Annotated in this window: 92 protein-coding genes, 1 other RNA gene and 1 pseudogene (1 of these 94 only partly in view); 39 read left to right on the plus strand and 55 right to left on the minus strand. The window is 60.6% G+C overall.

The window, feature by feature from the left end:
* From ELQ88_RS33555 to argE, 7 genes are all read right to left on the minus strand, one after another.
* Positions 1-73: the beginning of a sulfonate ABC transporter substrate-binding protein gene (locus tag ELQ88_RS33555; protein ID WP_128870566.1), read on the minus strand. 893 nt of this gene lie to the left of the window's left edge; the window shows 73 of its 966 coding nt (coding positions 1-73); its start codon is at positions 71-73; the stop codon falls past the left edge of the window.
* Between the two features lie 101 nt (positions 74-174).
* On the minus strand, positions 175-768 hold the full coding sequence (gene ssuE, locus ELQ88_RS33560) for an NADPH-dependent FMN reductase (RefSeq protein WP_128870565.1): 594 nt from the start codon (positions 766-768) through the stop codon (positions 175-177).
* Positions 769-1,038: 270 nt separating this feature from the next.
* On the minus strand, positions 1,039-1,677 hold the full coding sequence (locus tag ELQ88_RS33565) for a peroxiredoxin (RefSeq protein WP_138969438.1): 639 nt from the start codon (positions 1,675-1,677) through the stop codon (positions 1,039-1,041).
* A 293-nt stretch (positions 1,678-1,970) separates the two neighbouring features.
* Positions 1,971-3,311 carry an OprD family porin gene (locus ELQ88_RS33570; protein ID WP_128870563.1) on the minus strand — a complete coding sequence of 447 codons (1,341 nt, stop codon included), beginning with the start codon at positions 3,309-3,311 and terminating at the stop codon, positions 1,971-1,973.
* Between the two features lie 414 nt (positions 3,312-3,725).
* Positions 3,726-5,054 carry an OprD family porin gene (locus tag ELQ88_RS33575; RefSeq protein WP_138969439.1) on the minus strand — a complete coding sequence of 443 codons (1,329 nt, stop codon included), beginning with the start codon at positions 5,052-5,054 and terminating at the stop codon, positions 3,726-3,728.
* A 563-nt stretch (positions 5,055-5,617) separates the two neighbouring features.
* The gene (gene argA, locus ELQ88_RS33580; RefSeq protein ID WP_128870561.1) at positions 5,618-6,916 is read right to left on the minus strand and encodes an amino-acid N-acetyltransferase; all 1,299 of its coding nucleotides are present in this window, start codon (positions 6,914-6,916) and stop codon (positions 5,618-5,620) included.
* A gap of 242 nt (positions 6,917-7,158) precedes the next feature.
* On the minus strand, positions 7,159-8,319 hold the full coding sequence (argE, locus tag ELQ88_RS33585; RefSeq protein ID WP_128870560.1) for an acetylornithine deacetylase: 1,161 nt from the start codon (positions 8,317-8,319) through the stop codon (positions 7,159-7,161).
* A 176-nt stretch (positions 8,320-8,495) separates the two neighbouring features.
* Here argE and ELQ88_RS33590 point away from each other — a divergent pair, with 176 nt between their 5' ends.
* Positions 8,496-9,863 (plus strand): CYTH domain-containing protein, encoded by a 1,368-nt coding sequence (locus ELQ88_RS33590; RefSeq protein WP_128870559.1) that lies wholly within the window; start codon positions 8,496-8,498, stop codon positions 9,861-9,863.
* Between the two features lie 98 nt (positions 9,864-9,961).
* On the opposite strand, the gene ELQ88_RS33595 is transcribed toward ELQ88_RS33590, so the two are convergent.
* On the minus strand, positions 9,962-10,426 hold the full coding sequence (locus tag ELQ88_RS33595; RefSeq protein ID WP_128870558.1) for an Lrp/AsnC family transcriptional regulator: 465 nt from the start codon (positions 10,424-10,426) through the stop codon (positions 9,962-9,964).
* A 126-nt stretch (positions 10,427-10,552) separates the two neighbouring features.
* Between ELQ88_RS33595 and ELQ88_RS33600 the strand changes: the two genes are divergently transcribed.
* From ELQ88_RS33600 to ELQ88_RS33610, 3 genes are all read left to right on the plus strand, one after another.
* Positions 10,553-10,891: a hypothetical protein gene (locus ELQ88_RS33600; protein WP_128870557.1), complete on the plus strand. Its 339-nt coding sequence runs from the start codon at positions 10,553-10,555 to the stop codon at positions 10,889-10,891.
* Positions 10,892-10,981: 90 nt separating this feature from the next.
* Positions 10,982-12,766 (plus strand): GspE/PulE family protein, encoded by a 1,785-nt coding sequence (locus ELQ88_RS33605; protein WP_138969440.1) that lies wholly within the window; start codon positions 10,982-10,984, stop codon positions 12,764-12,766.
* 82 nt (positions 12,767-12,848) lie between these two features.
* Positions 12,849-13,166: a DUF2388 domain-containing protein gene (locus tag ELQ88_RS33610; RefSeq protein ID WP_010466645.1), complete on the plus strand. Its 318-nt coding sequence runs from the start codon at positions 12,849-12,851 to the stop codon at positions 13,164-13,166.
* A gap of 128 nt (positions 13,167-13,294) precedes the next feature.
* Here ELQ88_RS33610 and gcvP read toward each other — a convergent pair whose 3' ends face one another.
* From gcvP to ELQ88_RS33660, 10 genes and pseudogenes are all read right to left on the minus strand, one after another.
* Positions 13,295-16,168, minus strand: a complete 2,874-nt coding sequence (gene gcvP, locus ELQ88_RS33615; RefSeq protein ID WP_138969441.1) for an aminomethyl-transferring glycine dehydrogenase — start codon at positions 16,166-16,168, stop codon at positions 13,295-13,297.
* A gap of 251 nt (positions 16,169-16,419) precedes the next feature.
* A complete protein-coding gene (gene gcvH, locus ELQ88_RS33620; RefSeq protein ID WP_138969442.1) occupies positions 16,420-16,803 on the minus strand; it encodes a glycine cleavage system protein GcvH in 384 nt (127 codons plus the stop codon).
* A gap of 50 nt (positions 16,804-16,853) precedes the next feature.
* The gene (gene gcvT / locus ELQ88_RS33625; protein WP_128872602.1) at positions 16,854-17,936 is read right to left on the minus strand and encodes a glycine cleavage system aminomethyltransferase GcvT; all 1,083 of its coding nucleotides are present in this window, start codon (positions 17,934-17,936) and stop codon (positions 16,854-16,856) included.
* Between the two features lie 156 nt (positions 17,937-18,092).
* Positions 18,093-19,709, minus strand: a complete 1,617-nt coding sequence (locus tag ELQ88_RS33630; protein ID WP_138969443.1) for an iron ABC transporter permease — start codon at positions 19,707-19,709, stop codon at positions 18,093-18,095.
* A 141-nt stretch (positions 19,710-19,850) separates the two neighbouring features.
* On the minus strand, positions 19,851-20,855 hold the full coding sequence (locus ELQ88_RS33635; protein WP_138969444.1) for an extracellular solute-binding protein: 1,005 nt from the start codon (positions 20,853-20,855) through the stop codon (positions 19,851-19,853).
* Positions 20,856-21,011: 156 nt separating this feature from the next.
* The gene (locus ELQ88_RS33640; RefSeq protein ID WP_178084780.1) at positions 21,012-22,229 is read right to left on the minus strand and encodes a 2-octaprenyl-3-methyl-6-methoxy-1,4-benzoquinol hydroxylase; all 1,218 of its coding nucleotides are present in this window, start codon (positions 22,227-22,229) and stop codon (positions 21,012-21,014) included.
* 9 nt (positions 22,230-22,238) lie between these two features.
* Positions 22,239-22,337, minus strand: a pseudogene (locus tag ELQ88_RS34425) (tetrameric acyl-CoA thioesterase); the annotation flags it as partial.
* Position 22,338: 1 nt separating this feature from the next.
* Positions 22,339-23,526 (minus strand): 2-octaprenyl-6-methoxyphenyl hydroxylase, encoded by a 1,188-nt coding sequence (gene ubiH / locus ELQ88_RS33650; protein WP_138969446.1) that lies wholly within the window; start codon positions 23,524-23,526, stop codon positions 22,339-22,341.
* On the minus strand, positions 23,523-24,857 hold the full coding sequence (gene pepP, locus ELQ88_RS33655; protein ID WP_138969447.1) for a Xaa-Pro aminopeptidase: 1,335 nt from the start codon (positions 24,855-24,857) through the stop codon (positions 23,523-23,525). The genes ubiH and pepP overlap by 4 nt, the downstream gene beginning before the upstream one ends.
* Positions 24,858-24,884: 27 nt before the next feature.
* Positions 24,885-25,442: a YecA family protein gene (locus ELQ88_RS33660; protein ID WP_128872597.1), complete on the minus strand. Its 558-nt coding sequence runs from the start codon at positions 25,440-25,442 to the stop codon at positions 24,885-24,887.
* 209 nt (positions 25,443-25,651) lie between these two features.
* On the opposite strand from ELQ88_RS33660, the gene ELQ88_RS33670 reads away from it, so the two are divergent.
* The 4 genes from ELQ88_RS33670 to ELQ88_RS33685 all read left to right on the plus strand — a co-directional run bounded on the left by ELQ88_RS33670 (position 25,652) and on the right by ELQ88_RS33685 (position 27,076).
* Positions 25,652-25,861, plus strand: a complete 210-nt coding sequence (locus ELQ88_RS33670) for a TIGR02449 family protein (RefSeq protein ID WP_138969448.1) — start codon at positions 25,652-25,654, stop codon at positions 25,859-25,861.
* Positions 25,858-26,175, plus strand: a complete 318-nt coding sequence (locus ELQ88_RS33675; RefSeq protein WP_007942435.1) for a cell division protein ZapA — start codon at positions 25,858-25,860, stop codon at positions 26,173-26,175. The genes ELQ88_RS33670 and ELQ88_RS33675 overlap by 4 nt, the downstream gene beginning before the upstream one ends.
* A 30-nt stretch (positions 26,176-26,205) precedes the next feature.
* A non-coding RNA gene (gene ssrS / locus ELQ88_RS33680) (6S RNA) lies at positions 26,206-26,384 on the plus strand.
* An 86-nt stretch (positions 26,385-26,470) separates the two neighbouring features.
* The gene (locus ELQ88_RS33685) at positions 26,471-27,076 is read left to right on the plus strand and encodes a 5-formyltetrahydrofolate cyclo-ligase (RefSeq protein WP_128872594.1); all 606 of its coding nucleotides are present in this window, start codon (positions 26,471-26,473) and stop codon (positions 27,074-27,076) included.
* 35 nt (positions 27,077-27,111) lie between these two features.
* On the opposite strand, the gene ELQ88_RS34410 is transcribed toward ELQ88_RS33685, so the two are convergent.
* Positions 27,112-27,276 carry a hypothetical protein gene (locus ELQ88_RS34410; protein ID WP_168187393.1) on the minus strand — a complete coding sequence of 55 codons (165 nt, stop codon included), beginning with the start codon at positions 27,274-27,276 and terminating at the stop codon, positions 27,112-27,114.
* 194 nt (positions 27,277-27,470) lie between these two features.
* Here ELQ88_RS34410 and ELQ88_RS33690 point away from each other — a divergent pair, with 194 nt between their 5' ends.
* The 4 genes from ELQ88_RS33690 to ELQ88_RS33705 all read left to right on the plus strand — a co-directional run bounded on the left by ELQ88_RS33690 (position 27,471) and on the right by ELQ88_RS33705 (position 32,853).
* A complete protein-coding gene (locus ELQ88_RS33690; RefSeq protein ID WP_128872593.1) occupies positions 27,471-27,920 on the plus strand; it encodes an EVE domain-containing protein in 450 nt (149 codons plus the stop codon).
* A 129-nt stretch (positions 27,921-28,049) separates the two neighbouring features.
* On the plus strand, positions 28,050-29,015 hold the full coding sequence (locus tag ELQ88_RS33695) for an efflux RND transporter periplasmic adaptor subunit (protein ID WP_138969449.1): 966 nt from the start codon (positions 28,050-28,052) through the stop codon (positions 29,013-29,015).
* Complete coding sequence (rbbA, locus tag ELQ88_RS33700) at positions 29,012-31,735, plus strand: ribosome-associated ATPase/putative transporter RbbA (RefSeq protein ID WP_138969450.1); 2,724 nt, start codon at positions 29,012-29,014, stop codon at positions 31,733-31,735. Before ELQ88_RS33695 ends, rbbA begins: the two co-directional genes overlap by 4 nt.
* Positions 31,735-32,853: an ABC transporter permease gene (locus tag ELQ88_RS33705; RefSeq protein ID WP_138969451.1), complete on the plus strand. Its 1,119-nt coding sequence runs from the start codon at positions 31,735-31,737 to the stop codon at positions 32,851-32,853. The genes rbbA and ELQ88_RS33705 overlap by 1 nt, the downstream gene beginning before the upstream one ends.
* 38 nt (positions 32,854-32,891) lie before the next feature.
* Here ELQ88_RS33705 and ELQ88_RS33710 read toward each other — a convergent pair whose 3' ends face one another.
* Entirely contained in the window at positions 32,892-33,299 is a 408-nt protein-coding gene (locus ELQ88_RS33710) for a flagellar basal body-associated protein FliL (RefSeq protein ID WP_128872589.1), read from the minus strand.
* Positions 33,300-33,449: 150 nt separating this feature from the next.
* On the opposite strand from ELQ88_RS33710, the gene ELQ88_RS33715 reads away from it, so the two are divergent.
* Positions 33,450-34,427 carry an NADPH:quinone oxidoreductase family protein gene (locus ELQ88_RS33715; RefSeq protein WP_128872588.1) on the plus strand — a complete coding sequence of 326 codons (978 nt, stop codon included), beginning with the start codon at positions 33,450-33,452 and terminating at the stop codon, positions 34,425-34,427.
* 62 nt (positions 34,428-34,489) lie between these two features.
* Here ELQ88_RS33715 and ELQ88_RS33720 read toward each other — a convergent pair whose 3' ends face one another.
* Entirely contained in the window at positions 34,490-35,104 is a 615-nt protein-coding gene (locus ELQ88_RS33720) for an energy transducer TonB (RefSeq protein WP_138969452.1), read from the minus strand.
* A 323-nt stretch (positions 35,105-35,427) separates the two neighbouring features.
* Here ELQ88_RS33720 and glpT point away from each other — a divergent pair, with 323 nt between their 5' ends.
* Positions 35,428-36,777, plus strand: coding sequence for a glycerol-3-phosphate transporter (gene glpT, locus ELQ88_RS33725; protein ID WP_128872586.1), 1,350 nt, complete (start codon positions 35,428-35,430; stop codon positions 36,775-36,777).
* Here glpT and ELQ88_RS33730 read toward each other — a convergent pair.
* Positions 36,753-37,421 carry a gamma-glutamylcyclotransferase gene (locus tag ELQ88_RS33730; RefSeq protein ID WP_128872585.1) on the minus strand — a complete coding sequence of 223 codons (669 nt, stop codon included), beginning with the start codon at positions 37,419-37,421 and terminating at the stop codon, positions 36,753-36,755. The two genes, glpT and ELQ88_RS33730, sit on opposite strands and share 25 nt — an antisense overlap.
* Positions 37,422-37,760: 339 nt before the next feature.
* Here ELQ88_RS33730 and ELQ88_RS33735 point away from each other — a divergent pair, with 339 nt between their 5' ends.
* On the plus strand, positions 37,761-38,243 hold the full coding sequence (locus tag ELQ88_RS33735; protein WP_138969453.1) for a sn-glycerol-3-phosphate transporter: 483 nt from the start codon (positions 37,761-37,763) through the stop codon (positions 38,241-38,243).
* Positions 38,244-38,257: 14 nt separating this feature from the next.
* Here the strand turns inward: ELQ88_RS33735 and ELQ88_RS33740 are convergent, their stop codons facing one another.
* From ELQ88_RS33740 to ELQ88_RS33760, 5 genes are all read right to left on the minus strand, one after another.
* Positions 38,258-39,226, minus strand: coding sequence for a CDP-6-deoxy-delta-3,4-glucoseen reductase (locus ELQ88_RS33740; protein WP_128872583.1), 969 nt, complete (start codon positions 39,224-39,226; stop codon positions 38,258-38,260).
* Positions 39,226-40,692: a 4-hydroxy-3-polyprenylbenzoate decarboxylase gene (gene ubiD / locus ELQ88_RS33745; RefSeq protein ID WP_138969454.1), complete on the minus strand. Its 1,467-nt coding sequence runs from the start codon at positions 40,690-40,692 to the stop codon at positions 39,226-39,228. Before ubiD ends, ELQ88_RS33740 begins: the two co-directional genes overlap by 1 nt.
* A gap of 139 nt (positions 40,693-40,831) precedes the next feature.
* Complete coding sequence (gene rho / locus ELQ88_RS33750) at positions 40,832-42,091, minus strand: transcription termination factor Rho (RefSeq protein ID WP_007942421.1); 1,260 nt, start codon at positions 42,089-42,091, stop codon at positions 40,832-40,834.
* A 248-nt stretch (positions 42,092-42,339) separates the two neighbouring features.
* Positions 42,340-42,669, minus strand: coding sequence for a thioredoxin TrxA (gene trxA, locus ELQ88_RS33755; protein ID WP_007899382.1), 330 nt, complete (start codon positions 42,667-42,669; stop codon positions 42,340-42,342).
* Positions 42,670-42,792: 123 nt separating this feature from the next.
* Complete coding sequence (locus ELQ88_RS33760) at positions 42,793-43,500, minus strand: FadR/GntR family transcriptional regulator (RefSeq protein WP_128872581.1); 708 nt, start codon at positions 43,498-43,500, stop codon at positions 42,793-42,795.
* Between the two features lie 255 nt (positions 43,501-43,755).
* On the opposite strand from ELQ88_RS33760, the gene ELQ88_RS33765 reads away from it, so the two are divergent.
* The 5 genes from ELQ88_RS33765 (at position 43,756) to ppx (ending at position 48,338) form a co-directional block, all read left to right on the plus strand.
* Positions 43,756-44,541, plus strand: coding sequence for a transporter substrate-binding domain-containing protein (locus tag ELQ88_RS33765; protein ID WP_128872580.1), 786 nt, complete (start codon positions 43,756-43,758; stop codon positions 44,539-44,541).
* Between the two features lie 21 nt (positions 44,542-44,562).
* Positions 44,563-45,231, plus strand: coding sequence for an amino acid ABC transporter permease (locus ELQ88_RS33770; protein WP_138969455.1), 669 nt, complete (start codon positions 44,563-44,565; stop codon positions 45,229-45,231).
* A complete protein-coding gene (locus ELQ88_RS33775) occupies positions 45,228-45,878 on the plus strand; it encodes an amino acid ABC transporter permease (protein WP_128872578.1) in 651 nt (216 codons plus the stop codon). Before ELQ88_RS33770 ends, ELQ88_RS33775 begins: the two co-directional genes overlap by 4 nt.
* Complete coding sequence (locus ELQ88_RS33780) at positions 45,865-46,602, plus strand: amino acid ABC transporter ATP-binding protein (RefSeq protein WP_128872577.1); 738 nt, start codon at positions 45,865-45,867, stop codon at positions 46,600-46,602. The genes ELQ88_RS33775 and ELQ88_RS33780 overlap by 14 nt, the downstream gene beginning before the upstream one ends.
* Before the next feature lie 233 nt (positions 46,603-46,835).
* The gene (gene ppx / locus ELQ88_RS33785) at positions 46,836-48,338 is read left to right on the plus strand and encodes an exopolyphosphatase (RefSeq protein ID WP_128872576.1); all 1,503 of its coding nucleotides are present in this window, start codon (positions 46,836-46,838) and stop codon (positions 48,336-48,338) included.
* A gap of 257 nt (positions 48,339-48,595) precedes the next feature.
* Here the strand turns inward: ppx and ppk1 are convergent, their stop codons facing one another.
* Both ppk1 and hemB read right to left on the minus strand, forming a co-directional pair.
* On the minus strand, positions 48,596-50,818 hold the full coding sequence (ppk1, locus tag ELQ88_RS33790) for a polyphosphate kinase 1 (RefSeq protein ID WP_128872575.1): 2,223 nt from the start codon (positions 50,816-50,818) through the stop codon (positions 48,596-48,598).
* Between the two features lie 18 nt (positions 50,819-50,836).
* Positions 50,837-51,850, minus strand: coding sequence for a porphobilinogen synthase (gene hemB / locus ELQ88_RS33795; RefSeq protein ID WP_128872574.1), 1,014 nt, complete (start codon positions 51,848-51,850; stop codon positions 50,837-50,839).
* Between the two features lie 206 nt (positions 51,851-52,056).
* Here hemB and ELQ88_RS33800 point away from each other — a divergent pair, with 206 nt between their 5' ends.
* Positions 52,057-52,689, plus strand: a complete 633-nt coding sequence (locus tag ELQ88_RS33800; RefSeq protein WP_138969456.1) for a DedA family protein — start codon at positions 52,057-52,059, stop codon at positions 52,687-52,689.
* On the opposite strand, the gene ELQ88_RS33805 is transcribed toward ELQ88_RS33800, so the two are convergent.
* Entirely contained in the window at positions 52,670-53,905 is a 1,236-nt protein-coding gene (locus ELQ88_RS33805) for a sterol desaturase family protein (protein WP_128872572.1), read from the minus strand. The genes ELQ88_RS33800 and ELQ88_RS33805 overlap by 20 nt on opposite strands.
* A 115-nt stretch (positions 53,906-54,020) precedes the next feature.
* On the opposite strand from ELQ88_RS33805, the gene elbB reads away from it, so the two are divergent.
* Positions 54,021-54,689, plus strand: a complete 669-nt coding sequence (elbB, locus tag ELQ88_RS33810) for an isoprenoid biosynthesis glyoxalase ElbB (RefSeq protein ID WP_128872571.1) — start codon at positions 54,021-54,023, stop codon at positions 54,687-54,689.
* Between the two features lie 659 nt (positions 54,690-55,348).
* Here the strand turns inward: elbB and ELQ88_RS33815 are convergent.
* From ELQ88_RS33815 to ELQ88_RS33835, 5 genes are all read right to left on the minus strand, one after another.
* Complete coding sequence (locus tag ELQ88_RS33815; RefSeq protein WP_138969457.1) at positions 55,349-55,804, minus strand: YaiI/YqxD family protein; 456 nt, start codon at positions 55,802-55,804, stop codon at positions 55,349-55,351.
* Positions 55,805-55,912: 108 nt separating this feature from the next.
* Complete coding sequence (locus ELQ88_RS33820) at positions 55,913-57,811, minus strand: cytochrome c/FTR1 family iron permease (RefSeq protein WP_138969458.1); 1,899 nt, start codon at positions 57,809-57,811, stop codon at positions 55,913-55,915.
* A 259-nt stretch (positions 57,812-58,070) separates the two neighbouring features.
* Positions 58,071-58,703 (minus strand): LysE family transporter, encoded by a 633-nt coding sequence (locus ELQ88_RS33825; protein WP_128872568.1) that lies wholly within the window; start codon positions 58,701-58,703, stop codon positions 58,071-58,073.
* 222 nt (positions 58,704-58,925) lie between these two features.
* Positions 58,926-59,507, minus strand: a complete 582-nt coding sequence (locus ELQ88_RS33830; protein WP_128872567.1) for a mechanosensitive ion channel family protein — start codon at positions 59,505-59,507, stop codon at positions 58,926-58,928.
* Positions 59,507-61,417, minus strand: coding sequence for an ATP-binding cassette domain-containing protein (locus ELQ88_RS33835; RefSeq protein WP_128872566.1), 1,911 nt, complete (start codon positions 61,415-61,417; stop codon positions 59,507-59,509). The genes ELQ88_RS33830 and ELQ88_RS33835 overlap by 1 nt, the downstream gene beginning before the upstream one ends.
* A 50-nt stretch (positions 61,418-61,467) precedes the next feature.
* Here ELQ88_RS33835 and ELQ88_RS33840 point away from each other — a divergent pair, with 50 nt between their 5' ends.
* The gene (locus ELQ88_RS33840) at positions 61,468-61,932 is read left to right on the plus strand and encodes a TIGR02444 family protein (RefSeq protein ID WP_138969459.1); all 465 of its coding nucleotides are present in this window, start codon (positions 61,468-61,470) and stop codon (positions 61,930-61,932) included.
* Here ELQ88_RS33840 and ELQ88_RS33845 read toward each other — a convergent pair.
* Positions 61,929-62,954, minus strand: a complete 1,026-nt coding sequence (locus tag ELQ88_RS33845) for an AlgP family protein (RefSeq protein ID WP_138969460.1) — start codon at positions 62,952-62,954, stop codon at positions 61,929-61,931. The two genes, ELQ88_RS33840 and ELQ88_RS33845, sit on opposite strands and share 4 nt — an antisense overlap.
* A 192-nt stretch (positions 62,955-63,146) precedes the next feature.
* Here ELQ88_RS33845 and ELQ88_RS33850 point away from each other — a divergent pair, with 192 nt between their 5' ends.
* A complete protein-coding gene (locus ELQ88_RS33850) occupies positions 63,147-63,812 on the plus strand; it encodes an FKBP-type peptidyl-prolyl cis-trans isomerase (protein WP_138969461.1) in 666 nt (221 codons plus the stop codon).
* Between the two features lie 78 nt (positions 63,813-63,890).
* Here the strand turns inward: ELQ88_RS33850 and rsd are convergent, their stop codons facing one another.
* The 7 genes from rsd to ELQ88_RS33885 form a co-directional block, all read right to left on the minus strand.
* Complete coding sequence (rsd, locus tag ELQ88_RS33855) at positions 63,891-64,349, minus strand: sigma D regulator (protein ID WP_138969462.1); 459 nt, start codon at positions 64,347-64,349, stop codon at positions 63,891-63,893.
* A gap of 178 nt (positions 64,350-64,527) precedes the next feature.
* Positions 64,528-65,079: a disulfide bond formation protein B gene (locus tag ELQ88_RS33860; protein ID WP_138969463.1), complete on the minus strand. Its 552-nt coding sequence runs from the start codon at positions 65,077-65,079 to the stop codon at positions 64,528-64,530.
* A gap of 368 nt (positions 65,080-65,447) precedes the next feature.
* Complete coding sequence (locus ELQ88_RS33865; protein WP_138969464.1) at positions 65,448-66,686, minus strand: heme biosynthesis protein HemY; 1,239 nt, start codon at positions 66,684-66,686, stop codon at positions 65,448-65,450.
* A complete protein-coding gene (locus tag ELQ88_RS33870) occupies positions 66,683-67,825 on the minus strand; it encodes a uroporphyrinogen-III C-methyltransferase (RefSeq protein WP_128872560.1) in 1,143 nt (380 codons plus the stop codon). The genes ELQ88_RS33865 and ELQ88_RS33870 overlap by 4 nt, the downstream gene beginning before the upstream one ends.
* A 16-nt stretch (positions 67,826-67,841) precedes the next feature.
* Positions 67,842-68,609: a uroporphyrinogen-III synthase gene (locus tag ELQ88_RS33875; protein WP_138969465.1), complete on the minus strand. Its 768-nt coding sequence runs from the start codon at positions 68,607-68,609 to the stop codon at positions 67,842-67,844.
* Entirely contained in the window at positions 68,606-69,547 is a 942-nt protein-coding gene (hemC, locus tag ELQ88_RS33880; RefSeq protein WP_138969466.1) for a hydroxymethylbilane synthase, read from the minus strand. The genes ELQ88_RS33875 and hemC overlap by 4 nt, the downstream gene beginning before the upstream one ends.
* A 142-nt stretch (positions 69,548-69,689) precedes the next feature.
* Positions 69,690-70,436 (minus strand): LytTR family DNA-binding domain-containing protein, encoded by a 747-nt coding sequence (locus ELQ88_RS33885; protein ID WP_128872557.1) that lies wholly within the window; start codon positions 70,434-70,436, stop codon positions 69,690-69,692.
* 457 nt (positions 70,437-70,893) lie between these two features.
* Here ELQ88_RS33885 and argH point away from each other — a divergent pair, with 457 nt between their 5' ends.
* On the plus strand, positions 70,894-72,288 hold the full coding sequence (argH, locus tag ELQ88_RS33890; RefSeq protein ID WP_128872556.1) for an argininosuccinate lyase: 1,395 nt from the start codon (positions 70,894-70,896) through the stop codon (positions 72,286-72,288).
* 131 nt (positions 72,289-72,419) lie between these two features.
* On the opposite strand, the gene ELQ88_RS33895 is transcribed toward argH, so the two are convergent.
* Entirely contained in the window at positions 72,420-73,079 is a 660-nt protein-coding gene (locus tag ELQ88_RS33895; RefSeq protein WP_138969467.1) for a glutathione S-transferase, read from the minus strand.
* A 125-nt stretch (positions 73,080-73,204) separates the two neighbouring features.
* Between ELQ88_RS33895 and ELQ88_RS33900 the strand changes: the two genes are divergently transcribed.
* From ELQ88_RS33900 to ELQ88_RS33910, 3 genes are all read left to right on the plus strand, one after another.
* The gene (locus ELQ88_RS33900) at positions 73,205-73,501 is read left to right on the plus strand and encodes a hypothetical protein (protein WP_128872554.1); all 297 of its coding nucleotides are present in this window, start codon (positions 73,205-73,207) and stop codon (positions 73,499-73,501) included.
* A gap of 231 nt (positions 73,502-73,732) precedes the next feature.
* Positions 73,733-73,978: a TIGR02647 family protein gene (locus tag ELQ88_RS33905; protein ID WP_128872553.1), complete on the plus strand. Its 246-nt coding sequence runs from the start codon at positions 73,733-73,735 to the stop codon at positions 73,976-73,978.
* A 219-nt stretch (positions 73,979-74,197) separates the two neighbouring features.
* Complete coding sequence (locus ELQ88_RS33910) at positions 74,198-77,044, plus strand: class I adenylate cyclase (protein ID WP_138969468.1); 2,847 nt, start codon at positions 74,198-74,200, stop codon at positions 77,042-77,044.
* Positions 77,045-77,051: 7 nt separating this feature from the next.
* On the opposite strand, the gene rnk is transcribed toward ELQ88_RS33910, so the two are convergent.
* From rnk to cyaY, 3 genes are all read right to left on the minus strand, one after another.
* Positions 77,052-77,462, minus strand: coding sequence for a nucleoside diphosphate kinase regulator (gene rnk / locus ELQ88_RS33915; RefSeq protein ID WP_128872551.1), 411 nt, complete (start codon positions 77,460-77,462; stop codon positions 77,052-77,054).
* A 195-nt stretch (positions 77,463-77,657) separates the two neighbouring features.
* Positions 77,658-77,876, minus strand: coding sequence for a DUF1289 domain-containing protein (locus ELQ88_RS33925; protein WP_128872549.1), 219 nt, complete (start codon positions 77,874-77,876; stop codon positions 77,658-77,660).
* A gap of 4 nt (positions 77,877-77,880) precedes the next feature.
* Positions 77,881-78,213, minus strand: a complete 333-nt coding sequence (gene cyaY, locus ELQ88_RS33930; protein ID WP_128872548.1) for an iron donor protein CyaY — start codon at positions 78,211-78,213, stop codon at positions 77,881-77,883.
* Between the two features lie 234 nt (positions 78,214-78,447).
* Here cyaY and ELQ88_RS33935 point away from each other — a divergent pair, with 234 nt between their 5' ends.
* The 6 genes from ELQ88_RS33935 to ELQ88_RS33960 are packed head-to-tail and all read left to right on the plus strand — an operon-like array spanning position 78,448 to position 83,070.
* Complete coding sequence (locus ELQ88_RS33935; RefSeq protein WP_064680399.1) at positions 78,448-78,633, plus strand: lipoprotein; 186 nt, start codon at positions 78,448-78,450, stop codon at positions 78,631-78,633.
* Positions 78,634-78,642: 9 nt separating this feature from the next.
* Complete coding sequence (gene lysA, locus ELQ88_RS33940) at positions 78,643-79,890, plus strand: diaminopimelate decarboxylase (protein WP_128872547.1); 1,248 nt, start codon at positions 78,643-78,645, stop codon at positions 79,888-79,890.
* 4 nt (positions 79,891-79,894) lie between these two features.
* Complete coding sequence (dapF, locus tag ELQ88_RS33945) at positions 79,895-80,725, plus strand: diaminopimelate epimerase (protein WP_128872546.1); 831 nt, start codon at positions 79,895-79,897, stop codon at positions 80,723-80,725.
* A gap of 13 nt (positions 80,726-80,738) precedes the next feature.
* Positions 80,739-81,464 (plus strand): DUF484 family protein, encoded by a 726-nt coding sequence (locus ELQ88_RS33950; RefSeq protein ID WP_128872545.1) that lies wholly within the window; start codon positions 80,739-80,741, stop codon positions 81,462-81,464.
* Positions 81,465-81,466: 2 nt separating this feature from the next.
* Positions 81,467-82,366, plus strand: coding sequence for a tyrosine recombinase XerC (xerC, locus tag ELQ88_RS33955; protein WP_138969469.1), 900 nt, complete (start codon positions 81,467-81,469; stop codon positions 82,364-82,366).
* Complete coding sequence (locus tag ELQ88_RS33960) at positions 82,363-83,070, plus strand: HAD-IA family hydrolase (RefSeq protein WP_138969470.1); 708 nt, start codon at positions 82,363-82,365, stop codon at positions 83,068-83,070. Before xerC ends, ELQ88_RS33960 begins: the two co-directional genes overlap by 4 nt.
* 207 nt (positions 83,071-83,277) lie before the next feature.
* On the opposite strand, the gene sutA is transcribed toward ELQ88_RS33960, so the two are convergent.
* From sutA to glnK, 4 genes are all read right to left on the minus strand, one after another.
* Positions 83,278-83,604: a transcriptional regulator SutA gene (gene sutA / locus ELQ88_RS33965; protein WP_064680405.1), complete on the minus strand. Its 327-nt coding sequence runs from the start codon at positions 83,602-83,604 to the stop codon at positions 83,278-83,280.
* A 102-nt stretch (positions 83,605-83,706) separates the two neighbouring features.
* On the minus strand, positions 83,707-84,132 hold the full coding sequence (locus ELQ88_RS33970; protein ID WP_128872542.1) for a secondary thiamine-phosphate synthase enzyme YjbQ: 426 nt from the start codon (positions 84,130-84,132) through the stop codon (positions 83,707-83,709).
* A gap of 213 nt (positions 84,133-84,345) precedes the next feature.
* On the minus strand, positions 84,346-85,683 hold the full coding sequence (locus ELQ88_RS33975) for an ammonium transporter (protein WP_128872541.1): 1,338 nt from the start codon (positions 85,681-85,683) through the stop codon (positions 84,346-84,348).
* Between the two features lie 35 nt (positions 85,684-85,718).
* A complete protein-coding gene (gene glnK, locus ELQ88_RS33980; RefSeq protein ID WP_002555808.1) occupies positions 85,719-86,057 on the minus strand; it encodes a P-II family nitrogen regulator in 339 nt (112 codons plus the stop codon).
* 414 nt (positions 86,058-86,471) lie between these two features.
* On the opposite strand from glnK, the gene ELQ88_RS33985 reads away from it, so the two are divergent.
* Together ELQ88_RS33985 and ELQ88_RS33990 are read left to right on the plus strand one after the other, a co-directional pair.
* Positions 86,472-86,732, plus strand: coding sequence for an accessory factor UbiK family protein (locus ELQ88_RS33985; RefSeq protein ID WP_138969471.1), 261 nt, complete (start codon positions 86,472-86,474; stop codon positions 86,730-86,732).
* A gap of 444 nt (positions 86,733-87,176) precedes the next feature.
* Entirely contained in the window at positions 87,177-87,698 is a 522-nt protein-coding gene (locus ELQ88_RS33990) for a Bro-N domain-containing protein (protein ID WP_138969472.1), read from the plus strand.
* Positions 87,699-87,703: 5 nt separating this feature from the next.
* On the opposite strand, the gene ELQ88_RS33995 is transcribed toward ELQ88_RS33990, so the two are convergent.
* Positions 87,704-87,967, minus strand: coding sequence for a HigA family addiction module antitoxin (locus tag ELQ88_RS33995; RefSeq protein WP_128872538.1), 264 nt, complete (start codon positions 87,965-87,967; stop codon positions 87,704-87,706).
* A gap of 192 nt (positions 87,968-88,159) precedes the next feature.
* Here ELQ88_RS33995 and ELQ88_RS34415 point away from each other — a divergent pair, with 192 nt between their 5' ends.
* Positions 88,160-88,330, plus strand: a complete 171-nt coding sequence (locus tag ELQ88_RS34415; RefSeq protein ID WP_178084731.1) for a hypothetical protein — start codon at positions 88,160-88,162, stop codon at positions 88,328-88,330.
* A gap of 828 nt (positions 88,331-89,158) precedes the next feature.
* Complete coding sequence (locus ELQ88_RS34000; protein WP_138969473.1) at positions 89,159-90,652, plus strand: YifB family Mg chelatase-like AAA ATPase; 1,494 nt, start codon at positions 89,159-89,161, stop codon at positions 90,650-90,652.
* Between the two features lie 5 nt (positions 90,653-90,657).
* On the opposite strand, the gene ELQ88_RS34005 is transcribed toward ELQ88_RS34000, so the two are convergent.
* Entirely contained in the window at positions 90,658-91,872 is a 1,215-nt protein-coding gene (locus ELQ88_RS34005) for an aldose 1-epimerase family protein (protein ID WP_138969474.1), read from the minus strand.
* Between the two features lie 75 nt (positions 91,873-91,947).
* Positions 91,948-92,868 (minus strand): LysR substrate-binding domain-containing protein, encoded by a 921-nt coding sequence (locus ELQ88_RS34010; RefSeq protein WP_128872535.1) that lies wholly within the window; start codon positions 92,866-92,868, stop codon positions 91,948-91,950.
* A gap of 158 nt (positions 92,869-93,026) precedes the next feature.
* Here ELQ88_RS34010 and ELQ88_RS34015 point away from each other — a divergent pair, with 158 nt between their 5' ends.
* Entirely contained in the window at positions 93,027-94,424 is a 1,398-nt protein-coding gene (locus ELQ88_RS34015; protein ID WP_138969475.1) for a NorM family multidrug efflux MATE transporter, read from the plus strand.
* 148 nt (positions 94,425-94,572) lie between these two features.
* Here ELQ88_RS34015 and ELQ88_RS34025 read toward each other — a convergent pair whose 3' ends face one another.
* A complete protein-coding gene (locus ELQ88_RS34025) occupies positions 94,573-96,246 on the minus strand; it encodes a bifunctional diguanylate cyclase/phosphodiesterase (protein ID WP_138969476.1) in 1,674 nt (557 codons plus the stop codon).
* Positions 96,247-96,506 lie beyond the last annotated feature (260 nt).

Here is a 96,506-nt window from a genome sequence, read left to right on the forward strand (position 1 = left end):
GAGTAATGACGCCGAAGGACACAGCCGCAGCAAACAGAGCGACCAGACCACGACGCAAAATGACAGTGCGCATAGCGCTCTCCTTTTTGCAGTAGGGTTTTGGCTGCACCTGCTTGCCCGTTAGCGGGCCAGTAAGGTGAGTACTTCAAATTCAGGTGTGGCTAAAGTGCGGGCTTAAATGCTCCAGCGAGCACTCAACAAACGTTCATTCAACAGGTTCGGGTCGATCGGCTTTGGCCGTCGGGCCATGGCGCTGAAAAACAGCTCCAGCGATTCGCTCAATCGTTGCTCCAGCTCCGGCGCCAATTGCGCCAGGGCGCTGCCTTCGCCATAAGCGATCTGGCTGTCGACGGCGAAAATCCCATGGAGCATTTCCTGGGCCTTCAATGCCGACAACACCGGCTTGAGCGCGTAATCCACCGCCAGCATGTGGGCGATGCTGCCACCGGTGGCCATCGGCAACACCACTTTATGGGCCAGCGCGCGCTCGGGCAGCAGGTCCAGCACGGTTTTCAATGCGCCGGAGAACGATGCCTTGTAGACCGGGGTCGCGATCAGCAGCCCGTCAGCATTTTCAATCTGTTGCAGCAGGTCGATCACCTTCGGGCTGTCGAACCGTGCGTGCAGCAAGTCTTCGGCCGGGAAGTCCCGTACCTGATAACTCACCACTTCCACACCTTGCTCCTGCAACCAACGTTGCGAGCGTTCCAGCAGCACCCCGGAACGGGAGCGTTGGCTGGGACTGCCACCGAGTGAGACAACCAGCATTCAGACGATTCCTTGTACGGTGTTGGCGATTCGCGGTTTGCGGTCTCGCGTTGATGGAGAGACCTTAACAGGTGATTTATATATCTATAAATCATAATTATTCATTTAGTTATTCGTTAAAGTTCTATGCGAACTATTTTTCCCCAGGCAAAAAAACAGGCCATCGAAATGGCCTGAAATCCCCTGCTTTTATGGATGATTTGAATCTTGCACTGGCCGGTCTGCCGCCTTCGCGGGCAAGCCCGCGATAGCGATTGCGGCCATACAGCACTATTTGTTCGGCTGCGGCGTCAGACGCAGGTACGGCTTCACCGCGCGATACCCCTGGGGAAAGCGTTTCCTGATCTCATCTTCATCCTTGAGCGACGGCACGATCACCACTTCATCACCGTCCTGCCAGTTGGCCGGGGTTGCCACCTTGTAGTTATCCGTGAGTTGCAGCGAATCGATCACCCGCAGGATTTCATTGAAGTTTCGACCGGTGCTCGCCGGATAGGTGATGGTCAACCGGACCTTTTTGTTCGGGTCGATCACAAACAACGAACGTACGGTCAAGGTGTCATTGGCGTTGGGGTGGATCAGGTCATAGAGGTCCGACACCTTGCGATCGGCATCGGCCAGGATCGGGAAGTTGACGATCGTGTTCTGGGTTTCGTTGATGTCTTCGATCCATCGGTGGTGCGAATCCACCGGGTCTACCGACAACGCGATGGCCTTGACCCCACGTTGGGCGAACTCGTCTTTCAACTTGGCCGTGAAGCCGAGTTCAGTAGTGCACACGGGTGTGAAGTCCGCCGGGTGGGAAAACAGCACGCCCCAGCTATCACCCAGCCACTCGTGAAAACGGAGGGTGCCGACGCTGGAATCCTGTTCGAAATCGGGGGCGGTATCGCCCAGTCTGAGGCTCATGGTGCTGCTCCTGGTGAGTGCTGGATGAGCCCAACTGTGCCTGTATTTTTTATTCATTAAAAAGAATAAATATCGATTTGTTTAGACCATAAATGAATATTAAATATCTGTTCACTGGACTTGATCCTGCCGCGGGGCGACTCTCCGCGACAAGGTTCGAGAAGGCCTTGAGTCGCTGCAAAAAAGCGCGATTTCGACGAAGGCTCACGGCGTGAGCCTGCTATCGAAAACGTAAAAGCCCCGCCCGGCGTGATGCCGGGCGGGGCTTTTTTACATCGCTGACGCGAGCGCTATTACAACAGCGGGATCGAGTAGCTGAGGATCAGGCGGTTTTCGTCCTGGTCGCGAACGCCCGGGATGTTGGTGCGCCATGTCGCGTTTTTCCACATGAAACCAACGTTTTTCAACGGCCCCTCAGGTACGACGTAACCCACGGTCAGGTCGCGTTCCCACTCGGAACGGTTGGCGTTGTTTTGCACACCACCGGCGTTGACGGTATCGATGTCGTCGCCACGCAAGTAAACCAGGCCAGCGGTCAAGCCAGGCACGCCGACCTTCGCGAAATCGTAGGCATAGCGAGCCTGCCAGGTGCGCTCACCGGCACGGCCAAACTTCTGGATCTGCATGTCAGTGATGGTGTAGTTCGACGAACCGTCGCCCTGGTTCAACCAAGGGAAGTCGCTGCTACCGTTGCTGACCTGGTAACCGGCACCGAAGGTGTGACCGGCAACGGTGTACAGGAACAGACCGCTGTACAGGTTGTTGTCGACCTTGCCCTTGCCGCTCGGCATACCGGTGTAGTTGCCGTTGCTGTAGTAAGCCGGGGTATTGCTGTTGGCACCGTCATCGGAGCTGTTGAAGTAGCGCAAGTCAGACTTCAATACGCCCGGACCGATGGCCCAGTTATGCACCAGCCCCAAGAAGTGCTGCTTGTAGAAGTCTTCGAGGTTGCCGTAGTAATACTGGGCCGTCAGGTCTTTGGTGATTTTGTAGTCACCGCCGCCGTAGATGAATTTGTTGCTGTTGGCGACACGCGGGTTGGCGCCACCGATGCTCAGCTCTTCATTGCTGCTGGAGTTACGGCCCTTGACGTGCTCGATCTGGCCACCGATCAGGGTCAGGTTTTTGATCTCGCCGGAGGTGATCTGGCCACCCTGCCAGGTTTGCGGCAACAGGCGACCGTCGTTGGTCACGATAACGGGCAGTTTTGGCTGCAGGGTGCCCAGCTTCAACTCGGTCTGGGAGATCTTGGCCTTGGCCGTCAGGCCCAGGCTGGAAAAGTTATCGACCGCTTCGCCGTTGGATTCGCTTGGGAAAACGGTGCCACCGTAGGCCGCGCCGTTGGCTGCACCGTTAGTGCCGCCGCCCGAATCCAGACGCACGCCCAACAGGCCGATGGCGTCGACGCCGAGGCCTACGGTGCCTTGGGTATACCCGGAGATGAACCGCAGATCGAAGCCTTGGCCCCATTCTTCGTTTCTGCTTGGATTGGCAGCACCGCTACGGTTATCCGTGTTGATGTAGAAGTTGCGCAGCCCCAATGTTGCCTTGCTGTCTTCGATGAAACCGGCGGCGCCTGCCTGCTGCGCCAAAACCCCTACGGCCACAGCCAGGGCCAAGGTGGACTTGTTCATGTTTCGCTCCTTTCATTTCTAATTTTTTACGGTCCAGGTCCTGGGTCGAGTGCCCGGATCCTGGAGGCGCAATCAGCGCCGTGCTGCGGTTGCCCACCGCGATGCGGCCGGCATGATAATCGCAAAATAATTTATTTCATCATTTTTTTATTCCATTAAGGAATATAGATTTGCAGCCTTTATCCAGGGCCGGGATACGGGGTATCCGCCAGTAAGCCAAATCAAATCGGGTTGTTACTGCTGTCTGGGGCGGGTGTTTACCGGGCCTGACGAGTGCCTGATGGATGCACTTTAAGGGGCGGAAACAAAAACTAAAAAGAATAAAAAATTAGCATCATTGACAATTTTGGAATAACAAAAAAAATCCAAAAAAAAGCCTCGCCCCAGCAGGGCAAGGCTTTTTCGGAGTATCTGTTACAGGAAGCTATAGGTGTAGTTGAAGATCAGACGGGTCTGGTCCTGGTCGGCAATACCGGTATCGCTGCCACGGTAGGTGCCATGACGTAGCGTCGTGCCGAAACCTTTAAGAGGACCCTGCTGGATGACATAGTCCACTCGCAAGTCGCGTTCCCACTCGGACTGATCGCCACCAATGCCGTTGGCGGCTTTGATGTTATCGCCGTGCAGGTAGGCAATCGAGGTTTTCAGGCCTGGAACACCCAGGGAAGCGAAGTCGAGGGTGTACTGGCCGAAGGTGGTGTTTTCACCAGCCCGGACGAAGCCGTTGATCATCGAATCGGTAAACGAATAGAAGCTCGCGCCGCCGGCCCCTTCGTTACGACCGTTGCCATCGACCACGTTGCCCTGGTTCAGGTAAACGAAGCCGCCGTCATCGCTGACACGCTGATGGCCGAGCAGGAACGCGTTGGCACCCAGGGTATAGGTGAACATGGCGCTCCAGGTCTTGTTATCGACCTCGCCCGGTGTCTTGGCGTAACCGCCGTTGTTATTGAACCGGTAGCCCACATCGCCGTTCTTGCCGTCGGAGCTGCTGTCGAAATAGCGCAGGTCAGACTTGAAGGACTGGTTGGCGCTGATCGGGAGGACGTGCACCAGGCCGAAGAAGTTCTGCTTGTAGTAATCTTCCAGGTTCGCATGGTAGTACTGCAGGGTGAGGTCTTTGGTGACCTTCCAGTCCGCACCGGCATAACGGAATTGGTTGCTTTCCTCGGTGCCGCCAGCCACTGCCAGGCCGGTGGTGTTGGACGAAGCACGGCCCGCAGCGTGCTCGAGCTGGCCGACGTTGAGGGTCACGTTGTCGATTTCCTTGGAGGTGATGGTGCCACCTTCAAAGGTCTGGGGCAGCAGACGGCTGTCGTTCGCTACCAGAATCGGCATGTTGGGTTGCAGGGCGCCACCATAGTGGGCCTCGGTCTTCGAGAAGCGCGCCTTGACGTTACCTGCCACGCGGCTGTACGTGTCCGATGCCGAACCGTCGGTGTCGCTTGGGAAGAACGAGTTGTTATCCGGATGATGACCACGGCCACCCTCGAGGTGGATACCGAGGAGCGCCTGGGCGTCAAAACCAAAACCGACAATACCTTGGGTGAAGCCGGACAGATAATCGAACTTCAGGCCTTCAGCGGTTTCGCGCTGATCCGCGCCGCCATCGCGATTATCGTTGTTGTAGTACATGGTGCGGGAACTGATGGAAGCCTTGCTGTCTTCGATGAAACCCGCGGCGCCTGCCTGCTGCGCCAAAACCCCTACGGCCACGGCCAGAGCCAAGGTGGACTTGTTCATTGTGTCGCTCCTCTCGTTTCTAATTCTTGTAGTCCTGGTCCCGGGTCATCTGCCCGGGATCCTAAGATGCGCGATTAGCGCCAGACCGTGACCCACAAGTCAATCGTAACCATGTGTGTCTACGACCATAGTCTAATCCCCGGTTTTTTAGTCATTGAGCGGTCATGAGCTCGTCATAATCCCAAAAAGAACTATCAAAAAAAATTTCTTATGCTTTTTGGAATAAAGTCCACCCGCGAAATAGAGCGATCGCCCTAAACGCAAATTCCTAAAAGGTATTTGTAATAAATTTTTTAGATCGATAGGCCCTGACGCAATTCGGTAACATTCCCCCCGAAAACGGCGATGCCAGGCCAACCAAACGCGCACTATCCGGTCGATTTATTACAGTTTGTGTATCGCTCGCATTTTCTCTGACGGATCATGCGACGAACCCTGTAGGAGCCGGCTTGCTGGCGAACGCGGCATGTCAGGCGACATCAATGTTGAATGTGACGGCCTCTTCGCTGGCAAGCCAGCTCCTACAGGGGTCGTGTCGAAGAATGGACAGACCCCAATAGGTGTCAGAGGGTTTTTTCGAAGATCTTCGAGTTGCGCTGATAGTTGTACAGCGAAGCCCGGGCCGATGGCAGACGTTCGACACTGCTTGGCACAAAACCACGCTCGCGAAACCAGTGGGCGGTCCGGGTCGTCAGGACGAACAAGGTATTGAGCCCCTGCGCCCGTGCGCGGGTCTCGATCCGTTCCAGCAGCTCATCCCCGCGCCCGCCATGGCGGTACTCCGGGTTCACCGCCAGACAGGCCAGCTCCCCGGCATCCGAATCGGCAATCTGATACAGCGCCGCACAGGCGATGATCATCCCTTCGCGCTCGACCACGCTGAACTGCTCGATCTCACGCTCCAGCACTTCGCGGGAACGGCGCACCAGAATCCCCTGCTCTTCCAGCGGGCTGATCAGATCCAGCAACCCACCGACGTCTTCAATGGCCGCTTCGCGCACAATTTCGAATTGCTCCTGGGCCACCAGCGTACCGCCACCATCACGGGTGAACAGTTCGGTCAGCAATGCGCCGTTTTCGACATAACTGACGATATGACTGCGGGCGACACCGCCGCGACAGGCTTCAGCGGCTGCGTCCAGCAGTTCGCCCTGATAGTCGCTGCCCAAACGCTGCAAATGCGCCGGCACCTGCTGCGGACGCAACTCGCGAACCAGACGCCCGTTTTCGTCGATAAGGCCGAGGTCGGCGCCGAACAACAGCAGTTTGTCCGCCTCGAGGTCGATGGCCGCGCGCGTGGCGACATCTTCGCAGGCGAGGTTGAAAATCTCGCCGGTCGGCGAGTAGCCCAACGGCGACAGCAGCACGATGGAGCGCTCATCCAGCAGGCGGTTGATGCCCTTGCGATCGACCCGGCGCACCTCTCCGGTGTGGTGATAGTCGACGCCTTCCAGCACGCCGATCGGCCGCGCCGTCACCAGGTTGCCGCTGGCCACCCGCAGGCGCGAGCCCTGCATCGGCGATGAGGCCATGTCCATCGACAGTCGCGCTTCGATGGCGATGCGCAACTGGCCGACCGCATCGATCACACACTCGAGGGTCGCGGCATCGGTGATGCGCATGCCGTGGTGGTAATGCGGGGTCAGGCCGCGGGCGGCAAGGCGGGTTTCAATTTGTGGACGGGAACCGTGCACCAGCACCAGTCGCACGCCCAGGCTGTGCAACAGCACCAGGTCGTGGACGATATTGCCGAAGTTCGGGTGCTCGACGCCGTCGCCGGGGAGCATGACGACAAAGGTGCAATCGCGGTGGGCGTTGATGTAGGGCGAAGCGTGACGAAGCCAATTGACGTATTCGGGCATGAACCTGGGCCTGTTATAAATAGCAGCCAAAAAATGGGCGAAACAGAAAATGCACAGCGGGCTGATGGTTATCGTCGGAACAGGCTAGGCGACACGCGCGTTCTCCTCATGAATACGGGTTGGAACCCTGGCAATTTAACCGCCCCCTGTAGGAGCGAGCTTGCTCGCGAAGGATGTGAGAGCACCGCATGCATTCAGGCAGCCCCCGTCATCGTTAACGTCCATCGCGAGCAAGCTCGCTCCTACAAAGGGGTTTTGGCCGGTGTCAGGCAGTAATGTTCAATCAGTTGACGTAATAGATGCACCGTAGGCTGCAAACGTGACATTTCGAGGTATTCCCCCGGTTGGTGGGCGCAGGCGATATCGCCAGGGCCGAGCACCAGTGTTTCGCAGCCAAGGCGTTGAAGATAAGGCGCTTCGGTGCCGAATGCCACTGCTTCGGCGCGATGGCCGGTGAGCTTTTCCGCGACCTGGACCAATTCCGCATCCTCGGCCTGCTCGAAGGGCGGCACTTCGGGAAACAGCGGTGCGTAATCGATCTTCACCTGATGCCGCTCGGCAATGGGCCGAAGCTTCTGCAGAATCTCCGCGCGCAGGACCTTGGGGTCCATGCCCGGCAATGGCCGCAGATCGAACTCCAGCGAGCACTGGCCGCAAATGCGGTTGGGGTTGTCGCCGCCATGAATGCAGCCGAAATTCATGGTCGGGTGCGGCACACTGAACTGCGGGTTGCGGTATTCACGCTGCCACAACAGACGCAGCCCGCGCAGTTCGCCGATGGCATCGTGCATGGCTTCGAGGGCGCTGTGGCCCAGGCGCGGGTCCGAGGAGTGACCGCTCTGGCCGAGGATATCGATGCGCTCCATCATGATGCCTTTGTGCATCCGGATCGGTTTCAGCCCGGTCGGCTCGCCGATCACTGCGGCACGGCCCAGCGGTCGCCCGGCTTCGGCCAGGGCTCGCGCCCCGGACATCGAGCTTTCTTCATCACAGGTGGCAAGAATCAGCAGCGGCTGTTTGAACGGTTGCGCGAGCAGCGGAATGACCGCTTCGATGACCAGGGCGAAAAAGCCCTTCATGTCGCAACTGCCCAGCCCGACCCAGCGGCCGTCGACTTCGGTCAGCTTCAGCGGATCGGTCTGCCACAGCGCGGCGTCGTACGGCACGGTGTCGCTGTGGCCGGCGAGCACGAGGCCACCGGGGCCGGAACCGAAAGTGGCCAGCAGATTGAATTTGCCGGGGCTGACCTGCTGGATATCACAGGCAAAACCCAGATCGCCCAGCCACGTCGCCAGCAAATCGATGACCGCTCGGTTGCTTTGATCGAGGCTGGCCTGGGTACAGCTGACGGACGGTGCAGCGATCAGCGCAGCGAACTGATCTTTCATGGACGGCAAAGGCATCGCTGACTCCAACTCCCGGATTGAAGTCCATCATAGAACCATCTGGCGACAGGAATAAACCGTCGCGGCCGTCACCCAGCGTCAACAGACCCTATCTTCAATCAGTCCTGTACACTGCACGACCTTGGCAGCCACACATTCCCCCGGCTGCGCTCCCGATCCTGGATTTTCCGGCCATGCAGAAAGAAACCGAAATCAAACTCCGCGTCAGCCGCGAAACCCTCGCCGCGTTGCGCGAGCACCCGCTCCTGAAAAAACGCAACAAAAGTGGCTGGGAACGCCGTGAACTGATGAACCAGTACTTCGACACGCCTGAGCGCGACCTGGCCCGCGCCAAGGTTGCCCTGCGCCTGCGCCGCGATGGCGAAGAAGTGATCCAGACCCTCAAGACCCGTGGCCAGAGCATTGCCGGCCTGTCCGAGCGTAATGAATACGACTGGAACCTGCCCAAAGCCAAGCTCGACGTGAAGAAACTCGACGGCGAATGCTGGCCTGAAGCGCTGGCCGAGCTGGACAAGAAAACCCTGAAGCCGATCTTCACCACCGACTTCGTTCGCGAACGCGCTGAAATCGCCTGGGGCCGCGGCAAGACCAAAGTGGTCATCGAAGCCGCGCTGGATTTGGGCCACGTCATCGTCGGCAAGCAGAAAGAAGAAATCTGCGAGCTGGAGCTGGAGCTGCGCGAAGGCGATCCGTCCGCGTTGCTGGAACTGGCCGCCGAACTGGCCGCGACCCTGCCGCTGATGCCATGTGACATCAGCAAGGCCGAGCGCGGTTATCGCCTGTACGACGCCCACAGCTATTCGCTGAGCCTGCCGGCACCGCAGATCAGCGCCGAAACCCCGCTGGACGACGCGTTTGCCGCGCTCAGCTGGCACTTGCTCGGCAGCAGCCAGCGCCTGGCCGAGCAGTATCGCTTCAATGGTCACTGGCGCCTGTTGCAGGACTGGGTCGAGAACCTCGCGGAACTGCGCGCGCTGCTGAGCAGCCTGGGTCAGGCCGCTCCGCGTCAGTCGACGCACGATCTGCGGATCGCGCTGGACGCCTTGCTCGAAGACTGGCGTCCGCTGGTACAAGCCGGTCTGGACGACGAAGACGTGCGCAAGGCAGCCCCGGAGCAATTTCTCGAAGAACTGGAAGACCCGCGTTGGGGCCTGTTCTCCCTGAACACCTCGCGCTGGTTGCTGGCCCGCACCTGGACGACCGATCGCAACGTGCGTGGCAATCGCCAGGGCGCTGCGCAGCTGGGTAGCTGGTTGCCGCGCCTGCTGGGCGAAGAAGCCACCTCGTTGCAATTGCAGCGTTATCAGCAGCAGCCAGAAGATCTGGCCGAACAACTGCCGCGTATCGAGCGCATCCAGGCCTGGCTGCACCATGCCCGTCATGTGCTGGACATCCCGGAAATGGATCGCCTGTATGGCGAGCTGAAACAGCTTGCACTGCTGGCTAACGAGCCGATCACCGATGAATCGCTGGATGCGCGTAAGCAGCAGGCGATTGCGGTGTATCAGAATCGTGCCTGGAAAATGCTGCTGCGCATGTAAGACCGCCTTCGCTGGCAAGCCAGGCCCTACAAGGGATCGCCGAAATCCTGTAGGAACTGGCTTGCCAGCGAAGAGGCCCGCCAATTCACCACAAAACCCTAGACCGGCAAACTCGTGGTGGACTTGATCTCCGACAGCGCCACAATCGAATTGACCTCCTGAATCCCCGGCACCATCGACAACTTCTCGAAGAAGAAGCGCTCATACGCCTCGATATCCGCCGTGACGATCCGCAGCATGAAATCCACCGACCCCATCAGCACATAACACTCCAGCACTTCGGGAAACCCACGAATCGCCTCGGTGAACCCGGTGAAGTTCGAACGCCCGTGGGCGTTGAGTTTGATTTCGGCAAAGATCTGCGTATTGAGACCGATCTTCTTGCGATCGAGCAAGGTGACCTGAGCGCGGATGATCCCCTCCTCCTTCATGCGCTGAATCCGCCGCCAGCACGGCGACTGCGAAAGGCCCACCTGTTCGGCGATCTGCGCGCTGGACAGTGAAGCGTCCTCTTGCAGCAACGCGAGAATCTTGCGGTCGTAGCTGTCCAACTGGCTGTGCATAGATAAACCCAGGATTGATATCTCTACGAATTGAATGATTCGATAAATTGCTTATAAGCCCAATCATAGATAAGAAATGCCGGGCAGCGAATGTAAAAATTTCTCCAGTGATTTTGGAGTCCGACCATGCCGCATCTGGAAGCTGTATCCACCCCGCCCAACCGTGCCGATGTCTGGAACATCAGCAACGCTCACTGCCGCGTGCACTATCAAATGCTGGCCGAAGCCGAGCCGGATCTGCTGTGCCGGGCGCTCAACCTGTTCGCCTTGCAATGCCTGACGCCGCAACAGGTCAACGTGCAGCGCCGGGACGACCTGCTGTCGATCGACATCGTCATGGACGGCCTGAGTTGGCACCGGGCCCAGGTGATCGCGGAAAAACTGCGTAACCTGATCAGCATCTGCTCGGTGGATCTGCAAGCGGCTGATTCTGCGTGGGGCCAAGCAGCGCAGGCGGCGGGCTGAAAAAACCTGACACGGCTTCGTCGGGTAGTGGCCCAACGGTCTGCGGGTCCGCGACTATCCTTTGCGAACTGTTGTTCACGAGGAGCCCGCATGTCCGTTCAACTTGTCATTCAGGACCGCTGGCTGGATCTCAATGAGTTACTGCGCGAGTTGGTTGCCCAAGGCTTTATCAGCCAGGATTCGGCCGAGCACGCGCTCAATGCCCGACGCCGTCACGCCACCCATGGCCAGATGCACCCGTTGGAATTCATCGCCAGCCAGCACCTGGAAGACCTCAGCCGTCCCGGCAAACACCTGGATCTGGAAAGCCTGACCCTGTGGCTGTCGCAGCAGGCAGGCCAGCCTTACTTGCGCATCGATCCGCTGAAAATCAACGTCGCGGCCATTACTCCGCTGATGTCCTATGCCTTCGCCCAGCGCCACAAGATTCTCGCCGTCTCCATCGACCGAGACGCGGTGACCGTGGCCAGCGCCCAGCCCTACGTCAACGGCTGGGAAGCGGACCTGACCCACGTGTTGAAACTGCCTATCAAGCGCGTGGTGGCCAATCCGGTGGACATCCAGCGCTTCAGCGTGGAGTTCTTCCGCCTGGCCAAATCGGTCAGCGGCGCGACCAATGCCGACCAGCAAACGAGCACCCTGGGCAACTTCGAACAGTTGCTCAACCTCGGCGCCAGCGACCAGGAGCCGGACGCCAACGATGCGCACATCGTCAACATCGTCGACTGGCTGTTCCAGTACGCGTTCCAGCAGCGGGCCAGCGATATCCACATCGAACCCCGGCGCGAGCAAGGCACCGTGCGGTTTCGCATCGACGGCGTGCTGCACAACGTCTATCAGTTCCCGCCGCAGGTGACCATGGCCATCGTCAGCCGCCTGAAGAGCCTGGGGCGAATGAATGTCGCGGAAAAACGCAAACCCCAGGACGGCCGGGTAAAAACCAAGACCCCGGACGGCGGCGAAGTCGAGCTGCGGCTATCGACGTTGCCGACCGCGTTTGGCGAAAAAATGGTCATGCGGATATTTGACCCGGAAGTGTTGCTCAAGGATTTCGATCAGCTCGGGTTTTCAAGCGAAGACCTGCGCCGCTGGCAGGACATGACGAGCCAGCCCAACGGCATCATTCTGGTGACCGGGCCGACCGGTTCGGGCAAAACCACCACGCTCTACACCACGCTCAAGAAACTGGCGACGCCGGAGGTCAACCTCTGCACCATCGAAGACCCGATCGAGATGGTCGAGCCGGCGTTCAACCAGATGCAGGTCCAGCACAACATCGACCTGACGTTCGCCGCCGGGGTGCGTGCGCTGATGCGCCAGGACCCGGACATCATCATGATCGGCGAGATCCGCGATCTGGAAACCGCGGAAATGGCGATCCAGGCAGCCCTGACCGGTCACCTGGTGCTCTCGACCTTGCACACCAACGACGCACCCAGCGCCATCAGCCGTCTGCTGGAACTCGGCGTGCCCCATTACCTGATCAAGGCCACCGTGCTCGGCGTCATGGCCCAGCGGCTGGTCCGCACCTTGTGCCCGCACTGCAAGGCGCCGCTGACATTAGGTGAAGAAGACTGGCAAACCCTGACCAGACCCTGGCAAGCGCCATTACCCGGCAACGCCCAACGCGCCATCGGCTGCCTGGAGTGCCGCGACACCGGTTACCGCGGGCGAGCCGGGGTCTACGAAATCATGCAGCTGACGGACGGGGTCAAGGCGCTGATCAACCCCGACACCGATCTGATGGCGGTACGGCGCCAGGCATTCAAGGAAGGCATGCGCAGTTTGCGGCTGTCGGGGGCACAGAAAGTCGCGGCAGGTTTGACCACGATCGAGGAAGTGCTGCGGGTAACGCCGCAGAGTGAACAGAAATAACCGGGAGGAAAAAGGGCGTCATGGAACTCGACAGGGTATTTGGCAATCAAATCCGCCAGTTAACCCAGTGGAGTCACCCAATATGCGTCTCAAACTTGCTGTCGCTACCATCGCCTTGCTGTCCCTTCCTGTAGGTTCGGCGATGGCCGACAGCTTTTGGCGTAACGTCATCTCCTCCGGTGCGACCACCGGCTCGACTTACCTGACCTTCAAGGATCACAAGTTGATCGTTGCCGCCCAGGACGATGCCGGCAGCTTCGTTGCCAGTGACGGCGGCATCCGCGGCCCGTACCTGGAAGCGGCGATGCAGAAGGTCCGCGCCGACAACCCGGGCCTGCAGGCCACGGACATGGAATTGGCCAATGCGATTCTGGCGAAGAATGCGGTCGCGTCGGAATAAGCTGTACTGCTGAACAAAAAATGCCCCCTGTAGGAGCTGGCTTGCCAGCGAAGGTGGGTCAGCCACATTGATGTCGACTGACACTCCTTCGCTGGCAAGCCAGCTCCTACAGGGGTTTTTTGTGTGTTTCAGCGGTATTCGTCTACCGGCACACACGCGCAAAACAGATTCCGATCGCCGTAAACATTGTCCACCCGATTTACCACCGGCCAATACTTGTGCGCCTTGGTGTGCGCATCCGGCGTCACCGCCTGCTCGATGCTGTAGGGCCGCTCCCACACCCCGGTGATGTCGGCCAAGGTGTGCGGCGAACGTTTCAGCGGATTGTCTTCGGCCGACCAGTTGCCGTTCTGCACCTCGGTGATTTCCGCGCGGATGCTCAGCATCGCCCCGATAAAACGGTCCAGCTCGGCCTTCGATTCACTCTCGGTCGGTTCGACCATCAGCGTCCCCGGCACCGGAAACGACATGGTTGGCGCGTGGAAGCCGTAATCCATCAAGCGCTTGGCCACGTCCTCTTCACTGATTCCGGTCAACGCTTTGAGCGGTCGCAGGTCGAGGATGCATTCGTGGGCCACCCGTTCGTTACGTCCGGTATAGAGCACCGGAAAAGCGCCGGACAAATGCTGTGCGAGGTAATTCGCGGCGAGGATCGCCACCTCGCTGGCGTCCGCCAGTTGCGGGCCCATCATGGCGATGTACATCCAGCTGATCGGCAGAATGCTCGCGCTGCCCCAGGGCGCCGCGCTGACGGCGCCGTTCTCCGGCAGCGGCCCTTCGATCGGTACCACCGGGTGATTGGCGACGAACGGCGCCAGATGAGCGCGCACGCCGATCGGCCCCATGCCCGGGCCGCCGCCACCGTGAGGAATGCAGAAGGTCTTGTGCAGGTTCATGTGGGACACATCGGCGCCAATGTCCGCCGGCCGGGCGAGCCCGACCTGTGCATTGAGGTTGGCGCCATCCATGTACACCTGGCCGCCGTGGCTGTGGATCACTTCACAGATTTCACTGATGCCCTCCTCGTACACGCCGTGGGTCGAAGGGTAAGTCGCCATCAGGCAAGCGAGTTTGTCCGAGGCGGCAGCGGCCTTTTGTTTCAGGTCATCCAGATCAACGTTACCCGCCTCGTCGCACTCGACGATCACCACCCGCATCCCGGCCATTTGCGCCGACGCCGGGTTGGTACCGTGGGCCGAGGACGGGATCAGGCAGATATCCCGCGCGCCTTGATCGCGGCTCGCGTGATACTTGCGGATCGCCAGCAACCCGGCGTACTCGCCCTGGGCGCCGGAGTTGGGTTGCATGCAGATCGCATCGAAACCGGTGATCGCACAGAGCCAGCGTTCCAGCTCCTCGATCATCAGCGAATAACCCACCGCCTGTTCTTTCGGCACAAAGGGGTGCAGGTTGGCGAATTGTGGCCAGGTGATGGGGATCATCTCGCTGGTGGCATTGAGTTTCATGGTGCAGGAGCCGAGCGGGATCATCGATTGATTGAGCGCCAGGTCCTTGTTTTCCAATTGTTTGAGGTAACGCAGCATTTCCGTTTCGCTGTGGTGTGCGCTGAACACCGGGTGGCGTAAATAAGGCGAAGTCCGCAACAGCCCGTCGGGAATGCCGCAAGCCAGGGTTTCGGCGTCCAGATCGTCGACGTCGAGCCCATGATCGGCACCGAGAAATACATCGAACAGTTTCGCCACGGTGCGCTCGTCAGAGGTTTCGTCGAGACTCAGCCCCAACTGCCCACGCCCGAGAATGCGCAAGTTGATCTGCACTGCCCGGGCACTTTCGATAATTGCAGTCTGAGTGCCACCGACCTCCAGGGTCAGTGTGTCGAAAAAATGCTGGTTGAGGCGGGTGATGCCATGTCGCGCCAGGCCCTCGGCGAGGATGCAGGTCAGCCGATGAACCCGCTGTGCAATCCGCTTCAGCCCTTCCGGGCCGTGGTAGACCGCGTAGAAACTGGCGATGTTGGCCAGCAGTACCTGGGCGGTGCAGATGTTCGAGTTGGCCTTCTCCCGGCGGATGTGTTGCTCGCGGGTTTGCAGGGCCATGCGCAAAGCGACGTTGCCGCGAGCATCTTTGGACACGCCGATGATCCGCCCGGGAATCGCCCGCTTGTACTCATCGCGACTGGCAAAAAACGCCGCGTGGGGCCCGCCGTAACCCATGGGCACGCCGAAACGCTGGGATGAGCCGAACACCACGTCGGCGCCCAATTCCCCTGGCGGTGTCAGCAACAGCAGGCTCAGCAGATCGGTGGCGACGCAGGCCAGGGCCTGCTGGGCATGCAGGTGATCGATCAAGGGGCGCAGATCGCGGATCTCGCCATGGGTATCGGGGTATTGCAGCAGCGCGCCGAACACCTGGTGCTGTTTCAAGTTATCCACAGCGTCGATGACCAGCTCGAAACCGAAGCCTTCGGCACGGGTCTGCACCACGGAAATCGTCTGCGGATGACAGTTTTCGTCAACGAAGAACAGATTGCTCCTGGACTTGGCGACACGCTTGGCCAGTGCCATGGCTTCCGCCGCTGCAGTGGCTTCGTCCAGCAGCGAGGCGTTGGCCAGTTCCAGCCCCGTAAGGTCGATGGTCAATTGCTGGAAGTTGAGCAGCGCTTCGAGCCGCCCTTGGGCGATCTCCGGTTGATAGGGTGTGTAGGCGGTGTACCAGCCGGGATTTTCCAGCACGTTGCGCACAATGACAGGCGGGGTGAGAGTGGCGTGGTAGCCCATGCCGATCAGGCTGGTCCAGACCTGATTCTGCTCGGCGTAACCGCGAAGCTTGGCCAGCGCGGCTTCTTCGTCGAGGGCGGGGGGCAGGTCCAGCGCGCGGTTCAGGCGGATTCCCGGTGGCACCGTCTGCTCGATCAACTCGACCCGGCTGCCGAGGCCGAGGCTGTCGAGCATGGCCTGCTGCTCGGCGGCATCGGGCCCGAGGTGGCGGCGAAGAAAGGCATTGGGGTCGCGTAACTGGCTCAAGGACGGCAACTGGGACATGACGGGCTCTCTCTTGACTGGCGCTCAACGTCGATGCAACACGGTCAAACCAGCATAGCAGCCGATACCGACAGTGAACCCTGTCCTGTAGGAGCGAGCTTGCTCGCGATGGTCGTTAACGATAGTGCTTGAAGCCTGACACCCCGCGGTGTTCTCAGGTCCATCGCGAGCAAGCTCGCTCCTACAAGGGGAAATCCGGCAGATAATAAAAAGCCCCGACGAGTCGGGGCTTTGGGGATGACGCTTAAGGCTTATTCGCCAATGGCAGCCTTGTAGCCAGCCGCATCGAGCAGCTTGTCCAGGTCAGCGGCGTTGCTTGGCTTGAGCTTGAAGATCCACGCGCCGTACGGATCGGAGTTGAGCAACTCCGGGTTAGCGCTCAGCTCTTCGTTGATCGCGATCACTTCACCGGCCACCGGAGAATAGATATCGGAAGCGGCTTTGACCGACTCCACCACGCCGGATTGATCACCGGCAGCGAAGACTGTGCCGACTTCGGTCAGCTCAACGAACACCACATCGCCCAAGGCTTCCTGAGCGTGATCGCTGATGCCCACGGTGAGGGTGCCATCGGCTTCCAGGCGGGCCCATTCGTGACTTTCGGCAAAACGCAGGTCGGCAGGGATATCGCTCATATTCTGTGTCCTCAAGAAAAATGTCAGCGGTCGTTGCCCGCCAGAAAAGGTTAGATCAAGGTTTTGCCATGGCGTACGAAGGTCGGTTTGACCACTCGAACCGGGTACCACTTGCCACGGATTTCCACTTCAGCGCGGTCGGCAGTTGCCATTGGCACGCGCGCCAGTGCTATCGACTTGCTTAGCGTAGGAGAGAAACTACCACTGGTGATCTCCCCTTCGCCAACATTGGCGATGCGAACCACCTGATGAGCGCGCAAAACCCCACGCTCCTCAAGGACCAGACCGACCAGTTTATGTTGTACCCCACCGGCCCGCTCGGCTTCCAGGGCAGTGCGACCGATGAACTGACGTGTGGCCGGCTCCCAGGCAATGCTCCAGGCCATGTTGGAGGCCAGCGGTGAAACGTCTTGATGAATGTCCTGACCGTAAAGGTTCATGCCCGCTTCGACACGCAAGGTGTCCCGTGCGCCGAGGCCGATCGGGGAAATGCCCGCCCCCACCAGATCGTTGAAGAATCCCGGGGCCTGGTCGGCCGGCAGAATGATTTCCAGACCGTCTTCACCGGTGTAACCGGTGCGCGCGATAAACCAGTCGCCGTCGGGCTGGCCTTCGAAAGGCTTGAGCAGCTGGATCAGATTGCCGCGGGACTGAGTCACCAGTTCCGCGATTTTCTGCCGGGCCTGGGGACCTTGAATGGCCAGCATCGCCAACTCCGAGCGCTCATTGAGTTGCACGTCGTAGTCGCCGAGGTGGGCCTGCATCCAGGCCAGGTCCTGATTACGGGTGGAGGCGTTGACCACCAGCCGATAATCGTCGTCGAGGCGATAGACGATCATGTCGTCGACGATGCCCCCGCGCTCATTGAGCATGGTGCTGTACAAGGCACGGCCAGGGCTGTGCAGACGCTCGACGTCATTGGCCAGCAAATGCTGGAGCCAGGCCTTCGCCTGGGGGCCGCCGACATCGATCACGGTCATGTGGGATACATCGAAAACCCCGCAATCGCGGCGCACCTGATGGTGCTCCTCGACCTGCGAGCCGTAATGCAAAGGCATATCCCAACCGCCAAAATCGACCATCTTCGCGCCGAGGGCGAGATGAAGGTCATACAGAGGCGTACGCTGTCCCATGGGTTTCTCCTTCCGGGCGTGGCGAAGGTGCGGGCCGGCGCTGCACGGGGTGAACGCCTTGAAATAAAAGGCTTTCAGCCGATTTCAGCTACCAGGTCTGTAGGACGGACCGCACCGAATGCCGCGCATTGTAGCTTCAAGGTGTAGGACTGGCACCTAGCTGTTTTGATGCGCCGAACGTCTGATCAATCCGATGACCGGTAACAAGCCGACCAGGACCAGTGTCAGTGCCGGCAACGACGCCCTCGCCCACTCCCCTTCGCTGGTCATTTCGAAGATGCGCACCGCCAGCGTGTCCCAGCCAAACGGGCGCATCAGCAGGGTCGCAGGCATTTCCTTGAGCACGTCGACGAACACCAGCAACGCGGCGCTCAAGGTGCCAGGCAGCAATAACGGTAGATACACTTTGAAAAACAGTCTTGGCCCGCTCACGCCAAGGCTGCGCGCCGCTTCGGGCAAAGATGGCCGTATTCGCGCCAGGCTGCTTTCCAGCGGCCCGTAGGCGACGGCGATGAACCGCACCAGATAGGCCAGCAATAAGGCCGACAGACTGCCAAGCAGCAAGGGTTTACCGGCGCCACCGAGCCAGTTCGAAAACGGGATCACCAGCTCGCGATCCAGGTAACTGAACGCCAGCATGATCGACACGGCCAGCACCGAACCGGGCAAGGCGTAGCCGAGGTTGGCCAGGCTGACACCGGAACGTATCGCCCGGGTCGGCGCCAGCCTGCGGGCAAACGCCAGCACCAGGGCAACACCGACGGTGATCAGCGCCGCCATGCCACCCAGGTACAAGGTATGGACGATCAGCCCGGCGTAACGCTCATCCAGATCGAAGCGCCCGCGCTGCCAGAACCACACCACCAGTTGCAGCATCGGAATCACGAAGGCACAGGCGAAGACCAGGCCGCACCAACTCATGGCGGCCAGCGCTTTGAAGCCATGCAGGTGATACAACGCCTTGATCCGAGGTCGCTCGTTACTCGCCCGATTCGCCCCGCGGGCGCGACGCTCGCCGTACAACACGACCATCACCACCAGCAACAGCAGGCTGGCCAGTTGCGCGGCAGTCGAGAGGCTGAAGAAGCCGTACCAGGTTTTGTAGATGGCGGTGGTGAACGTGTCGAAGTTGAACACCGACACGGCGCCGAAATCGGCCAGGGTTTCCATCAGCGCCAATGCCACGCCCGCACCGATGGCTGGGCGCGCCATCGGCAAGGCCACCCGCCAGAACGCCTGCCACGGCGATTGCCCCAGGACCCGTGCCGCTTCCATCAAGCCTTTGCCCTGGGCCAGGAACGCGGTCCGCGCCAACAGGTACACATAGGGATAGAAAACCAGCACCAGCACCACAATCACTCCGCCGGTGGAGCGCACTCGCGGCCATCTGATGCCACTGCCGAACCATTCGCGCAGCAGGGTTTGCACCGGGCCTGCAAAATCCAGCAAACCCACAAAAACGAATGCCAACACATAAGCGGGAATCGCGAACGGCAGCATCAAGGCCCAGTCCAGCCATCGCCGCCCGGGGAATTCGCAGAGGCTGGTGAGCCAGGCCAGGCTCACACCCAGGACCGTTACGCCGACACCGACGCCGAGGACCAATGTCAGGGTGTTGCCGAGCAGGCGCGACATCTGGGTATCCCAGAGGTGGGACCAGATCTGTTGGTCGATGGTTTGCCATGACAACAGCAAGACGCTGAGGGGCAGCAGGACCAGCGCAGCGATGGCGAAGACCAGGGGATACCAGCGGCGTTGGGCGGGGTGGGCCAAGGAAGGTCTCTCGCAAGGAAATCGTGAAGTGTAGGGAAAACGCAAAAAGATCGCAGCCTCCGGCGGCTCCTACATTGGGAGGGTGTTCACCCTGTAGGAGCTGCCGAAGGCTGCGATCTTTTGATCTTTAACGTTAAAAACTCAGTTCCAGCCTGCCCGATCCATCATCCGAATCGCTTCAGCCTGACGCTTGCCGGCAATTTCCACCGGCAAGGTATCGGCGACGAACTTGCCCCAGCTCGCCACTTCAGCGGAGGGTTGCACGGCAGGATTGGCCGGGAATTCCTGGTTCACGTCGGCGAAGATCTTCTGCGCTTCAGGCGTGGTCATCCACTCGACCAGGGCCTTGGCCGCTTCCGGGTGCGGAGCATGTTTGGTCAGGCCGATGCCCGACAGGTTGACGTGCACGCCACGGTCGCCCTGGTTTGGCCAGAACAGCTTCACCGCCAGGTCAGGCTTCTGCTTGTGCAGGCGGCCGTAGTAGTAGGTGTTGACGATGCCGACGTCACACTGGCCCGCGTTGATCGCTTCCAGCACCGCAATGTCATCGGAGAACACGTCGGTGGACAGGTTGTTGACCCAGCCCTTGAGGATCTTCTCGGTTTTTTCGGCACCGTGGACTTCGATCATGGTGGCGGTCAGGGACTGGTTGTAGACCTTCTTCGCCGTGCGCAGGCACAGGCGACCTTCCCAATTCTTGTCGGCCAGGCCTTCGTAGGTGGTCAGCTCGCCGGGCTTCACGCGATCGGTGGAGTAGGCGATGGTCCGCGCCCGCAGGCTCAGGCCGGTCCAGGCATGGGCGGAGGAGCGATACTGCAGCGGGATGTTGGCGTCGATGGTTTTCGAGGTGAAGGGTTGCAGGATGCCCATCTGCTCGGCCTGCCACAGGTTGCCGGCATCGACGGTCAGCAGCAGGTCGGCGGTGGCGTTCTCGCCCTCGGCCTTGATCCGCTGCATCAGCGGCGCTTCCTTGTCGGTGATGAACTTCACCTGCACGCCGGTTTTTGCGGTGTACGCATCGAATACCGGCTTGATCAGCTCATCGATTCGCGAGGAGTAGACCACCACCTCGTCGGCGGCCTGGGCAAGGGTGCTGCCGATCAGGGCCAGGGCCAGTGCGGTCAGTAGACGCTTGGGTGCCAACATGGGCGCGATCTCTCGATTGAAAAAATGAGTCTAAATGATAAGGACACACATTTGCCTTCTCAATCGAACAGTTGGTAGAGGAGTTACCAGATGTTGCACAGTTTGAAATGTGTGGTGGATGTGCCCGCGAAGGGGCCATCAGCATCGATTAAGATGTCAGGCCTTGGCCAGCGCCGGCAGATCCCCAATCAACCCCAATGCCTCACGCACAAACAACGCCTTGGCCTCCGGCATCTGATCAACCATTTTCAACCCGGCATTACGCAACCAGCGCACCGGCAGCGGGTCAGCCTGGAATAACCGTTCAAAGCCTTCCATCGCCGCCATCAACGCCAGGTTATGCGGCATGCGCCGACGCTCGTAACGACTGAGCACTTTCACATCCGCCAATCGCTCGCCACGGCCAGCCGCCTGCAACAGCACCTCGGCCAGCACGGCGGCATCGAGGAAACCGAGGTTCACCCCCTGCCCGGCCAAAGGATGAATGGTGTGAGCCGCATCGCCGATCAACGCCAGGCCTTCAGCCACGTAGCGCTTGGCATGGCGCTGACGCAGCGGCACGCACAGGCGCGGATCGGCGCTGAGCACGGTACCCAGCCGACCTTCGAAGGCGCGCTCCAGTTCCTTGCAGAAACCGGCGTCGTCCAGCGCCATCAGGCGTTCTGCTTCGCTCGGCGTGGTCGACCAGACGATCGAACACCAGTCCTGCCGGCCGTCACGCTCCAGCGGCAGAAAGGCCAATGGACCGTCATCGGTGAAACGCTGCCAGGCGGTCATTCGATGAGGTTCGGTGCTGCGCACGCTGGTCACGATCGCGTGGTGCAGGTAATCCCACTCACGGGTCGCCAAGCCGGCCAGGCGCCGCACTGCCGAGTTGGCACCATCGGCGGCAATGACCAACGGCGCGCGCAAGGTGCGGCCATCGGCCAGGGTCAGCAGCCAGTCGTCGCCGGAGCGGCGCATCTGCTCCAGACGCGCATTGGCCAGCATCCCCAGATCGCAGTCGTGCAAACGGTCGAGCAAGGCATCCTGCACCACGCGGTTCTCGACGATATGCCCGAGTACCTCGGCATGCACGCTGGTCGCCGAGAAATGGATCTGTCCGGTACCGCTGCCGTCCCAGACATGCATATCGGTGTAGGGACTGCTGCGCCGATCGACGATGCCATCCCAGACGCCCAGGCGATCGAGAATCCGCTGGCTGGCGATCGACAGCGCACTCACCCGCGGCTCGAACGGAGCCTGTGCGTCAAAGGGTTTGACGGTCATCGGGCTGCCATCCAGCAGCAAGACTTCCAGCCCGCTGTCCTGCAACGCCAGCGCCAGGGCGCTGCCGACCATTCCGGCCCCGACAATCAGCAGATCTGCGCGCATTTCCATGCTTTAAGCCTGTCTCGCTTGCGGCTTGAGCCGCACGTAAAGGGTTTTCTCGGCCCGCGCCACCAGAGTGCCGCAGCCGTCGTGAATATCGAGTTGCAACTGCTTAAACATCGGGGCGCGTACCCAGCCCCATGGCCTGCCGCGCGAACCAGCGCTTGGCCGGTGGCAGCAGATCGAGACCGAGCAGGCCGATATTGCGGCCCAGGGAAACCAGCGGCTGGGTGCTGCCGAACAGGCGGGTGACCTGATCGGAGAAGCCCACGGTCAGGCTCTGATCCAGACGCTGGCGTTCGCGGTAGGCTTGCAGGGTGGCGAAGTCGCCGGGCGGGTTTTCGCTGCCCAGCAGCGCATCGGCCAATGCCTGGGCATCGCGCAGGGACAAATTGAAACCTTGCCCTGCGATCGGGTGCAGGCTGTGAGCGGCATTGCCCAGAATCGCCAGATGCGGACGCACCTGCTCTTCGGCCTCGATCAAAGACAGCGGATACAGATGCCGTACCCCGACCTGCTTCAAGGTCCCGAGACGATAACCGAACACACCCTGCAACTCGCTGAGGAAACTTCGCTCATCAAGCGCCGCCAGCCGTTGCGCGTCCATGCCCAGACGGGTCCAGATCAACGCGCAGCGGTTGTCCGGCAATGGCAACAACGCCATCGGCCCCTCATCGGTGAAGCGCTCGAAGGCCGTGCCGTTGTGCGCTTCACTCGGCGTGACGTTGGCGATCAGCGCGCTCTGGTGATAGGGACGGGTCTTGATGCCGATGCCCAATTGCTCGCGCAGACCGGAACGGCCGCCATCAGCGAGCACCGCAAGGTCGCATTCCAGGGTGGTTTCATCGTTGAGGACCAGGCGGTAGCCATCGGTCAACGGCTCCATGCGCGTGACCTCCGCCGGACACCGCCAGCTGATCACGTCCTTGTCCAGGCCTTGCCAGAGGCATTGGCCGAGCCAGGCGTTTTCCACCACATAGCCCAGCGCCGGTACGCCCTCTTCCATCGCCGACAGGCGCGCGGTGGAGAAACGTCCACGGTCGGAGACGTGGATCTGCTTGATCGGCTCGGCCCGACGGGAAATTTCCTGCCACGCGCCCAGCCGTTGATAAATCTGCCGAGCGCCGTACGACAGCGCCGAAGAACGCGCATCGTAGCTCGGCTGGTAGGTGTCGCCCGGAGCAAAGGGTTCGATCAGCACGATCTTCCAGCCACGGGCCTTGGCCCCGGCCTGCAAGGCCAACGCCAGGCTGGCGCCGACCAGGCCGCCACCGATGATTGCCAGATTGACTCGACTCATGCCGCTTGTGTCCGCGCGGCGGCCATCAAGGCCTCGATCTCGGCGACCGTTTTCGGCACGCCATGGGTCAGGATTTCACAGCCGGTTTTGGTGACCACTACATCGTCCTCGATGCGCACGCCAATGCCGCGCCATTTTTTCGCTACGTTCTGGTTGTCCGGGGCAATGTAGATGCCCGGTTCCACGGTCAGCGCCATGCCGACTTCCAGCACGCGCCATTCGCCGCCGACCTTGTACTCGCCGACGTCGTGCACATCCATGCCCAACCAGTGACCGGCGCGGTGCATGTAAAACGCCTTATGGGCTTCGCCGGCGATCAATTCATCGACGTCACCTTGCAACAGGCCCAGCTTCACCAACCCGGCGGTAATTACCCGCACCGTGGCTTCGTGAGCCTGGTTCCAGTGTTTGTCCGGGGCGATCTCGGCAAAGGCGGCTTCCTGAGCCGCCAGCACCAACTCGTAGATCGCCTTCTGCTCGGGTGAATACTTGCCGTTGACCGGCCAGGTGCGGGTGATGTCGCTGGCGTAGCAATCGATCTCGCAGCCGGCATCGATCAGCACCAGGTCACCGTCCTTGAGCACCGCATCATTCTGCTGGTAATGCAGGATGCAACTGTTGCGCCCCGAGGCGACGATCGAACCGTAGGCCGGCATTTTCGCCCCGCCCTTGCGGAACTCGTAATCAAGCTCGGCTTCGAGGCTGAACTCATGCAGCCCGGCCCGGCTGGCCTGCATCGCGCGGATGTGGGCCTGGCCGGAAATTCGAGCGGCCTCGCGCATCACCTTCACTTCTGCCGCCGATTTATACAGGCGCATGTCGTGCAGCAGATGATCCAGGGCAACGAATTCGTTCGGCGGCTGGGCGCCGAGGTGCGCTTTAGAGCGGATCACGTTGATCCAGTCCATCAGGTGCCGATCGAATTCCGGGTTGCTGCCCATGGCCGAATACACCCGGTCGCGCCCTTCGATCAGGCCCGGCAGAATGTCGTCGATGTCGGTGATGGGAAAGGCGTCGTCGGCGCCGAAGTCGCGGATCGCGCCTTCCTGGCCGGCACGCAGGCCGTCCCACAACTCTCGTTCGGCATTGCGTTCACGGCAGAACAACACGTATTCGCCATGTTCGCGACCGGGCATCAGCACAATGACGGCCTGCGGCTCGGGGAAACCGCTGAGGTACTGGAAATCGCTGTCCTGACGGTAGACGTGCTCGACGTCGCGGTTGCGGATGGCTACCGCGGCGGCGGGCAGGATGGCGATGCTGTTGGGTACCATCTGCGCCATCAGGGCCTTGCGGCGACGGCTGTATTCCGATTTCGGGATATGAATCATGGGCAGATGGCTATTCCTGGCTCGCGATTAGTGCAACGACGGTTTGGCGGCAGCCGGTGCGTCCGGCTTTTTGGTCTCGGTGAACAGCAGCAGCGGCGCGACGCGCAGGTATTCCATGACTTCCATGTAATCGCTCTCGCCGTCGTCGGACTCTTCCAGGGCGTCTTGCACCTGGGCGATGGCCGCCAGATCCTGCAGCACTTCGGTGGCTTCAGGGCTCAGGGCGTTGTCGCGATAGGTCAGACCGAAGCCGGTCAGGAAGCCCTGGCACCATTGGCCCAGTGCGGCCGCACGCTCGGTGAGCGGGGCGTCGTCGGACGGCAGCAGCAGGACAACGGTCATGTCGTCGCTGGTCAGCTCGCCCTTGACCATCTCTTGCAGGCCGATCAAGGCATTGCGAACGTTGTCTTGCGGTTCGCCTTCGAGCAACTCGGCGGCATCGGCCAACCAGCTGTCGGCTTCGAACCCGGCACCGCCGCAACTGCGGCCGAGCAGCAGGCCATGCAATTCGGCAGGCGAGGCAGGATGGCCGCTGGTTGACAGCAGTGTGGCGAAGGCTTGGTACGGAGAATTCTGAATGGGCATGGGCAGCTAGGCGCCAGACGGCGCTATGTCTAGAATGAAGGCCTTGTATCCTACATCGACTACCCCTGTAGGAGCGAGCTTGCTCGCGAAGGTCGCCAACGATAACGCTGGGTACCTGACACCCCGCGGCGTTTTCGGACTCATCGTCGGATCGCCGCCCGGAGCAAGCTCGCTTCTGCAAGCCCCACACCCATCAGACAGTGAAGACAATGGAAGACAACGACCTGCAAGCGCTGATGGCCAGGCTCGAGCTGCTAATTAGCCGAGTCGAGCAACTAAAGAGGCAAAACGGACTCCTATTAGCTCAGGAAAAGACCTGGCGCGAGGAACGCGCGCACCTCATTGAAAAAAATGAAATCGCCCGGCGTAAGGTCGAATCGATGATTTCGCGCCTCAAGGCCCTGGAGCAAGACTCATGAGTTCAAGCAATAGCGTTACCGTGCAAATCCTCGATAAAGAATATTCGATCATTTGCCCCCAGGAAGAGCGCAGCAACCTGGTGAGCGCCGCCCGCTACCTGGACGGCAAGATGCGCGAAATCCGCAGCAGCGGCAAAGTCATCGGCGCCGATCGCATCGCCGTGATGGCCGCGCTGAACATCACCCACGATCTCCTGCACAAGGAAGAACGACCGGATGTGCAGGCCAGCGGCTCGACCCGGGAGCAGGTTCGCGACCTGCTGGATCGTGTCGATCTGGTGCTCGCCACCGATCCGGATGTCACCAAGGGCTGATTCGTCTCACCGCTTGAGGTATACTCGCATCACTCCCTGGGGTGCTTGCCAGTTGACCACGTCCCTGAGCCGATTCGCACTACCCTGGAGGTTGCACGTTGGGCTGGTGTGCATGTCCGCTAGACGGAAAGCCTTAAAGCCTACTGCATCTTCCACCTTGAACTTTCGGGTTCAAGGGCTAAGTCAGCAGCGGTTCATCCGGGGAGCCTGATTCCAGCCCGATGCCGGTTCAAATACCGGCATCGGCTTTTTTACGGGTACGCTTTACGTACTCGCCCTGCCGAAGCCGGAATACATGACCGAACCTGCGCTGCTGCCCCGCCCGCAACTTCGACGCATGCTGCGCAAGGCCCGCCGCGCATTGACCCCCGGTCAACAGCGCCAGGCTGCTCGCGGGCTGTACAAGCAACTGGCCCAACAGCCTTTGTTCCGGCGCGCCAGACACATCTCGCTGTACCTGCCTACCGACGGTGAAATCGATCCGCGGGTGCTGCTGCGTGCCGCGCAACGCCGAGGCAAGGCCACTTATCTGCCAGTGCTCAGTGCCTGGCCGCGCACCAAAATGGTGTTCCAGCGAGTTCGCCCTGGCGAAAAGCTCAAACCCAATCGTTTCCGCATTCTCGAACCCCGGCATAACCTCGCCCGACAACGCAAAGTCTGGGCGCTGGACCTGGTGCTGCTGCCATTGGTCGGGTTTGACGATGTCGGCGGACGCCTGGGCATGGGCGGCGGCTTCTACGATCGCAGCCTGGCGTACCTGGCGCGACGCAAAAACTGGCGCAAGCCGACGTTATTGGGCCTGGCCCATGAATGTCAGAAGGTAGAACGGTTGGCTCAGGCCAGCTGGGATGTGCCGTTACAGGGAACGGTTACGGACAAGGCCTGGTATTACGCAGGCTAGACGCCACTGCGATCAGCGGCGTCGGCAGGACAGCTTCAGCGCTTGAAGGCTGACGACTGTTGTTGCAGTTGCTGTTGCTGCGCGATCTCGATCGGTGCATCAGGAGCATTGTTCCACAGGCTTTGGGCATAGCCGGTGGTCACCACGCCGAGGCCGAACAAAATCACCAAAATCCATAGTAAATCCGGTTTGCGTTTCATCGATTGCCTCCCAAAGGCACATCAACACGATGACAGCAGCGGTATCCGTTGTAGGCCGTGCAGCAGCGTCTAGCTAAGAAGGGCGGCATTCTGCGACAACGTGAACCGACACGCAAACGCTGGCGTCAACCGACCGTCGGTTTGTCATAAAATTGCCGGACAACTTGCCCACTTACCTCGCAAGGAGCAAAACCATGGCCTATTGGCTGATGAAATCCGAGCCCGACGAACTCTCGATCAAGGATCTGGAGAAGCTCGGCAAAGCGCGCTGGGACGGGGTTCGCAACTACCAGGCACGTAATTTCCTGCGGGCCATGGCGGTGGGCGACGAGTTTTTCTTTTACCACTCCAGCTGCCCCGAACCGGGCATTGCCGGAATCGGCAAGATTGTCGAAGCCGCGTACCCGGACCCGACGGCGCTGGAGCCGGAGAGTCATTACTTCGATCCGAAGGCCACGGCAGAGAAAAACGCCTGGAGCGCGATTGATGTTGCGCATGTGGAGACGTTTTCCAAGGTGTTGAAGCTGGATTATCTGAAGCAGCAGACGGCGCTGGCCGAGATGCCACTGGTGCAGAAAGGCTCGCGACTGTCAGTGATGCCCGTCACCGCTGAGCAATGGACGGCGGTGCTTGGTCTGCGCTAAATAAGGCAGGACCGCCCGTCACTCTGGCTTACTTCACCGATCGGTCAGGTTTGACCCTCAGTTGACGGACATCAAGTCGCTCAGGCGCGTGCCTGTCAGACTACGGCGCTACAGATGCAGGATGCCTACATGTCGACGCACAGCCGTTCTTCGCTTTTCTTCGCTTTTTTACTGGGGGCTTTGCTCCTGGCCGCCGGGGGATTCGGTTACTGGAAGTCGACGCTTAACCGACTGCCCGAAGGGTTGTATGTCGGCAATGGTCGGCTTGAAGCCACTGAAGTGCAGATCGCCAGCAAGACACCCGGCCGGCTGGCTGAAGTACTGGTGGACGAAGGCGACAAAGTAACCAAAGGTCAACTGCTGGCCCGCATGGACACCCGCACCCTTGAAGCCCAGCGCAGGCAGGCTGAAGCCGAAGTAATACGCGCCCGGGAAAACCTCTCCGCCGCCCAGGCCAATGTGCAACTGCGCCAGAGTGAGCAACTGCTTGCCCATCAAGAGCTCAAACGCTCCCAGGAACTGTTCAAGCGCGGTTTCGCCAGTGGCCAGATCATCGACCAGCAGCAGTCGCGCTTCGACACTGGCAACGCGGCCGTCGCCGCGGCCCGCGCTCAAGTGTCCGCGGTCGGTGCAGGCATTGGCGCAGCGCAGGCAGAAGTCGCTCAGTTAACCAGCGAAATTGACGACAGCAGCCTTCGGGCCCCCATCGACGGAGTGATTCAGCTTCGCATGGCCGAACCCGGTGAAGTGCTCGGCGCCGGTGGGCGGGTACTGCTGCTGATTGACCCGAACGACCAATACATGAACCTCTATCTTGCAGCATCCGTGGCCGGACGCCTGGCGGTCGGCGATGAAGCGCGGATCTTGCTGGACGCCCTCCCCGGTCAGCCGTTGCCGGCAAAAATCAGCTTCGTGGCGGCCAAATCGCAGTTCACGCCCAAAGAAGTCGAGACCCGTGACGAGCGTCAGAAACTGGTGTTTCGGGTCAAGCTGCACCTGACCCAACCCAGCGCCGTGCCCCAGGCCAAACCGGGGATGCCCGGTAATGGTTATGTGCGCACCGCTCCTATTGACTGGCCGGCCAATCTTCAATGACCGGCCTGGCACTGCATGCCACCCGCCTTCAGCACCGTTATGGTCAACAGCAGGCGCTGACCGACATCACATTCAGCCTGCCCGCCGGTACCCGGTGCGGGTTGATTGGTCCGGATGGCGCCGGTAAATCCAGCCTGCTGGGATTGATCGCCGGCGTGAAGACATTACAAGACGGCCAACTGGAAGTGCTCGGTGGCTCGATCCAGGACCGGCGCCACCGCAACAGCCTCTACTCGCGTATCGCGTTCATGCCTCAAGGCCTGGGCGGCAACCTGTACCCTGATCTCTCGATCCGCGAGAACATTCACTTCTTCGCCACACTGTTCGGGCTGTCGGGGGCGGAGTGCGATCAGCGCATGCAGAGTCTGTTGCTTGCCACTGATCTACTGCGGTTTGCCGAGCGCCCAGCCGGCAAGCTATCGGGCGGGATGAAACAGAAGCTCGGCCTCTGTTGTGCGCTGATCCATGAACCGGACCTATTGATCCTCGATGAACCGACCACTGGCGTCGATCCATTGTCCCGGCGGCGCTTCTGGGAGTTGATTGATGACGTTCGGCGCCAACGCCCGCAACTGACGCTACTGGTCGCCACCGCGTACATGGAAGAGGCCGAGCAGTTCGAACACTGCCTGATGCTCGATGACGGCAAGCTGATCGCCGCCGGTTTGACCCGCGAACTGGAGACGGTTACTCCTGGTGGCAAACTTGATGAAGCCTTCACCCACTTTCAGGGCGACACCGGTCATGACAACCAGCCGCTACTGATCCCTCCTCGAACCAATGCCACAACCGACATCGCCATCGAAGCCCATGACCTGACCCTGCGCTTCGGCGATTTCACGGCTGTGGACAAGGTCAGCTTCGCCATCGGCCGCGGCGAAATCTTCGGGTTTCTGGGCTCCAACGGCTGCGGCAAAACCACCACCATGAAAGTGCTCACCGGGCTTATTCCGGCCAGCGAAGGCCGTGCCACGTTGCTGGGCAATCCGGTGAACGCCAAGGATCTGGCCACCCGCAAACGCGTTGGTTTCATGTCCCAGAGTTTCTCTTTGTATGGCGAACTCAGCGTCCGGCAGAACCTGGACTTGCACGCGCGACTGTTCGATTTGCCCAAGGCCGACAGCGCTCAGCGCATCGACGAGCTGATCCAGCGTTTCAACCTGGGCAGCGTTGCCCATCAGCCCTCCGGTGCGTTGCCGCTTGGCCTGCGCCAACGCTTGTCCCTGGCGGTGGCGGTGCTGCATCGCCCGGAAGTGCTGATCCTTGACGAACCGACTTCCGGTGTCGACCCGGCGGCCCGAGACGATTTCTGGCGGCTGCTGATCGAACTGTCCCGCGAACAGGGCGTGACGATTTTCCTGTCCACCCATTTCATGAACGAAGCCCAGCGCTGCGACCGCATCTCATTGATGCACGCCGGCAAGGTATTGGCCTGCGACACCCCGGCAGCCCTGCAACAGCAGTTCAAGGGCCAGACACTGGAGGCGGCGTTCGTCACCTGTCTGGAACAGGCCCAGGGCCCGATCGCAACGGCGCCGTCGCCAGCGTCCGTCGACGCGACGCTCGTACCGATCACACCGATGAAAGATCACGGCTTCAGTTTTGGACGACTGCGGGCACTGGCGAGTCGTGAAAGCAAGGAGCTGCTGCGCGATAAAGTGCGCATGGCCTTCGCCCTGCTCGGGGCGATTCTCATGATGGTGATCTTCGGCTACGGCATTTCCCTGGATGTGGAAAAACTCGCCTTCGCGGTTTACGACCAGGACCAGACCCCGCAAAGCCGGGCTTATCTGGAAGCCTTCCGCGGCTCCCGTTACTTCGATGAGCAACCCTCCATAAGTGATGCGGCGCAGTTGCATCGACGATTACAACGCTCGGAAATCAAACTGGCGCTGGAGATCCCGCCTGGATTCGGCCGAGACCTGTTCGCCGGCCGCCAACCCACGGTGGCGGCCTGGCTCGATGGCGGCATGCCGTTTCGCGCCGAAACCAGCCGCAACTATGTGGAAGCGGTCCACCTGGCCAACCTGGAGCAATTGGCCGAGCAGTCCAGCCCGGCGCTGAACCGGCAAGCATCGGCCAAACTGGAAACCCGCTTCCGCTACAACCAGGACGTCATCAGCGTCAACGCCATCGGTCCCGGGGTGATGGCGCTGATCCTGGCGTTCATCCCGGCCATGCTGACTGCCCTGGGCATCGTGCGGGAGAAGGAGTTAGGCTCGATCACCAACTTCTACGCTACACCGCTGACCCGCCTGGAGTTCCTGTTAGGTAAACAGGTGCCGTATCTGGCCGTCAGCCTGATCAACCTCGCCGTCCTGACGGCCATGAATCGCTGGCTGTTCGGCGTGCCCTTCAAGGGCAGCGCACTGACCCTGGCTTTCGGCGGGCTGCTCTACGTGCTGGCGACCACCAGCATGGGTCTGTTGATTTCAGCATTCACCCGAACCCAGATTGCCGCCATCCTCGGTACCATGATCATCACCAGTCTGCCGACCATTCAGTTTTCCGGCTTGATTGTGCCGCGCTCGTCCCTTGATGGCGCGGCCGCAGTCATGGGGATGCTGTTTCCGGCGGGCTACTTCCTCGACATCGCCGTCGGCACCTTTACCAAGGCGCTGGATATCCGGCAGTTGTGGCCGCAATGCCTGGCACTGTTCGGATTCTTTCTCGCGTTCACCGGGCTTAGCCTGGCCATGCTGAAAAAGCAGGAGGTCTGATGCACAAGCTTGCGCACATCCTGCGCCTTGGCCTCAAGGAACTCACGAGCCTGCGACACGACAGCGTGTTGCTACTGTTCCTGTTCTACGCCTTTACCGTGGCGATCTACATGCCGGCCGCGGGCTCCGTGATCGGCGTGCACAACGCCAGTGTGGCCATGGTCGATGAAGATCACAGCCGCCTGTCACGACAACTGGCCCAAGCCCTGCAACCACCGGAATTCCAGCCGCCGGTGTCGCTGCCCTATGAACAAATGGACGAAATGCTGGACAGCGGGCGATACACCTTCGTGATCAATGTTCCGGCAAATTTTCAGGCGGATCTGTTGGCCGGCCGCCAACCGGCGGTGCAGGTCAACGTCGACGCCACGGCCATGAGCCAGGCCTTCATGGGCGCGGGTTACATCGGACGGATTTTCCAGCGCGAGCTGCTGACCTACAGCGGCCAGGGCGATGCGGCGAGCAAGCCCCCCGCGCTGCTGACGACGCGAGCGCTGTTCAATATCAACCTGGAGGGTGGCTGGTTCCTGGCGGTGATTCAGATCGTCAACAACATCACCATCCTCGCCATCATCCTGACCGGCACAGCGCTGCTGCGTGAGCGCGAACACGGCACCCTCGACCATTTGCTGGTGCTGCCGCTGACGGCGCTGGAGATCATGCTGGCAAAAATCTGGAGCAATATGCTGGTGGTGGTGCTCTGCACCTGGGTGTCGCTGGAAGTGATAGTCAAAGGCGCGCTCGGCGTGCCGCTGGCCGGCTCCATGACCTTATTTTTGCTGGTGACAGCGGTTTATCTGTTCGCCAGCACGGCGCTGGGAATATTCCTCGCCACCCTCGCCCGCTCGACACCGCAGTTCGGCCTGTTGGCGATTCCGGTGATTATCCCGATGTTGCTGCTATCAGGCGGCAGTACGCCACTCGACAGCATGCCGCAATGGCTGCAATGGGTGATGCAGTGCTCGCCATCGACTCACTTCGTCAGCCTCAGCGCCGCGATACTGTTTCGCGACGCCGGCATCAGTGTGGTGTGGCCGGATTTGCTGGCACTGAGCACCATCGGTCTGCTGTTTTTTACCATTGCGCTGATGCGGTTTCGCAAGAGCCTGGCGTCCTGACAGACCGCGTCGCCCCCTTCGCCGGAACAGCGAAAAACTTACTGAATGATGAGGTTGTTGAACAACAAATCCTCGACCACCGGCTTGCCGGTCTCATCGCTCATCACTTGTCGGGTCTGCTTCAGGGCCTCCTGACGCAGCTTCTCCTTGGCCTCGACATTGTTCATCGCCTCGGTGCTCTGCTGCGCAAACAACCCCACCAACTGATTACGAATCAGCGGTTCATTGGCCTTCACCAGCTTGGTCGCCTCGTCCCCGGTCACCCGCAACGCCACATCAGCCTTGTAGACCTTGAGCTTCGGCGTACCGTCCAGCCCATAGTTACCCACGAACGGCGGGCTCAAGGTGATGTAATTGACCTTCGGCGCTTCACCTTCCTTGGCTTCTTCGGCCACCGCTGCCACAGGTAGAGACAGGGCCAGCAACAACATGATCCACGCTTTCACACTTCGCTCCTTATCCGGTTTGCGGCCTAGCATATCGACCCGCCGCGCCAGCACAAGCTTATAGCGGCCTATAAGGGCGGGGCATGCTCGTTGACCCTTCAATTCACACACCTACACTTATCGGCCATCACTCCCAAAGGAATAGCCCTGATGAAAGCCGTGCTGTGCAAAGCCTTCGGCCCTGCCGAATCGCTGGTGCTGGAAGACGTCGCCAGCCCTGTCGCGAAGAAGAATGAAATCCTGCTGGAAGTGCACGCCGCGGGGGTGAATTTCCCCGACACGCTGATCATCGAGGGCAAATACCAGTTCAAGCCGCCCTTCCCCTTTTCCCCCGGTGGCGAAGCGGCGGGCGTGATCCGTGCGGTGGGCGAAAAAGTCAGCCACCTGAAGGTCGGCGACCGGGTCATGGCCCTGACCGGCTGGGGCAGCTTTGCCGAAGAAGTGGCGGTGCCGGGCTATAACGCAATGCCGATCCCGCCGTCCATGGACTTCAACACCGCCGCCGCCTTCAGCATGACTTATGGCACCTCGATGCACGCGCTCAAGCAACGGGGCCATCTGCAGCCGGGTGAAACCCTGCTGGTGCTCGGCGCTTCCGGCGGTGTCGGCCTGGCAGCGGTGGAAATCGGCAAAGCCATGGGCGCCCGGGTGATCGCTGCCGCCAGCAGCGCGGAAAAACTCGCCGTGGCCAAGGCGGCCGGCGCCGACGAGTTGATCAACTACAGCGAAACCAGCCTCAAGGACGAAATCAAGCGCCTGACCGACGGCCAGGGTGCCGACGTGATCTACGATCCGGTCGGCGGCGACCTGTTCGACCAGGCCATCCGCGCCATCGCCTGGAACGGGCGCCTGCTGGTGGTCGGTTTCGCCAGCGGCCGCATTCCGGAACTGCCGGTTAACCTGGCGCTGCTCAAAGGTGCAGCCGTGGTCGGCGTGTTCTGGGGCTCGTTTGCCCAGCGCCAGCCTCAGGACAACGCGGCAAACTTCCAGCAATTGTTTGGCTGGTTTGCCGAGGGCAAGCTGAAGCCGCTGGTGTCGCAGGTGTATCCATTGGGCAATGCGGCGCAGGCGATCAATGATCTGGGTCAGCGCAAGGCGGTTGGCAAGGTGGTGGTACAGGTTCGCTGAACCCCGTGGAGCGGTCTGGACCTCGAATGAATTATCCAGACCGCCTCATGACGAGCCGGACGCTACAACAGTTGCCGAATCTCCTCCGGCAGCAAACTCATGTATTTGAGCACCGGGCCGCTGCGGCAGCTCCTGACAATGGTCGGCACACGCGTGTTCAGGTTGGCAATCCATTCCAGGCGCTGCTCCTTCGGTAATTGGGTGACGTGAAACACGTTCGACAGATACGCCCGGGTGTAATGAAACGGCGCGGCATCCACCCACGCAGACTCCGGGACATTGAGCAGTTGCTCGTTGACGTCGCGACATTTCAATTTCTTGAGCCACTGGTTGGCGTGGATCGGCGAATCGAGATCCAGGCGGAATACCAGTGGAGCGATAATTTCCTGCTTCGCAGGCTTGTCTTTATCAACCGTCCAAGGCCTGAACCGCCACTGCTCTATCGCAACCCTGCTCGCTTCGGCCAGGTCAGGATGATCGCTTTCCAGGATTCTCACCTTGCTCACCGAACCATCGGCATTGGCGATGAACTCGACTCGGACATTGCCGGTTATGCCAGCCCTCAGAAGCGCTGGAGGATAAATCGGCTTGGGGTTGTTTTCCGGTATCAGAAAGAACTCCCCTGCCCTGATATCTGCCGATAAACCCAGCAACAGCACAAACGCAAACCACCGCATAACCCCTCCCCTCCATGATCGAAACACTAAAACTCCCTTGCAAAGCTTACGCAGCAGCGACCTGAAACAGAACGTCGCAACCTCTCCTTTGAACGAAGGACGCTTCCCAAAAACCAGTACTCATCCGGACAGATGAGGCGCAAAGGATGGAAGTGGTAATCCTTCCTACAACGTCCTTCACTTACGTCTGAGCGACATGTTCGTAAGAGAACATACGTCCGCCATAATTTCCGCTGTTTGACCACTGAGAAGCGGTGCTATTTTCGGTAACGAAACTGTAACATTCGCATCCGCAGTCAAAACAAGAAATCTGGAGCTTTTGAATGTTTGCTTTCTTTCGTCCTGCCGCACATCAGGCTCCATTGCCTGAAGAAAAAATAGACAACACCTACCGTCGCCTTCGCTGGCAGATCTTCGCCGGGATTTTTATCGGCTACGCCGGTTATTACCTGCTGCGCAAAAACTTCTCCCTGGCCATGCCCTACCTGATTGAGGAGGGCTATACCCGTGGTGAGCTGGGCCTGGCGTTGTCGGCGATTGCCATCGCCTACGGCCTGTCCAAATTCTTGATGGGCATCGTGTCCGACCGCTCCAATCCGCGTTTCTTCCTGCCCTTCGGCCTGCTGGTATCGGCCGGGGTGATGTTCATTTTCGGCTTTGCGCCCTGGGCGACGTCCAGCGTGACCATCATGTTCATCCTGCTCTTCATCAACGGCTGGGCCCAAGGCATGGGCTGGCCGCCGAGCGGGCGGACGATGGTGCACTGGTGGTCGCAGAAGGAACGCGGTGGCGTAGTGTCGTTATGGAACGTGGCGCATAACGTTGGCGGCGGCCTGATCGGTCCGTTGTTCCTGCTCGGCATGGGCCTGTTCAATGACTGGCGCGCGGCGTTTTACGTGCCGGCGGCGGTCGCCATGGCGGTGGCGGTGTTTGCCTTCGTGACCATGCGTGACACCCCGCAATCGGTGGGCCTGCCGCCGATCGAGAAGTACAAGAACGACTACCCGGAAGGCTACGACGCCAGCCACGAAGAAGAATTCAGCGCCAAGGAAATCTTCGTCAAATACGTGCTGCGCAACAAAATGCTCTGGTACATCGCCTTGGCTAACGTCTTCGTCTACCTGTTGCGCTACGGCGTACTGGACTGGGCACCGACCTACCTCAAGGAAGCGAAAGGCTTCACCGTGGATAAAACCTCGTGGGCGTATTTTTTCTACGAGTGGGCGGGTATTCCAGGCACGCTGTTGTGCGGCTGGATGTCGGACAAGATCTTCCGCGGCAACCGTGGCCTGACCGGTATGGTGTTCATGGCGCTGGTCACCGTGGCGACCCTGGTGTACTGGCTCAACCCGGCGGGCAACCCGACCGTCGACATGATCGCCCTGGTTTCAATCGGCTTTCTGATCTACGGCCCGGTGATGTTGATCGGCCTGCAAGCGCTGGAACTCGCACCGAAGAAAGCCGCCGGTACTGCGGCGGGCTTTACCGGGCTGTTTGGTTACCTAGGGGGTTCGGTCGCGGCCAGTGCAGCCATGGGCTACACCGTGGACCACTTCGGCTGGGACGGCGGTTTCGTCTTGCTGATCGGCGCGTGCCTGCTGGCGATGGCCTTCCTCGCCCCGACCCTGTGGCACAAACAAGTCGCCAGTCAGAGCCGCGAAGCACTCGCCTGATCGGCCGCTGATTTGCAGCGCTTGAGCCGCGCCTCCAGATTCCGGTCTGGCATGGCGTGGCTACGCAGGGCGCTGGCGGTCTGCTCGACATAATCGCGGGTAGTGCCGTAGCGCCCGCAAGCGTTTTCGAACACATGGCTCAGCACATGATCCGGCAAATTGCCGGCATAGCTGGGCAGGTGCCGCTCCAGTACGAATCCCAGCGCCTGAACCTGGCTGCCATCTTCAAGACGGCAGTTGAGCCAGTGCGGGCGATAGGACGGGAACGGCATCTCGCGCTGCCAAAGGGAATACAGCGAAGCCTCGAGTTGATCTTCGGGCAGACGATAGGCGAAGCCGCTGCAAGAACCGCCGCGATCCAGGCCGAACACCAGGCCCGGCACTTCCGGCGTGCCGCGATGTTCGTGGGACCACAGATATAAACCGCGATGATAGCCATGCACCCGGCCGCGCACTCGCTCCACCGCCGGGCACTCAGGTCGCCAGATCAGCGAACCATAAGCGAACAGCCAGACCGGCCCGCCTTTATGGCGCGCCATGGTCGACTGCATCGAGGTGAGCAATTGTTCGTGCGTAAGCTGCGGTCCCAGATCGAGCCGCGGCGGATAAGGCGAATTCAGCAATGCAGTTTCAATAGCGCTCATGGGATCAGGTGTTCGGCCTCACGGAGTTACAAAATGTAAAAACTTCGACCTATTAGAAGTTATAGCAGTAAATCTAAAGCAAAAAGCACTAAGGGTTGTATATCTTTGAATATCGCTTCAATCGATTAATCAACCTTCATCCATATAGCCTAATCCCATTTAAGAAATATTTTAAATACCAGAATGAAATAAGGATAAGCTTTCGGCAGGCATCTGTACTTCAAAACTACAAGAAATTTCCTACCGAGTTGCCAGATTAATCATCTGGTTAGCGATGGGACCGCCCACGTATAACAGCTTCCACTGAGGCGCTCGCTTAGCCGCCTCCCGGGAGTCAGAATGAAGTATTCATGGATGTACGGCCTGTTCTTGCTGATCCAGACCAGTCACGCATTGGCCCTGGATACCGCCACACAAACCGCAGACAAGGGCTTCTGGTATGCGCAGACCAGTATGTATACACGGCACTATTCGCCGTCCCCTGAGCACAATAACCAACAGAATCTGCTGGGTCTGGAACGCAACCTGGCCTCTGGGGCGATATTTGGCGCGACAACGTTTCGCAATTCGTACCGCCAGCGCTCGTATTATGCGTATGCGGGCAAGCGTTATCAGCGTTCCGACTATCCGGTTTACCTGAAACTCTCCGGCGGGTTACTCCAAGGCTACAAAGGCGAACATCGGAAAAAAGTACCACTCAATCACCTGGGGATAGCGCCGGTGATCATTCCATCCGTAGGGGTGCATTACGGGCCGATCGGTGCCGAGGTCGTACTGCTGGGCACCAATGCCGCGATGATAACCACCGGGCTGCGCTTTTAGGCAGCCCGGGGCATTCAGGAACGTGGCGCGTAAGCGAACACATCGGCGCGCATCTGGTGGGCATCCATTCCTGCTTCGACCAGGGCGTCCAGCGTGCCGTAGACCATCGCCGGAGAGCCGCTGGCGTACACATGCAGGGATTTGAGATCTGCAAAATCTTCGCACACGGCTTCATGCAACATGCCGCAGCGCCCCTGCCAGCCGCATTGATCGCTGACGACTTGATGCAGGAACAGATTGGGCAGTTGCAGCCATTCGTCCCAATGTTCGATGGCATAAAAATCTTCAGGACGACGCACGCCCCAATACAGATGCACCGGGTGCTTGAAACCCGCGGCCCGGCAATGTTCGATCAGGCTATGAATCTGCCCCATGCCGGTACCCGCGGCGATCAGCACCAGCGGCCCCTCCGGCAATTCCGCCAGATGGGTATCGCCGAACGGCATCTCGATCCGCACCATCGAATTGCGCTGCAGTTGGTCGATCAGGCTCAGCGCACTGCTTTCGCGGGCCAATACGTGAATTTCCAGATCGCGCCCGCCATGGGGGGCCGAGGCCAGGGAGAACGCCGATTTCTCGCCATTCTCGCGCTCGATCATCAGGTACTGGCCGGCGTGATAGCGCGGCGGTTTGCCGGCCGGTGCCCGCAGACGCACGCGAAAGGTATCGCCGCCGACGTCCCTGCATTCAATGACCTGACACGACAAGCTGCGCACCGGCAATTCTCCCAGCGCGAGCACGCCATCCCACAGCACGATGCAGTCTTCCAGCGGCTCTGCTATGCAAGTGTAGAACTCGCCATGATCGCGCACACTGCCGGTCTGTTCGACCCGCCCTTCGACCAGCAGTGCGGCACACACGTGGCAATTGCCGTTGCGACAGCTTTGCGGGCATTCATAGCCCAGGCGCCGCGCGCCATCGAGAATCCGCTCGCCGGGCAGAATCTCAAGCACTGCTCCGGAAGGCTGCAAGGTTACACGCATCAATCTATTCCTAACTGATTCCAGATGGCATCGATCCGCTGGGTCACGGCCTCGTCCTTGACGATCACCCGGCCCCACTCGCGGGTGGTTTCGCCCGGCCATTTATGCGTGGCATCCAGGCCCATTTTCGAGCCCAGGCCGGACACCGGCGAGGCGAAGTCGAGGTAGTCGATCGGTGTGTTGTCGATCATCACCGTGTCGCGCTTGGGGTCCATGCGCGTGGTGATGGCCCAGATCACGTCGTTCCAGTCCCGAGCATTGATGTCGTCATCCGTGACGATAACGAACTTGGTGTACATGAACTGTCGCAAAAACGACCAGACTCCGAGCATTACCCGCTTGGCATGGCCGGGATACGACTTCTTCATCGTCACGATGGCCATGCGGTACGAGCAGCCTTCGGGCGGCAGATAGAAGTCGGTGATCTCCGGGAACTGCTTCTGCAGGATCGGCACGAACACTTCATTCAACGCCACGCCGAGGATCGCCGGCTCATCCGGCGGACGGCCGGTGTAGGTGCTGTGGTAAATCGGCTTGATCCGGTGCGTGATGCGCTCGACGGTGAACACCGGGAAGCTGTCGACTTCGTTGTAGTAACCGGTGTGGTCGCCGTAGGGACCTTCGTCGGCCATTTCGCCTGGATGGATCACACCTTCGAGGATGATCTCGGCAGTGGCCGGCACTTGCAGGTCATTGCCACGGCACTTCACCAGCTCGGTGCGATTGCCGCGCAGCAGCCCGGCAAAGGCGTATTCGGAGAGGCTGTCCGGCACCGGCGTCACGGCACCGAGAATGGTCGCCGGGTCGGCACCCAGGGCCACGGATACCGGAAACGGCTGGCCCGGATGCTTCTCGCACCACTCGCGGTAATCCAGCGCACCGCCACGGTGACTGAGCCAGCGCATGATGACCTTGTTGCGGCCGATCACTTGCTGCCGGTAAATGCCCAGGTTCTGCCGATCCTTGTTCGGACCTTTGGTGACGGTCAGGCCCCAGGTGATCAGCGGGCCGACATCGCCAGGCCAGCAGGTCTGCACCGGCAGCATCGCCAGGTCGACGTCGTCGCCTTCGATGACCACTTCCTGGCAGATAGCGTCCTTGACGACTTTCGGCGCCATGGCGATGACCTTGCGGAAGATCGGCAGCTTGGACCACGCATCCTTCAGGCCTTTTGGTGGCTCGGGTTCCTTGAGGAACGCCAGCAACTTGCCGATCTCGCGCAACTCGCTGACCGCCTCCGCGCCCATGCCCAGCGCCACGCGCTCGGGGGTGCCGAACAGGTTGCCGAGCACCGGGATGTCATAGCCCGTGGGCTTTTCGAAAAGCAGGGCCGGACCTTTGGCACGCAAGGTGCGGTCGCAGACCTCGGTCATTTCGAGCACTGGGGACACCGGAACCTGGATGCGCTTGAGTTCGCCGCGCGTTTCCAGACCGCTGATAAAGTCGCGCAAGTCGCGATACTGCATGCGTGAGCCTCGTGTTGGCCGTGCCGTTCGGGGGTGGCAGTTTAGCGCCGAACCCCTCTATTCAGAACCACGAACTGGCGATTGATCAAAAATCAGATAGCAAAAAGCCGGGTTTCCCCGGCTTCTTGGCCCGTTCGACTTACTTGCGTTTCATCGACAGGAAGAACTCATCGTTGGTCTTGGTCGTTTTCAACTTGTCGACCAGGAACTCGATGGCGGCGATTTCGTCCATCGGGTGCAACAGCTTGCGCAGGATCCACATGCGTTGCAACTCGTCGTCGGCCGTCAGCAACTCTTCGCGGCGGGTGCCGGAACGGTTGATGTTGATCGCAGGGAACACACGTTTTTCAGCGATACGACGATCCAGCGGCAGTTCCATGTTACCCGTGCCTTTGAATTCTTCGTAGATCACTTCGTCCATCTTCGAGCCGGTTTCAACCAGCGCGGTGGCGATGATGGTCAGCGAACCGCCTTCTTCGATGTTCCGCGCGGCACCGAAGAAACGTTTCGGTTTCTCCAGGGCGTGGGCATCGACACCACCGGTGAGCACTTTGCCGGAGCTCGGGATCACGGTGTTGTAGGCGCGAGCCAGACGGGTGATGGAGTCGAGCAGGATCACCACGTCTTTCTTGTGTTCGACCAGGCGCTTGGCCTTCTCGATCACCATTTCGGCAACCTGCACGTGGCGGGTTGGCGGCTCGTCGAACGTCGAGGCAACCACTTCGCCGCGCACGGTGCGCTGCATTTCGGTCACTTCTTCCGGACGTTCGTCGATCAGCAATACGATCAGATGAACTTCAGGATTGTTACGTGCGATGTTCGCCGCGATGTTCTGCAGCATGATGGTCTTACCGGCTTTCGGCGGTGCAACGATCAGACCGCGCTGGCCTTTGCCGATCGGGGCGCACAGGTCGATGACACGACCGGTCAGGTCTTCGGTGGAACCGTTGCCGGCTTCCATCTTCATGCGCACGGTCGGGAACAGCGGGGTCAGGTTCTCGAAGAGAATCTTGTTTTTCGCGTTCTCGGGACGATCGTAGTTGATCGTATCGACCTTGAGCAGTGCGAAATAACGCTCGCCTTCCTTTGGAGGGCGGATCTTGCCAACGATGGTGTCACCGGTGCGCAAGTTGAAGCGACGGATCTGGCTCGGCGAGACGTAGATATCGTCTGGGCCGGCGAGATAGGAAGCGTCAGCGGAGCGCAGGAAGCCGAAGCCGTCCTGGAGAATCTCCAGCACGCCATCACCGGAGATTTCCTCGCCGCTTTTCGCGTGCTTTTTGAGCAGGGAGAAAATCACGTCCTGCTTGCGCGAACGGGCCATATTTTCTATGCCCATCTGTTCGGCCAATTCGAGCAGTTCGGTAATCGGCTTTTGCTTGAGTTCAGTCAGATTCATATAGGAATGACGTAATCATTTATGGAGGGGGGAAATTAAGCTTTTGGCTTAATGAGGCCGCGCCGCAGAGAAGGCGACAGGATCGCGTACTAATTCGAAAAGGAGTGCGTCGGCGACGGCTAGCAGGGGGCAATGGAGAAACCAGTGCGGGGCCGAATGTACCACCTGAGTTTCGGAGCGTCTAGCCCTCTATAACGAAAAAGCCCCGCGAAGTGCGGGGCCTTTTTTCGGACACTTTACGACGACGCTTAGATGTTGGCGTCGAGGAAAGCCGCCAGTTGCGACTTCGACAGTGCGCCGACCTTGGTCGCTTCGACGTTGCCGTTCTTGAACAGCATCAGTGTCGGGATCCCGCGCACGCCATGCTTGGCCGGGGTTTCCTGGTTTTCGTCGATGTTCAGTTTGGCAACGGTCAGCTTGCCAGCGTAGGTGCCAGCGATCTCGTCCAGTACCGGGGCGATCATTTTGCAAGGGCCGCACCACTCAGCCCAGTAGTCAACAAGCACAGGGCCAGCAGCCTTCAGTACTTCTTCTTCGAAGTTAGCGTCGGTGACGTGCTTGATAAGATCGCTGCTCATGGATGTCTCCGGGTTGTAAGCAATAAAAAAACGTGGCCCATCATAGCTGCCCTTCCCCTGTTCAGGAAGCCGCAGTTGATTGAGTCTCGCTATGGTGGTCCATGAGTTTGGGTATAGCTCAAGTCACGAGGTGGCGGGAGCGACGAAGGCAATTCCAGTGCGCAGGGCCGCGTTTCGCACATGCTCTTGCATGGCCTTCTGCGCGGCGCCGGACGCCCGCCGGGCCAGTGCGCGGAGAATTTTACGGTGCTCCTGCCAGGTTTCCATGGCCCGTTCGGCCCGGATGAACGGTAGCTTTTGGCTTTCCAGGAAGATCTCGGCGCTGGCGGTCAGGATGCTCAGCATCGCGTGATTGCCGCTGGCCAGCAGGATGCGCCGGTGAAATTCGAAATCCAGCCGCGCCGCTGCCTCGAAATCGCCGGCCTTCAGGTCGATGCGCATGGCGGCGACATTATCGTCCAGGGCATCGAGCTCGTGAGTGCTCAGGGTCACCGCCGCCAAGCCGGCCGCAAAGCCTTCCAGGGCATAGCGCAACTGGAATATATCCAGCGGCGAGGCTTGCGCCGCAAATGGCCAACTCAGCGCCGCGTCGCCTCGCGGCAAATCCACCGGCGACTGCACGAACACACCTTTGCCCGGCTGGATGCTGATCACTCCCAGGGCACTCAAGGACGACAATGCCTCGCGCAGCGACGCCCGACTGACCCCCAATTGCAGCGCCAGGTCCCGTTGCGAGGGCAACGCGTCCCCCGGTCCGAAACCTTGTTCGGCGATCAGTTTGCGGATGGCTTGCAGCGCCACTTCAGGTACGGCTTGGGAGATCGAGTTCATGGTTTTCAGACGAACCAGGCGAATGAGCGGTTAGTTGTAAAGCTATTCGCGACGCCCGGCAAGTCGTGCCCCATGGGGGTTCGCCGCCTTTCACCGATGCGCCAGGAGGGTGCGGAAGACGCCACAACTGTTCAGACCAGTAAGACCGAGCAAGCCCAGTAAAACCGCGGCCTGGCACCCCTTAAGTGCACTCTTGGCACGCCCCGTGCTCTGTCGAATCGCAGAAATCACTTCCCGCCGATTCGGAGATTTGCCATGACCCAGCGTTACAGCGCCCTCCTCGCCGCTCTGTTTGCCAGCCTGATGCTGAGCCAGGCGCCCGCCCACGCCGACGGTCTGGAGGATGTGGTCAAGCGCGGTGTCCTCAAGGTGGCCGTGCCCCAGGACTTCCCGCCGTTCGGCTCGGTCGGCCCGGACATGAAGCCACGCGGCCTCGATGTCGACACCGCCAGGCTGCTGGCCGACCAACTCAAGGTCACACTCGAGCTGACCCCGGTCAACAGCACCAACCGCATTCCGTTCCTGACCACCGGCAAGGTCGACCTGGTGATTTCCAGCCTGGGCAAAAACCCCGAGCGCGAGAAGGTCATCGACTTCTCCAACGCCTACGCCCCCTTCTACCTCGCCGTCTTCGGCCCGCCGGATGCCGATATCAAGGGCCTGGACGACCTCAAGGGCAAGACCATCAGCGTCACCCGTGGCGCCATCGAAGACATCGAGCTGAGCAAAGTCGCGCCCGAAGGCGTGACCATCAAGCGATTCGAAGACAACAACTCGACCATCGCGGCCTACCTCGCCGGGCAAGTCGACCTGATCGCCAGCGGCAACGTGGTGATGGTGGCGATCAGTGAACGCAACCCGAAACGCGTGCCGGCGCTGAAAGTGAAACTCAAGGATTCGCCGGTCTACGTCGGCGTCAACAAGAACGAGCCGGCGCTGCTGGGCAAGGTCAACCAGATCCTCGCCACCGCCAGGACCGACGGTTCGCTGGAGAAAAACGCCCAAACCTGGCTCAAAGAGCCGCTGCCGGCCGATCTCTGATCGCCGCAGGAGAGACTTGATATGTCCTATCAGTTCGACTTCATTCCTGTGGTGCAAAACACCGACCTGCTGCTGCGCGGTGCGCTGTTCACCCTTGAACTGACAGCTATCGGCGCGGTGCTCGGGGTCGGCCTGGGTATTGTCGGCGCCCTGGTGCGGGCGTGGAATATTCGCCCGTTCTCCACGATTTTCGGCGTTTATGTCGAGTTGATCCGCAACACGCCGTTTCTGGTGCAGTTGTTTTTCATCTTCTTCGGCCTGCCGTCCCTGGGTGTGCAGATTTCCGAATGGCAGGCCGCTGTGCTGGCGATGGTGATCAACCTCGGGGCCTATTCGACCGAGATCATCCGCGCCGGCATCCAGGCGATTCCTCGCGGTCAGCTGGAAGCCGCCGCTGCCTTGGCGATGAGCCGCTTCGAAGCCTTCCGGCACGTGGTCCTGCTGCCCGCGCTGGGCAAGGTGTGGCCGGCCCTGAGCAGCCAGATCATCATCGTCATGCTGGGTTCGGCGGTCTGCTCGCAGATCGCCACCGAAGAACTGAGCTTCGCCGCCAACTTCATTCAGTCGCGCAACTTCCGCGCCTTTGAAACCTATGCCCTGACCACGCTGCTCTACCTGTGCATGGCTTTATTGATCCGCCAGTTGCTGAACTGGATTGGCCGCCGGTTTATCTCAAGGAGCAGCCAATGAGCGACTTCACCTTCTGGGACATCCTGCGCAACCTGCTCACCGGCCTGCAATGGACGCTGGCGTTGTCGCTGGTGGCGTTCATCGGCGGCGGGCTGATCGGCTTGCTGATCATGGTCATGCGCATTTCAAAAAAGTCCCTGCCGAGCAGTTTCGCCCGCACTTACATCGAACTGTTCCAGGGCACGCCGCTGTTGATGCAGCTGTTCCTGGTGTTCTTCGGTGTCGCGCTGGCCGGGGTGGAGATTTCACCATGGATGGCAGCGGCGATCGCCCTGACGCTGTTCACCAGCGCCTACTTGGCCGAGATCTGGCGCGGTTGTGTCGAGTCGATTCCCCACGGCCAGTGGGAAGCTTCTTCAAGCCTGGCACTCAATCCGCTGGAGCAACTGCGCTACGTGATCCTGCCGCAAGCCCTGCGCATCGCCGTGGCGCCGACCGTCGGCTTCTCGGTGCAAGTGGTCAAAGGCACCGCCGTCACCTCGATCATCGGTTTCACCGAACTGACCAAGACCGGCGGCATGCTCGCCAACGCGACCTTCGAGCCGTTCATGGTCTACGGCCTGGTGGCCCTCGGCTATTTCCTGCTCTGTTACCCCTTGTCCCTCAGTGCGCGCTACCTGGAAAGGAGACTGCATGCCTCTGCTTAGAATTTCCGCCCTGCATAAATATTACGGCGACCACCATGTGCTCAAAGGCATCGACCTGAGCGTCGAGGAAGGCCAGGTGGTGGCGATCATCGGCCGCAGCGGCTCGGGTAAATCCACCTTGCTGCGCACCTTGAATGGCCTGGAGTCGATCAACGACGGCGTGATCGAAGTCGACGGTGAATACCTCGACGCCGCCCGCGCCGACCTGCGCAGCCTGCGGCAGAAAGTCGGGATGGTGTTCCAGCAGTTCAACTTGTTCCCGCACCTGACCGTGGGCGAAAACGTCATGCTTGCACCGCAGGTGGTGCAGAAGGTGCCAAAAGCCAGGGCCGCTGAACTGGCCAGGGAGATGCTGGAACGGGTTGGCCTGGGGGAAAAATTCGATGCGTTTCCGGACCGGCTGTCCGGTGGGCAGCAACAACGGGTGGCGATTGCCCGGGCTTTGGCGATGTCACCGAAGGTGTTGCTTTGTGATGAGATTACTTCGGCGCTGGACCCGGAACTGGTCAATGAAGTGCTGAGCGTGGTGCGGCAGCTGGCGGCGCAAGGCATGACCTTGATCATGGTTACCCATGAAATGCGTTTTGCCCGGGAGGTTGGGGATAAGTTGGTGTTCATGCATAAGGGCAAGGTGCATGAGGTGGGGGATCCGAAGGCGTTGTTTGCCAATCCGCAGACGGCGGAGCTGGCGAATTTCATTGGGACCGTTGAAATGACGGGCTGAAAGTTCTTCAGCGCCTGCGAGGCCGCCTTCGCGAGCAAGCCCGCTCCCAGATTTAACCGAGTATTTGAGTAGGAATACGGTCGAATGTGGGAGCGGGCTTGCTCGCGAAGGGGCCATCAGCCGCGCCGCAAGTACCCCGCGCCAAAAGATCGCAGCCTTCGGCGGCTCTACGCGTTGGCGGCAGCGTTTGATCGTGTCACGATGTCAGGGTTATCGACCGAGACCCCCTGACCATGCCGCAATCTCAAGCCAAGAATCTGTCCCTGATCGCCGCAATCGACCTGGGCTCCAACAGCTTTCACATGGTCGTGGCCAAGGCCCAGAACAGCGAAATCCGTATTCTCGAACGCCTCGGGGAGAAGGTTCAGCTGGCCGCTGGCATCGATGAAGAGCGCCAGCTCAGCGAAGAATCCATGCAACGCGGGCTCGATTGCCTGAAGCGCTTTGCCCAACTGATCAATGGCATGCCGCCAGGCGCCGTGCGAATCGTCGGGACCAACGCCTTGCGTGAAGCCCGCAACCGCGTCGAATTCATCCGCCGCGCTGAAGAAATCCTTGGCCACCCGGTGGAAGTCATCTCCGGCCGTGAAGAAGCGCGCCTGATCTACCTCGGCGTGTCCCACACCCTCGCCGACACGCCGGGCAAGCGCCTGGTGGCCGACATTGGCGGTGGCAGTACCGAATTCATCATTGGCCAGCGCTTCGAGCCGTTACTGCGCGAAAGCCTGCAGATGGGCTGCGTCAGCTTTACCCAGCGCTATTTCAAGGACGGCAAGATCACCCCGGCCCGCTATGCCCAGGCGTACACGGCAGCGCGGCTGGAGATCATGAGCATCGAACACGCCCTGCACCGCCTGACCTGGGATGAAGCCATCGGCTCCTCGGGCACCATCCGGGCCATCGGCCTGGCACTGAAGGCCGGCGGGCATGGCACGGGCGAAGTGAACGCCGAAGGCCTGGCCTGGCTCAAGCGCAAACTGTTCAAGCTCGGCGACGTCGAAAAGATCGACTTCGAAGGCATCAAGCCGGACCGCCGGGCGATCTTCCCGGCCGGCCTGGCGATTCTCGAAGCCATCTTCGATGCCCTGGAACTGCAACGCATGGACCACTGCGATGGCGCCCTGCGCGAAGGCGTGCTGTATGACCTGATGGGTCGTCATCACCACGAAGACGTCCGCGAGCGCACCCTCAGCTCGCTGATGGAGCGTTATCACGTCGATCTGGAACAAGCGGCGCGGGTCGAACGCAAGGCGTTGCACGCGTTCGATCAGGTGGCCGAGGATTGGGACCTGGATGACGGCATCTGGCGCGAACTGCTGGGCTGGGCCGCCAAGGTTCATGAAGTGGGCCTGGACATCGCTCACTATCACTACCACAAGCATGGCGCCTACCTGATCGAGCATTCGGACCTGGCGGGCTTCTCCCGCGAAGACCAGTTGATGCTCGCATTGCTGGTGCGCGGTCACCGACGCAATATTCCCCGGGACAAGTTTGCCGAGTTCGGCGATGAAGGCATCAAGCTGATTCGCCTGTGCGTGCTGCTGCGCTTTGCGATCCTGTTCCATCACATCCGCGGCACCCAGCAAATGCCTCAGGTCGTACTGCAGGCCAATGGCGACAGCCTGGATGTGCTGTTCCCGGAAAACTGGCTGGACGAAAACCAGTTGACCCAGGCCGACTTCGGCCTCGAAGCGGAATGGCTGACCCGGGTCGGCTTTGTGCTTAACGTGCGCTAAACCACCGCAAGACGTCCGCCAAACACGTCCCCTGTAGGAGCCGGCTTGCCGGCGAAGGCGTCCTTGAAATCGACGCAAGACTTGAAGGCCATACCCTGCGTGCGGCGATTCGACAACCCAGGCTCCAACAGGCGATAGGCCTTCAGGATTGTGGAGAATGGAAGGACGCCTTCGCTGGCAAGCCAGCTCCTACAGGGGGGCGGTGGAAATGAAAATGGCGATCCGCAGGGATCGCCATTTTTTACATCACGCCAGGATTAACGCACAGCCAGGATCGGGCTGCCCAAACGCTCCAGCAGCGTCGCCTGGGCACTGCGCGGGTTCTGGTTGCCGGTCGGTGTGTTGCGGATATAGCGACCGTCCGCCTGCAGGCTCCAGCTATGGGTGTTGTCGGTCAGATACAGCTCCAACTCCTTCTTGACCCGCATGATCAGCTTCTTGCCCTCCACCGGGAAGCAAGTCTCGACGCGCTTGTCGAGGTTGCGCTCCATCCAGTCGGCACTGGACAGGAACATCTGTTCCTCCCCGCCGTTCAGGAAGTAGAAGACCCGGGTGTGTTCCAGGAAGCGCCCGATGATCGAGCGCACGTGGATGTTGTGCGAAACCCCGGCGATGCCCGGCCGCAGGCAGCACATGCCGCGCACCACCAGATCGATACGCACCCCGGACTGACTGGCCTTGTACAGCGCGCGGATGATCTTCGGATCGGTCAGCGAGTTGAACTTGGCGATGATGTGCGCCGGTTTGCCGTCGAGGGCGAACTGAGTTTCGCGGGCAATCATGTCGAGCATGCCCTTCTTCAGCGTGAACGGCGCGTGCAGCAGCTTCTTCATGCGCAGGGTCTTACCCATGCCGATCAGCTGGCTGAACAGTTTGCCAACGTCTTCGCACAAGGCATCGTCGGAGGTCAGCAGGCTGTAGTCGGTGTACAGACGGGCGTTGGCCGCGTGGTAGTTGCCGGTACCCAAGTGAGCGTAACGGACAATTTCGCCGGCTTCACGCCGCAGAATCAGCATCATCTTGGCGTGGGTCTTGAAACCGACCACGCCATAGATCACCACGGCACCGGCCGCTTGCAGGCGGCTGGCGAGCTGCAGGTTGGACTCTTCATCGAACCGCGCGCGCAATTCGATCACCGCAGTGACTTCTTTGCCGTTACGCGCGGCATCGACCAGTGCATCGACGATTTCCGAGTTGGCGCCGGAGCGATACAGGGTCTGGCGCACCGCCAGGACGTGCGGGTCCTTGGCCGCCTGGCGCAGCAGGTCGACCACCGGGGTGAACGACTCGAACGGGTGCAGCAGCAGGATGTCCTGCTTGCTGATCACGCTGAAGATGTTCTCGCTGTTCTGCAGCAGCTTCGGGATCTGCGGCGTGAACGGCAGGTATTGCAGCTCGCGCTGGCTGTCCAGGCCGGTAATGCTGAACAGGCGGGTCAGGTTGACCGGACCGTTGACCTGATACAGCTCGGTCTCGTGCAGGTTGAACTGCTTGAGCAGGTAGTCGGACAGATGTTTAGGGCAGGTGTCGGCAACTTCCAGACGCACCGCGTCACCGTAGCGACGGGAGAACAACTCGCCGCGCAGGGCGCGAGCCAGGTCTTCCACATCTTCGGTGTCGACGGAAAGGTCGGCGTTGCGGGTCAGGCGGAACTGGTAGCAGCCCTTGACCTTCATGCCCTGGAACAGGTCATCGGCGTGGGCATGGATCATCGACGACAGGAATACATAGTTGTCGCCAGGGCCGCCGACTTCTTCCGGCACCTTGATGACCCGCGGCAGCAGGCGCGGTGCCGGGATGATCGCCAGACCGGAATCGCGACCGAAGGCGTCGATGCCTTCGAGCTCGACGATGAAGTTCAGGCTCTTGTTCACCAGCAACGGGAACGGGTGGGTCGGGTCGAGGCCGATCGGGGTGATGATCGGGGCGATCTCGTCGCGGAAAAAACGGCGAACCCAGGTCTTGATCTTGGTGGTCCAGTGACGCCGGCGGATGAAGCGGACCTGATGCTTTTCCAGTTCCGGCAACAGAATGTCGTTGAGGATCGCGTACTGGCGGTCGACGTGACCGTGTACCAACTCGCTGATGCGGGCCAGGGCCTGATGCGGTTGCAGGCCATCCGCGCCGGCCTGCTCACGGGCGAAGGTGATCTGCTTCTTCAGCCCGGCCACACGGATCTCGAAGAACTCGTCCAGGTTGCTGGAGAAGATCAGCAGAAATTTCAACCGCTCCAGCAACGGGTAGGACACATCCAGCGCCTGTTCCAGCACGCGGATGTTGAACTGCAGTTGCGATAGCTCGCGATGAATGTACAGGCTGCTGTCATCCAGGCCGGGAATGGCAATCGCCGGCGTCGCCGCAGCAGGCTCGGCCACCACCGCGGCGGGAGCTGGCTCCAGTTCCGGCGGGGTTTCATCGATTTGCTCCACCACAGGTTGAGCCTCTTTTACGGCGACTTCAGTGAGTCCTTCGGTAGTCATGGAATGTTCCTGGGAGGGCTATTGTTGCTCTCGTAACAATTGAGCGGCACGGACGGCAAAGTAACTCAGGATGCCATCAGCGCCTGCACGTTTAAAAGCGGTCAGGGATTCGAGGATAACCCCTTCGCTCAACCAGCCATTCTGGATCGCTGCCATGTGCATGGCGTATTCGCCGCTGACTTGATAAACAAAAGTCGGCACTTTGAATTCTTCTTTGACCCGATAGAGGATGTCCAGATACGGCATGCCTGGCTTGACCATGACCATGTCCGCGCCTTCTGACAAGTCCGCCGCGACCTCATGCAGGGCTTCGTTGCTGTTGGCCGGGTCCATCTGATAGGAGGCCTTGTTGGCCTTGCCCAGGTTCAGCGCCGAACCCACGGCATCGCGGAACGGGCCGTAATAGGCGCTGGCGTACTTCGCCGAGTAGGCCATGATCCGCACATTGACGTGATCGGCCAGTTCGAGGGCTTCGCGGATCGCCTGGATGCGACCGTCCATCATGTCCGACGGGGCGACCACCTGAGCGCCGGCTGCGGCGTGGGACAAGGCCTGCCTGACCAGTGCGTCAACCGTGATGTCGTTCTGCACGTAGCCTTGTTCGTCGAGAATACCGTCCTGACCGTGGGTGGTGAACGGGTCCAGGGCAACGTCGGTGATTACCCCCAGCTCAGGGAACTGCGCACGCAACGCGCGGGTGGCGCGCTGGGCAATGCCTTCGGGGTTCCAGGCTTCGGCGGCGTCCAGGGATTTGAGTTCAGGTGGCGTCACCGGGAACAGGGCCACTGCAGGGATGCCCAACTCGACCCACTTGGCCGCTTCTTCCAGCAACAGGTCGATGGTCAGGCGCTCGACGCCCGGCATCGAGGCCACCGCTTCGCGACGGTTCTCACCGTCCAGCACGAACACCGGCAAGATCAGGTCGTCGACGGTCAGAACGTTTTCACGGACCAGTCGACGCGAAAAATCATCACGACGGTTGCGTCGCAAACGGGTTGCAGGGAACAAACGGTTGGCGGGGGTAAAGCTCACGGCAGACTCCTGAGCCCGCGCGGGAGGCGAGCGTGACAGTTATAAGCGACCATTATGACCGTCGTATTACAGTTATGTGCAGCCTGTGACAGGTAGTCGCATTCCATTCTCCTTGTAGGAAATGTTCACGTCGAGACACATTTGGACACTTTCATGAATGTGCACGAAGGGTTAGGCTGCGCGTTCATTTCGCCAGCATCCAGACAATGCTCCAACAATTTCTTCAGGAATTCGGCTACTTCGCCCTTTTTCTCGGCACGTTTTTCGAAGGCGAAACCATTCTGGTGCTCGCAGGCTTCCTCGCGTTCCGCGGATACATGGACCTTAAAGTGGTGATGATCGTGGCGTTCCTCGGCAGCTATGCCGGCGATCAGCTGTGGTATTTCCTGGGGCGCAAGCACGGCCGCAAGTTGCTCGCGCGCAAACCGCGCTGGCAGTTGATGGGCGACCGCGCGCTGGAACATATCCGCAGGCACCCGGACATCTGGGTCCTGAGTTTCCGCTTTGTTTATGGGCTGCGCACGGTGATGCCGGTGGCGATCGGCTTGTCGGGCTATCCGCCGGGACGTTATCTGCTGCTGAACGGGATCGGTGCCGCGATCTGGGCGGCCGCGCTGGCTGCCGCGGCCTATCACTTCGGCGCAGTACTCGAAGGCATGCTCGGCAGCGTCAAGAAGTACGAGCTGTGGGTGCTCGGCGCCCTGCTGGTCATAGGCTTTGGCCTGTGGCTGCGGCGGCGCTTCAAGAACGCCCGTCTGGCGCGAAAGATTTACGCCGACGAGCAAGCCTTGAAAGCCGAACAGGCCAAAATCGACGGTCCTAAGACGCCAGTCGAGTGAAGCGGTTTCGGCAACAGTAGAGACCGATGAGGCTGAGCAGGCTGTAACTGAGCAGCCCGACCCAGCCCACCGCACTGGCCGGCCACAGCCCGACCGCTGGCGCCAGCCATGCCAGCGGCAGGTTCGATGCCAGTCGCAGCAGCTCCAGCTTCAACGCCCACGGGCGATTCTCCAGGGCCACCCCCAACACGAACAACCCCAGCGCCACGGCACTCCAGCCGAGCACCAGGGCGGCGGTCGGCAGATGCTGCGCAAGGTTCATCAAGTAGCTGCCCAGCGCGATGTAGACGCAAAACTGCACCGCCACGTACAGCTGCTGACGCCCGTCCAGCGGCACCTCGAACTTGCGGAACTGACTCAGGTCCGGTTTGTTCATCGGGTATTTCGCCGCCACATCCGCCGGCCGCCAACCGGTGCGCATGAACCAGATCCGCAACTTGTCCCACCCACTCCCGGCTCGCCGTGCGTCATCCCATAATTGCACGTAGAACTGCACGTTAGCCCACAACGGATTCCAGCTCGCCAGCGGCGTGGTCACGCCGAAAATCACCGGTTCGTCGTCGTCCTCTTCCTGGAACGAGCCAAATAGACGGTCCCAAATAATGAACACCCCGCCGTAGTTGCGATCCATGTAGAGAGCATTCTGTGCATGGTGAGCCCGATGATTGGACGGTGTGACGAAGAACCACTCGAACCAGCCGAGCTTGGGAATGTGCCGGGTATGCACCCAGAACTGATACAGCAGGTTCAACGCGGCGACGCTGACGAACACCAGCAGCGGCACACCCAGCACGGCCATGGGCAGGTAAAAGATCCAGCTCAGGAGAAAGCCGGTGCTGGTCTGGCGCAGTGCGGTGGAGAGGTTGTAGTCCTCGCTCTGGTGATGCACCGAATGCGCCGCCCAGAGAATATTGCGCTCGTGGCCCAGACGGTGCAGCCAGTAGTAGCAGAAGTCGTAGAGGACGAAAGCAAACACCCAGACCCAGACGCGGTCGGCCGCGAGCTCGAACAGCGCCAGATGCTGGAGGGCAAATGCGTAGGTGACCAGGCCGACACCCTTGGTCAGCAAGCCCGTGGTGGTCGACAGCACGCCGGTGCTGATGCTGTTGATCGCGTCGGCCACCCGGTAATTGCTCACCCCGCGCCAACGGTCGGCCAGCAGCTCGAGGGCGATCAGCACAAAGAAAAACGGCACCGCATACAGAATGAAGTCCATGACGCGCCCTGATCGGAGTCTTGAGGACAGATCCTATGTGTAGTCGCGAATTATCCCTATGGCAACGAGTGACAAATTAGTGGACATTTAACGCCATGAATCTGGAGAAAAGCCCATGAGCAAAAAAATTGCAGTGATCCTTTCCGGCTGTGGCGTATACGACGGCGCCGAGATCCACGAGAGCGTGATTACCCTGCTGCGCCTGGACCAGCGTGGCGCCCAGGTGCAGTGTTTCGCCCCGAATATTGCGCAGTTGCATGTGATCAACCACCTGACCGGCGAAGAAATGCCCGAATCGCGCAATGTGCTGGTGGAGTCGGCACGAATCGCCCGGGGCCACATCAAGGATATTCGCGAAGCGGACGTTGAAGAATTCGATGCGCTGATCGTTCCCGGCGGGTTCGGAGCGGCCAAGAACCTCTCCAACTTCGCCATCGAAGGCGCGGGCTGCACCGTGCAGCCGGAAGTCCTGGCGCTGGCCGAAGCCTTTGCCGAAGCGGGCAAACCGGTCGGGCTGATCTGCATCTCGCCGGCGCTGGCAGCGAAAATCTATGGGCCGGGCGTGACCTGCACCATCGGTAATGACGCCGACACGGCCGCCGCGATGAACAAGATGGGGGCGACACACGCGGAATGCGCGGTGACTGAAATCGTTGAAGACAAGGCCCGCAAGCTGGTCAGTACGCCGGCGTACATGCTGGCGCAAAGCATCAGCGAAGCAGCCTCCGGCATCAACAAACTGGTCGATCGCGTGCTCGAACTGACACACGAAAACGACGCCTGACACGGTTCTTGTCGGGGTCGGATTGCTGGCGAAGGCGGTGTGCCAGGCAACATTGATGCTGGATGTGACGGCCTCTTCGCTGGCAAGCCAGCTCCTACAGGGAGGTGTGTCGATTGCACGATTGTAGGAGCCGGCTTGCTGGCGAAGGCGGTGTGTCAGGCAACATTGATGCTGGATGTGATGGCCTCTTCGCTGGCAAGCCAGCTCCTACAGGGAGGTGTGTCGATTGCACGATTGTAGGAGCCGGCTTGCTGGCGAAGGCGGTGTGTCAGGCAACATTGATGCTGGATGTGATGGCCTCTTCGCTGGCAAGCCAGCTCCTACAGGGAGGTGTGTCGATTGCACGATTGTAGGAGCCGGCTTGCTGGCGAAGGCGGTGTGTCAGGCAACATTGATGCTGGATGTGATGGCCTCTTCGCTGGCAAGCCAGCTCCTACAGGGAGGTGTGTCGATTGCACGATTGTAGGAGCCGGCTTGCTGGCGAAGGCGGTGTGTCAGGCAACATTGATGCTGGATGTGATGGCCTCTTCGCTGGCAAGCCAGCTCCTACAGGGAGGTGTGTCGATTGCACGATTGTAGGAGCCGGCTTGCTGGCGAAGGCGGTGTGTCAGGCAACATTGATGCTGGATGTGATGGCCTCTTCGCTGGCAAGCCAGCTCCTACAGGGGGCGCGATAACCGGGTGAGGATCCGGTCCAGCGCATTGGCAAACGCCTGTTTCTCGCGTTCGCCGAACGGCGCCGGGCCGCCGCTCATCTGCCCCTGCTCGCGCAAATCGGTGAACAGGTTGCGCACCGCGAGTCGATCGCCCATGTTCTGTGCATCGAACTCCTTGCCGCGCGGGTCCAGCGCTGCAACCCCCTTCTTCACCAGCCGGTCCGCCAGCGGCACATCGCTGCAAATCACCAGCTCACCGGGAACCGCGTGCTCCACCAGATAGTCGTCGGCCGCATCCGGACCGCTGGGCACCACGATCAGCTTCACCAGGGCCAGGCCCGGCTTGATCTGCGGCTGCCCGGCCACCAGCACCACTTCGAACTGGCGCTTGAGGGCGAACTTCACCACCAGATCCTTGGCGGCCCGGGGGCAGGCGTCGGCATCGATCCAGACACGCATTGTGTTTTCCTCTTTTAAAAAGCATCGCGGGCAAGCCACGCTCCCACAAGGCGAACGCTAAACCTGTGGGAGCGGGCTTGCCCGCGATTAAGAGCGCAGCGAATGCCCTTAAGAAACCCGCACCCGCCGCTTCTCGGCCACCCGGCTACGACTGTACAACACGATAATCGCCAGGATCGCCACCACCTGCGCACTTAACGAATACGCATCCGCGTGGATCCCCAGCCAGTCGAAGTCAAAGAACGGCACCGGTCGCGTGCCGAAGATCCCGGCTTCCTGCAACGCCTTCACGCCGTGCCCGGCAAACACCACCGACAGCGCGCACAGCAGCCCGGCGTTGATGCTGAAGAACAACGACAGCGGCAGTTTTGCCGAGCCGCGCAGGATCACCCAGGCCAGGCCGACCAGCAACACCAGCGCCGTCGCACCACCGGCCAGCACCGCATCATGACCTGCCGGGCCGGCCTGCAGCCACAGGGTTTCATAGAACAGGATCACTTCGAACAGTTCGCGATACACCGAGAAGAACGCCAGGGTCGCAAACCCGAAACGCCCGCCGCCGCCCACCAGGCTGCTCTTGATGTAATCCTGCCAGGCGGCTGCATGGCGACGGTCGTGCATCCACACGCCGAGCCAGAGCACCATGACGCTGGCAAACAGCGCCGTCGCACCTTCGAGCAACTCGCGTTGCGAGCCGCTGACGTCGATCACGTATGCCGCCAGTGCCCAGGTCCCGAGGCCGGCCAACAACGCCAGGCCCCAGCCGACATTGACGCTGCGCACCGCCGATTGCTGGCCGGTGTTGCGCAGGAACGCGAGGATCGCTGCCAGCACCAGGATCGCTTCCAGTCCTTCGCGCAGCAGGATCAGCAAGCCGGAGATGTAACTCAGGGACCAGCTCAAACCATCGCTGCCCAACAGGCCGGCGGCTTCCTGCAACTTGGCCTTGGCCGTGTCCAGGCGCAGCTGGGCCTGGGCCACAGGCAGCCCATCCTGCAACGATTGGCGGTAAGCCATCAGGGATTTTTCAGTGTCTTTGCGCACGTTGGCGTCGACGTTGTCCAAGGAGCTTTCGACCAGCTCGAAGCCTTCCAGGTACGCCGCCACTGACAGGTCGTAGGCCTGATCATGATCGCCGGCCCGATAAGCCGCGATGCTCTTGTCCAGGGTCTCGGCGGTGTAGTCGAGCAATTGCCCCGGGCCGCGCTTGACCTGTGGCGGTTGCGCGCGCTGGGCACGGAAGGTCGCCGCGGCTTGCGGGCCGTCCACGGCCTGTACTTCTGCCGGCGTCTGACGTGCCAGATCCGCGATGTTGTAGGCCTGTGCATTGTTGGCGGCGGCCGGATCGGCACTGAAACCGGCGATGTAAGTCGCCAGGTCCCAACGCTGGCGATCGTCCAGCTGATCGGCAAAGGCCGGCATGTCGGTGCCTTCCACACCCAGGCCCAAGGTGTTGTAGATCGCGTAGAGGCTCAGGTGGTCCAGGCGCGCCGCATCACGCAGATTGGCCGGCGGCGGTGTCAGGCCGACACCCGCGGGGCCGTCGCCGGCACCGGTGTCGCCGTGGCAGACCGAACAGTGCTGGGCGTACAGCGGCGCTCCGCGAGTCGGGTCCGGGGTGATGATCGGGGCCTGACTGACTTCATAGGCCACTGCCAGCTTCGCGCCGAGTTGCCGTGCCTGGCGGGCGACATCCGCGCCATCCTGACGCGCCACGATGGCGCTACGCAGCGCACCGACGCCCTGCTCCAGCCCGGCCTTCTCCGGCTTGGCCGGCATCGCGACGATCAAGCCTTGCAGCACCTTGATGAATTCCAGCTGCTCGCGGTATTCCGACTCGTCGACGACCTTGCCCGCTTGCACGGTTTGCGGATAGTCGGCGCCAATGTAATCGAGCAAATGCAGGGCTTGCGGCGCACCTTCCACGGTGTCGGCCAGCAGATTGAAACTGCACAAGGCAAACAACGGCAACACCAGCCAGGCCAGAACACGGGACGGGGAAGTCATGAATGAATCTCAGTTGGAAATAAGAAGTAACACATTGTTCACTTCGAATGCCATTCACTCAAGCTTTGTTCGCTGATATCGCGACGCTTGCAAAAAATAAACGAATAACAAAAACGACCCTGTGGGAGCGAGCTTGCTCGCGATGGTCTTGAGGGCAACGCGTCCATTCAGAAAAAACGCGTTACCGTTGACGTCCATCGCGAGCGAGCTCGCTCCTACAGGGTATTAAATCGAGGTCGGGTTTTTGTGGCCGACAGATTCAGACGGCGACTTTACGCAGCGTCGCCATGAACGCCGCCGCGCCAATGAACAGGCCGGCAAACGTGCGGTTCATGCGTCTTTGCTGTTTGGGCGTGCGCAGCATCCGCAACACCTTGGACGCCAGCCCGGTGTAACCGGCCATCACGATCAGGTCCACAAAGACCATGGTCACACCGATGATCAGGTATTGCGCCAGCAGCGGCGCATGAGGGTCGATGAACTGCGGCAACACCGCCAGCATGAATACCAGCGCCTTGGGGTTGCTGATGTTCACCAGAAAACCACGGAATACCAGGGCCATCGGCTTGCCGATCTGCCGCACGGCCGCGTCGTCGCTCATGTCGCTGGGCAGCGCTCGCCATTGCTTGACCGCGAGGAAAACCAGATAGGCCACGCCGAACCATTTGATCGCGTAGAAGGCCGTGGCCGACGCGGTGAGAATGGCGCCCACACCGGCGCCGACAATCGCGATCTGCACCGCCAGGCCCAATTGCAGGCCCAGGGCGTTCCAGTATCCGCGCCAGAAACCGTATTGCAGACCGCTGGACATCGACGCAATGGCGCCGGCACCGGGAGACAGGCTGATCACCCAGCAGGCGGCAAAAAACGCCAGCCATGTTTGAAGCTCCATTGCACACCTCGACTCGGACTCGTGACAGATGTCTAAGCTAATGCGGCTTTGGGCTGGTGACTATCGATTTTTTTCAGGATGTTGCGACTGCCGACCAGCGTTTGCAGCTGTAGGGCTCCTTCGCGAGCAAGCTCGCACAGGTGACCGCGTGCTCATTAACGACTCGGTCAAACTGTGGGAGCGGGCTTGCCCGCGAAGGCGGTGCGTCAGGCGACAGAAGACTTACTTTTCAAACCCACCGGACGAGAATACATCCGTGCCCCGCCAACGCCGAACCGAACGCTGGAAGAACAGGCTGTTGGGCACTTGCACCATGGCGCTGCCGGTGCCGAGCTCTTCGGCTTCGATCAAGGTGGTGTAGAGCAGATTGATCGCCACCACCCGCCCCTTGACCCCGGGCTTGTCGGTGGTGTCCACCAGCTCGACCACGTCACCGATGCGGAACGGTCCGACGGTATAGATCAGAATGGCGCAGAGCAGGTTGGAGAGCACGCTCCACATGGCGAAGAACGCCACCGCCGCCACCGCGACAAAGCCGGACAACGCCGTCCAGAGCACCGTGGCCGATACGCCGAGGCGTTCCAGGACGAAGATCAGCGCACTGCCCATGATCAGCCAGCGCAAACCACCGCGCAGCGGCATCAGCAACTGCGGCGGCAATGGATAGCGCTCGCTCAGGCGGGTCAGGCACTTGGCGACGAAGCGTTGGGCGATATAACCCGCCAACAAGATCAGGAGGATTTGCCCGAAGAGCCAGAGCGGCTCGATCCACATCGCCGCCAGCGGCAGCTTGAAGGCCTCCATCAAGACAACGCCTCCAGCTCCGCCTGCATGCTTTCGAGCAACTCCAGGGCTTCCATCCAGGCTTCTTCCAGCTCGGCTTCACGCACCTTCAGCCTGGCCTGTTCGGCCAGCAGATCACGCAATTCGTTCTTGCGTGCCGGTTCGTAAATGTCGCTGTCGCCAAGGCTGGCATCGATTTTCGCCAGTTTCTCGTGCAGCTTGCCCAGCTCGGCTTCGAGCTTGTCAGCCTCGCGCTTGTGCGGGGCCAGTTGCTGACGCAGCGCCGCTGCGGCCTGGCGCTGGGCTTTCTTGTCGGTCTTGTCGGGATTGACCGGGGTATTACTGACCGGGGCATTGCGCTGACGGTACTCCACCAGCCAGCGGGTATAGTCTTCGAGGTCGCCGTCGAACTCCTCGACCTTGCCGTCCGCCACCAGATAGAAATTGTCGGTGGTGCTTTTAAGCAGATGACGATCGTGGGAGACCACCAGTACCGCACCGGTGAATTCCTGCAGGGCCATGGTCAGCGCCAGGCGCATCTCCAGGTCCAGGTGGTTGGTCGGTTCGTCGAGCAGCAACAGGTTCGGCCGGCCCCAGGCGATCAACGCCAAGGCCAGGCGGGCCTTCTCGCCACCGGAGAAATTCAGCACCGGCTCGTCGATCCGCGCGCCACGGAAGTCGAAACCGCCGAGGAAGTCACGCAGGGTCTGTTCGCGCTCGGTGGGCGCCAGGCGCTGCATGTGCAGCAACGGGCTGGCCTTGGAGTCGAGCGAGTCCAGCTGATGCTGGGCGAAGTAACCGACCACGGTGTTCTCGCCACGGGTCAGTCGACCGGACAAAGGCTCGAGATCACCGGAGAGGTTTTTGATCAGGGTCGATTTACCGGCACCGTTGGGGCCGAGCAGGCCGATCCGTGCGCCGGGGGTCAGTTGCAGCCGGACCTTCTCCAGCACGGTTTTGTCGCCATAGCCCAAACGGGCATCGGCCAGGTCGATCAACGGACTGGAGATCTTCGTCGACTCGCGAAAGACAAAGTCGAACGGCGAATCGACGTGGGCGGCGGACAACTCTTCCATCCGCTCCAGCGCCTTGATCCGGCTCTGGGCCTGACGGGCCTTGGTGGCCTGGGCCTTGAAGCGGGCGATGTAGCTTTCCATGTGCGCACGTTGCGCCTGCTGCTTCTCGTACGCTTGCTGTTGCTGGGCCAGACGCTCGGCGCGGGCGCGTTCGAACGCGGTATAACCACCGCGGTACAGGGTGATCTTGCGTTGATCGACGTGCGCCACGTGATCGACCACGGCATCGAGGAAGTCGCGGTCGTGGGAAATCAGCATCAAGGTGCCAGGATAGCTTTTGAGCCATTCTTCGAGCCAGATGATGGCGTCAAGATCCAAGTGGTTGGTCGGCTCGTCGAGCAGCAACAGGTCCGAGGGGCACATCAAAGCCTGCGCCAGGTTCAGACGCATCCTCCAGCCACCGGAGAAATCTCCTACCTGCCGATCCATCTGGTCGTTGGTGAAGCCCAAACCGGCCAGCAGCTTGCGCGCCCGGGCATCGGCGGTGTAACCGTCGGCACTGTCGAGCTCGGCATGCAGGCGGGCCTGAGCGGCACCGTCATGGGCCGCTTCGGCGGCGGCGAGGTCGCGTTGCACCTCGCGCAGGCGCAGGTCACCATCGAGCACGTAGTCGACCGCGATCCGATCGAGGGTGTCGATCTCCTGGCGCATGTGGGCGATGCGCCAGTCCGCCGGCAGGAAGCAATCACCCGAGTCCGGGTGCAGGTCACCCAGGAGCAAGGCGAACAGGCTCGATTTGCCGGCGCCGTTGGCACCGATGAGGCCGGCTTTGTGGCCGGCGTGCAGGGTCAGCTCGGCGTCTTCTAGCAGACGTTGCGGGCCACGCTGTAAAGTCAGGTTCTGAAGTCGAATCATAATGGCGGCGGAGTCTACCAGCTTCGCTCGCAACTGGCGCGAGTAGCACGATGTCCTCTGACCTGTGGAGTTTTTCCCTTGGCGCTTACGCCCGTCCCGGCGTCGAAGCCGCGTGCCTGCAATTGCAGGCGACGGGCGTCAATGTGTGCCTGCTGCTGTGTGGACTGTGGTTGGGACAGCGGGGAGTCGCCTGTAACGAACAACGATTGCAGTGGCTTCGCAACGTGGCCGAGCCGTGGGATTCAGATGTTGTACAACCGCTACGGGCATTGCGCACGCAGTGGAAATCCGCTGCGGCCAAGGACATGGAAGTGAATGCGTTGCGCGAACAGGTGAAGGCCCTGGAGCTCGAAGCCGAGCGACTGCTGTTATGGCGACTGGAGCGAGTGGCGCACAGTTGGCCGCAGTGTGGGGCGACCGATCCATCGGCCTGGCTGGAGGGTGTGACGGCAGGTGCCGCCCACCTGGACCGCGACGCGCTGCATCAGCTGCGCGTCGCGGCAACCGGCACTTAGGAAGCGCTGGTTGGGGTGGTGCTGGTGCTCGACGAAGCGGCTGGCGTTGGCGCAGGCGTGGTAGTCGAGGTGGTTGCTGCAGGCGAAGCCGAAGCAGACGGCCCTGGAGTCACTGGCTTGGCAGCGGGCGCAGGGGTCGGCTTGGTAGCGGCGACCGGTTTTTTCACGGCCGGCTTGGCTGCAGGTTTTGCTGCTGGCTTGGCAGCGGCCGGTTTTGCCGCGGCAGTTTTCGCGGCAGTCGCTGGCTTGGCTGCAGCTGTTTTGGCAGCTGGTTTTGCAGCCGGCTTGGCAGCGGTTTTAGCCGCGACAGGTTTTGCGGCGGACTTGGCAGCTGGTTTCGCAGCGGCCGTTTTTGCCGCAGGTTTTGCAGCAGCGGTTTTGGCTACGGCCGGTTTCGCAGCAGCGGTTTTTGCAGCAGGTTTAGCGGCCGTTGTTTTCGCGGCAGCGGGCTTGGCGGCAGGTTTGGCAGCGGCCGTTCTGGCAGCTGGTTTTGCTGCGGCTTTCACCGGTGCCTTGGCGGCGGTTTTTTTAACAGGAGCAGCAGCAGCAGGCTTGGCCGGTGCTTTTGCAGCAGCCGGTTTGGCCGCGGCTTTCTTGGCAGGTGCCGCGGCAGGCTTGGCCGAACGCAGGGACAACGCCTTGCCGACAGCCTCTTGTACACGACCGACGCCCTGGGCCAGTTTCAGGCTTTCTTGAGCATCGCGCTTGAGTTGCAGGATGTAGCTGCGGGTGTCGGATTGACGATCCTTGAGGGCGTCGAGCAGGTCCTCGAGTTCCTTCACCGCGCCCTTGGCTTTGGTCTGTGCCTTGGCCTTGCCGGCCGACGCAGCGTCCTGCAATTTGGTACGGGACTTGTGCAGTTTTTCCTGTGCTTTGCCGCGTTGTTTTTCCAGTTTGGCGAGCAGTTTTTCAGCATCGGCCAAGGCTTGGGAACAAGCGGTTTCCAGATGCTCGAGCAGGCTGCCCGAGAGTTGTTGGAGTAAGTGCAACGGGGTATTTACAGGCTTCTTGGTGGCCGACATGGTTTACCTCCTGGCTGACGTGGGTGCGGCTCATACTAGACCTCTGCTGCTACCGCCGCTAGGGCATGTTGACAGTATCCAAAGCGCTGTGTTGCAACGGATGGCAAATGTTCTGCGCTTGCGCAAAACCAGTTCGCCGTTAAGTGCATTCACACTGGCATAATCCACCGCATCTCAGGTCGGAGAGTGCCCATGTCGCGTTACCTTTTCTTATCGCTCTGCGTGTTTTTTTCCACGGCTCAGGCCGCGGAAAAATCCACGGAAAACGACGCCCGCGATCTCGCCTACAGCTTGGGCGCAAGCCTTGGCGAACGCTTGCGCCAGGAGGTCCCCGACCTGCAACTTCAAGCGCTGGTCGAAGGTTTGCAGCAAGCCTATCAAGGCAAACCCCTGGCACTCAAAGACGAGCAGATCGAACAGATTCTTGCCGAGCACGAAGCCCAGGTTGCCGAACGACCGGCCATTGCGCAAAGCGAAGTCGCCCTTGAAAAAGAGCAGCGTTTTCTCGCCGAGGAAAAAGCCAGACCCGGGGTTCGCGAATTGGCAGACGGCATCATGCTGACGGAACTGGCTCCGGGCACCGGCGCAAAAGCCGGCCCGAACGGCAAGGTCCAGGTGTTGTATATCGGGCGTCTTCCCGACGGCTCAGTGTTCGATCAGAACAGTCAGCCGCAATGGTTCAGTCTCGACAGCGTGATCAGCGGATGGCGCACGGCATTGCAACACATGCCGGTCGGCGCCAAGTGGCGACTGGTGATTCCATCGGCCCAAGCGTATGGCGCCGACGGTGCTGGCGACCTGATCGCGCCGTTCACGCCGCTGGTGTTCGAAGTCGAATTGCGCGGCGCCAAGGGCTGAGTCGCCCAAACGAAAAACGGCGCGCATAGCGCACCGTTTTTCCACATCTTGCAGGCAGGCAGGTTGTACGGGAAGGGTTCAGGCCTGAACCGGATCCTCTTCCTTGTGAGCCGTGTGCAGCACTTCGATCAGGCAATCTTCCAGTTCGAAGCGTTCGTGCAACAGGCCACCCAGCTCCTTGAATTTCTCTGCGACGCATTGGCCCGCATCACACAGGTCGTTGAACGCGAGCAGTTTCTCGGTGATGACGTCGATGCGCGGATAGATCGTCTCGGCCAGTTCCAGGCCGCGCTTGTCGTTGAAAGCCTTGGCTTCGCCCGTCAGCTGTTCGTATATCTCGAAATGCCCGGCAGACACATAGTCGACCAGCACTCCGCAGAACTCCTGCAGCGGTTTGCGGTTTTCGCCCAGAGCCTCAGGCTTGGCGCCGAGATCATCATAGGCCCGAACCAGTTCGTGACGCTCCTGCAACCAGCGGTCGATCAGCAGATGAACTCCACCCCAACGTTCCTGAGCATTCTGACAACTTTCGAGCATGGCGGTCTCTCTTCCCTTATGGGTCATGCTGCCCTACACCCGTCGCATACTTGAAGGTCAAGTATCGGCCAGGCAGAGCGTCATTCGAGCAACATAATTCCAATGACACGTGCGGGCCAGATTATGCCCGCGCGACAATGGCTTCAAGGTACGCAGGAGATAAAGTTCATACAAGTGTTTAATCACCCACCAATGCCCGGTGCGACGACTCGCCGCTGAGCGGTCGCTGACACGCGACCCAGACCAGCCGCAACAGCTGGCAAACACCCAGGATCATCGTCGCGACGAAGAACAGCAGGCTCCACTCCGGAATGCTCAGGTCGAACAATGTCCAGGAAACATGCGCGCATTCGGCCGTGCCTTCGAACATCTGCCGCACCACGAACAACCAGGGTGTGGTGGCGAACAGGTCTGCCAGATTGGGCACGCAGTTCGACAGCTGATGCACCGGATCGCTTTGCAACAGTACCTGCCGCAACGCGGTGACCGTACCTGCCAGGCTGCAGAAAAACCCGAGCAGCCAATACATGAACGTACCGAAGCGTCCGGGGCCATGCACCGACGCCATCAGGCAGCCCCCCGTGAACAGCGCCAGGCAAATCCGTTGCAACAAACACAACCCGCAAGGCTGGAGGCTGACTGCATATTCCAGGTAATAGGACACACCCAGGGCCAGGGCACCTGCAATGAAAGCCATGAAAAACAAGGAGCGTGAGTAGGCCAAAGACATGGCTTTTCCGTAACTAGTGGAGACAGGCGGTTACGGTAGAGTAAAGCGCGTTAGCCTTTCAAGGCAGGCCGGCAGGGACAGTTCAGCAGATGAGCAGGGAAATCCCGACAGAAGCGAGAGGATCAGGTGTAGCTCTTTGTAGGATTATTCCGTCGACAGACGACCAAGGTAAAAATCCGTCAATGAAAAGCGAACTCTGCGATACGAATTTGCCTGTGGCGAGTTCACCCGCCACAGTTTTTCTGTCAGCCATCGCTGCACGATGGTAGGAGCCGGCTTGCTGGCGAAGACGGCGTGTCAGGCGACATCAATGTTGGAGGTGATGGCCTTTTCGCTGGCAAACCAGCGCCTACAGGTCCCGGAACATATCAAGCGTGGACCGGTACCGGCAACGGCGCCGCCAGCAAGCGCTCGTCCAACAGGCCCAGGCCCTCCTGGAACAGCTGATTGCTGCGCTGGGTGTCGCCCAGTTGCGCCAGTAACCGTGCCAGTTCTGCGCAGGCTTCCGGGTTGCGCTGCACGCGCAGGCTGCTTTCCAGATAGTCCCGGGCCTTGCCCCACAAGCTGCTTTGCAGACACAGGCGCCCCAGGGTCAGCAGCAGGCTCGGGTCGGCCGCATGATCCTTGAGCCAGCTTTCCGCCGTGTGCAGTTGACGTGCCGGATCACTGCCGCGCACCAACCCGTACAGGCGCGCCAGATGACTGTCGTAGTTGCGCTTGAGCGCTGTGCGCAGGACCTCTTCGGCTTCGACCTGGGCCCCCAGTTGCCGCAGTTGCTCGGCATAGGCGAGCACCAGTTGCGGCTCCTGACGCTGCGCCGACGTGAGCTGCTGCCAGGCGCGGTTGAGCGATTGCAAGCCTACCGTGCCGTCCTCTTCCCGCTGCGCGGCCAGCGACAGGTTCTGCCCCCAGGCCCGGCGTTCCAGCTCGGCCAGTTCGGCCGGTGGCAGGACTTTGTCCTTGCGCAGTTCCGGCAGCAGGCGAATCACCGCCGACCAGTCGCCGCGCTGTTGATGCAGGCGCTGCAACTGGCGCAAGGTCTGGACGTTATGCGGATGACGCTCGTGCATGGCTTCCAGGGTCACCAGGGCGCCGTCGGTGTCGCCGCGATCGGTCTGCAATTGAGCATGGCTCAAGGCGATGGCCAGCTCGGCCTGAGGCTGTCGTTCGAGGGCGCGCTCCAGCAGCTTGTCGCACTCCTCATAGTGACCTTGCTCGTTCGCAGCGCGGGCTGCGCCGAGGTAGTACAGCAGCGGCTGACGTTCGGCTTCGGCGGCCCGATGCAGATGACGCTGCGCACTGGCCCAGCGCCCCTCGGCCAGGTCCAGCTGACCGTGCTCGATCGCCACTTGCACCCGACGACTGCGATTGCGCCGCGACCAGGGATTGACCACGCCGCTGGAGGTCATCACCAGTTCGACCAACGCCTTGATTCCCCAGAAGACCAGCCAGAGCACGGCGACCAGGGCCAGGGTCGCCCACAGGCTCGATTCATAGCGAAAGCTTTTGTAGGCGATCAGCACGTAGCCGGAATGCTCGGCAATCGCCAGCCCCAGGGCGGCGGCAGCGGCGATGACCAGGAATACGATCACATAGACGCGTTTCATGGCGTAGCCTCCGGCTCAGTGCTCGCGGCGGGCTTGGCCATCGGCTTGACCGAATCCTCGGCGTTGACGTTACGCCGCTCCAGATAACCCTGGACCGCGCTCAGCGTACCGGTCAGATCCGGGGTGACCACGCTCACCGGCTGCACGCTCAACTCAGCCACCTGTTCAAGCATCACTTTGCTCTGAGGGTTGTCCGGGTTGAAGTTGCCCTTGAGCACATCCCGCGCCTCGACCATCGCCTGGGTGTAGACGGCGGCCTGGCCATTGAGTGCGGCCCACTGCGCCTGCTCCAGGGCCAGGCTCAGGGCCAGGCGCACCTGACTCAGGCTTTGCCCTGCCAGCAACGGACGAACATTTTTGTCGGCATTGAAATCGATGCGGATGTAGCGCGAGATCTGATCCCACCATTGCGCCCAGCGACTGGCGCCGTCGCCATCGGCGGTCAGCCCCAGCAAGGATTCGCCACGATCCTTGTACTCGGGCGCCAGTTCCGTGAGGTTGATCACCTGATCGCGCAGCGCCCCCAGGCGCAGGAACAGCCCGGTGCGGTCCGGTTGCTCAGTGCTGCGCAACGCCACCAGCGTTTTGGCAACCTGTTCGCGTGCGGCAAAGGAACCCGGATCGTTCTGTTCGCGCAGAATTTCATCGGCACCCTGCACCAGGGCCTGGGCGCTGCTGATGTCCTGCAACGCGGAAAGACGCAGGCTGGCCAGACGCAACAAATGCTCGGCTTCGGCCAGGCGCCAATCCTTGCGGCTGGCGCCGAGGACAGTTTCCAGTCGCTGGTTCAGGCGTTGCTGATCGCCCTGGAGTTGGACCACCAGACGACTGCGTGCTTCAAGCTCGTCGGCGGCGGGCATTTGTTCGAGGCGCGCAGTCAGGCGTTGCTCATTGAGCTTCAGGCTCTGCGCCTGATCGTTCAACGCTTGCACCTGATTCAGTTGCTGCTGGTTATTGGCTTGCAGGTGACGCACCTGCCAGACGCCCCAGCCCCCCACGGCAACACCGGCGGCGCCCAGCAGCAGCGCGACAATGGCCAGCCCGTTCCCTCGGCGCTGTTCTTGGGCAGGTGGAGGCGTTTCAACCGGTGCATCGAACACGGGCTGGACATCATCTTTAGGCAAGGCTGTTTCGCTCACGTATCCATCCTTTGCATTAGAAAACGGGTTCGGGATGCTCCCGTAACGCCGTCAGCAAAGCCGCGGCACTGGCGCCACGACAATCCACAACTTTTTCGGCCCCGGCGGCACGTGCCAGCTCGGCCACCCTGGGGCTTGGAACAAACAACGGCAACCGCGCCAACGGCGGCCAGGCATCGCCGGCCAACTGCCGCAGGTGCTCAAAACCCTGTCCACTGCTGACCACCAGCCCGTTCAAGCGTTCCGCCCGAATCCGCTCCGGCAGTGCCGCCGGCGGATAGTGCGGCAGTTTTCGCCGGTACAACTCCAGGTACTCGACACTAGCACCTAGCTCGCGCAAACGCTCAGCCAGCAGTTCGCGCCCACCCTCCCCGCGCATGATCAGCACCCGCGGATCGGTCCGTGCGATAGCCTCGCGCAGCCGGGGAAGTTCAAGCAAGGCTTCGCTGTCATCGCCCTCGACCGGGAAGCTGACGTCCACCCCGTGCGCCTCGAAGATCTGCGCGGTCGCCGCGCCCACGCTGAACCACTGCAGGCCAGGGGGATGCGCCCCATACTGGCCGAGCAGGTCCACAGCGATCCTGGCGGCCGGCTTGCTGACCACGATCACCGCGCAATAGCGCTCCAGGTCCTGGATCACTTCACGCATTGTGTCAGAGACAGGAATCGCCTCGATCTCCAAAAGCGGCAAGCTGCTGCTGAAAATCCCCACTTGCGCCAAAGCATCGCTTAGCGCCGCTGATTCGTCCGAGGGACGCGTCAGTAACAGGCGCCAGCCAGTCACTCGTGACCTGCCTCGCCGTAGACCGCTTTCAGGATGTCGTTGGCGCCCTGGCTCAGCAAGTCTTCGGCCACTTGCACGCCCAAGGCTTCGGCATCACTGCGTGGCGCACGGGCTTGGGCACTGAGCAGCAGAGCACCGCTCGGATCGCCCACCAGGCCACGCAACCAGAGCTGCTCGCCTTCAAGGATGGCGTAGCAGGCGATCGGCACCTGGCAGCCGCCATTGAGGTGTTTGTTGAGGGCACGTTCGGCGGTGACGCGGGTGGCCGTGTCCGGATGGTGAAGCGGCGTCAGCAGGGCGTGGATGTCGCTGTCGACGCTGCGGCATTCGATCCCCACTGCACCCTGGCCACCGGCCGGCAGGCTGTCGTCGACGCTGATGGCCGAGGTGATGCGCTCTTCAAAGCCGAGACGAATCAGGCCGGCGGCAGCCAGGATGATGGCGTCGTATTCGCCGGCATCGAGCTTGGCCAGCCGGGTGTTGACGTTGCCGCGCAGGAAGCGGATTTCCAGGTCCGGGCGCCGGGTCAGCAACTGGGCCTGGCGGCGCAGGCTGGAGGTGCCGACGATGCTGCCTGGGGGCAGTTCATCCAGGCTCGCGTAAGTATTGGAGACGAATGCATCGCGCGGATCTTCGCGTTCGCAGATGCAGAACAGACCGAGGCCTTCGGGGAAGTCCATCGGGACGTCCTTCATGGAGTGCACTGCGATGTCGGCTTCGTTTTCCAGCAGCGCGGTTTCCAGCTCCTTGACGAACAGGCCCTTGCCGCCGATTTTCGACAACGGCGAGTCGAGCAGTTTATCGCCACGACTGACCATGGGCACCAAGGTCACGAGCAGGCCGGGATGAGCCGCTTCCAGGCGGGCTTTGACGTATTCGGCCTGCCACAGGGCAAGGGCGCTTTTGCGGGTGGCGATGCGGATTTCGCGAGAGGACATGGATCAATCAATCCGTACTGAATAGATACGGCGGATAATAACAGCTCAGCCAAATCCACTTTGACTTGTATCAGGTGATGCTTGCCCTCCCTGGCCCCGGATGTCCGGCAATCGGGTGTGAAGTTCGCCTGGAACCGGCGAATTAAAGCTGTTGCATCATTTTGCGAACGCCCGCCACATGGCGGCGGCTGACGATCAGCGCGTCACCGTTCAAGCCTTTGAGGAACAGCTGAAAATGTCCCAGGGGCGTGCGTTGCAGGCGCTCGATTCGCTCGCGGGCGACCAGCGCATTGCGGTGAATGCGCACGAAACGGTCGCCGAATTCATCTTCGAGGGCCTTGAGTGGCTCATCCAGCAGCACCTCGCCGCCTTCATGGCGCAAGGTCACGTATTTATGATCGGCAATAAAGTAGACCACCTGACCCAACGGGATCAGCTCGATACCTTTGCGGGTACGTGCGCTGATATGGCTGCGAGGGCCGCTGCCACTCTCGGCGGCCGGGCGGGTCAGGGCGGCGAGCTGGACGCGATTGGGGCGCTCGGCTTTTTTTAACGCTTCATGTAACTGTTCTGTACGCACAGGTTTCACCAGATAGCCTACGGCGCTTGCCTGTAAGGCTTCCACGGCAAATTCATCGGGCCCTGTGCAAAACACCACGGCTGGCGGGGTTTCGCGTTCGCACAATCGTGCAGCCACTTGCAGGCCATCGAGGCCCGGCATGCGGATATCGAGCAACACGATATCCGGTTTATGGCTGTCGATCAGTGCCAACGCCTCTTCGCCGTTCGTGGCACTGGGCTCCAGGACACTGTATCCCTCGAGTTCGCCGACCATTCGGCTCAGGCGCTCGCGGGCCAGGGGTTCGTCATCAACGATCAGGACATTCATATTGCGCTGGATTCCTGCGTGAGTCTCGCACAAGGATAGCGTAGACAGGTGAAGTGACGTCCGTCACCGCGATCCACGCTAAGACTAGCGCGAGGGCCAAAAAGTGCCGCCGGTCCGACGGCTAAATTTTTATCTGGCGTGCGTTTGGCGGCCCGGGCCCGCACTGGCGAGGCATCGCCACAGGGTTTTCTGATACACAATATGAACACCCCTCTTTTTATAGGCAGCTGCAGCGCCCGGAAGTGCGCTGATCCTACTGTCCAACTGTAGACGGTTGGCGAGACGATATTGCTCAATTGAAAAATATCGTTGCGCAATTTGCCTGTGGCTTGCCTCAAGTATGGGCTGACGCTCCAAGAAAAACCTGTCGACCAGTGTCAGCGACAGGATTGGCAACCCTGTTATTATCCGCGACAGCTTTCAACGCCATCTTTCTTCAGCCGATACGAGCGAATTCATGAGCACTGACAAGACCAATCAGTCCTGGGGCGGCCGCTTCAGTGAACCCGTCGACGCCTTCGTCGCCCGCTTCACCGCCTCCGTCACCTTCGACCAGCGCCTGTATCGCCACGACATCATGGGCTCGATCGCCCATGCCACCATGCTGGCGAAGGTCGGCGTGCTGACCGATGCCGAGCGCGACAGCATCACCGATGGCCTGAAGACCATCCAGGGTGAAATCGAGGCCGGCCAGTTCGACTGGCGCATCGACCTCGAAGACGTGCACATGAACATCGAGGCGCGCCTGACCGACCGCATCGGCGTGACCGGTAAAAAGCTGCACACCGGCCGCAGCCGCAACGACCAGGTCGCCACCGACATCCGCCTGTGGCTGCGTGACGAGATCGACCTGATCCTCGCCGAAATCACCCGCCTGCAACAAGGTTTGCTGGAACAGGCCGAGCGTGAAGCCGGCAGCATCATGCCCGGTTTCACTCACCTGCAAACCGCGCAGCCGGTGACCTTCGGGCACCACATGCTGGCCTGGTTCGAAATGCTCAGCCGTGACTACGAGCGCCTGGTCGACTGCCGCAAGCGCACCAACCGCATGCCATTGGGCAGCGCTGCGCTGGCCGGCACGACCTACCCGATCGATCGCGAATATACCGCGCAACTGCTGGGCTTCGACGCCGTGGGCGGCAACTCGCTGGACAACGTGTCCGATCGTGACTTCGCTATCGAGTTCTGCTCGGCGGCGAGCATCGCGATGATGCACCTGTCGCGCTTCTCCGAAGAGCTGGTGCTGTGGACCAGCGCCCAGTTCCAGTTCATCGATCTGCCGGATCGTTTCTGCACCGGCAGCTCGATCATGCCGCAAAAGAAAAACCCGGACGTACCCGAGCTGGTGCGCGGCAAGACCGGCCGCGTGTTCGGCGCGCTGATGGGCCTGCTGACCCTGATGAAAGGCCAGCCTCTGGCCTACAACAAGGACAACCAGGAAGACAAGGAACCGCTGTTCGACGCCGCCGACACGCTGCGCGATTCGCTGCGGGCCTTTGCCGACATGATCCCGGCGATCAAACCCAAGCACGCGATGATGCGTGAAGCGGCCCTGCGCGGGTTCTCCACCGCCACCGACCTGGCCGACTACCTGGTGCGTCGTGGCCTGCCGTTCCGTGACTGCCACGAAATTGTTGGCCATGCGGTGAAGTACGGCGTTGAAAGCGGCAAGGACCTGGCGGAAATGAGCCTGGAAGAGCTGCGCAAGTTCAGTGACCAGATCGATCAGGACGTGTTCGCCGTGCTGACCCTGGAAGGCTCGGTGAACGCCCGTGACCATATCGGCGGGACTGCGCCGGCGCAGGTCAAGAAGGCTGTGGTACGCGGCCAGCAATTGCTCGCTAGCCGCTAAACCGCTAAAAGCTTCGCGAGCAAGCCCGCTCCCACATTGGATCTTTATCGTGCACAAATTCTTTGTTCACCGAAGATCTCCTGTGGGAGCGGGCTTGCTCGCGAAAGCATTTTTGAAACCGCTACAAAACCCTACTTCCTGGCCGCAACCATCGCCATAAACGCCGGCATCGCCGCATCCTTGTCCGCCGCGATCCGCTGCACGTTCGGATTCTGCTCCAGCCGCTCCAGCAATGCCCTGGCCGCCGGCATCTCAGCCAGCAGATCGATATCGAATAGCTTCTTCCCCACCGCACAGGCCAGCGGCACGCTGTACAGGAAATACAAATCCGCAATGCTCAGGCTGTCACCTGCCACGTAAGGGGCGAACTTGCCGTGCCTGCCCAGGGACGCAAACCCCAGCAGCAGTTCAGCTTTGGTCTTGTCCTTGATCGCGTCCGGCATCGACATGCCAAAAAACGCTTCGGGATAACAGGCGCGACCCGGCAACTCGATGTACAGCTCGATTTCCTTGGCCAGCGCCAGTACCTGCGCCCGTTCAAAAGGATCGCCTGGCAGCAATGGAGTGCCTTTGTGGCGTTGCTCGATGTACTCGAGAATCACACTGGTTTCGTTGACGAAACCCTGTTCCACGCCCAGCACCGGCACCTTCCCGCGCGGGCTGATGGCTAACGCTTCAGCGCTCGGTCTCGGGAAAAACAGTACTTCTTCAAACGGCAGTCCCTTCTCCAGCAGCGCCAGCTTGACCATGTTGTAGTAGTTGCTGACACAAAATCCATAAAGCTTGAGCATCACATAGCCTCCAGGCCGTGCAAGGGGTTGGCAGCGCCAGTTATAGAACGCCTGGGCGCTTCTCGCCAGCAGCATCACAGCGCTGAATGCAGGTAAACTGGCGGTCTTTCCTTGAGGAGCCTGCCATGAGCGAGCAAAACCCCGACAATAACCAAGACGATATCGACGACGAAGAGTTCGCCGAAAACACCCTGATCGAAGCTATCGAAAACCAGATCGAAAGCGACAATCCGCCAGCGGCCAAGGCGACCTTCAACAAGCTGACCCTGGTGGGTTACGAGCGTGATGAAATCCTCAACCTGATGGCCCATGTCCTGGCGGTGGAAATCGACGCGATCCTCGAAGAAGACCGCGCGTTCAACACCGAATGGTACGAAACGGCGCTGCGTGCTCTTCCAGAGTTGCCGCCGGAAAAGAAGTAACCCACCCCCCGGCCGTAGGAGCGAGGCTCGCCCGCGAAGAACGATAACGCGGTTCCTCAGGCATACCGCGGTGAAGCCTTCGCGGGCAAGCCTCGCGCCTACGGAAACCACCCTGCAATCGAGGAATGCAAGCCGAGGCGAAAAAACCCTGTCGCGAGCACTGGACATGCCGCACAAGTGGGCTCACCTTAGGGGCGCTGTCGTCCAATTCCTAGAAAGTCTGGAGTCCTTATGTCGCTTACCCCTGAGTTGGTTGCCGAACTGGAAATCCTCGCACTCTTCAACCTGGACAGTTCCCAGGAAGGCCTGAAAATTCATCAGACCGCTGCCCCGAAAGCCATTGCCGCCGCCAAACGCCTGCACGAAAAAGAGCTGATCGACCAGCCCGATGGCGGGTACCTGACCAGTCTGGGCCGTGACGCCGCGCAAAATATACAAACCGTCCTGACCATTCTGAGCGTCCAGGAAACAGCCTGAGTTTCATCGCGTCGCCCACGGAAACCCCTGCCACGGGATTTCCGCGGGCACACCTTCTTACCGGCATGGCTAATTGCCGGCTATCTGTCGTGCCCAGCGATGGAAATCTGACGCCAGAAAACCAGAAAACCAGCTTAAAAGTCCCGGGGCCGAGGCGCTAAACTGCCCCTCATCCTGAGGCCTTCCACGTCCGGCCCCATCGAGCCGGTTTGAGCTGACATGACCCGCACCCATGAAATCCGCCCCGACCTGGAAGAAGGCATCGACCGCAAGGTGCTGAGCCAACTGCGTGCACGGTTCCTGACGCTCAACGAGGGCCGCCTGGCGCGGGCCATGGGTGGACTTTCGACCCGCCAGCAAGGCGTGCTGACCCTGCTGCCGCTGTTTTTTCACGTCAATCACCCGCTGCTGCCAGGTTACGTTTCGGGCAGCACGCCGGCCGGCTTGTCGAACTACGAACCGGACGCCAACGTCCTCGCCGAAGCCCAGCGCCTGACCCGTTCGTTCTCCTATAAACCGCGTCACGGCAGCAATCCGCCCCGACCGATTCACGGCCTGTTCCTGATGGGCAGCCTCGGCACCCTGGCCCAGTCCGATCAGAGCGACATGGACGTATGGGTCTGTCACGCGCCGGATGTGAGCGAAAGCGAACTGACCGAGCTGCGTAAAAAGTGCCAGCTGCTCGAAACCTGGGCCCACAGCCAGGGCGCCGAGGCGCATTTTTTCCTGATCGACCCGGCCCGCTTCGTGCTCGGCGAGCGCGACAGTCCATTGAGTTCGGAAGACTGTGGCAGCACCCAGCACTATCTGCTGCTGGACGAGTTCTACCGCACCGCGATCTGGCTGGCCGGACGCACGCCCATCTGGTGGCTGGTACCGGTTTACGAAGAGGACGCCTACGAACGCTACACCCACGCATTGCTTTCCAAACGCTTCATCCGGGCCGACGAAACCCTGGACCTTGGGCATCTGGCGTACATTCCGCCCGGCGAATTCATCGGCGCCGGGCTGTGGCAGTTATTCAAGGGCATCGAATCGCCGTACAAGTCGGTGCTCAAGCTACTGCTGACCGAGGTCTATGCCAGCGAACACCCCAAAGTCCACTGCCTCAGCCTGCGCTTCAAACACGCCGTATTCGCCAACCAGCTCGACCTCGATGAGCTGGACCCCTACGTTATGGTTTACCGACGCCTCGAGGAATACCTCCGCGCCCGCGACGAGCCGGAACGGCTGGAGCTGGTGCGGCGCGCGCTGTATTTGAAGGTGAATCGCAAGCTCACCGGCAACAGCAGTCGCAGCGAAAGCTGGCAACGTTCGCTGCTGGAACGCCTGGCCCGCGAATGGCACTGGGATCAGCGTCAGTTGGCCTTGCTCGATAGCCGCAGCCAGTGGAAGGTTCGTCAGGTCGACGCGGAGCGCCGGGCCTTGGTCAATGAGCTCAAATACAGCTACCGCTTCCTGACCCGGTTCGCCCGCAATGACCACACCGTCAGCCTGATCAACAAACGCGAGCTCAACGTGCTGGGTCGACGGTTGTATGCGGCCTTCGAGCGCAAGGCGAACAAGGTCGAGTTCATCAACCCGGGCATCGCCCCGGACCTGGCCGAAGACACCCTGACCCTGGTGCAGGCGCCGAACAGGAAAGCGTCCGGGCAACTTCAATGGGGTTTGTATAACGGCAGCCTGAGCGCCCATGAGTGGGCGCATTTCGCGCCGATCAAGCGCAGCCGCCAACTGCTGGAACTGCTGACCTGGTGCCACCGCAATGGCGTCATCGACGGCAGCACCCGCCTGGCCTTGCATCCCGGCAGCAGCGACCTGAGCGAATTCGAACTGTTCAACCTGCTCGGCAGCCTGCAACAGAGCATCGCCCTGCCCCTGGCGACCGTCACCGAAGAAGCGCTATTGCGTGCGAGTGTGCCCAGCGAAGTGCTGATCCTGGTAAACGTCGGCATCGATCCGCTCAAGCACCACCGCGACCTGAATATCCTGATGACCACCGAACGCACCGATTCCCTGAATTATGCCGGTGTTCGGGAAAACCTGGTGTTGTCCCTGGACCAGGTCACGCTCAACAGCTGGAACGAGGTACTGGTCAGCCGCTTTGATGGCCCCCATGCCTTGCTCGCCTGCGTACGCGATTACCTGAACAACCTGCCGAAGGGGCTGCCTCAGCCCAGGCTGCGGGTTCATTGCTTCTGCCACAACCGTGCGCAATTCATCGCCCGGCGGGTCGAAGAGATTCTCGACACCGCGCAGAGCCTGCTGCTGAGCGAACTCAACCATCGCTACCTGATTCAGGTCCAGCAGCATTTCCACGTGCTGGAACTGGTGCCCGGCCGTGTCAACCACGTCGTCCTCGCCTCGCTGCCGGCGCTGGTCGACTACCTGGGCACGGACCTCGCCCGCTACAGCCCGTTGCACCTGGACCCGATGGCGCTTGAAGACCAGGATCTGGCGCTGGTATTACCGATGGGGCAGCCCGAATGCGTTCAGGTGTTCTATCGGATCAGCGAGCCCCACGCCACGCTGTATGTACTGGATGAGTTCAATGCCCTGTGGCACCAGCGTTTGCCCTACCACGATGAGCCAAGCCTGCTGGTGCCGTTGCAGAGATTCCTGCAATCGATCCACTACCGACGCGACGCCTTGCTGCCGGTGGACGCTGCCCAGCCCCTGAGCCTGGACACCTTGTATTTCCAGCTGCTGCCATCGGGCCCCGTGCGGGCCCGTCGGGTCGAAGCCCGCCCGGCGCCGCAAACCCCGGTCAACGAACCGTTCTACGACGTGCAGGCGATCGTCGGCGAAGCCGCACCGGGACAGGTGCAGGTCACGTTGTATTGCAATCAGCGGGAGTTTTCAGCGCTGGAACATGGCGACCAGCTGTTCAGCGTGGTCGCCAGGGAAATCGTCGGGCAGCGCCGCGAGACCGAGCGCTACCGTTGCTACATCACCGACCTGGACTTGTCCGGCCTGCTCGGTGATGGTCAGCGTTCAAGCCATTTGTACTTGCGCTACAAGGCCGATCTGGAGCGCGCATTGAATGAAGCGCTCGAGCAGATCTGAGGGCAGGTCATTCCGGGAAGGCGCCGCCATTGGCAGGCTGTGATTCGACTTCCAGCAGGGTCAGCTTGAGGGTCTTGCCGCCCGGAGCCGGCCAATCGATATGCTGGCCAACCTTGAGGCCGAGCAATGCGCTGCCTACCGGCGCCAGGATGGAAATCTTGCCTTCGTCGGCATTGGCATCCTTGGGGTAGACCAGCGTCAGGTGGTAATCCTTGCCGCTGCTCTCTTCACGGCAATGCACACGGGAATTCATGGTCACGAGATCGGCGGGCACTTCATCGTGACCGACCAGGGTATCGGCGCGATCCAGTTCGGTTTGCAGCGCGATAACGCCCGGCAGCGTGTCATCCAGGCTGTCGATCAGGCGCTCCAGACGTTGTACGTCCAGACGGGTAAGGGTGATGGAAGGTGCGGTCATGATCAGGGCAGACTCCTTTCTTCTGCACGAAAAAAGCAAAACCCCGCCAGAGAAAGGCGGGGTTTTCACGAGCCTCGATGGGTTGAGGCGTACCCGGACACTATCACAGCTCAATAAATATACAAGTGAGGGGCGACCACGGGCCCGACAGCGGGGAATTGCAGGCGGGCGAAGTAGAAACCCTGTGGTTATGCGTCAGGCGTGGGATTTGCGCTGGATGGCCTGGACGCAAATCACCCGGCGCCGTTCATCATCGGCCGAGCGCCATTCGCGGATGTCTTCGACATGACGAAAACACCCCAGGCAGACCTTCTGCTCATCCAGCCGACACACACCGCTGCACGGCGAAGGCACCGCCGGGCTGACATTGCTGTAGAGCGGTTTGGGCGCTCGAACGGGCACAGGCTGGGTCACGACCTCACAGACCTTCGAAATCGAGTTCGACGCCAGCCTGCTGCTTGACGATGCGCTCGAGCATTTCGCCCAGTTGCTCTTCGCTCTTGTCGCACATCCAGCGCTCGCTCTCTTCGTCATAGTCGAAGTGGAAGCCACCGGACACTGCCGCCAGCCACAGCTGACGCAACGGCTCCTGGCGGCTGAAGATCAGCGCCGTGCCGTTTTCGAACTTGACGGTCAGCACACCGGCCGAACTTTCCAGATCGAGATCCAGGTCACTCTCGTCAAAAATATCCTCCAGCGATTGCTGGGTGGCATCGACGAGATCGTGGAAACGGGCTTCGGTCAAACTCATTGCGGCAACCTCGAAAAGTATCTACTCACGCTCAAGCGCCGCAAGATACGGGCGAGCTACGGTGAATGCAAAGGATACCGATCAAGCGCCGATATAGGTACATCAAACACGATCCCGCTCCTGCAGGGGCTGGCATCAGCCCAAGCCCCGCCGGACGGGAACTCCGTTACATAGGCAAGCTGTCGGGTGGCCGGTATACTCCGGCGCAATTAACGCATTTTCAAGGATTTCGCCATGAAGCGCCTGATCTCTTCCCTTGCTGCGCTTGCTTCGCTCGTCGCTTTTGCCAGCGTGTTATCGGCCTGTGGTCAAAAAGGCCCGCTGTACCTGCCTGATGAGAACCAGGACCCTGTCGAACAGGCCAAGTCGTCCCAACAGCAGCCTGCGTCTAAAGCACACAAGCACGACGTCTACCAATAAGGGAACATCATGAACGCTTTTAACTACCGTGACGGTGAGCTGTTCGCGGAAGGTGTTGCCCTGTCCGCCATCGCCGAACGCTTTGGCACGCCGACTTACGTCTACTCCCGTGCCCACATCGAAGCCCAGTACCTGGCTTACGCCGACGCACTGGCCGGCACGCCGCACCTGGTCTGCTTTGCAGTCAAGGCCAACTCCAACCTGGGTGTACTGAATGTCCTGGCGCGCCTGGGCGCCGGTTTCGACATCGTCTCCCGTGGCGAGCTGGAACGCGTATTGGCCGCTGGCGGCAGCGCCGACAAGATCGTGTTCTCCGGTGTCGGCAAGACCCGTGACGACATGCGTCGCGCCCTGGAGGTCGGCGTGCATTGCTTCAACGTCGAATCCACCGACGAGCTCGAGCGCCTGCAGGTGGTCGCCGCCGAACTGGGCGTGCGTGCACCGATCTCGCTGCGCGTGAACCCGGACGTCGATGCCGGCACGCATCCGTACATCTCCACCGGTCTCAAGGAAAACAAGTTCGGCATCGCCATCGCCGACGCCGAAGATGTGTACATCCGCGCCGCGCAGTTGCCCAACCTCGAAGTGGTCGGCGTCGATTGCCACATCGGCTCGCAACTGACCACCCTGCCGCCCTTTATCGATGCCCTCGACCGCCTGCTGGCCCTGGTCGACCGCCTCGGCGAGTGCGGGATCTACCTGCGCCACATCGATCTCGGTGGTGGCCTGGGCGTGCGTTATCGCGATGAAGAGCCGCCACTGGCTGCCGACTACATCAAAGCCGTGCGCGAGCGTCTCGACGGTCGTGACCTGGCGCTGGTGTTCGAGCCGGGTCGTTTCATCGTCGCCAACGCCGGCGTACTGCTGACCCAGGTCGAGTACCTCAAGCACACCGAACACAAAGACTTCGCCATCGTCGACGCGGCCATGAACGACCTGATCCGCCCGGCGCTGTACCAGGCCTGGATGGACGTTACCGCCGTGCGCCCGCGCACCACCGCAGCCCGTGCCTACGACATCGTCGGGCCGATCTGCGAGACCGGCGACTTCCTGGCCAAGGATCGTGAGCTGGCACTGGAAGAAGGCGACCTGCTGGCCGTGCATTCGGCCGGTGCCTACGGGTTTGTCATGAGTTCCAACTACAACACCCGCGGCCGCGCCGCCGAAGTGTTGGTGGACGGTGATCAGGCATTTGAAGTGCGTCGCCGTGAGACGGTAGCCGAGTTGTTCGCTGGCGAAAGCCTGCTGCCGGAGTAAAACCATGCTGCTGCGTTTTACCAAGATGCACGGCCTGGGCAATGACTTCATGGTCCTCGACCTGGTCAGCCAGCACGCGCATATTTTGCCCAAGCACGCAAAGCAATGGGGTGATCGACACACTGGAGTCGGCTTCGACCAGCTGCTGATCGTCGAAGCGCCGAGCAACCCGGACGTGGATTTCCGTTACCGGATCTTCAACGCCGACGGCTCCGAAGTGGAACAGTGCGGCAACGGTGCGCGCTGTTTCGCCCGCTTTGTGCTCGACAAGCGCCTGACCGCGAAACGGCAGATCCGCGTCGAAACCAAAAGTGGCATCATCGAGCTGGATATCCGCAGCGACGGACAGATCGGGGTCAACATGGGCGCGCCGCGCCTGGTGCCGGCCGAGATTCCGTTCGACGCAACGGAACAGGCCCTGAGTTATCGGGTTGATGTCGAGGGTGCTGTGATCGAACTGGCCGCCGTGTCCATGGGCAATCCCCATGCCGTGCTGCGGGTCAGCGACATCAACAACGCCCCGGTGCATGAACTGGGGCCGAAAATCGAACACCATCCGCGCTTTCCATCGCGGGTCAATGTCGGTTTCCTCCAGGTCATCGACCGCAATCGTGCGCAGCTGCGCGTCTGGGAACGCGGGGCCGGGGAAACCCAGGCTTGCGGAACCGGCGCCTGTGCTGCCGCAGTGGCCGCGATCAGCCAGGGGTGGATGGATTCGCCCCTATTGATCGACCTGCCCGGCGGGCGCCTGTCCATTGAATGGGCAGGCCCTGGCGAACCGGTGATGATGACCGGCCCGGCAGTGCGCGTTTATGAAGGACAAGTGCGTCTTTGAGAGAGTCAAATCCATGAAAGATAAGCCTCAGGTTCCCGCCCTACAGCCCGACGAATCCCCTTCCGAAAGCCTTGAGGCGGCGGCGATTGCCGCGTACCTGGAGGCTCATCCGGATTTTTTCGTCGAACACGAAGAACTGCTCCCGGCCTTGCGCATTCCCCACCGACGCGGCGACACCATATCGCTGGTGGAACGCCAGATGACCCTCCTGCGCGACCGCAACATCGACTTGCGTCATCGCCTGTCGCACTTGATGGACGTCGCCCGCGACAATGACCGTCTCTTCGACAAGACCCGCCGCCTGATTCTCGCGCTGATGGACGCCACCAGCCTGGAAGACGTGGTGATCAGCGTCGAAGACAGCCTGCGCCAGGACTTCCAGGTGCCCTTTGTCAGCTTGATCCTGCTGGGCGACAACCCGATGCCGGTCGGCCGCTGGGTGACCCATGCCGACGCGCAAACGGCCATTGGCGGCCTGCTCTCGGAAGACAAGAGCGTCAGCGGCAGCCTGCGCGAGCACGAACTGGACTTCCTGTTCGGCGAAGAACAGCGCAAGCAGATCGGCTCCACCGCCGTCGTCGCCATCAGCCATCAAGGCATCCACGGCGTCCTGGCCATCGCCAGTCGCGACCCGCAGCACTACAAGAGTTCGGTGGGCACGCTGTTCCTGAGCTACATCGCCGAAGTCATGGGCCGTGTGCTGCCACGGGTCAACAGCTCTGCGCGCTCGGTACGCTGATCGTGGAACGGCAACTGGACGCTTACTGCGAACACCTGCGCAGTGAGCGACAGGTGTCGCCTCATACGCTGTACGCCTACCGCCGCGACCTCGACAAAGTGCTGGGCTGGTGCGTCAAACAGAACATCGACAGCTGGGCCGCGCTGGATATCCAGCGCCTGCGCAGCCTGATCGCGCGCCTGCATGCCCAGGGCCAGTCGTCGCGCAGCCTGGCGCGGCTGCTCTCGGCAGTGCGCGGGCTGTATCATTATCTGAACCGCGAAGGCCTCTGCGACCACGATCCGGCCAACGGCCTGGCACCGCCCAAGGGCGAACGCCGCCTGCCGAAAACCCTCGATACCGACCGCGCGCTGCAATTGCTTGAAGGCGCGGTGGAAGATGACTTCCTGGCGCGTCGCGACCAGGCGATTCTGGAGTTGTTCTATTCCTCGGGATTGCGCCTTTCGGAGCTGACCGGGCTCAATCTCGATCAGCTGGATCTGGCCGACGGGATGGTCCAGGTATTCGGCAAGGGCAGCAAGACGCGGCTATTGCCCGTCGGCAAGAAAGCGCGCGAAGCGCTGGAGCAGTGGCTGGCGTTGCGGGCCATGGCCAATCCGGCGGATGACGCCGTGTTCATCAGCCAGCAAGGTCGCCGCCTCGGCCCCCGGGCGATTCAGGTACGGGTCAAGGCCGCTGGAGAACGCGAGCTGGGACAGAACCTGCACCCGCACATGTTGCGGCATTCCTTTGCCAGCCATTTGCTGGAATCCTCACAGGACCTGCGAGCGGTCCAAGAACTGCTCGGCCACTCGGACATCAAGACCACCCAGATCTACACCCACCTGGACTTCCAGCACCTGGCGACGGTCTACGACAGCGCCCATCCACGGGCCAAACGCATTAAAGGCGATGATTCATGACCCTCCAATTGATCACCTTCGACCTCGACGACACCCTGTGGGACACCGCGCCGGTGATCGTCAGCGCCGAAGCCGTATTGCGTGAATGGCTGACCGAGCACGCCCCCACCCTGGGCGCGCTGCCGGTGGAGCATTTGTGGGCGATTCGTGAGCGGATTCTGAGCAGCGAACCGAGCCTCAAGCACCGCATCAGCGCCCTGCGTCGGCGGGTGCTGTTCCACGCGCTGGAAGAAGCCGGCTACGACCATGGCCAGGCTTCGGACCTGGCTGACAAGGGTTTTGAAGTGTTTTTGCATGCGCGGCACCAGATCGAAGTGTTCCCTGAAGTCGAACCGACCCTGGAGATTCTGGCCAGGCACTACGCCTTGGGCGTGGTCACCAATGGCAACGCCGATGTGCGTCGATTAGGGCTGGCGGACTACTTCAAATTTGCGCTGTGCGCCGAAGACATCGGCATCGCCAAGCCCGATGCGCGACTGTTCCATGAGGCTTTGCAGCGTGGTGCGGCAACGGCGCAGACGGCCGTGCATGTCGGCGATCATCCGGGCGATGACATTGCCGGAGCGCAGCAGGCGGGGTTGCGGGCGATCTGGTTCAACCCGACGGGCAAAGCCTGGGAAGCGGATCGATTGCCGGACGCGGAAATTCGCAGCCTGAGCGACTTGCCGGCGCTGCTGGCGCGGTGGAATGCCGGCGCGGCCTGAACCTAAACCCAACAAACACCGCCAACCCCTGTAGGAGCTGGCTTGCCAGCGAAGGCGGTGTGTCAGTCAATACATGCATCGACTGACACACCGCCTTCGCCGGCAAGCCGGCTCCTACAAGGGATTGCGCCAGGCTCTGGCATGTTGTTGCGCCCATGAAAAAGCCCGCAGCGACGGCGGGCTTTTTCAGCAAGCACGGGCAGAGGCTCAGATAGGCCGGCTACCGTACTTGTTGTCAGGCTTCTTGGGAGGATCGGCGACCACATTGGCCTCCACTTCCTGCACCTTGCCGCCGCGCGCAAGAAACTCTTCCATGGCCTTGGCCAGGGCGTCGCGTTCCTTGTTCTTGGCTTCGACACTCGGCAGCTCATCGACCGACACCGCAGCCTTGGCCTTGCCTTTGGCCGTCGGAACGGGCGTATCACCGCCATCGTCGTCTTCAGCGACGTCTTCTGCCGCCGTTTCAAGGCCTTCTTCGGTTTCGTCGTCGTCGCCTACTTCGAGGTCGTCGTTTTCCAGATCATCGTCGCTCATGTTCTACCTCATGACTTGCGAAAAGCAGATTAGTTATAGCCCAGCTTTGCCGTCTGTCGACAGCTGCCGGAAAAAATTCAACCGCCGTTGATGCCCAACGGCTTATTCCCCTTCACCGTGCAAGGTGGCGAGGACTTTACGGGCACCGCCATGATCACGGTGCTCGCCCAGATAAACGCCTTGCCAGGTCCCCAGCGCCAATCGGCCTGCCTGAATCGGCAAACTGAGCTGACAGCCAAGCACGCTGGCCTTGAAGTGCGCCGGGAGGTCGTCCAGGCCTTCGTCGTTATGCTCATAGCCGTCCGTTCCTTGTGGGATCAGACGATTGAAAAAACGTTCGAAGTCGCGACGTACCGCCGGATCGGCGTTCTCGTTGATGGTCAACGACGCCGAGGTATGCTGTAGCCACAAATGCAACAGACCGACCCGACATGCCTTGATTTCAGGCAGGCCGGCGAGTAACTCGTCCGTTACCAGATGAAAGCCCCGGGGCCTCGCCCGCAAGGTAATCAGAGTCTGTTGCCACATACAGTTCTCCGCACGTTCGGGGCGCATTCTAGCGCGCTCTGGGAAAAAACAAAGGCCCTAATATTCCTTCAATCATGTAAGCCATTGGCCGTACAAAAACACGCTGCGTAAACGCCGCGAAACCTGTCCGAAAAAACCTTTCAGCTGTTCCTTCACTGACAAACTCCAGACAAAAAAATGCCCGGCAAGCCGGGCAAATTTTTATGCGCGTTCTTACAAGTTGTAGCCGCGCTCGTTGTGAAGTGCCAGGTCGATGCCGACAGCCTCTTCTTCTTCGGTAACGCGCAGACCCATGACGGCGTCCAGCACCTTGAGAATGATGTAGGTGACGATCGCGGTGTAGATCACGGTGAAACCCACCCCCTTGAGCTGGATCCAGACCTGTGCACCGATATCGGTCACGGTGCCGAAACCACCCAGGGCCGGAGCGGCGAATACACCGGTCAGGATCGCGCCGAGGATACCGCCGATACCGTGCACGCCGAACGCGTCCAGGGAATCGTCATAACCGAGTTTGCGTTTCAGGGTGGTGGCGCAGAAGAAGCACACCACGCCCGCTGCCAGACCGATCACCAGCGCGCCCATCGGGCCCACGGTACCTGCGGCCGGCGTGATGGCGACCAGACCCGCTACCACGCCCGAGGCGATACCCAGTGCGCTTGGTTTACCGTGGGTGACCCACTCGGCGAACATCCAGCCCAGTGCGGCAGCCGCGGTGGCGATCTGAGTGACCAGCATCGCCATACCGGCAGTGCCGTTGGCCGCTGCAGCGGAACCGGCGTTGAAACCGAACCAGCCGACCCACAGCATGGCAGCGCCCATCAGCGTGTAACCGAGGTTATGCGGCGCCATCGGGGTGGTCGGGAAGCCTTTGCGCTTGCCCAGTACCAGGCAGCAGACCAGACCCGCAATACCGGCGTTGATATGCACCACGGTGCCGCCCGCGAAGTCGAGCACGCCCCAGTCCCACATCAGGCCGCCGTTGCCGGACCAGACCATGTGCGCGATCGGTGCATACACCAGGGTGAACCAGATGCCCATGAAGATCAGCATGGCGGAGAACTTCATCCGCTCGGCAAAGGCACCGACGATCAACGCCGGGGTGATGATGGCGAAGGTCATCTGGAAGGTGATGAACACCGCCTCAGGGAACAGCGCCGCGGGACCGGTCACACTCGATGGCGTGACACCGGCGAGAAACGCCTTGCCCATGCCGCCGAAGAACGAGTTGAAGTTGACGACGCCCTGCTCCATGCCGGTGGTGTCGAACGCGATGCTGTAGCCATAAATGACCCACAGGATGCTGATCAGACCGGTAATGGCGAAGCACTGCATCATCACGGAAAGAATGTTTTTCGACCGAACCATGCCGCCGTAGAACAGCGCGAGGCCGGGAATAGTCATGAACAGCACGAGGGCTGTCGAGGTCAGCATCCAGGCAGTGTCACCCGAATTGAGGACTGGGGCCGCCACTTCGTCTGCCGCCATGACCAGGCTGGGCATTACGAGGGACAACAGGGCTCCTAGCCCTGCGAATTTACGCAGAGTCATATTGTTTTCTCCTGGGGCGTTGGGGTGGTGGCGGCTTAGATTGCGTCGGTATCGGTTTCGCCGGTACGGATGCGAATCGCCTGTTCCAGATTGACCACGAAGATCTTGCCGTCACCGATCTTGCCGGTGTTGGCAGCCTTGGTTATCGCCTCGATAACCCGATCCAGATCCTTGTCGTCAATGGCGACATCGATTTTCACCTTGGGCAGAAAATCGACCACGTATTCCGCGCCGCGATACAGCTCGGTGTGACCCTTCTGCCGGCCGAAGCCTTTGACTTCAGTGACGGTAATGCCCTGCACGCCGATCTCGGACAGCGACTCGCGTACGTCGTCCAGCTTGAACGGCTTGATGATGGCAGTGACTAGCTTCATGAAAACTCTCTCCCGAATTGGTGGACTTGCCCCAGGAAAACAAACCCGACTCAAGTCTAAGCGCAGTGCCTGGCTTTGTAACGCATCGTCGGCCTTACCTGCCCGTCCGACGCCAGCTAACCGCTCCTCACGAAACTCCCCGTTTCGCTTGGCGCACTGCATTCGTCACAGCGACTGCATCAGTGCATGGGTCACTAGGCACTAAGCAGAAAGCTTGCCATCTCCACAAATACCCATGAATTCAATGGCTTGATCGCAACCATCCGACCCTGCGCCAGAAGGGTCCGCCGAATACGCACAACAACAGTGCGATACCGTCCGTCCGCATGCGCGAAAAGCGTGCATCCCTGCAGTCGGGATTGACTATAGACACTGCGTGATACACTGCTCGCCATTGTTTCCAGGACCTTTCCCATGCTCGCGCCCAAAGACTTCCTCGACGCCCTGAGCGGCACCGCCTCCCGCCTCTTCAGCGGCGACAACCCACTGCCGAAAAGCGAAATCGAAAGCCAGTTCAAGGCTTTGTTGCAGAGCGGCTTCACCAAGCTGGACCTGGTGAGCCGGGAAGAATTCGACAGCCAGATGGTCGTACTGGCACGAACCCGGGCACGGCTGGAGAGTCTTGAAGCGAAAGTGGCCGAGCTGGAAGCCAAGCTCAACCCGCCCGCCGAATAACCCCTGATTTGAAATGCAGCCCCCTGTAGGAGCTGGCTTGCCAGCGAAGGCGGCCTATCTGCCAACAAAGATGTAGAAGCAGTCGAAGGCTCAGGCCGCGCGTCCTCGGACGATCTCCTGATCCTACGCCCCGCAACCATCTCAGCAACGTCCTACAAAGATCACCACCGCCGTCCGATTGCGCCGCAAAGCCCCGGTTCCTAAGCTCACCCAATGCTGAATATTCAGCACTGGGTTTGGCGACCTGGAAAGCCCCGACGCACCGCGACCACGTTCGAACCAGGGAATTATTCCCATCTCGAATTATGGCGGCTTTGCGTGGGAGACCTTCGGGTCTGCCGGTTTTCGGGCTTCACCGGTTCGCCAATCCGCGCACAGCTGCCACCCTTTTCGTTTGGCGACGATCAGAGGCAGTTTTCTTCATTCGAACCCGAGAACTGCACGATGGACGAAAACTATCTAGTCCCCCACGTCTTCACCCGCCACAACCTCCACCTCCACGCCCTCCTCCTGCAAAACCAACCCTGGTTCAGCGCCCGCGACCTCGGCCGACTGCTGCGCCTCTTCCTCGACGAACGCACCCTCCGAAAACTCGATCCCGACCAACGCCAAAGCGCAAAAATACTCACCTACGGCAGCATCAAAAATACGCTGCTGATCAGCGAATCAGGTGTCTACGCGCTACTGGTCTATCACTACTGCCCTGAATACCGAGCCTTACGCGAATGGCTGACCCACGATGTGGTGCCAGCCCTCAGAGACGCCCAGCACCCGACCTCAACCGAACGCCCGATTTTGAGCCGGCTGAAATGGCCGCAGATGTCGTTGAGTTTGCTGCACTGGAATAACCAGCCGTGGATTCGGCTGCAGGATGTGCCGCACCTGCTGTCGAATGAAGAATCGGCACAACATGCGGTCAATGTGCCGTGGTGGAAAAAAGCGTCGCGAGTACTCCAGTCGTTATAGACAACCTAACCACGCTCGATATCGTCACTGCGCACTTCGTAGGTCGATTGCAGATTCAGCCAAAAATCGGGCGTGGTATTGAAGTGAGTGGCCAGCTTCCTGGCAAGATCCGGACTGACTCCCGTGCTCTGCGCTACAAGTTTTGTCAGTTCAATCTCGAAATCAGGAAGCTGGCAAGCAAGATCAGCCACCGTGGCGCCCAGTGGCTCAAGAAACTCCTGCTCAAGGATTTCTCCGGGATGAATCGAGCGCATTCCATTAGTGTTCATGTTCCCTTCTCCGGGTGGCTTGATCTGCTGTGATCATAAGCAGCACCCTCGAGCACACAAGAGCGCCCCCGCTATTCAGGCATTGGCCTTCATACATTTCGGAACAGTCCTACAAAAACTGCCTCTCACACCTGATTCGTAATCCCGTCTCTCTCCGTTACCTTCTGTGGTCAGATCTAGCAGGAGGTGTGTATGAGCAAAAAAAAGCGAAAGGCAAAACTGCTACATGTTGCAGCGTTTCACGCCGAAGCGCTTCGGCTGCTCGGAAATATATCGGCCAGCCAACGCCGCCTTTTTGAAGTCGCCGCCGCGCACGGCAAAGAACTTGAGCCAGTTGGTTTACTGGCCGGCAAACGAAGGTAGTCGGACAGGTGCCACGCGCAATACCGAATCAGAAAAAAAAGGCGTCCAACGGACGCCTTTCAGGTAATTTTGAGGAGTAGTCGCAGCGATTCTTTAGCTCCCAGCCTTGCGACCTTGGGTTCAGAATCCGACAGGCGAGCCCGTCGTCACTACTTCAGAGAAACCAGCTTTCTCTGCTGCCAAAAATGCGGGGGGGGCCTTAGCTGGTGCCCAGTCCCGACGAATGCGCAGTTGCAGTCCTCAAAAACGATGATTCGTTAATGCCAACCTCTAGTCAATATTTCAAGTGTAAATCTTCCGTGAAACGCCCCATTTCGGAGCTTGCCAATCAATCACCTAGTGCCGCTGACTGGACAGCAATACGGAGGACAAATGAATCATGAGCTCGCAATCGGGGTGCAATGAATGTAGGCACCCTGAAAGCAAAAAGACGCCATAGGCGCCTTTTTGCAATGTATTCAGGGCTGGTAGTCGCAGCGCTTGCTTAGCACGTCCGAGAAACCTCTCTCGAAAGGGGTCGAAAGCCAACCATTGTTGCCGGTTGCCGCTACCACAGGATCCACGAATCCTGCACATCCACAGCATTGAGGCAATATCGTAGTGAACCTCAATACCCCTGCTCTATAAGAGCCCTGGACCAAAATCTAGCAATTGCAGAGGGCCTACTCAACGAATAGCTGACTAATTCATTGACTAAATACTGCCAATCGGCGGACTGCAAAGAAGTCATTGATACGTCTTGTAAATCTCTGCTTGAGCACTGTATTCCAGCTCGACTACCCTTCAAAAACCGCAGGAAGCGGTTCTCCATCAGCTCAAGGAACGACCATGTCCCTCTCCATCGTCCACAGCCGCGCCCAGATTGGCGTGGATGCACCCGCCGTCACCGTGGAAGTCCATCTGGCCAACGGTTTACCTTCGCTGACGATGGTCGGCTTGCCCGAAACAGCCGTAAGGGAAAGCAAGGACAGGGTTCGCAGCGCGATCATCAATTCGGGGCTGCAATTTCCGGCGCGGCGTATCACGTTGAATCTGGCTCCCGCCGATTTGCCAAAGGACGGCGGGCGGTTCGATCTGGCGATTGCCCTGGGGATCCTGTCGGCCAGTGTCCAGGTGCCGACCTTGACGCTGGACGATGTGGAATGCCTAGGGGAGTTGGCGCTGTCCGGTGCAGTGCGAGCCGTGCGTGGTGTGTTGCCGGCGGCACTGGCCGCGCGCAAGGCGGGACGGACATTGCTGGTGCCGCGGGCCAATGCCGAAGAGGCGTGCCTGGCGTCGGGGTTGAAGGTGATTGCGGTGGATCATCTGCTGGAAGCCGTTGCGCATTTCAATGGTCATACGCCCATCGAGCCTTACGTCTCGGATGGCTTGATGCATGCCAGCAAACCCTATCCCGACTTGAATGAAGTACAGGGCCAACTCGCGGCCAAGCGAGCGTTGCTGATTGCGGCGGCGGGCGCGCATAACCTGCTGTTCAGCGGGCCACCGGGAACGGGGAAGACCCTACTGGCGAGTCGTCTGCCGGGGTTGTTACCGCCATTGGCAGAAAGCGAGGCGCTGGAAGTTGCGGCGATTCAATCGGTCACCAGTTGTGTGCCGTTGAGCCATTGGCCGCAGCGACCGTTTCGCCAACCCCATCACTCCGCTTCCGGGCCGGCACTGGTGGGTGGCGGCTCGAAACCTCAACCCGGTGAGATCACCCTTGCCCACCATGGCGTGCTGTTCCTCGATGAACTCCCGGAATTTGACCGCAAAGTATTGGAGGTATTGAGGGAGCCACTGGAATCCGGCCACATCGTGATCTCCCGCGCCAGGGACCGCGTACGCTTTCCGGCGCGTTTTCAGTTGGTCGCAGCGATGAATCCTTGCCCCTGTGGATATCTTGGCGAACCGAGTGGTCGCTGTTCCTGCACACCGGACATGGTCCAGCGTTATCGCAACAAGCTGTCGGGTCCGTTACTGGATCGTATCGACCTGCACCTGACCGTCGCACGGGAGGCCACGGCGCTGACCCCCTCGTCGAAGCCCGGCGATGACACGGCGACTGCCGCCGCGAGGGTTGCCGATGCCAGGGAGCGGCAACATAAACGCCAAGGCTGCGCCAATGCCTTCCTCGACCTGCAAGGCCTGCGCCGGCACTGCAAGTTATCCACAGCCGATGAAAACTGGCTGGAATCCGCCTGCGAGCGCTTGACCCTGTCGTTGCGGGCGGCCCATCGACTGCTCAAGGTAGCGCGCACCCTGGCGGACCTTGAGCAAGTTGATGGCATCACCCGTGAACATCTGGCTGAGGCGCTGCAGTACCGGCCAACCACTCACTGATGGCCTTACTCCTTGGTGAGATCCACCAACGGCGTCTGCCGCACCTCGGTTTCCCGCCCATCCTGAATCTCGCTCACCCGCTTCAGCGCCTGATCCACAGCGCCCTTGTCCGCCAACAAGCTATAGCTGATCCGGAACTCCTTCTGCTCCTTCGGCCCAATCGTCGGCACCAGACCCAGTGGCCGTTGATACCGGCGGTTGTAGGAAAAGCTCGTTCCTGGCTCAAGACCCGTGACATAGCCCTGCCCTTGGGTATCGGTGTTTTTCCACAGGGAGAACACAGGCAACGTTTGGGTATTGAAGCCGACCGAGACACCCAGGCTGCCCGCCTTGTTGTGCAGCACGGTCAGCGTATCGCCCTTGGCGTCGGCATAGGGCACCACGTTGTAAACCGTTTCGTCGTAGACCTTGGTCGGTGCGCGGTAGGTTTGCCAGTCCGGCAGATCGCCTTTGGCCTTGTCGTTGAATGGCGATACCTGTTTCACCGGCGCGACAAAGCGGGCGCCCTGCTCGAGGAACGGGGTGCTGAAGTTGCTGTGGTAGAGCGCTTGGTATTCTTTCGAATAGTCGCCGTTATTGCGCAGGGTATCGTTAAGGCTAAAGCTCGCACTGCCAGGTTCGGTAACCAATTCGGTCGCGACGGAGAAGTCGACTTTCTTGAACGCCTGCTCTTTCAGCTCGCCGCGCAGGCTGATGGCGTGCGGCGGTTTTTCGTCGATGTGCAGGGTGACTTTATTGGCCGGGATGTTGGCGGCGCGACCGTGCAGGGTCAACAGTTCGCCGTTGTCCATGCCGGGGTGGCCGACCCATTCGTAGCCGCAGCGGGTGACCAGTTCGTTGAAGCCTTCCAGCCAGCCCAGGCCGCCGCGACCGTTGAGTTCGATGAAGGATGGATTGACCACCTCCTTGACCGGCGAATCCCAGCCCATGCGCACATCGCCTACGGAGGCCTGCAGGACGTTCATCCCACGGGTCGGCACCACCGAGAGTTTCATGGTGCCGTTATCGATGTCGACGATGCTGACGCCTTCTTGCCGACCGCCGTGCAAGGTGCGCAGGGTAACGGAGAAGGGTTTATCGGTTTTCACGCCGAGTTGCTGACTGGTGATCTGCCAGTTCTGGGCGGCCTTGTCGGTATCGAGCAGGACGTAGTCCCAGGCCATGGCGTGGGAGGCGGCGGACAGTGCGCTGAGGGCAACGAAAAGTTTTAGCGGGGTCATGGCAGGAGCCTTTCTTGGAGTTGTGCCATTTTTATAGACTTGCTGAAACGATTCATCAAGTCTTATAGATAAGGTTCAGCCCAGACGCTCGACGTCCGGCAGCTCCATCGCCCGCACTTCGCCCTGCAGGAAATCGCTGAGCCGGCGCATACGCTCACCACCCGGTCGGGTTTTCGGCCAGACCAGGTAATATTTCTCACCACTGGCGACGGCCGTGGGCCACGGTAAACTCAGACGTCCCTGTGCAACATCCTCCGCCACCATCAACAAATCCCCCATGGACACGCCGTACCCTCGGGCGGCAGCGATCATGCCCAGCTCCAGCGTGTCGAACACCTGCCCGCCCTTGAGCGACACCTGGTCGGCCAGGCCCATGCGCTCCAGCCAATTGCGCCAGTCACGACGATCCGGGGTCGGGTGCAGCAGTTCGGCATTGGCCAGGCGCGCGAGGTCCCACGGTTGATCGTTCAGAAGATTCGGCGCGCCGACGGGAATCAGCTCTTCCGGAAACAGGAAACTGGCCTCCCAGTCTGGAGGAAAATTGCCGTTGCTGAGGATGACGGCGCAGTCGAACGGCTCATGATTGAAGTCCACCGAGTCGACGTCCATCCAGGCGCTGGTCAGTTGCACCTCGTTGCCCGGTTGCAGATGGCGGAAACGGCTGAGCCGCGCCAGCAGCCAACGCATCGTCAGGGTGGACGGCGCTTTCATGCGCAGGATGTCATCTTCGGCGCGCAACGTATTACAGGCTCGTTCCAGGGCCGTGAAGCCTTCGCGGATGCCGGGCAGGATCAGCCGCGCTGACTCGGTCAGTTGCAAATTGCGCCCGCTGCGGTGGAACAGCCGACAGGCGAAATGCTCTTCGAGCGTACGGATGTGCCGACTGACTGCACTCTGAGTGATCGACAATTCTTCGGCGGCGCGGGTGAATGAACTGTGCCGCGCCGCTGCTTCGAATGCGCGAAGGGCATATAAGGGAGGAAGACGACGGGACATCAGGAAGACTCCTACAGCGTAATGAGATGAAGTTAACAGAAACTTCCTGGCATGAGTTTTAATCATGCCACCCATCCTTTTTATCCCTTTGTGAAATGCTCGCAAAGCGCCGAGAATCGACGCTCTCCTGCTAACTTTATCGATCGAGCGTGATGACCATGCAGCATCCAGCGCGCATTGAACTCTGGGCCATCCTGCGGCTGGCGGGGCCGTTGATTGCCTCGCAGTTGGCGCACATGTTGATGGTCCTCACCGACACTTTGATGATGGCGCGCCTGAGTCCCGAGGCACTCGCCGGCGGCGGCCTTGGCGCGGCCAGTTATTCGTTCGTGTCGATCTTCTGCATCGGCGTCATTGCGGCGGTCGGCACCCTGGTAGCGATCCGTCAGGGTGCCGGCGACATCGTCGGTGCGGCGCGCCTGACCCAGGCCGGCTTGTGGCTGGCGTGGTTGATGGCGCTGGTGGCGGGTTTGGCGCTGTGGAACCTCAAACCGCTGCTGTTGCTGTTCGGCCAGACCGAAACCAACGTCGAGGCGGCCGGGCAGTTCCTGTTGATCCTGCCGTTCGCCCTGCCCGGCTATTTGAGCTTCATGGCCCTGCGCGGTTTCACCAGCGCCATCGGCCGCGCGACGCCGGTGATGGTCATCAGCCTCGGCGGCACGGTGGCCAACTTCCTGCTCAATTATGCGTTGATCACCGGTATGTTCGGCTTGCCGAAAATGGGCCTGGTGGGCATCGGCCTGGTGACGGCGATCGTTGCCAACCTCATGGCGCTGGCGCTCGCGCTGCACATCCGTCGGCATCCGGCCTACGACGCTTATCCACTGCGCCAGGGCCTGTCGCGGCCCAACCGTCAGTATCTGAAGGAACTGTGGCGCCTCGGCCTGCCCATTGGCGGCACTTACGCGGTGGAAGTCGGGCTGTTTGCCTTCGCCGCGTTGTGCATGGGCACCATGGGCAGTACGCAGTTGGCGGCGCATCAGATCGCCCTGCAGATCGTCTCGGTGGCGTTCATGATTCCGGCGGGGCTCTCCTACGCGATCACCATGCGCATCGGCCAGCACTACGGTGCGGGGCAACTGTTGGGCGCACGGCTGGCCGGACGAGTCGGGATTGCTTTCGGGGCGGCCGCGATGCTGGGCTTTGCGATGGTCTTCTGGCTGCTGCCGAATCAGTTGATCGGCCTGTTCCTGGACCACAACGACCCGGCGTTCCGCGAGGTCATCAATCTGGCTGTGAGCCTGTTGGCGGTGGCGGCATGGTTCGAGCTGTTCGACGGCGTGCAAACCATTGCCATGGGCTGCATTCGCGGGCTCAAGGATGCCAAGACCACGTTCCTGGTCGGGTTGGGCTGCTATTGGCTGATCGGTGCGCCGGCCGCCTGGTGGATGGCGTTCCATTTGGATGGGGGACCGACCGGTGTCTGGTGGGGCCTGGCACTGGGGCTGGCGTGCGCGGCGGTGAGCCTGACGCTGGCGTTTGAGTGGAAGATGAAGCGGATGATTCGGCGGGAGCCTTCGTCAGGGGCCAACTTCCAAATCGCCCAGGCCGACTGAGATCCCCTGTAGGAGCTGGCTTGCCAGCGAAGGCGGTGGGTCAGACGACCCATATGTTGAATGACACACCGCTTTCGCTGGCAAGCCAGCTCCTACAGGAGTTGTGGCGGCCGTCGGACCGCCATGCCCCTCTGGGTTGCGGTGGCCGTCAGATCCCCACATCCATCATCGGCTGCTGACCGCTGCCAAAACTCAGATACTCAATCAACTCCGCCAACGGCAACGGTTTGCTGATCAGATACCCCTGCACCTGATTACACCCAAACCCGCGCAACAGACTCAACTGCTCCGGCGTTTCCACCCCTTCGGCGACCACTTCAAGATTGAGGTTGTGAGCCAGGTTGATCATCGCATGCACCAGTTTGCGATTTTCTTCGCGCTGTTCCATGCCGCCGACAAAGCTCTTGTCGATCTTCAGCAAGGCAATCGGCAGGCTGTTGAGGTGCACGAACGAAGAGAATCCGGTGCCGAAGTCGTCCAGGGAGAAGCGTACGCCCAGGCGCCCCAGGGCATCCATGGTCTGTTTCACCAGATCGCTGCGGCGCATGACCGCGGTTTCGGTCAGTTCGAACTCCAGCCACTGCGCCTCGACGCCGCGCTCGGCAATCAGCCGGCTCAGGGTCGACAGCAATTGGCTGTCCTGAAACTGGCGGAACGACAGGTTGATCGCCATGTGCAACGCCGGCAAACCCCGTTCGCGCAGCGCCTGCATGTCCCGCAAGGCGCGGGAAATCACCCAGTAACCGAGGGGCACGATCAAACCGCTTTGCTCGGCCAGCGGCACGAATTCGCTCGGTGGCAGCAAGCCGCGTTCCGCATGCCGCCAGCGCACCAGGGCTTCGAGGCCGACGATCTGCCCGTCCGCGAGGTTCAGTCGTGGTTGGTAGTGCAACTCCAGCTCATCGCGACGCAAGGCCCGGCGCAGCTCACTTTCGAGGTCAGCCATGCTGCGGGCATTGCGATTGATGCGCTCATTGAAGATGTGAAAGGTGCAGCCCTGTGTGCTCTTGGCCTGCTGCATGGCAATGTGCGCGTGCCACATCAGCGGGTCGGCACCGGCCTGGGCCCGGGCATGGGCAATACCGAGGCTGGAACCGATCAGCAGGCTTTCGCCGTCGATCCAATAGGGCTCGGCCAGCGCTTCGGTGATGCGTTCGGCCATCCACTCGGCGCGTTCGGGCGCGCGACGGGTGTCGATCAACAAGGCAAACTCATCGCTGCCCAACCGCGCCAGCTGATCGCCGGCTTCGAGTTGGCTTTTGAGCCGAGCGACCACTTGCAGGATCAATCGGTCACCGGCCTGATGACCGAGGGAGTCGTTGGCATGACGGAAGTTGTCGAGGTCGAGGTGGCCGAGCGCCAGGCCGCGGCCTTCGTTTTCCGCCAGGCGCGCTGCCAGCAAGGTCTGGAACCCCTGGCGATTGGCGATGCCGGTCAGCGGGTCTTGCTCGGCCAGGCGCTGCAGGGTGTTTTCCAGCAGGCCGCGCTCACGCACATGGCGCAGGCAACGGCGCAGCATGCCCGCATCCAGCAGATCGCGCACCAGCCAGTCGCTCACACCATCGGGCGGCGACAGCGGCTCATGTTCGAGCAGCAATACCGTCGGCAGATTGCAACGACCCGGCAGCGGCGCAAGCGCCGGGATCGTCAATAACACCGCGCTGCGGTTGTCATCGAACAGACGGCTGACCGACTCCCAGCTCGGCGCGCTGATCAGCACGGCCGAGCTCCCCATCGGAGCCAGACACTCGCGCAACAACGCCGCCCACTCCGGCTCTTCGGCCAGCAGCAGCAAACGCAAGGGTTCGACGGGCGTAGACAAGCTGGCTCCCCAGACTCTGCAATGATGTAGGCGGCGGGCATTATGCAGCGCCGGTCATCAATGACCAAATGACATCGGTTGTTACGCAACCATGAACTCGAATGTCGAACCCTGGTCGCAAATTCACCGCGCATCCTGCGCGAAAGTAACAAAACCGGCAATCGGCGAAAGCGCACTGCGTCACAAGTCGGAGAGAGCAGCACAATTCGCTGAGCCTGTTAAAATGCCGGCCCATTTCGCAAACGACTCCCTTATTTCGT

Source organism: Pseudomonas sp. MPC6, assembly GCF_006094435.1.
Classification (GTDB): Bacteria; Pseudomonadota; Gammaproteobacteria; order Pseudomonadales; family Pseudomonadaceae; genus Aquipseudomonas.

Coding starts and splice junctions, on each gene's coding strand:
- ssuE (WP_128870565.1), bottom strand. CDS start 768: ATGCTGGTTGTCTCACTCGGTGGCAGTCCCAGCCAACGCTCCCGTTCC.
- ELQ88_RS33565 (WP_138969438.1), bottom strand. CDS start 1,677: ATGAGCCTCAGACTGGGCGATACCGCCCCCGATTTCGAACAGGATTCC.
- ELQ88_RS33570 (WP_128870563.1), bottom strand. CDS start 3,311: ATGAACAAGTCCACCTTGGCCCTGGCTGTGGCCGTAGGGGTTTTGGCG.
- ELQ88_RS33575 (WP_138969439.1), bottom strand. CDS start 5,054: ATGAACAAGTCCACCTTGGCTCTGGCCGTGGCCGTAGGGGTTTTGGCG.
- argA (WP_128870561.1), bottom strand. CDS start 6,916: ATGCCCGAATACGTCAATTGGCTTCGTCACGCTTCGCCCTACATCAAC.
- argE (WP_128870560.1), bottom strand. CDS start 8,319: ATGCCTTTGCCGTCCATGAAAGATCAGTTCGCTGCGCTGATCGCTGCA.
- ELQ88_RS33590 (WP_128870559.1), top strand. CDS start 8,496: ATGCAGAAAGAAACCGAAATCAAACTCCGCGTCAGCCGCGAAACCCTC.
- ELQ88_RS33595 (WP_128870558.1), bottom strand. CDS start 10,426: ATGCACAGCCAGTTGGACAGCTACGACCGCAAGATTCTCGCGTTGCTG.
- ELQ88_RS33600 (WP_128870557.1), top strand. CDS start 10,553: ATGCCGCATCTGGAAGCTGTATCCACCCCGCCCAACCGTGCCGATGTC.
- ELQ88_RS33605 (WP_138969440.1), top strand. CDS start 10,982: ATGTCCGTTCAACTTGTCATTCAGGACCGCTGGCTGGATCTCAATGAG.
- ELQ88_RS33610 (WP_010466645.1), top strand. CDS start 12,849: ATGCGTCTCAAACTTGCTGTCGCTACCATCGCCTTGCTGTCCCTTCCT.
- gcvP (WP_138969441.1), bottom strand. CDS start 16,168: ATGTCCCAGTTGCCGTCCTTGAGCCAGTTACGCGACCCCAATGCCTTT.
- gcvH (WP_138969442.1), bottom strand. CDS start 16,803: ATGAGCGATATCCCTGCCGACCTGCGTTTTGCCGAAAGTCACGAATGG.
- gcvT (WP_128872602.1), bottom strand. CDS start 17,936: ATGGGACAGCGTACGCCTCTGTATGACCTTCATCTCGCCCTCGGCGCG.
- ELQ88_RS33635 (WP_138969444.1), bottom strand. CDS start 20,855: ATGTTGGCACCCAAGCGTCTACTGACCGCACTGGCCCTGGCCCTGATC.
- ELQ88_RS33640 (WP_178084780.1), bottom strand. CDS start 22,229: ATGCGCGCAGATCTGCTGATTGTCGGGGCCGGAATGGTCGGCAGCGCC.
- ubiH (WP_138969446.1), bottom strand. CDS start 23,526: ATGAGTCGAGTCAATCTGGCAATCATCGGTGGCGGCCTGGTCGGCGCC.
- pepP (WP_138969447.1), bottom strand. CDS start 24,857: ATGATTCATATCCCGAAATCGGAATACAGCCGTCGCCGCAAGGCCCTG.
- ELQ88_RS33660 (WP_128872597.1), bottom strand. CDS start 25,442: ATGCCCATTCAGAATTCTCCGTACCAAGCCTTCGCCACACTGCTGTCA.
- ELQ88_RS33670 (WP_138969448.1), top strand. CDS start 25,652: ATGGAAGACAACGACCTGCAAGCGCTGATGGCCAGGCTCGAGCTGCTA.
- ELQ88_RS33675 (WP_007942435.1), top strand. CDS start 25,858: ATGAGTTCAAGCAATAGCGTTACCGTGCAAATCCTCGATAAAGAATAT.
- ELQ88_RS33685 (WP_128872594.1), top strand. CDS start 26,471: ATGACCGAACCTGCGCTGCTGCCCCGCCCGCAACTTCGACGCATGCTG.
- ELQ88_RS34410 (WP_168187393.1), bottom strand. CDS start 27,276: ATGAAACGCAAACCGGATTTACTATGGATTTTGGTGATTTTGTTCGGC.
- ELQ88_RS33690 (WP_128872593.1), top strand. CDS start 27,471: ATGGCCTATTGGCTGATGAAATCCGAGCCCGACGAACTCTCGATCAAG.
- ELQ88_RS33695 (WP_138969449.1), top strand. CDS start 28,050: ATGTCGACGCACAGCCGTTCTTCGCTTTTCTTCGCTTTTTTACTGGGG.
- rbbA (WP_138969450.1), top strand. CDS start 29,012: ATGACCGGCCTGGCACTGCATGCCACCCGCCTTCAGCACCGTTATGGT.
- ELQ88_RS33705 (WP_138969451.1), top strand. CDS start 31,735: ATGCACAAGCTTGCGCACATCCTGCGCCTTGGCCTCAAGGAACTCACG.
- ELQ88_RS33715 (WP_128872588.1), top strand. CDS start 33,450: ATGAAAGCCGTGCTGTGCAAAGCCTTCGGCCCTGCCGAATCGCTGGTG.
- ELQ88_RS33720 (WP_138969452.1), bottom strand. CDS start 35,104: ATGCGGTGGTTTGCGTTTGTGCTGTTGCTGGGTTTATCGGCAGATATC.
- glpT (WP_128872586.1), top strand. CDS start 35,428: ATGTTTGCTTTCTTTCGTCCTGCCGCACATCAGGCTCCATTGCCTGAA.
- ELQ88_RS33730 (WP_128872585.1), bottom strand. CDS start 37,421: ATGAGCGCTATTGAAACTGCATTGCTGAATTCGCCTTATCCGCCGCGG.
- ELQ88_RS33735 (WP_138969453.1), top strand. CDS start 37,761: ATGAAGTATTCATGGATGTACGGCCTGTTCTTGCTGATCCAGACCAGT.
- ELQ88_RS33740 (WP_128872583.1), bottom strand. CDS start 39,226: ATGCGTGTAACCTTGCAGCCTTCCGGAGCAGTGCTTGAGATTCTGCCC.
- ubiD (WP_138969454.1), bottom strand. CDS start 40,692: ATGCAGTATCGCGACTTGCGCGACTTTATCAGCGGTCTGGAAACGCGC.
- rho (WP_007942421.1), bottom strand. CDS start 42,091: ATGAATCTGACTGAACTCAAGCAAAAGCCGATTACCGAACTGCTCGAA.
- trxA (WP_007899382.1), bottom strand. CDS start 42,669: ATGAGCAGCGATCTTATCAAGCACGTCACCGACGCTAACTTCGAAGAA.
- ELQ88_RS33760 (WP_128872581.1), bottom strand. CDS start 43,500: ATGAACTCGATCTCCCAAGCCGTACCTGAAGTGGCGCTGCAAGCCATC.
- ELQ88_RS33765 (WP_128872580.1), top strand. CDS start 43,756: ATGACCCAGCGTTACAGCGCCCTCCTCGCCGCTCTGTTTGCCAGCCTG.
- ELQ88_RS33770 (WP_138969455.1), top strand. CDS start 44,563: ATGTCCTATCAGTTCGACTTCATTCCTGTGGTGCAAAACACCGACCTG.
- ELQ88_RS33775 (WP_128872578.1), top strand. CDS start 45,228: ATGAGCGACTTCACCTTCTGGGACATCCTGCGCAACCTGCTCACCGGC.
- ELQ88_RS33780 (WP_128872577.1), top strand. CDS start 45,865: ATGCCTCTGCTTAGAATTTCCGCCCTGCATAAATATTACGGCGACCAC.
- ppx (WP_128872576.1), top strand. CDS start 46,836: ATGCCGCAATCTCAAGCCAAGAATCTGTCCCTGATCGCCGCAATCGAC.
- ppk1 (WP_128872575.1), bottom strand. CDS start 50,818: ATGACTACCGAAGGACTCACTGAAGTCGCCGTAAAAGAGGCTCAACCT.
- ELQ88_RS33800 (WP_138969456.1), top strand. CDS start 52,057: ATGCTCCAACAATTTCTTCAGGAATTCGGCTACTTCGCCCTTTTTCTC.
- ELQ88_RS33805 (WP_128872572.1), bottom strand. CDS start 53,905: ATGGACTTCATTCTGTATGCGGTGCCGTTTTTCTTTGTGCTGATCGCC.
- elbB (WP_128872571.1), top strand. CDS start 54,021: ATGAGCAAAAAAATTGCAGTGATCCTTTCCGGCTGTGGCGTATACGAC.
- ELQ88_RS33815 (WP_138969457.1), bottom strand. CDS start 55,804: ATGCGTGTCTGGATCGATGCCGACGCCTGCCCCCGGGCCGCCAAGGAT.
- ELQ88_RS33820 (WP_138969458.1), bottom strand. CDS start 57,811: ATGACTTCCCCGTCCCGTGTTCTGGCCTGGCTGGTGTTGCCGTTGTTT.
- ELQ88_RS33825 (WP_128872568.1), bottom strand. CDS start 58,703: ATGGAGCTTCAAACATGGCTGGCGTTTTTTGCCGCCTGCTGGGTGATC.
- ELQ88_RS33830 (WP_128872567.1), bottom strand. CDS start 59,507: ATGGAGGCCTTCAAGCTGCCGCTGGCGGCGATGTGGATCGAGCCGCTC.
- ELQ88_RS33835 (WP_128872566.1), bottom strand. CDS start 61,417: ATGATTCGACTTCAGAACCTGACTTTACAGCGTGGCCCGCAACGTCTG.
- ELQ88_RS33840 (WP_138969459.1), top strand. CDS start 61,468: ATGTCCTCTGACCTGTGGAGTTTTTCCCTTGGCGCTTACGCCCGTCCC.
- ELQ88_RS33845 (WP_138969460.1), bottom strand. CDS start 62,954: ATGTCGGCCACCAAGAAGCCTGTAAATACCCCGTTGCACTTACTCCAA.
- ELQ88_RS33850 (WP_138969461.1), top strand. CDS start 63,147: ATGTCGCGTTACCTTTTCTTATCGCTCTGCGTGTTTTTTTCCACGGCT.
- rsd (WP_138969462.1), bottom strand. CDS start 64,349: ATGCTCGAAAGTTGTCAGAATGCTCAGGAACGTTGGGGTGGAGTTCAT.
- ELQ88_RS33860 (WP_138969463.1), bottom strand. CDS start 65,079: ATGTCTTTGGCCTACTCACGCTCCTTGTTTTTCATGGCTTTCATTGCA.
- ELQ88_RS33865 (WP_138969464.1), bottom strand. CDS start 66,686: ATGAAACGCGTCTATGTGATCGTATTCCTGGTCATCGCCGCTGCCGCC.
- hemC (WP_138969466.1), bottom strand. CDS start 69,547: ATGTCCTCTCGCGAAATCCGCATCGCCACCCGCAAAAGCGCCCTTGCC.
- ELQ88_RS33885 (WP_128872557.1), bottom strand. CDS start 70,436: ATGAATGTCCTGATCGTTGATGACGAACCCCTGGCCCGCGAGCGCCTG.
- argH (WP_128872556.1), top strand. CDS start 70,894: ATGAGCACTGACAAGACCAATCAGTCCTGGGGCGGCCGCTTCAGTGAA.
- ELQ88_RS33895 (WP_138969467.1), bottom strand. CDS start 73,079: ATGCTCAAGCTTTATGGATTTTGTGTCAGCAACTACTACAACATGGTC.
- ELQ88_RS33900 (WP_128872554.1), top strand. CDS start 73,205: ATGAGCGAGCAAAACCCCGACAATAACCAAGACGATATCGACGACGAA.
- ELQ88_RS33905 (WP_128872553.1), top strand. CDS start 73,733: ATGTCGCTTACCCCTGAGTTGGTTGCCGAACTGGAAATCCTCGCACTC.
- ELQ88_RS33910 (WP_138969468.1), top strand. CDS start 74,198: ATGACCCGCACCCATGAAATCCGCCCCGACCTGGAAGAAGGCATCGAC.
- rnk (WP_128872551.1), bottom strand. CDS start 77,462: ATGACCGCACCTTCCATCACCCTTACCCGTCTGGACGTACAACGTCTG.
- cyaY (WP_128872548.1), bottom strand. CDS start 78,213: ATGAGTTTGACCGAAGCCCGTTTCCACGATCTCGTCGATGCCACCCAG.
- ELQ88_RS33935 (WP_064680399.1), top strand. CDS start 78,448: ATGAAGCGCCTGATCTCTTCCCTTGCTGCGCTTGCTTCGCTCGTCGCT.
- lysA (WP_128872547.1), top strand. CDS start 78,643: ATGAACGCTTTTAACTACCGTGACGGTGAGCTGTTCGCGGAAGGTGTT.
- dapF (WP_128872546.1), top strand. CDS start 79,895: ATGCTGCTGCGTTTTACCAAGATGCACGGCCTGGGCAATGACTTCATG.
- ELQ88_RS33950 (WP_128872545.1), top strand. CDS start 80,739: ATGAAAGATAAGCCTCAGGTTCCCGCCCTACAGCCCGACGAATCCCCT.
- ELQ88_RS33960 (WP_138969470.1), top strand. CDS start 82,363: ATGACCCTCCAATTGATCACCTTCGACCTCGACGACACCCTGTGGGAC.
- sutA (WP_064680405.1), bottom strand. CDS start 83,604: ATGAGCGACGATGATCTGGAAAACGACGACCTCGAAGTAGGCGACGAC.
- ELQ88_RS33970 (WP_128872542.1), bottom strand. CDS start 84,132: ATGTGGCAACAGACTCTGATTACCTTGCGGGCGAGGCCCCGGGGCTTT.
- ELQ88_RS33975 (WP_128872541.1), bottom strand. CDS start 85,683: ATGACTCTGCGTAAATTCGCAGGGCTAGGAGCCCTGTTGTCCCTCGTA.
- glnK (WP_002555808.1), bottom strand. CDS start 86,057: ATGAAGCTAGTCACTGCCATCATCAAGCCGTTCAAGCTGGACGACGTA.
- ELQ88_RS33985 (WP_138969471.1), top strand. CDS start 86,472: ATGCTCGCGCCCAAAGACTTCCTCGACGCCCTGAGCGGCACCGCCTCC.
- ELQ88_RS33990 (WP_138969472.1), top strand. CDS start 87,177: ATGGACGAAAACTATCTAGTCCCCCACGTCTTCACCCGCCACAACCTC.
- ELQ88_RS33995 (WP_128872538.1), bottom strand. CDS start 87,967: ATGAACACTAATGGAATGCGCTCGATTCATCCCGGAGAAATCCTTGAG.
- ELQ88_RS34415 (WP_178084731.1), top strand. CDS start 88,160: ATGAGCAAAAAAAAGCGAAAGGCAAAACTGCTACATGTTGCAGCGTTT.
- ELQ88_RS34000 (WP_138969473.1), top strand. CDS start 89,159: ATGTCCCTCTCCATCGTCCACAGCCGCGCCCAGATTGGCGTGGATGCA.
- ELQ88_RS34005 (WP_138969474.1), bottom strand. CDS start 91,872: ATGACCCCGCTAAAACTTTTCGTTGCCCTCAGCGCACTGTCCGCCGCC.
- ELQ88_RS34010 (WP_128872535.1), bottom strand. CDS start 92,868: ATGTCCCGTCGTCTTCCTCCCTTATATGCCCTTCGCGCATTCGAAGCA.
- ELQ88_RS34015 (WP_138969475.1), top strand. CDS start 93,027: ATGCAGCATCCAGCGCGCATTGAACTCTGGGCCATCCTGCGGCTGGCG.